Annotated in this window: 106 protein-coding genes, 3 tRNA genes and 1 pseudogene (2 of these 110 running past the window's edge); 66 read left to right on the top strand and 44 right to left on the bottom strand. The window is 63.2% G+C overall.

Features of this window, described 5'->3' with window-relative positions:
• The 3 genes from ACVMIM_RS28685 to ACVMIM_RS28695 all read right to left on the bottom strand — a co-directional run.
• Positions 1-495, bottom strand: partial view of a GlxA family transcriptional regulator gene (locus tag ACVMIM_RS28685; RefSeq protein ID WP_201413496.1) — the start only. The gene continues 504 nt to the left of window position 1, outside the view; 495 of the gene's 999 nt are visible here — the first part of the coding sequence; it begins with the start codon at positions 493-495; its stop codon lies beyond the left edge, outside the window.
• A gap of 18 nt (positions 496-513) precedes the next feature.
• Positions 514-1,413: a bifunctional methylenetetrahydrofolate dehydrogenase/methenyltetrahydrofolate cyclohydrolase FolD gene (folD, locus tag ACVMIM_RS28690; RefSeq protein ID WP_476116035.1), complete on the bottom strand. Its 900-nt coding sequence runs from the start codon at positions 1,411-1,413 to the stop codon at positions 514-516.
• Between the two features lie 212 nt (positions 1,414-1,625).
• On the bottom strand, positions 1,626-4,088 hold the full coding sequence (locus ACVMIM_RS28695) for a GumC family protein (RefSeq protein ID WP_476116037.1): 2,463 nt from the start codon (positions 4,086-4,088) through the stop codon (positions 1,626-1,628).
• 199 nt (positions 4,089-4,287) lie between these two features.
• Between ACVMIM_RS28695 and ACVMIM_RS28700 the strand changes: the two genes are divergently transcribed.
• Positions 4,288-5,583, top strand: a complete 1,296-nt coding sequence (locus ACVMIM_RS28700) for a lipopolysaccharide biosynthesis protein (protein WP_476116039.1) — start codon at positions 4,288-4,290, stop codon at positions 5,581-5,583.
• A gap of 3 nt (positions 5,584-5,586) precedes the next feature.
• On the opposite strand, the gene ACVMIM_RS28705 is transcribed toward ACVMIM_RS28700, so the two are convergent.
• From ACVMIM_RS28705 to ACVMIM_RS28715, 3 genes are read right to left on the bottom strand one after another with little or no spacing between them, the layout of a single operon-like run.
• Positions 5,587-6,513: a DUF6492 family protein gene (locus ACVMIM_RS28705; RefSeq protein ID WP_476116040.1), complete on the bottom strand. Its 927-nt coding sequence runs from the start codon at positions 6,511-6,513 to the stop codon at positions 5,587-5,589.
• The gene (locus ACVMIM_RS28710) at positions 6,510-7,304 is read right to left on the bottom strand and encodes a WecB/TagA/CpsF family glycosyltransferase (protein WP_476116042.1); all 795 of its coding nucleotides are present in this window, start codon (positions 7,302-7,304) and stop codon (positions 6,510-6,512) included. Before ACVMIM_RS28710 ends, ACVMIM_RS28705 begins: the two co-directional genes overlap by 4 nt.
• Positions 7,301-8,473 (bottom strand): glycosyltransferase, encoded by a 1,173-nt coding sequence (locus ACVMIM_RS28715; protein ID WP_476116044.1) that lies wholly within the window; start codon positions 8,471-8,473, stop codon positions 7,301-7,303. The genes ACVMIM_RS28710 and ACVMIM_RS28715 overlap by 4 nt, the downstream gene beginning before the upstream one ends.
• A 169-nt stretch (positions 8,474-8,642) precedes the next feature.
• On the opposite strand from ACVMIM_RS28715, the gene ACVMIM_RS28720 reads away from it, so the two are divergent.
• The 3 genes from ACVMIM_RS28720 to proC all read left to right on the top strand — a co-directional run bounded on the left by ACVMIM_RS28720 (position 8,643) and on the right by proC (position 11,825).
• Positions 8,643-9,641 carry a glycosyltransferase family 2 protein gene (locus ACVMIM_RS28720; protein WP_476116046.1) on the top strand — a complete coding sequence of 333 codons (999 nt, stop codon included), beginning with the start codon at positions 8,643-8,645 and terminating at the stop codon, positions 9,639-9,641.
• Positions 9,610-10,929: an O-antigen ligase family protein gene (locus tag ACVMIM_RS28725; protein WP_476116048.1), complete on the top strand. Its 1,320-nt coding sequence runs from the start codon at positions 9,610-9,612 to the stop codon at positions 10,927-10,929. The genes ACVMIM_RS28720 and ACVMIM_RS28725 overlap by 32 nt, the downstream gene beginning before the upstream one ends.
• Before the next feature lie 80 nt (positions 10,930-11,009).
• Entirely contained in the window at positions 11,010-11,825 is an 816-nt protein-coding gene (gene proC, locus ACVMIM_RS28730; protein WP_476116049.1) for a pyrroline-5-carboxylate reductase, read from the top strand.
• Here the strand turns inward: proC and ACVMIM_RS28735 are convergent.
• A complete protein-coding gene (locus tag ACVMIM_RS28735; RefSeq protein ID WP_476116050.1) occupies positions 11,773-13,140 on the bottom strand; it encodes an NAD(P)H-dependent oxidoreductase in 1,368 nt (455 codons plus the stop codon). The two genes, proC and ACVMIM_RS28735, sit on opposite strands and share 53 nt — an antisense overlap.
• Positions 13,141-13,555: 415 nt before the next feature.
• Here ACVMIM_RS28735 and ACVMIM_RS28740 point away from each other — a divergent pair, with 415 nt between their 5' ends.
• Genes ACVMIM_RS28740 through ACVMIM_RS28755 form a run of 4 tightly spaced genes read left to right on the top strand, consistent with a single transcriptional unit; the run spans position 13,556 to position 19,113 of the window.
• The gene (locus tag ACVMIM_RS28740) at positions 13,556-15,004 is read left to right on the top strand and encodes a TolC family outer membrane protein (protein WP_476116052.1); all 1,449 of its coding nucleotides are present in this window, start codon (positions 13,556-13,558) and stop codon (positions 15,002-15,004) included.
• 40 nt (positions 15,005-15,044) lie between these two features.
• Entirely contained in the window at positions 15,045-17,177 is a 2,133-nt protein-coding gene (locus ACVMIM_RS28745; RefSeq protein WP_476116054.1) for a type I secretion system permease/ATPase, read from the top strand.
• Between the two features lie 15 nt (positions 17,178-17,192).
• On the top strand, positions 17,193-18,482 hold the full coding sequence (locus ACVMIM_RS28750; RefSeq protein WP_278047717.1) for an HlyD family type I secretion periplasmic adaptor subunit: 1,290 nt from the start codon (positions 17,193-17,195) through the stop codon (positions 18,480-18,482).
• Positions 18,472-19,113 (top strand): ribbon-helix-helix domain-containing protein, encoded by a 642-nt coding sequence (locus tag ACVMIM_RS28755; protein WP_041003200.1) that lies wholly within the window; start codon positions 18,472-18,474, stop codon positions 19,111-19,113. The genes ACVMIM_RS28750 and ACVMIM_RS28755 overlap by 11 nt, the downstream gene beginning before the upstream one ends.
• A gap of 360 nt (positions 19,114-19,473) precedes the next feature.
• On the opposite strand, the gene ACVMIM_RS28760 is transcribed toward ACVMIM_RS28755, so the two are convergent.
• Entirely contained in the window at positions 19,474-20,403 is a 930-nt protein-coding gene (locus ACVMIM_RS28760; RefSeq protein WP_476116056.1) for a transglutaminase-like cysteine peptidase, read from the bottom strand.
• Between the two features lie 350 nt (positions 20,404-20,753).
• Here ACVMIM_RS28760 and ACVMIM_RS28765 point away from each other — a divergent pair, with 350 nt between their 5' ends.
• From ACVMIM_RS28765 to ACVMIM_RS28780, 4 genes are all read left to right on the top strand, one after another.
• Positions 20,754-22,214 carry a hypothetical protein gene (locus ACVMIM_RS28765; RefSeq protein ID WP_476116058.1) on the top strand — a complete coding sequence of 487 codons (1,461 nt, stop codon included), beginning with the start codon at positions 20,754-20,756 and terminating at the stop codon, positions 22,212-22,214.
• The gene (locus ACVMIM_RS28770) at positions 22,123-28,500 is read left to right on the top strand and encodes a DUF5801 repeats-in-toxin domain-containing protein (RefSeq protein WP_476117406.1); all 6,378 of its coding nucleotides are present in this window, start codon (positions 22,123-22,125) and stop codon (positions 28,498-28,500) included. The genes ACVMIM_RS28765 and ACVMIM_RS28770 overlap by 92 nt, the downstream gene beginning before the upstream one ends.
• A gap of 74 nt (positions 28,501-28,574) precedes the next feature.
• A complete protein-coding gene (locus ACVMIM_RS28775; protein ID WP_476116060.1) occupies positions 28,575-28,943 on the top strand; it encodes a hypothetical protein in 369 nt (122 codons plus the stop codon).
• 33 nt (positions 28,944-28,976) lie between these two features.
• The gene (locus ACVMIM_RS28780; RefSeq protein WP_476116062.1) at positions 28,977-30,320 is read left to right on the top strand and encodes an ABC transporter substrate-binding protein; all 1,344 of its coding nucleotides are present in this window, start codon (positions 28,977-28,979) and stop codon (positions 30,318-30,320) included.
• Between the two features lie 11 nt (positions 30,321-30,331).
• Here ACVMIM_RS28780 and ACVMIM_RS28785 read toward each other — a convergent pair whose 3' ends face one another.
• From ACVMIM_RS28785 to ACVMIM_RS28805, 5 genes are all read right to left on the bottom strand, one after another.
• Positions 30,332-30,877, bottom strand: coding sequence for a prepilin peptidase (locus ACVMIM_RS28785; RefSeq protein WP_476116063.1), 546 nt, complete (start codon positions 30,875-30,877; stop codon positions 30,332-30,334).
• Positions 30,874-31,419 carry a tetratricopeptide repeat protein gene (locus tag ACVMIM_RS28790; RefSeq protein ID WP_476116065.1) on the bottom strand — a complete coding sequence of 182 codons (546 nt, stop codon included), beginning with the start codon at positions 31,417-31,419 and terminating at the stop codon, positions 30,874-30,876. The genes ACVMIM_RS28785 and ACVMIM_RS28790 overlap by 4 nt, the downstream gene beginning before the upstream one ends.
• A 52-nt stretch (positions 31,420-31,471) precedes the next feature.
• Positions 31,472-32,287, bottom strand: a complete 816-nt coding sequence (locus ACVMIM_RS28795) for a type II secretion system F family protein (RefSeq protein WP_476116067.1) — start codon at positions 32,285-32,287, stop codon at positions 31,472-31,474.
• A 150-nt stretch (positions 32,288-32,437) separates the two neighbouring features.
• Positions 32,438-33,409: a type II secretion system F family protein gene (locus ACVMIM_RS28800; RefSeq protein ID WP_476116069.1), complete on the bottom strand. Its 972-nt coding sequence runs from the start codon at positions 33,407-33,409 to the stop codon at positions 32,438-32,440.
• The gene (locus ACVMIM_RS28805; RefSeq protein WP_476116071.1) at positions 33,409-34,794 is read right to left on the bottom strand and encodes a CpaF family protein; all 1,386 of its coding nucleotides are present in this window, start codon (positions 34,792-34,794) and stop codon (positions 33,409-33,411) included. Before ACVMIM_RS28805 ends, ACVMIM_RS28800 begins: the two co-directional genes overlap by 1 nt.
• A 482-nt stretch (positions 34,795-35,276) precedes the next feature.
• On the opposite strand from ACVMIM_RS28805, the gene ACVMIM_RS28810 reads away from it, so the two are divergent.
• From ACVMIM_RS28810 to ACVMIM_RS28855, 10 genes are all read left to right on the top strand, one after another.
• On the top strand, positions 35,277-35,495 hold the full coding sequence (locus ACVMIM_RS28810; protein WP_476116073.1) for a Flp family type IVb pilin: 219 nt from the start codon (positions 35,277-35,279) through the stop codon (positions 35,493-35,495).
• 96 nt (positions 35,496-35,591) lie between these two features.
• Entirely contained in the window at positions 35,592-36,614 is a 1,023-nt protein-coding gene (gene cpaB, locus ACVMIM_RS28815; RefSeq protein ID WP_476116075.1) for a Flp pilus assembly protein CpaB, read from the top strand.
• A gap of 51 nt (positions 36,615-36,665) precedes the next feature.
• Positions 36,666-38,111, top strand: coding sequence for a type II and III secretion system protein family protein (locus tag ACVMIM_RS28820; protein WP_476116077.1), 1,446 nt, complete (start codon positions 36,666-36,668; stop codon positions 38,109-38,111).
• Positions 38,098-38,394 carry a hypothetical protein gene (locus ACVMIM_RS28825; protein ID WP_476116078.1) on the top strand — a complete coding sequence of 99 codons (297 nt, stop codon included), beginning with the start codon at positions 38,098-38,100 and terminating at the stop codon, positions 38,392-38,394. Before ACVMIM_RS28820 ends, ACVMIM_RS28825 begins: the two co-directional genes overlap by 14 nt.
• A 63-nt stretch (positions 38,395-38,457) precedes the next feature.
• Positions 38,458-39,975 carry a TadE/TadG family type IV pilus assembly protein gene (locus ACVMIM_RS28830; protein ID WP_476116079.1) on the top strand — a complete coding sequence of 506 codons (1,518 nt, stop codon included), beginning with the start codon at positions 38,458-38,460 and terminating at the stop codon, positions 39,973-39,975.
• Between the two features lie 5 nt (positions 39,976-39,980).
• Positions 39,981-40,478 carry a TadE/TadG family type IV pilus assembly protein gene (locus tag ACVMIM_RS28835; protein WP_476116081.1) on the top strand — a complete coding sequence of 166 codons (498 nt, stop codon included), beginning with the start codon at positions 39,981-39,983 and terminating at the stop codon, positions 40,476-40,478.
• Positions 40,472-41,107: a TadE/TadG family type IV pilus assembly protein gene (locus ACVMIM_RS28840; RefSeq protein WP_476116083.1), complete on the top strand. Its 636-nt coding sequence runs from the start codon at positions 40,472-40,474 to the stop codon at positions 41,105-41,107. Before ACVMIM_RS28835 ends, ACVMIM_RS28840 begins: the two co-directional genes overlap by 7 nt.
• The gene (locus ACVMIM_RS28845; protein ID WP_476116085.1) at positions 41,104-42,267 is read left to right on the top strand and encodes a CpaE/TadZ family protein; all 1,164 of its coding nucleotides are present in this window, start codon (positions 41,104-41,106) and stop codon (positions 42,265-42,267) included. The genes ACVMIM_RS28840 and ACVMIM_RS28845 overlap by 4 nt, the downstream gene beginning before the upstream one ends.
• Positions 42,254-42,829 (top strand): L,D-transpeptidase, encoded by a 576-nt coding sequence (locus ACVMIM_RS28850; RefSeq protein WP_476116086.1) that lies wholly within the window; start codon positions 42,254-42,256, stop codon positions 42,827-42,829. The genes ACVMIM_RS28845 and ACVMIM_RS28850 overlap by 14 nt, the downstream gene beginning before the upstream one ends.
• Positions 42,826-43,383: a hypothetical protein gene (locus ACVMIM_RS28855; RefSeq protein WP_476116088.1), complete on the top strand. Its 558-nt coding sequence runs from the start codon at positions 42,826-42,828 to the stop codon at positions 43,381-43,383. Before ACVMIM_RS28850 ends, ACVMIM_RS28855 begins: the two co-directional genes overlap by 4 nt.
• Positions 43,384-43,407: 24 nt before the next feature.
• Here ACVMIM_RS28855 and ACVMIM_RS28860 read toward each other — a convergent pair whose 3' ends face one another.
• Positions 43,408-43,941 (bottom strand): hypothetical protein, encoded by a 534-nt coding sequence (locus tag ACVMIM_RS28860; RefSeq protein WP_476116090.1) that lies wholly within the window; start codon positions 43,939-43,941, stop codon positions 43,408-43,410.
• A gap of 197 nt (positions 43,942-44,138) precedes the next feature.
• Here ACVMIM_RS28860 and ACVMIM_RS28865 point away from each other — a divergent pair, with 197 nt between their 5' ends.
• Positions 44,139-44,849 carry a thermonuclease family protein gene (locus tag ACVMIM_RS28865; protein ID WP_476116092.1) on the top strand — a complete coding sequence of 237 codons (711 nt, stop codon included), beginning with the start codon at positions 44,139-44,141 and terminating at the stop codon, positions 44,847-44,849.
• A gap of 232 nt (positions 44,850-45,081) precedes the next feature.
• Positions 45,082-45,828 (top strand): GGDEF domain-containing protein, encoded by a 747-nt coding sequence (locus tag ACVMIM_RS28870; protein WP_476116093.1) that lies wholly within the window; start codon positions 45,082-45,084, stop codon positions 45,826-45,828.
• A gap of 45 nt (positions 45,829-45,873) precedes the next feature.
• Here the strand turns inward: ACVMIM_RS28870 and ACVMIM_RS28875 are convergent.
• A tRNA-Thr gene (locus tag ACVMIM_RS28875) sits at positions 45,874-45,948 on the bottom strand.
• A 325-nt stretch (positions 45,949-46,273) separates the two neighbouring features.
• Between ACVMIM_RS28875 and ACVMIM_RS28880 the strand changes: the two genes are divergently transcribed.
• From ACVMIM_RS28880 to ACVMIM_RS28955, 16 genes are all read left to right on the top strand, one after another.
• The gene (locus tag ACVMIM_RS28880) at positions 46,274-46,450 is read left to right on the top strand and encodes a hypothetical protein (RefSeq protein WP_476116094.1); all 177 of its coding nucleotides are present in this window, start codon (positions 46,274-46,276) and stop codon (positions 46,448-46,450) included.
• A 139-nt stretch (positions 46,451-46,589) separates the two neighbouring features.
• Positions 46,590-47,882, top strand: coding sequence for a UDP-N-acetylglucosamine 1-carboxyvinyltransferase (gene murA / locus ACVMIM_RS28885; RefSeq protein ID WP_278047584.1), 1,293 nt, complete (start codon positions 46,590-46,592; stop codon positions 47,880-47,882).
• A gap of 91 nt (positions 47,883-47,973) precedes the next feature.
• A complete protein-coding gene (locus ACVMIM_RS28890; RefSeq protein WP_278047583.1) occupies positions 47,974-48,408 on the top strand; it encodes a DUF2948 family protein in 435 nt (144 codons plus the stop codon).
• Positions 48,409-48,414: 6 nt separating this feature from the next.
• Positions 48,415-49,707, top strand: coding sequence for a histidinol dehydrogenase (gene hisD, locus ACVMIM_RS28895; RefSeq protein WP_476116096.1), 1,293 nt, complete (start codon positions 48,415-48,417; stop codon positions 49,705-49,707).
• Between the two features lie 2 nt (positions 49,708-49,709).
• Complete coding sequence (locus ACVMIM_RS28900; RefSeq protein ID WP_041003146.1) at positions 49,710-50,195, top strand: UPF0262 family protein; 486 nt, start codon at positions 49,710-49,712, stop codon at positions 50,193-50,195.
• Positions 50,196-50,206: 11 nt separating this feature from the next.
• Positions 50,207-50,647, top strand: a complete 441-nt coding sequence (locus ACVMIM_RS28905) for an arsenate-mycothiol transferase ArsC (RefSeq protein ID WP_476116098.1) — start codon at positions 50,207-50,209, stop codon at positions 50,645-50,647.
• A 142-nt stretch (positions 50,648-50,789) separates the two neighbouring features.
• Entirely contained in the window at positions 50,790-51,008 is a 219-nt protein-coding gene (gene infA, locus ACVMIM_RS28910; protein WP_006200926.1) for a translation initiation factor IF-1, read from the top strand.
• Positions 51,009-51,027: 19 nt separating this feature from the next.
• Positions 51,028-51,654: a Maf-like protein gene (locus ACVMIM_RS28915; RefSeq protein ID WP_476116100.1), complete on the top strand. Its 627-nt coding sequence runs from the start codon at positions 51,028-51,030 to the stop codon at positions 51,652-51,654.
• 13 nt (positions 51,655-51,667) lie between these two features.
• Positions 51,668-51,889, top strand: a complete 222-nt coding sequence (gene yacG / locus ACVMIM_RS28920) for a DNA gyrase inhibitor YacG (RefSeq protein WP_476116102.1) — start codon at positions 51,668-51,670, stop codon at positions 51,887-51,889.
• A 277-nt stretch (positions 51,890-52,166) separates the two neighbouring features.
• Positions 52,167-52,242, top strand: a tRNA-Phe gene (locus ACVMIM_RS28925).
• 212 nt (positions 52,243-52,454) lie between these two features.
• Positions 52,455-53,765, top strand: a complete 1,311-nt coding sequence (locus ACVMIM_RS28930; RefSeq protein ID WP_040989442.1) for a tyrosine-type recombinase/integrase — start codon at positions 52,455-52,457, stop codon at positions 53,763-53,765.
• Between the two features lie 547 nt (positions 53,766-54,312).
• On the top strand, positions 54,313-55,134 hold the full coding sequence (locus ACVMIM_RS28935) for a type IV toxin-antitoxin system AbiEi family antitoxin domain-containing protein (protein WP_040990351.1): 822 nt from the start codon (positions 54,313-54,315) through the stop codon (positions 55,132-55,134).
• Positions 55,124-56,044, top strand: coding sequence for a nucleotidyl transferase AbiEii/AbiGii toxin family protein (locus ACVMIM_RS28940; protein ID WP_040990352.1), 921 nt, complete (start codon positions 55,124-55,126; stop codon positions 56,042-56,044). The genes ACVMIM_RS28935 and ACVMIM_RS28940 overlap by 11 nt, the downstream gene beginning before the upstream one ends.
• A gap of 685 nt (positions 56,045-56,729) precedes the next feature.
• Complete coding sequence (locus tag ACVMIM_RS28945; protein WP_082037383.1) at positions 56,730-56,981, top strand: helix-turn-helix transcriptional regulator; 252 nt, start codon at positions 56,730-56,732, stop codon at positions 56,979-56,981.
• A 57-nt stretch (positions 56,982-57,038) separates the two neighbouring features.
• Positions 57,039-57,260, top strand: a complete 222-nt coding sequence (locus tag ACVMIM_RS28950; protein WP_040989444.1) for a helix-turn-helix domain-containing protein — start codon at positions 57,039-57,041, stop codon at positions 57,258-57,260.
• 30 nt (positions 57,261-57,290) lie between these two features.
• Positions 57,291-58,481: a tyrosine-type recombinase/integrase gene (locus ACVMIM_RS28955; RefSeq protein ID WP_040989446.1), complete on the top strand. Its 1,191-nt coding sequence runs from the start codon at positions 57,291-57,293 to the stop codon at positions 58,479-58,481.
• A 110-nt stretch (positions 58,482-58,591) separates the two neighbouring features.
• Here the strand turns inward: ACVMIM_RS28955 and ACVMIM_RS28960 are convergent.
• Positions 58,592-58,667: transfer RNA gene (locus tag ACVMIM_RS28960), tRNA-Ile, on the bottom strand.
• A 221-nt stretch (positions 58,668-58,888) separates the two neighbouring features.
• Here ACVMIM_RS28960 and ACVMIM_RS28965 point away from each other — a divergent pair.
• On the top strand, positions 58,889-59,599 hold the full coding sequence (locus ACVMIM_RS28965) for an SIMPL domain-containing protein (RefSeq protein WP_476116106.1): 711 nt from the start codon (positions 58,889-58,891) through the stop codon (positions 59,597-59,599).
• A 245-nt stretch (positions 59,600-59,844) separates the two neighbouring features.
• Here ACVMIM_RS28965 and ACVMIM_RS28970 read toward each other — a convergent pair whose 3' ends face one another.
• Both ACVMIM_RS28970 and ACVMIM_RS28975 read right to left on the bottom strand, forming a co-directional pair.
• Positions 59,845-60,198: a hypothetical protein gene (locus ACVMIM_RS28970; protein ID WP_278049450.1), complete on the bottom strand. Its 354-nt coding sequence runs from the start codon at positions 60,196-60,198 to the stop codon at positions 59,845-59,847.
• A 241-nt stretch (positions 60,199-60,439) separates the two neighbouring features.
• The gene (locus ACVMIM_RS28975; RefSeq protein WP_476116108.1) at positions 60,440-60,886 is read right to left on the bottom strand and encodes a YcgN family cysteine cluster protein; all 447 of its coding nucleotides are present in this window, start codon (positions 60,884-60,886) and stop codon (positions 60,440-60,442) included.
• A gap of 195 nt (positions 60,887-61,081) precedes the next feature.
• Between ACVMIM_RS28975 and ACVMIM_RS28980 the strand changes: the two genes are divergently transcribed.
• Positions 61,082-63,400 (top strand): OmpA family protein, encoded by a 2,319-nt coding sequence (locus tag ACVMIM_RS28980; protein ID WP_476116110.1) that lies wholly within the window; start codon positions 61,082-61,084, stop codon positions 63,398-63,400.
• Positions 63,401-63,702: 302 nt separating this feature from the next.
• A complete protein-coding gene (locus tag ACVMIM_RS28985) occupies positions 63,703-64,221 on the top strand; it encodes a TIGR00645 family protein (RefSeq protein ID WP_476116111.1) in 519 nt (172 codons plus the stop codon).
• Between the two features lie 14 nt (positions 64,222-64,235).
• Here the strand turns inward: ACVMIM_RS28985 and ACVMIM_RS28990 are convergent, their stop codons facing one another.
• From ACVMIM_RS28990 to ACVMIM_RS29000, 3 genes are all read right to left on the bottom strand, one after another.
• Positions 64,236-65,102 (bottom strand): SDR family oxidoreductase, encoded by an 867-nt coding sequence (locus ACVMIM_RS28990; protein ID WP_476116112.1) that lies wholly within the window; start codon positions 65,100-65,102, stop codon positions 64,236-64,238.
• A gap of 106 nt (positions 65,103-65,208) precedes the next feature.
• Positions 65,209-65,853, bottom strand: a complete 645-nt coding sequence (locus ACVMIM_RS28995) for a helix-turn-helix transcriptional regulator (RefSeq protein WP_476116114.1) — start codon at positions 65,851-65,853, stop codon at positions 65,209-65,211.
• Between the two features lie 8 nt (positions 65,854-65,861).
• The gene (locus tag ACVMIM_RS29000; protein WP_476116116.1) at positions 65,862-66,737 is read right to left on the bottom strand and encodes a S1C family serine protease; all 876 of its coding nucleotides are present in this window, start codon (positions 66,735-66,737) and stop codon (positions 65,862-65,864) included.
• A 170-nt stretch (positions 66,738-66,907) separates the two neighbouring features.
• Between ACVMIM_RS29000 and ACVMIM_RS29005 the strand changes: the two genes are divergently transcribed.
• Positions 66,908-67,855 (top strand): S1C family serine protease, encoded by a 948-nt coding sequence (locus tag ACVMIM_RS29005; RefSeq protein WP_476116118.1) that lies wholly within the window; start codon positions 66,908-66,910, stop codon positions 67,853-67,855.
• On the opposite strand, the gene ACVMIM_RS29010 is transcribed toward ACVMIM_RS29005, so the two are convergent.
• Entirely contained in the window at positions 67,852-68,280 is a 429-nt protein-coding gene (locus tag ACVMIM_RS29010; protein WP_476116120.1) for a VOC family protein, read from the bottom strand. The two genes, ACVMIM_RS29005 and ACVMIM_RS29010, sit on opposite strands and share 4 nt — an antisense overlap.
• Before the next feature lie 65 nt (positions 68,281-68,345).
• Between ACVMIM_RS29010 and ACVMIM_RS29015 the strand changes: the two genes are divergently transcribed.
• Entirely contained in the window at positions 68,346-68,981 is a 636-nt protein-coding gene (locus tag ACVMIM_RS29015) for a TetR/AcrR family transcriptional regulator (RefSeq protein WP_476116122.1), read from the top strand.
• On the opposite strand, the gene ACVMIM_RS29020 is transcribed toward ACVMIM_RS29015, so the two are convergent.
• Positions 68,914-69,870 carry a LysR family transcriptional regulator gene (locus ACVMIM_RS29020; RefSeq protein WP_476116124.1) on the bottom strand — a complete coding sequence of 319 codons (957 nt, stop codon included), beginning with the start codon at positions 69,868-69,870 and terminating at the stop codon, positions 68,914-68,916. The genes ACVMIM_RS29015 and ACVMIM_RS29020 overlap by 68 nt on opposite strands.
• A 116-nt stretch (positions 69,871-69,986) precedes the next feature.
• Here ACVMIM_RS29020 and ACVMIM_RS29025 point away from each other — a divergent pair, with 116 nt between their 5' ends.
• The 5 genes from ACVMIM_RS29025 to ACVMIM_RS29045 all read left to right on the top strand — a co-directional run bounded on the left by ACVMIM_RS29025 (position 69,987) and on the right by ACVMIM_RS29045 (position 75,964).
• Positions 69,987-70,625, top strand: coding sequence for an FMN-dependent NADH-azoreductase (locus ACVMIM_RS29025; protein ID WP_040996666.1), 639 nt, complete (start codon positions 69,987-69,989; stop codon positions 70,623-70,625).
• A 15-nt stretch (positions 70,626-70,640) separates the two neighbouring features.
• A complete protein-coding gene (locus tag ACVMIM_RS29030; protein WP_476116125.1) occupies positions 70,641-70,946 on the top strand; it encodes a hypothetical protein in 306 nt (101 codons plus the stop codon).
• Between the two features lie 33 nt (positions 70,947-70,979).
• Positions 70,980-71,912: a 3,5-dioxohexanoate:acetyl-CoA acetone transferase gene (gene kce / locus ACVMIM_RS29035; RefSeq protein WP_040996669.1), complete on the top strand. Its 933-nt coding sequence runs from the start codon at positions 70,980-70,982 to the stop codon at positions 71,910-71,912.
• Between the two features lie 99 nt (positions 71,913-72,011).
• Positions 72,012-73,394: a 3' terminal RNA ribose 2'-O-methyltransferase Hen1 gene (locus tag ACVMIM_RS29040; protein ID WP_476116127.1), complete on the top strand. Its 1,383-nt coding sequence runs from the start codon at positions 72,012-72,014 to the stop codon at positions 73,392-73,394.
• On the top strand, positions 73,391-75,964 hold the full coding sequence (locus ACVMIM_RS29045) for a polynucleotide kinase-phosphatase (protein WP_476116129.1): 2,574 nt from the start codon (positions 73,391-73,393) through the stop codon (positions 75,962-75,964). Before ACVMIM_RS29040 ends, ACVMIM_RS29045 begins: the two co-directional genes overlap by 4 nt.
• Positions 75,965-75,970: 6 nt before the next feature.
• Here the strand turns inward: ACVMIM_RS29045 and ACVMIM_RS29050 are convergent, their stop codons facing one another.
• The gene (locus ACVMIM_RS29050) at positions 75,971-76,264 is read right to left on the bottom strand and encodes an HlyU family transcriptional regulator (protein ID WP_040996671.1); all 294 of its coding nucleotides are present in this window, start codon (positions 76,262-76,264) and stop codon (positions 75,971-75,973) included.
• Between the two features lie 50 nt (positions 76,265-76,314).
• The gene (locus ACVMIM_RS29055; RefSeq protein WP_476116131.1) at positions 76,315-76,956 is read right to left on the bottom strand and encodes a TetR/AcrR family transcriptional regulator; all 642 of its coding nucleotides are present in this window, start codon (positions 76,954-76,956) and stop codon (positions 76,315-76,317) included.
• 173 nt (positions 76,957-77,129) lie between these two features.
• On the opposite strand from ACVMIM_RS29055, the gene ACVMIM_RS29060 reads away from it, so the two are divergent.
• Together ACVMIM_RS29060 and ACVMIM_RS29065 are read left to right on the top strand one after the other, a co-directional pair.
• Positions 77,130-77,807, top strand: coding sequence for a PspA/IM30 family protein (locus ACVMIM_RS29060; protein ID WP_476116132.1), 678 nt, complete (start codon positions 77,130-77,132; stop codon positions 77,805-77,807).
• A 59-nt stretch (positions 77,808-77,866) separates the two neighbouring features.
• Positions 77,867-78,127 carry a YiaA/YiaB family inner membrane protein gene (locus ACVMIM_RS29065; protein ID WP_040996673.1) on the top strand — a complete coding sequence of 87 codons (261 nt, stop codon included), beginning with the start codon at positions 77,867-77,869 and terminating at the stop codon, positions 78,125-78,127.
• A 79-nt stretch (positions 78,128-78,206) separates the two neighbouring features.
• On the opposite strand, the gene ACVMIM_RS29070 is transcribed toward ACVMIM_RS29065, so the two are convergent.
• From ACVMIM_RS29070 to ACVMIM_RS29095, 6 genes are all read right to left on the bottom strand, one after another.
• On the bottom strand, positions 78,207-78,881 hold the full coding sequence (locus ACVMIM_RS29070) for a PadR family transcriptional regulator (protein WP_476116135.1): 675 nt from the start codon (positions 78,879-78,881) through the stop codon (positions 78,207-78,209).
• Positions 78,882-79,016: 135 nt separating this feature from the next.
• The gene (locus tag ACVMIM_RS29075; protein WP_476116136.1) at positions 79,017-79,397 is read right to left on the bottom strand and encodes a thiol-disulfide oxidoreductase DCC family protein; all 381 of its coding nucleotides are present in this window, start codon (positions 79,395-79,397) and stop codon (positions 79,017-79,019) included.
• Between the two features lie 60 nt (positions 79,398-79,457).
• On the bottom strand, positions 79,458-79,751 hold the full coding sequence (locus ACVMIM_RS29080) for a GYD domain-containing protein (protein WP_040996679.1): 294 nt from the start codon (positions 79,749-79,751) through the stop codon (positions 79,458-79,460).
• A gap of 209 nt (positions 79,752-79,960) precedes the next feature.
• A complete protein-coding gene (gene rpoD, locus ACVMIM_RS29085; RefSeq protein ID WP_476116138.1) occupies positions 79,961-81,988 on the bottom strand; it encodes an RNA polymerase sigma factor RpoD in 2,028 nt (675 codons plus the stop codon).
• A gap of 424 nt (positions 81,989-82,412) precedes the next feature.
• The gene (gene dnaG / locus ACVMIM_RS29090; RefSeq protein WP_476116139.1) at positions 82,413-84,365 is read right to left on the bottom strand and encodes a DNA primase; all 1,953 of its coding nucleotides are present in this window, start codon (positions 84,363-84,365) and stop codon (positions 82,413-82,415) included.
• Between the two features lie 137 nt (positions 84,366-84,502).
• Positions 84,503-84,865: an RcnB family protein gene (locus ACVMIM_RS29095; RefSeq protein ID WP_476116141.1), complete on the bottom strand. Its 363-nt coding sequence runs from the start codon at positions 84,863-84,865 to the stop codon at positions 84,503-84,505.
• Positions 84,866-85,227: 362 nt separating this feature from the next.
• On the opposite strand from ACVMIM_RS29095, the gene ACVMIM_RS29100 reads away from it, so the two are divergent.
• From ACVMIM_RS29100 to ACVMIM_RS29110, 3 genes are all read left to right on the top strand, one after another.
• On the top strand, positions 85,228-86,892 hold the full coding sequence (locus ACVMIM_RS29100) for a Na/Pi cotransporter family protein (RefSeq protein ID WP_476116143.1): 1,665 nt from the start codon (positions 85,228-85,230) through the stop codon (positions 86,890-86,892).
• Between the two features lie 96 nt (positions 86,893-86,988).
• On the top strand, positions 86,989-87,198 hold the full coding sequence (locus ACVMIM_RS29105; RefSeq protein WP_040996690.1) for a DUF2061 domain-containing protein: 210 nt from the start codon (positions 86,989-86,991) through the stop codon (positions 87,196-87,198).
• A gap of 127 nt (positions 87,199-87,325) precedes the next feature.
• Positions 87,326-88,507 (top strand): MFS transporter, encoded by a 1,182-nt coding sequence (locus ACVMIM_RS29110; RefSeq protein WP_476116145.1) that lies wholly within the window; start codon positions 87,326-87,328, stop codon positions 88,505-88,507.
• Position 88,508: 1 nt separating this feature from the next.
• On the opposite strand, the gene ACVMIM_RS29115 is transcribed toward ACVMIM_RS29110, so the two are convergent.
• Complete coding sequence (locus tag ACVMIM_RS29115; protein ID WP_476116146.1) at positions 88,509-89,066, bottom strand: GNAT family N-acetyltransferase; 558 nt, start codon at positions 89,064-89,066, stop codon at positions 88,509-88,511.
• 46 nt (positions 89,067-89,112) lie between these two features.
• Positions 89,113-89,823 (bottom strand): DNA helicase, encoded by a 711-nt coding sequence (locus tag ACVMIM_RS29120; protein WP_476116148.1) that lies wholly within the window; start codon positions 89,821-89,823, stop codon positions 89,113-89,115.
• A 278-nt stretch (positions 89,824-90,101) separates the two neighbouring features.
• Between ACVMIM_RS29120 and ACVMIM_RS29125 the strand changes: the two genes are divergently transcribed.
• The gene (locus ACVMIM_RS29125) at positions 90,102-91,100 is read left to right on the top strand and encodes a hypothetical protein (RefSeq protein ID WP_476116150.1); all 999 of its coding nucleotides are present in this window, start codon (positions 90,102-90,104) and stop codon (positions 91,098-91,100) included.
• Between the two features lie 113 nt (positions 91,101-91,213).
• Here the strand turns inward: ACVMIM_RS29125 and ACVMIM_RS29130 are convergent, their stop codons facing one another.
• Positions 91,214-91,663, bottom strand: a complete 450-nt coding sequence (locus ACVMIM_RS29130) for a GatB/YqeY domain-containing protein (RefSeq protein WP_476116151.1) — start codon at positions 91,661-91,663, stop codon at positions 91,214-91,216.
• A 263-nt stretch (positions 91,664-91,926) separates the two neighbouring features.
• Between ACVMIM_RS29130 and carA the strand changes: the two genes are divergently transcribed.
• Positions 91,927-93,132, top strand: a complete 1,206-nt coding sequence (gene carA, locus ACVMIM_RS29135; RefSeq protein WP_476116152.1) for a glutamine-hydrolyzing carbamoyl-phosphate synthase small subunit — start codon at positions 91,927-91,929, stop codon at positions 93,130-93,132.
• Positions 93,133-93,146: 14 nt separating this feature from the next.
• Here the strand turns inward: carA and ACVMIM_RS29140 are convergent, their stop codons facing one another.
• The 4 genes from ACVMIM_RS29140 to mntR form a co-directional block, all read right to left on the bottom strand.
• Complete coding sequence (locus ACVMIM_RS29140; RefSeq protein ID WP_476116153.1) at positions 93,147-94,415, bottom strand: TCR/Tet family MFS transporter; 1,269 nt, start codon at positions 94,413-94,415, stop codon at positions 93,147-93,149.
• 159 nt (positions 94,416-94,574) lie between these two features.
• On the bottom strand, positions 94,575-95,474 hold the full coding sequence (gene ypfJ, locus ACVMIM_RS29145; RefSeq protein ID WP_476116154.1) for a KPN_02809 family neutral zinc metallopeptidase: 900 nt from the start codon (positions 95,472-95,474) through the stop codon (positions 94,575-94,577).
• A 171-nt stretch (positions 95,475-95,645) separates the two neighbouring features.
• Entirely contained in the window at positions 95,646-95,834 is a 189-nt protein-coding gene (locus ACVMIM_RS29150) for a hypothetical protein (RefSeq protein ID WP_476116156.1), read from the bottom strand.
• 93 nt (positions 95,835-95,927) lie between these two features.
• Positions 95,928-96,386, bottom strand: coding sequence for a manganese-binding transcriptional regulator MntR (mntR, locus tag ACVMIM_RS29155; RefSeq protein ID WP_476116158.1), 459 nt, complete (start codon positions 96,384-96,386; stop codon positions 95,928-95,930).
• Between the two features lie 296 nt (positions 96,387-96,682).
• Between mntR and ACVMIM_RS29160 the strand changes: the two genes are divergently transcribed.
• The 4 genes from ACVMIM_RS29160 (at position 96,683) to ACVMIM_RS29175 (ending at position 100,458) form a co-directional block, all read left to right on the top strand.
• Positions 96,683-98,041 (top strand): Nramp family divalent metal transporter, encoded by a 1,359-nt coding sequence (locus ACVMIM_RS29160; RefSeq protein WP_476116160.1) that lies wholly within the window; start codon positions 96,683-96,685, stop codon positions 98,039-98,041.
• A gap of 36 nt (positions 98,042-98,077) precedes the next feature.
• The gene (locus tag ACVMIM_RS29165) at positions 98,078-98,920 is read left to right on the top strand and encodes a protein-L-isoaspartate O-methyltransferase family protein (protein WP_476116161.1); all 843 of its coding nucleotides are present in this window, start codon (positions 98,078-98,080) and stop codon (positions 98,918-98,920) included.
• A 145-nt stretch (positions 98,921-99,065) separates the two neighbouring features.
• The gene (locus tag ACVMIM_RS29170) at positions 99,066-99,716 is read left to right on the top strand and encodes a dihydrofolate reductase family protein (protein WP_476116163.1); all 651 of its coding nucleotides are present in this window, start codon (positions 99,066-99,068) and stop codon (positions 99,714-99,716) included.
• Between the two features lie 91 nt (positions 99,717-99,807).
• Positions 99,808-100,458: a glutathione S-transferase family protein gene (locus ACVMIM_RS29175; protein ID WP_476116165.1), complete on the top strand. Its 651-nt coding sequence runs from the start codon at positions 99,808-99,810 to the stop codon at positions 100,456-100,458.
• 12 nt (positions 100,459-100,470) lie between these two features.
• Here ACVMIM_RS29175 and ACVMIM_RS29180 read toward each other — a convergent pair whose 3' ends face one another.
• Positions 100,471-101,346: a LysR family transcriptional regulator gene (locus ACVMIM_RS29180; protein WP_476116167.1), complete on the bottom strand. Its 876-nt coding sequence runs from the start codon at positions 101,344-101,346 to the stop codon at positions 100,471-100,473.
• A gap of 91 nt (positions 101,347-101,437) precedes the next feature.
• On the opposite strand from ACVMIM_RS29180, the gene ACVMIM_RS29185 reads away from it, so the two are divergent.
• Entirely contained in the window at positions 101,438-102,037 is a 600-nt protein-coding gene (locus ACVMIM_RS29185) for a LysE family translocator (protein ID WP_476116169.1), read from the top strand.
• A 298-nt stretch (positions 102,038-102,335) separates the two neighbouring features.
• On the opposite strand, the gene ACVMIM_RS29190 is transcribed toward ACVMIM_RS29185, so the two are convergent.
• Positions 102,336-103,130: an SDR family NAD(P)-dependent oxidoreductase gene (locus ACVMIM_RS29190; RefSeq protein ID WP_476116171.1), complete on the bottom strand. Its 795-nt coding sequence runs from the start codon at positions 103,128-103,130 to the stop codon at positions 102,336-102,338.
• Positions 103,131-103,317: 187 nt separating this feature from the next.
• Between ACVMIM_RS29190 and ACVMIM_RS29195 the strand changes: the two genes are divergently transcribed.
• A complete protein-coding gene (locus tag ACVMIM_RS29195) occupies positions 103,318-103,809 on the top strand; it encodes a MarR family winged helix-turn-helix transcriptional regulator (protein ID WP_476116173.1) in 492 nt (163 codons plus the stop codon).
• Positions 103,810-103,955: 146 nt separating this feature from the next.
• On the opposite strand, the gene ACVMIM_RS29200 is transcribed toward ACVMIM_RS29195, so the two are convergent.
• The gene (locus tag ACVMIM_RS29200; protein ID WP_476116175.1) at positions 103,956-105,134 is read right to left on the bottom strand and encodes an MFS transporter; all 1,179 of its coding nucleotides are present in this window, start codon (positions 105,132-105,134) and stop codon (positions 103,956-103,958) included.
• Positions 105,135-105,327: 193 nt separating this feature from the next.
• Between ACVMIM_RS29200 and ACVMIM_RS29205 the strand changes: the two genes are divergently transcribed.
• The 3 genes from ACVMIM_RS29205 (at position 105,328) to carB (ending at position 110,309) form a co-directional block, all read left to right on the top strand.
• Positions 105,328-105,684, top strand: a complete 357-nt coding sequence (locus tag ACVMIM_RS29205) for an ArsR/SmtB family transcription factor (RefSeq protein ID WP_040996723.1) — start codon at positions 105,328-105,330, stop codon at positions 105,682-105,684.
• A gap of 106 nt (positions 105,685-105,790) precedes the next feature.
• A complete protein-coding gene (locus tag ACVMIM_RS29210; protein WP_476116177.1) occupies positions 105,791-106,588 on the top strand; it encodes an SH3 domain-containing protein in 798 nt (265 codons plus the stop codon).
• Between the two features lie 217 nt (positions 106,589-106,805).
• A complete protein-coding gene (gene carB, locus ACVMIM_RS29215) occupies positions 106,806-110,309 on the top strand; it encodes a carbamoyl-phosphate synthase large subunit (protein ID WP_476116179.1) in 3,504 nt (1,167 codons plus the stop codon).
• 27 nt (positions 110,310-110,336) lie between these two features.
• On the opposite strand, the gene ACVMIM_RS29220 is transcribed toward carB, so the two are convergent.
• From ACVMIM_RS29220 to ACVMIM_RS29230, 3 genes and pseudogenes are all read right to left on the bottom strand, one after another.
• A complete protein-coding gene (locus tag ACVMIM_RS29220; protein WP_476116181.1) occupies positions 110,337-112,130 on the bottom strand; it encodes an ATP-dependent nuclease in 1,794 nt (597 codons plus the stop codon).
• A gap of 175 nt (positions 112,131-112,305) precedes the next feature.
• Positions 112,306-112,637 (bottom strand): annotated as a pseudogene (locus ACVMIM_RS29225) (RidA family protein).
• A 258-nt stretch (positions 112,638-112,895) separates the two neighbouring features.
• Positions 112,896-112,985 carry the 3' end of a DUF4142 domain-containing protein gene (locus ACVMIM_RS29230; protein WP_476116183.1) on the bottom strand. 471 nt of this gene lie beyond the right edge of the window, so 90 of the gene's 561 nt are visible here — the last part of the coding sequence; its start codon lies beyond the right edge, outside the window; it ends in the stop codon at positions 112,896-112,898.

Genomic DNA, 112,985 nt, shown 5'->3' on the forward strand with positions numbered 1-112,985 from the left:
GAAGACGTTGCCGGTGCAGTTGATGTCGGGAAAACGCTCCATGAAGCCGGCGCGGTTCTCCCAATGGATGGTGCAGCGGTAGCCGTCGAGCTGCCCGGCCTCGGCCAGAAGATAGGAGCCGACCGACAATGCGCCCAGCGCATTGCCGCGCCGGCCCCAGCTGCGCAGCGCCGCCAGCACCTTGCTCTTGCCGGGAAATTCCGTGGTAAGGCCGACCGAGACGAACAGGATGTCGACGGGCGGCATGTCGGCGACCGAATAGTCGATCTTCAATGGCAGGCCGTTGGAGGCCATGACCGCGTCGCCATCGGCCGAAATCGTCGTCCAGCCGTAGAAGTCGCGGCCGAGCAGGCGGTTGGCCGAGCGGAAGCAGTCGATGGCCGCCGCCAGCGAAAACATCGAGAATTTGTCGACGAGCAGGAAGCCGAACTGGCGGCCGCCCTGAACGGGATCGTTCGTGATCGGCCGCTCGACGGAGGCAGTCAGGTTCGGCAATGCCAGGGCTTTCTCAAATCAGAAGGACGGCCGCTTCAACCCGGCCGCGAGGTAGGCGGAAGCTACAGTGTTCGCCATCAGCATGGCAATGGTCATCGGCCCGACACCGCCTGGCACCGGCGTGATGGCACCCGCGACCTTGGCCGCCTCCGCATAGGCGACGTCGCCGACCAGCCGGCTCTTGCCCTCGCCCTTCTCAGGCGCCGGGATGCGGTTGATGCCGACATCGATCACGGTCGCGCCGGGCTTCACCCAATCGCCCTTGACCATTTCCGGTCGGCCGACGGCGGCGACCAGGATGTCGGCGGTGCGGGCAAGCGCCGGCAGGTCCCTGGTGCGGCTGTGGGCAATGGTCACCGTGCAGTTGGCGGCGAGCAAGAGATTGGCCATCGGCTTGCCGACGATGTTGGAGCGGCCCACGACGACGGCGTTGAGGCCGGACAGGTCCTTGCCGCGCACCCGTTCGATCAAAAGCATGGAGCCCGCCGGCGTGCAGGGCACGAAGGCCGTTTCGAGCTCGCCGGTGCCAAGCTTGCCGACATTGATGAAGTGGAAGCCGTCGACATCCTTCTCCGGTGCGATCGTCTGGATCACCTTGCCGGCGTCGATCTGGCCGGGAAGCGGCAGTTGCACGAGGATACCGTGGATCGATTTGTCGGCGTTGAGATCGCCGATGATCTTCAGCAATTGTTCCTCGGTGGTGTCGGCCGGCAGCGTATGCTGGAGCGAATGGAAGCCGCATTCCTTGGCGGTGCGCGATTTCGAGGCGACATAGACCTGGCTTGCCGGGTCTTCGCCGACGATCACCACGGCAAGGCCGGGCTCGGTGGCTCCCTTGGCCGACAGCTCCGCGGTCAGAGCCTTGACCTTCGATACCACATCCTCGGCGACACTCTTCCCATCAATCACTTCGGCCATCACCAACCCTTCAGCTTCGCTACGAGGCCGATGCAGGCCTCATTCCTCGATCGGCATGTCGATCCATCAGAGCGAGACGCTTGCGGCCGAAATGCAGCGCGGCATTTTCACGAAAATTCGACAAGGCAATCCCGTCAAAGCGTCGTCGGATGCCGTAAACCCGAAACCGGCCGCTTTTATCGAACCGCGAGCCGTTTAGAAATATGGGCGGTTTAGAAATAACGGCGGCGCGCACGGCTCTCGGTCAGCTCACGCACCGCCTCACGAAATTCGCGCAGGCTGGCGCGGATCTCGTCGATCTCGACCCGCTGGTCGGCAGTTGGCCGGCCGGCCTCGCCGCCGGCCGGCGACTGCAGATCGTGGGAGGCAGGCGATGCCGAATAATGATCCTCATAGGGATCGGTCAGGCCATGATCCGGCCGGTAAGAATAGGAATAGCCCTGCTCGTAAGGCGGCCGGACATTCTCCCGCGCCGATGGTTGAGCTCCAGGATAGCGCTCTCCCAAGGCAGGCGCGCGCCAGACGCTCTCGGGCGGGACAGAGTCCAGATCCACCGTGTCGGCCGGCTCGCGGCGCACGAAATAACGAACTGCCGAGGCCAGCGAGCCGAAGAGCCCCGGACGGCCTGCGTCATTGGCCGGCACCGGCGGCGTGACGGATTGCGCCGGGCCCGGCGCAGCCTCCGCGACCGGCGTACGAGCCGCAGGTGAGGCAGGCGGCGGCGCAAAAGACGCCGCTGTAGGCGGTGTGAATGACGGAGCCGGAGGCGGTGGCGCGAAGGACGAGGTCGGCGCCGGAGCGGCTGGCGCGACCGTCGGCGGCGTAACGACCGGCGGCGCCGGAGGCGGAGCGGCCCGATTGGAATTGCTTTCCACCCTGGAACGTCCATCGGCCCTGCGCCGCCAACGGCTATCGGCCGTCTCGCGCAAGCTTGCATAGGCGCCGCGAAGTCCGCCGAGGCCGATGCCGGCGAACAGGCCGGCAAACAGGCCCGCCAAGGCCATCACCGCACGCGACGGCCCCTTGGCCTGCAGCGGCGCATAGGCCTCCGAAATGACGCTGATATTGGCGGTGTTGATGTCCTTCTGCTCGCCGGTTTCCTTGGCGCGCAGCAGGAACTGCTCATAGACGGAACGCTTGGCGGCCGCCTCGCGCTCCAGCTCGCGCAGCGAGACCAGATCGTTGTTGACGTCGCCGCTCTGCACCTTGGCCTGCGCCAGGCGCGAGGACAGGTCTTGCTCGAGCTGGACGGAGCGCTTCAGGTCGACCTGCAGCGAGGACGCGATACGCTGCAGCTCGGCGCCGATCCGCTCGCGCGCGCCGGCGAGCTGGGCGTTGAGCGCCCCGATCTCCGGATGACGCGGCCCGAGCTTGACCTGGGCACGGTCGGCTTCTTGCTTCAACGCCGCGTATTGCGAGCGCAGCTCGCTCATCATGTTGGAGTTTATCTCTTCCGGCAACGTGCCGCTGAGCACCGAATTGACGTTCAGCGAACGGGCCGAGGCGGCGCGCGCGTTGAGCTCGAGCGTGCGGGCGCGAGCGACAGAAAGCTGCTCGTTGAGCTTCAGCATCTGGTCGTCGCTGATCAGGTGGCCCTGCGCGTCGACGAGGTCGTGCGTCGCCCTGAAATCCTCGACGGCGCGCTCGGCCGTCTCGACACCCTTGCGCAGTTCGTCGAGCCTGGCGGTGAGCTCGTCATTGGCGCGGCCCGCCGTGCTCGACTGGATCTCGCTGGAGATCTGCTTGAACGCCTTGACCATGGTGTTGGCGATCAGGGCTGATTTCTCGGCGTTCTGCGTGGTGGCGCTGACCGAGACCACGAAGGTCTTGCCGCCACGCTCGACATCCAGGCTTTCATACAGGTTGCTCACCGCCAGCGCGCGCTTGCGCGCTTCGTCAGCGGCGCCTGCATCCTGCCGTGACAGGATCGAGCGCAGCATCGACATCAAGCCAAAGCCGCCCTTGCCCTGGCCGTTGAACTCGGGATCGTTGGTGAGATTGAGATCGCTGACGACCTTGTTGAGAACGGTGCCCGAAGTCAGGATGCGAACCTGGTTCTCGACGATGGCCAGCGTCGCATCCGAGGCGACCACGTTCTGCGTCAGGTCGCGGTCGGTGAGCTTGAGGTCGCGCGGGTCGACGATGACGTCGGTGGTGGCCTCATACTTCTTCGGCGTCGACAAGGCGATGGCGACACCGAGCGCGGCGCCAAGGATGGTCGTCGACAGGATCAGTGCCTTGGATCGCGTGATGCCGTGTACGACCTGCATCGGATCGATCAGCGGCTTCCATTCCTCGGTATCGTCGCCGGCTGGCGACCGGCGCGTATGAGGTTCGGTAGCGGCTTGCGGCAGATGGCTCTCCAATGGAGCTTCAAAGAGCGGCCCGGATGAATCGGACCGATTTCTTCCGTGCCGGTCATATTCGGTGTCGACCGGCCCCGATTCCGCTTGCACCTCATCCCGGTCAAATTCGCCGGTTTCGGCAGGCCGTGGATTCAATTTCGCTTCGCGCTCGGAACGCGCGGCACGATGGCGCGCGGCGGCGTCCTCGCGCCAGGAGGAATTAGCCCGGTCGCCGATCGAAACCGTGTTGTCGTCGCCGCGCATGGCTTGGCCGAGCGCGAGCAGAGAACGCTCGCGCCTCCAGTCATCACGGTTATCCCTGTCGACCATTGTCCTGGAACTACTCTCTGGCGGCTTGGGCGCGGCGGATCGGCCAATCGTTAAGCCACGCTAAACAGGCATAGGAAACAAATGGTTAATTTTGCGCCTCGGCGGGTGGAGTTTTTCACCTAGTTCAGGGCATTTCATCGCCACCGCGCCGTCGCCAGAACGCCGCGTTAAACTTTCCAGCCTATCTATCGCCCCGAATATGACCCAGGCCAGCGACATGCCGCAAACGCGGAGCTTCGCGCGGATCGGCCACTTCGTGGCCACCCGCCGGAAACTGGTATTCGACTATCTCTTGGCCATCAGCGGCGCCGGCGGTCGGCTGGTCTTTTCGCTCGCCTATTTCGTCGCCTTGGCCAACACGCTTTCGATCGCCGAGTTTGGCATGTTCGCGACCGCCTCGGCCGCCGGCATCATGCTGTCGCGCATCCTGGCCTTCGGCTTCATCTCGGCGCTCTACCGCACCGCCACGATCCGTCCCAACCTGATCGGCACCTTCACTGCCGGTTTCCTGCTTCTCAGCGTGTTGTCGCTGCCGTTCCTCGCTAGCGCTTCCTACATCGTCTACCTGATCTTCTTTGCCGGCACCGTGCAGCTGTCGTCCTTCGCCGCGGTCGTCTTCGCCGAGGCGCTTCTGTGGCGGCCGGTCGAAGTGGCGCTGATCGTCAACAACGGGCTCGGCAAGTTCGGGCGGGCGGCCGTGCTCGCGATCCTGGCGACGGCGCTCAGGGCAGTCGGCGCGGTCCTTTTCATGCTTGCCGCACGGCACACGATCGGCGTCTGGTCGCTGTTCTATATCGGCTCCAATGCCGCCTCGCTGATCATCGCCTTCGTCTTCTTCTATCCGCGCCAGCGGTTGAGGTTGCGCAGAGAGCTCTATTTCCGGCGGCTCGCCGATTCCATCTACGTCGCCGGATCCGAGGTGCTGTTCTACCTGCAGATGGAGTTCGACAAGCTCCTGGTGCTGTCGATCGGCGGGCCGCATCTCGCCGGCATCTACGCCATCATCATGCGGCTGGTCGATCTCACCGCGATCCCGATCCGCACCTTCTCGATGATGCTGGTGCAGCGCATGATGCGGGCGCCGGAGCTTCTGTCGCGGCTGGCGGTGAAGAGCGGCATAGAAGGCGGCGTGTTCCTGGTCTCGACGCTGGCGCTGATGGCGCTCGGCATCGTGCTGCATTTCTTCCCGAACGCGCTCGGCAAGAATGTCGCAGAGGCGGCACCGCTGGTGGCGCTCGCGGTCTGCGTGCCAGGATTGCGCAACCTCGTCGAATATCAGGCCGAGCTTCTCTTCGCGCGCGGCCAGACGGCGGTCAGGGCAATCAATCTTGGCCTGCTTGCCGGATTGAAAGCGGTTCTGCTCACCTATGTGCTGACGACGATCCCTGACACGGCCAATCTGGTGCTGTCGCTCAACATCGTCTTCCTGCTGCTCTATCTCGCCTCGATGCTTTTGACCTATTCGGCCATGCGCCGGCCGGCAAAAGCCATCTGAGTCTTACGCAAAAAGCCCGATCAGACGGCGGATGCGGCCGATATCCGTGCCGATGAAGGACTGCATGCCGATCGCCACCTGTTCCGGCGCCATGGTGTCGACGAAGCGACGGAACTCGTCATCGGAGAGCGGCTCGCCGTTCCAGTGGACGCGGCAGAACTCCTCCGAACCGTGGAAATGGCCGGCGCCTTGAAGCACGTCGTCGACGTAGCGGCCATAGATCATGCATTCGGAGAACTGGCGCGCCGAGCCGACGACGCCGACCCAGTCGCGGCCGTGCACCTTCTCGATGCGCCCACACATCGCGTTGACCGTCTCCCGACGCCAGGCAATCAGCGTCGAGATGTAGTCGTGGCTCGATCGATTGGCGGGATCGACGCCGAGCGCGGCACCGGCATTGCGCGACCAGATGCGATGCTCGTCATGGCCATCGTTCGACAGCACGCCGTCGCGCCGGAACAGCCGCACCTTGCCGTCGCGCCAGAAGGCGTTCGCGTCGAATGGTTTCAGGAAGGTGACGTCGGAATCGCAGAAGACCAGCACGTCTTCCTTCGCATGGCCGGCAATGGCGACGCGGCGCAGCTGCTGCACATGCCAGCCGCGCAGCGGCTGCGTTCTGAGGCTCAGCCAGACGCGGCGGCGGAAGCCGCTCAGCGGATCGTCAATGACGCGCAGCCAGCGTGGCAGCAGGTCCCGCTCGTCGACGACGCTGCGGCGGCTGCCTTCGAGCTGGCGAAACAGCGCGACATCGCGATGTTCGGTAAGGATGTAGTGATGCGCCATGCCGGTGACGTGGCGGTCGACGGTTTCGCACAAGAGCCGGCAGCGCTCGAAGTCGGGTGCGTAGCTCGCAGTGACGATCGCGACCAGGGGAGCGCGCGGCAGCGGTTCTATCGCGGTGGCAGTATCCGGCACGAAGCGGCTGTTCACCGGCGCGCCTCCAGCGGTCGCGGGCCGAGCGACAGTTTCTGCCTGACGACGCGCCACAGGAAGAGTGGATTGCCGACGATGTAGCGGCGCCACAGGCGGCCGGGTTCGATCCACAGGCGAAACAGCCATTCGAGCCGTAGCCGGCGCAGCCAAAGGGGCGCGCGCGGCACCGAGCCGCTCATGAAATCGAGCAGCGCGCCGACGGCCACCGGCAGCGTGCAATGGCGGCTGTCGATGTGGCGCTCGATCCACAATTCCTGGCGCGGAACGCCCATGGCGACGAGCAATATATCCGGCCGCAGCCTGGCGATGCGCTCGAGGATCGCCGGCTCCTCGGCGGCGGAGAAGAAGCCGTCATGGATGACGACGAAATTGTGCTGCATGGCGAGCGTCGAAAGCTTCGCACACGCGGCTTCGGCATTGGCGCGCGTCGTGCCGAGCAGCGCCACCGTCAGCGGATGGGACGAAGCCTGCAGGAAGGCCGGAATGAAATCGGTGCCGTTGAGGTTGCTGGGAAAAGGCGCGCCGTAAAGCAGCTTCGCCGCGATGTCGACACCGACACCATCGGGAAGGATAAGGAAATTTTCCAGCGCCTCGGCAAAGACCGGATCGGTGCAGGCGAGGTTGGCGTTGTGGGCGTTGAGGAAGCTCACCTTGGTGAAGCGACGCTCGTCGATCAGCCTTGTGAGCAGAGCGATGGCCTCGTCCCAGCGTATGGCCAGCACCGGAATGCCCAAAATGGTCTTCAGCTGGTCGAAGCCGAAGGCGGCGCGCGCGGTGTGCATGTTCATGCCGCGACCTCCTGCCTGACGGCGCCGAGCTTCTCCAGGCCAAGCCCGATCGCGGCGTCGAGCGCGTTCAGCTGGCGGCGGTGGAAGGCGCTGCCATCGACATCGCGGACATTGGCGGCGGCCGCCTGGAGGGCGGCGGCGAAAGCGACCGGATCGTCCGTCACCACGCAGTTGTCGGGACGATAGCCGATGCCTCGCAGCGAGCGGCTGGTGGCGACGGAGGGCAGGCCGAGCTCGAAGGTCTCAATGGTCTTCAGCTGCACGCCGCTGCCGGCGGTGCTGATCAAGGGAATGACGGCGGCGCCGCGCACGAAGGCCTGCGCATCCGGAACCCTGCCGACGAAGGAGATGCCGGGATGCGGCGAGCTGATGCCTGCAGGCATGTTGCCGGCGATCCTGACGCGGAAATCCAGCTTCAGATGCGGCACGACCTTGGTCAGAAACCAGTCGAGCCCGATGCGGTTGGGCTGCCAGGTCCAGGTGCCGATCAGCGCGGCGTCGCAATCGATATGCCGCTTGGCCTTGCTTGTCGGCTCCTGCGCACGGGTCACCAGCGGCAGCACCGCCGAGCGTCTGTCGGAGGCGACGCCAAGTGCCGCGCGGTCTTCCTCGGCCAGCGTGAAGACAAAGCGCGCGGCGCCGCAGAGGCGTTCCTCAACGACCTTGAGGAGCCTGGCCTCGCGGCGGAACATCCAGCGCTGAAGCGCGCTGCCCGCGGCGGCGGCGTTTTCCTCGGCCGAGCGATGCTCGACATTGTGCGCGACGAAGACGAATGGATGGTCGGCGAGAACCTTTTCGAAGGCGCCGGCGAACTGCACCGAATTCAGGACATAGCCGTCGAAGGGACCGGCGCGTTCGATGGCGGTGCGGACTTGCGCGTCGGAGACGACGCGCAGCTTGACCGAGGAGAAGGTAAGGCCGGAGAGAACCGCCTTGCCCAGCCAGGCAAGCTTCTGCAGCGGCGACGCGCTTTCGGTGCGGACTTCGACGGCATCGAGCACGATGGTGTTTTGCGGGTCGGACGGGGCCTTGCCCGGCCAGATGAAGCCGATCACCGTCACGCGCACGCCGGCGCGCCGCAGCGCGTCGATGATGGCGGCATTGGCAATCTCGTAGCCCGAGGCGAGAGCACCATCGGGCACGATCGATGTGGCGAACAGCAGATGCATCTCACCTATCCTTGGCTGCAGCCGGTAGCAAAACGCGGTGAAGCCTTGATTAAATGGCACTGTCAAAGGCCGAAGACCCGACTTTTCCGACAGGCGGGCGAGAAGGTGATTAACGGAACGTTATCACCGCGATGCTATCGAGGGCTCAAACCCACGCTGCTGGAAACGGATGATCCCCTTGCCGACCGACGCTTCTGTATCGATCGCGGGACGGTCGCCGGGGCTTGTTGCCGAGACCGTCGAGGCGGTCGTCACGCTGCCGACCTTCAAGCGGCCGCAGCAGGTGCTGGAAACGCTGGCATCGCTCAAGGCGCAGCGGACCGGCAGGCGCTTCGCCGTCATCGTCATGGAAAACGAGGCCGAGGCGCGCGAGGGCGCCAAGGCGGCGCTGCCGCTGTTCGAAAGCGGCGAGATGCCCGGCCTGGTGATCATCGCGCATGAGCGCGGCAATTGCAGCGCCTATAATGCCGGCTGGCAGACGGCGATCCTGCAGTTTCCCAATTTCAGGCACCTTTTGGTCATCGATGACGACGAGATCGCCGAGCCCGACTGGCTGGAGCGCATGTGTGGCGCCGCCGAGACGCTTCAAGCCGACATTGTCGGCGGCCCGCAAGTGCCGGTCTTTGCCGATCCGGGCCACGCCCGATGGGCTGAGCACCCGGTCTTTGCGCCGCCGTATCGCGAGACGGGCCGCGTGCCGGCGCTCTATTCGTCCGGCAATCTGCTGGTCGGGCGCAACGTGCTTGCAGCCATGGGACCGCCCTTCCTCGACCTCAGGTTCAATTTCATGGGCGGCGGTGATTCGGACTTCCTCAGCCGCTCCGCGCAGAAAGGCTTCGTGCTTGGCTGGTGCGCCGAGGCAAAGGTCAACGAAACCGTGCCGGCCAGACGCGTCGCGGCCGACTGGATCCGCGCCCGCAGCCTCCGCAACGGCGTGATCTCGACGCTTGTCGAAAAGAAGAAGCGGGCCGGCACGCCGTTTGCCGGCCTTAAAGTCTTCCTCAAAAGCCTGGCGCTGCTTGCGGCCTCGCCGCTGCGCGGCGCCCTCCGGCTGGCGCGCACCGGCTCGCTGACCAGCGGCCTCTACCCGGTCTATGTCGCGCTCGGCCGGGTGCTCGCCGAATTCGGATATGCCAATGAGCAGTACCGACAGCCTGAGAAGAATTGAGCGCGCGCCGCTCGGCGCCGCCTTCACCAGGGAAGGTGTGGCGACGGCTATCGCCGCGCTCTTGTTCACCGTGATCATGGTCTCGTTCCGGCCCTTCCAGCCGGCGGGCGCGGAACTGACCGGCGACGGCGGCGACATCGTCAACCAGCTCGGCTTCGGCTCACTCGGCGCGATCTCCATCTTCTCGTTGCTCGCCTTCGCCGACCCACGCGTGCTGCGTTCGCTGGTGAGCCCCTCCTGGGCGCTGATGCTGGGCTTCTTCTTCCTCTCGGTGGTGCTTGCCACGGATCCGCCCGCGGCGATGCGCGCCGCCTCCTTCACCATGATCGGCATCATCACCATGGCGACGATCCTGGTGCTGCCGCGCGACGCCGATTCCTTCGCCAAGGTGATCATCTTCACCGCCGTCGTGGTGATCGGCCTCTCCTATATCGGCCTCTTCGTCTTCCCGCATGAGGCGCTGCACACCGCCGACTCGCAGGAGCCGGAGCATGCCGGCTTGTGGCGCGGCGTCTTCACCCACAAGAACATCGCCGGGCCGGCGATGGCCTGCTTCAGCTTCGCCGGGCTCTATCTGTTCCGGCGCGGGCAGCGCTGGTGGGGCGCAGGCATCTTCTGCGCGGCGATGGTGTTCATGCTCCACACCGGCTCCAAGACGACCGCCGGGCTCGTCCCGTTCTCGATCATGATCGTCGTGCTGCCCAGCCTCATCGGCATGCGACTGGGCACGCCTATCCTGTTCGCGCTGGCGATCATCGCGACCGCCGTCGGCACGCTCGGCATCGTCTTCATCGCGCCGGTGAAGCATCTGGCGGCAATCTATTTCCCCGACCTCACCTATACCGGACGCACGACGCTGTGGGAGTTCGCCGGCGAGATGCTGGCGAAGAAGCCCTGGACCGGCTACGGCTATGAAAGCTTCTGGGGGACGCCGCTGCTGCTCAACCAGGACCAGCCCTTCGACCGACCCTGGGATATCCGTACCATCGTGCATGGCCATGACGGCTATCTCGACATCGCCGTGCTGATGGGCATTCCGGCGCTCTGCGTCGCCGTCTACACCTTCCTGATCGCTCCCTTGCGCGAGTATATGCGCATTCCGGCACGCAAGGAGAACATCTTCCTCGGCGACTTCTTCATGATGGTGGTGCTGTTCACCGCGTTGAACGCTTTCCTGGAAAGCTTCTTCTTTCACCGCGGCGACCCCGTCTGGCTCTTCTTCGTGCTGGGCGTGCTTGGCTTGAGACAAGTCTCGCTGCGGCCGATCCCGGTTCGCGTCTCCCACTGATCCTGGCCGATCAGTCTCCACCGAACTGGACTTTCCCGCCGCCCCTCCAGCGTCTAAGGAGAGGCTTTGCGGAGGCTTCCATGACGATCAGGCTCGTTCTCGCCGGTTGCGGCAATATGGGTTACGCCATGCTCTCGGGCTGGCTGAAATCCGCCAAGCTCGAGCCGCAAGCGGTGTTCGTGGTCGAGCCCAATGCGGAACTGCGAAGCCGAGCCGAGCATCTCGGCTGCCGCGCCGCCGCCAACGCCGCCGACATTCCGGCCGACGCCGTGCCCGATCTCGTCGTCATCGCGGTCAAGCCGCAGGTGATCCGCGAAGTGACGGCGCAGTACAAGCGCTTCGGCGACGGCCGGACCAGCTTCCTCAGCATTGCTGCCGGCACGCCGGTCGCCACCTTCGAGGAAATCCTGGGCGAGCTCGCGCCAATCATCCGGTGCATGCCGAACACGCCGGCTGCGATCGGCAAGGGCATGATGGTGGTGTTTTCCAATCCGCTGGTCTCCGACGATGTCCGGCGCTTCGTCCTCGAGCTGCTTTCGGCCAGCGGTGTCGTGACGACGATCGACGACGAGGGCCTGATGGACGCCGTGACGGCCGTCTCCGGCTCCGGCCCGGCCTATGTCTTTCACTTCATCGAGGCGTTGACGGTTGCGGCCGAGAAGGCCGGCCTTCCTGCAGAGAGCGCCAAGCTGCTTGCCGTGCAGACCGTCTTCGGCGCCGCCTCGCTCGCCGCGGAAGCGGACGAGGAGCCGGGCGTCCTGCGCCAGCAGGTGACCAGCCCCAACGGCACCACCGCCGCCGCGCTTGCCGTGCTGATGGGCGGCGACCGCCTGACGAAGCTGGTCACCGAAGCCGTGGAAGCGGCGCGGCTGAGATCGATAGAGCTGGGGAAATAGCTGTCGCTCCGTAGAGCATGTCATCCTGCAGCCGGCGCAGGGCATAGAGCCTCGTCGTGCGGTCCGGCGCGGCATTGTCCTCAGTCAACAAACCGCCCTTCTTAACCGGCTTCAGCACCTTGCCGCCTTCGAGCAAGCCGACCGGGACGGCGCGACTGGCTCGGGCGTCGGTGACGGTCATGGTCCAGGAGCGGTAGCAGGTCTCGCCGATGCCATCGAAGGTCTCCCCGGCGGCAAGGTCGCGCTTGGCAAGCGCGCAGACTTCCGCCACCGGCCTCGGCAGAGGCACCATGTCGGGCCTGCCGTACAGCATGATGCGGGCGGCGGTGAGCGGCACTTCCAGCGACGTCAGGTGATAGGGTCTAAACAAGCCGTAATACGGGCCTTTGCCGACATGGAGATCGTCCAGGCGCTCGATGACGCGCGGGTGCGTCGCCTCGACGATGACGAAGACGCCCGGCGCCACGCCCTTGCCGATGGTGTAGTCGACGACGCCCTTCCTCGACAGGAGACCGCCATCCTCTTTCGGGATCAGCACCTTGGCCAGTTGATCGCGGTCGGCCTTGGGGCCGTGCATGCCGGGAACATCCGGAACTAGCCCGGTGGCATTGGCGATGGCGCACATCTCGACCATGGTCTTCGAGCCGTCGACGAACTCGACCAGCATGCGCGGGTTCATGTTGCGGCGCGCCGCCTCCTCGCGGTAGTCGTCCGGAACGGCGTCATGGTTGAGCGGATTGTTCTTGCCCTTGCCGGCCGCGACGATGGTCAGTCCAAGCGCCGAGGCGAATTCGATCAGTTCCATGCAGCTCGACGGCTCATCGCCGGCGCCGACCGAGTAGACGACGCCCAACCGGTCGGCCTGCTGCTTCAGGTAGCAGCCGATGGTCACGTCGGCCTCGACATTCATCATCACCAGATGCTTGCCATGCTCCATGGCTGTCAGGTCGAAGTCGGCTGCGACCCCCGGCTTGCCGGTGGCGTCGATGACGACGTCGATCAGCGGATTGGTGACCAGCATCTCGTTTGAGGTGATGGCGATCCTGCCGCCTTCGATCGCCCGGGTAACCTTGGACGCGGCTTCGGCCTCCACGGCAATCGCCTCGTCGCCGTAGGCAATGCGGATCGCTTCGCGGGCTGTATGCGGCCGCCGCGTGGAAATGGCCGCGATCGAAATGCCCGGCATCAGCATGCCCTGCGTCACCAGATCGGTCCCCATCTCGCCGGAGCCGATGACGCCGATGCGGACAGGCCTGCCTTCGGCGGCGCGCTGGGCAAGATCGCGGGCAAGCCCGGTCAAGGCGATATTGATCATGCAAGAAAACTCACGGCTTTTTGCTCCAGCCCGCAATACAGAGAACGATCCGCGTTTGCCAATCAAACCAGTCCGACATGGCAATTTCTTGCGCATGCTTTGCAGGGCCGCAGCAGATTTCGCGGGGAGCTTGTGCGTGGCGGGGTGCACGATTCCCCGTTTCTTTCAGGCCATTAACCATTGCAGCTCGCTTCAAATGGTAAAAGTCCCGACGGGCACCCCCCGTTTCTGTGCCATTTTTGCTACAGGCTTCGGCCCTAATGCCCGGAATCGCACTTTTAACGGGTATCTAATCCATTATATGCTCACAACCTCGAAAAATCTGATAGATACTGGTCGAAAGCTCCGGTGGCAGGCTTGGGCAAATAAGCGCCAATAAAAAAGACAATGGCGCGGGGATAGTCACGGGGTAGAAATGACCAGGACGGGTAAAGTGACCGTCGGCTGGAGCTTTGCGCTCGCCGTCACGGTGTCAATGCTGGCTTGCGGAAGCGCCAGCGCACTCACACTCAAAGAAGCCGTTGCCGTCGCAGTGGAATCCAATCCGGAGATTGGACAGGCGATCGAAAACCGCGAAGCAATCGAATTCGAGTTGCGCCAGGCGAAAGGCCTTTATCTTCCCAGCGTCGATCTGGAAGCGTCGACCGGCGTGCGCCGCCTGGACAATGATACGAGGCGCGCGCTCGACGAGGATCACAAAGCCCTCTATCCGAACGAGGCCGACCTCACCGTCTCGCAGACGCTTTATGACAGCGGCGCCCGGCGAGCGGAACTGAACCGCCAGGCCTCGCGGGTCGACGGAGCCTCCTTCCGGGTTCTGGAACGGTCCGAATTCATCGGGCTCGCGGTGGTCCAGGACTATCTTGAATACATGCTGCAGGCTTCGATCGTGGCCGAGGCCAAGAAGAACCTGGGCTTCCATCAGTCGATCCTCGGCGACATCAAGCAAGGCATTGCGGGCGGCGCGCTCAACGAGGCCGACCGGCAGCAGGCCGAGGAACGCCTCTTTGCCGCCAAGGCGCGGATGCAGGAAGCGACCGAAGAACTCGAGGCGGCCAAGATCCGCTTCTTCAAGAATGTAGGCAAGCCGCTGACCAACCCATCGCGGCCGGCAGACGTCTCGGCCGCCCTGCCGCGGTCGCTGGACGATGCGATCGGGCTCGCCAGGCAGAACAATCCGCGCGTCCATATGGCCAACAGCGATATCGACGCCGCCGCCTCGCTCGTCGATGCGGCGCGGGCCAAATACGGCCCGACGATCACCGCCGAAGGCGTTGCCCGGGGCGGTTACGACATCGATGGCGACAACGGCGATGCGAGCGACCTGCAGGCCCGGGTGGTGCTGCGCTGGAACCTCTATCGCGGCGGCATCGACAAGGCCAACGAACAGGAACAGATCCGCCGCACCAGCGAGCAGCGTCTTGCGATGCACCAGGTGCTACGCGAGATCGAGGAAGCCGTCCGCACGTCGTGGGACCGCCGCTTTCGCCAGGCGGATCTCGCAAAGACACTGCGGCAACAGGCAGCCACCAATGAAAAGCTCGTCGCTTCCTATCGCGAGCAGTTCAAGGTCGGACAGCGCTCGTTGCTCGATGTGCTCGATGCCCAGAACACGCGTTTCAACACCGCGACATTGGCCGACACATCGTCCTACGCGTCGCTGTTTGCGGAATACAGGCTGCTGGCCGCGACCGGGGAATTGCTGAAGACGCTCAACATCCAGCCGCCGAAGCAGGCCACGGCTTATGCACAGACCGAGTTCGGCGTGCCGCCGACGGCCGATACCGAAACCTACGCGCGCACGCCGTCGGAGCAGAAGAACGATCTGCCGTTCGACATCCTCGCGCCGGTCAGGAAAAAGTAGCCGATGTAAGCATCGATCATTCAGTCCTTCGGGGCGGATCGTGAACCAGCAACCGAACATCCTGTCGCCGAAGGAGGCTTTCAAAGCCTGCTTCTGCGCCGTTGCGGCCTATCTCGGCCGGCCGAGCGCGGAAACCGTGCTGTTCGCCGGCGTGCCGATTTCGGAGACGCGCATCGAGCCGGAGGAAATCCGCCATCTGGCCGAGCGCATCGGCCTGGAGGTCCAGGATTTCAACCATCGCGACTTCTTGCGCGGCCGCTTCGACCTTCCGGCGATCGTCTTCCGCGTCAGCCAATTGCCGATCGCTCTCCTGGCGGAAATGGAGGGCGGACAATATCTGACTGCGCCTCAGGAAAACGGCCGCACCACGATCGACAGGGCGGAACTCGCCGAAAGCTATATCAGCGGCGGCACGTCCTTTTCGATCACCTATGCCAATCAGGCCGAGGAGATGACGGTCGGCACGGCCGCGCGGATCGAAAGGCGCCACTGGCTGACCGGCACGATGGGGGCGTTCTGGCGCACCTACTCCAAGGTGGTGCTGTCGGCCGTCTTCATCAATCTGCTGGCGATCGCCTCGCCGATCTTCACCATGAACGTCTACGACCGCATCCTGCCGAACAAGGCGATCTCGACGCTTTGGGTGCTGGCGCTCGGCATCGGCGTGGCGATCCTGTTCGACCTGCTGCTCAAGACGGCCCGGGCATCGCTGATCGACTATGCCGGCCGCAAGGCTGACCTGCGGATTTCCTATCTGCTGTTCGAGAAAGTGCTGAATTCCTCGCTTTCGGCGCGGCCGGGGTCGACCGGCGAATATGCGAACCGCGTCACGCAATATGAGTTCGTGCGCGAGTTCTTCACCTCGAACACGATCAGCGTCTTCATCGACACGATCTTCGTCTTCGTCTTCCTGGCTGTGATCTACGCCATCGGCGGCTGGCTGGTGATCATACCGGCGCTGGCCTTCGTCATCTCCGTCTTTGTCGGACTGATCACGCAGCGGCGGATCGGCAAACGGGTCGCTGCCTCGATGAACGAGGCATCGCAACGCCAGGCCCTGCTGGTCGAATCCATTTCGACGCTGGAGACGATCAAGTCGCTGCGCGCGGAAGCTTATCTGCTGCGCAAATGGGGCGAGCATTCGAAGAACGCGGCCAACACCTCGGAGAAGATCAAGGAGCTCTCGGCGGCGGCCGGCAATATCACCGGGGCCATCCAGCAATTCGTCACCGTCGCCCTGGTTGTGGCCGGCGCCTATGCGTTCTCGGAAGGCCAGGTCTCGACCGGCGCCATCATCGGCACCGTTATGCTTGCCGGCCGCGCCGTGGCGCCGCTCGGCCAGATCGCCATCACGCTTGCCCGCTTCCGGCAGGCGATGCTGTCGCTCAGGATCATCAACACGATCATGTCGCAGCCGGAGGACCGGCCCGATACCGTGGGTTTCGTCAACCGGCCGATCCGCAGCGGCTCGTTCGTCTTCAAGAATGTCGGTTTCGCCTATCCGGGCACGGAAAACGAGGTCCTGAGCGGGCTCAACATCGCGGTCCGGCCCGGCGAGCGGGTCGGCATCATCGGCCGCATCGGCTCCGGCAAGACCACGATGGGCCGGCTGATCGGCCGGCTCTTCCTGCCGACGTCGGGAGAGCTGCTCATCGACGGCATCGACATCCGCCAATACCACCCCTCGGAGGTCCGCGCCGCCGTCGGCATCGTCGCGCAGGCCGGCGACCTGTTTTCGGGAACCATCAAGGAGAATCTCCTGATGGCGGCGCCCGAAGCGACCGACGAAGAGATCATCGATGCCGCCAAAGCCGCCGGCGTCGACGACTTCGTCTCGCGCCATCCGCGCGGCTACGACATGAATGTCGGCGAGCGGGGCACCAATCTGTCGGGCGGGCAAAGGCAAGCGGTGGCAATCGCGCGCCTGCTTCTGACCAAACCCAAGATCGTCTTCCTGGACGAGCCGTCGGGTTCGATGGACCTCGCTTCGGAACGGCAGTTGATCAAGCAGCTCAAGGTGGCGTTCGACCGCAACACGACGCTGATCGTGTCGACCCATCGCTACAGCATGCTGGAGCTTGCCGACCGCCTCATCGTCATCGATCAGGGCCGCGTCGTCGCCGACGGGCCGAAGGAACAAGTCATCCAGGCGCTGCAGAAGGCAAATGCCTGACCGGAACGCATAGACATGCTTGCAAGGGAAGATCGGCCACCCCTATTCGCCTCGGCCTCCGTCTACATCATCGGAGCGCTGTTCGTGTGCTTCACGGCCTGGGCATCCTTTGCCGAGGTCGACGAGATCGCGCGCGGCGAAGGCAAGGTCATACCGGCTTCGAAGACGCAGATCATCCAGGCCAGTGAAGCCGGCGTGGTGCAGGAGATCGCGGTCCAGATCGGCCAGATCGTCAAGAAGAACGACCTCATCATCCGTCTCGACAATTCGGGGAACACGTCGAGCCTCGGCGAGGAACAGGCCAAGGCGCGCGCGCTGCAGGCGCGCATCGCGCGGCTGCAGTTCGAGCAGAGCGGCAATGTCGAAGGGTCGTTCCCCTGCCCCGCGGAAATCCAGAAGGTCGCGCCGGAAATCTGCGACAACGAGCAAAAGCTGCTCGTCGCGCGCCGCGACAATTTCGAGGTCAAGCTGTCGGTTCTCAAATCGCGCCTCGACCAGCGCGAGAAGGAGCTGGACGAGGCCACCGCCAATGCCGACCGCCTGTCCAAGAGCCTGGCCGTCAGCGACCAGGAGACCGCGCTGGTCGAATCCATGGTCAAGAAGGGCCTGATGGCCAAGACCGAGCAGATCCGCGTCGAGCGGGAGCAGACGGACCTGCACGGCCAGCTCAACCTTGCCGGCGAGACCATCAAGAAGAGCAAGGCCGCGATCACCGAGGCGCAGCTTCAGGTGAACGAATTGGGCCTGCAATTGCAGCAGGAGGCATTGAGCGACCTGACGCAGGCGCTTGCCGATCTTTCCGTGGTCGACGAAACCATCCGCGGCGCCACCGACAAGGTGGCTCGCACCGACATCCGCTCGCCGGTCGACGGCATCGTAAATACGCTCGACGTCAACACGCTCGGCGCCTTCGTGCAACCGGGCGCGGTGGTGGCCGGCATCGTGCCGACCTCCGAGACGCTGCTGGTGGAGGCACGGGTTTCGCCGCGCGACGTTGCCTTCATCCAGCCGGACCAGGAGGCGCTCATCAAGGTCACGGCCTATGATTTCTCGATCTTCGGCGGCATCGAGGGCAAGGTCTCCAACATCACCGCCGATAGCCTCGTCGACCAGAAGACGGGCGAGCCTTACTACCAGGTGCGGGTCGCCACCGAGAAGTCGACGCTGACCAGGAACGGCAAGACCTATTCGATCATCCCCGGCATGATCTGCTCGGTCGACATCAAGACCGGCCGCAAGACGATCCTCAACTATCTTTTGAAGCCCATCAACAAGGCGCGTCAGGAGGCAATGAGTGAGCGATAGCGCCATCCGTCCGGACACTTCGCGCGAGCGGCTGCTGCCGGCGCTCGCGGCCGAGGATTTCGGCCCGGAATTCCGCGTCGTGGCGCGCGGCGGCGTGCGTCGCGGCATCCGGCTCGAGCGCGCCTTCTGGGTGTCGCTGAAGCAGATGGCCGAAAGCCGCAAATGCACGATCGGCATGCTGGTCGAGGAGATCGCCGAACATCATCCCGACCAGGGCAACCTCACCTCGGCGATACGGGTCGCCTGCATGCGCGGCCTTGCCGAAGAGAGCATGGAATTACGCAAGCTTGCTTCGATCCGCACGATCAACGCGATCCTGGTCGCCTGCCCGTCGCCCGCTTTTGCGCTGTCGTCCTCCAAGAAGATCCTGGCCTTCAACACGCCGTTCCAGCAACTGGTCAGGCGCCAACTGCCGAGCGCGCCGGGCGAGGATGGTCGGCAGGATCTGAAGCTGGCGCTCGACCTCAACGTTCCTGATATTTTCGCCCGGCTCGACGCCAATGGCGAAACACCCGTCACCAGCGGTTTCGTCATCGGCGCCGGCGAGCGCCGCTATCGCGGCCAGCTCAGCGCCGTGCGCGCGCCCGTCGCCGAACCGGAACTTTTGATGGCCTTCGTCTTCAACGGGTAGTTCCTCAATACAGAAGTATTGACTGGTGGGTTAGTGTGCGTTGGCAGATCCCCGGCCTTGGCGATTGGCCGAGACGCCTATCGCGATCGTCGTCCACGGGCGGAGCAAGGAGCGAAGCGACGCACGCAGACCCGAGGCCCATGCCGTGACTTGGGAGCGCCGCAGCGGTCCAGAATTCCGCATCGTTGCACACTTCGGTCCAGGTAACGGCATGGATTCCAGGGTCTGCGCGCGTCGCTTCGCTCCTTGCTCCGCCCTGGAATGACGAGGTTCGGGAGCCTTCAGCTCACCGCCAGCGTTTGCGCTTGCGCGACACCAGGCAGACGGCAGTTTCCGCCGGAAACGTTTAGCCGCTTCGGGCTACTGCCTGAGATCGGAAGCCGCTGACTGTTCCGGCGCGCCTTCGCCCGGGGCGACCGTCGCGAAACCGCCGGCGATGTCGGCGATCTGCGTGCCGGACTTCGATCCGTGGATCCAGGCGCGATCGGTGCTGAAGGAATAGAGCGGAACATAGTCGGGCAGATCGCTGTCGCGCATGACGGCGTTGCCGAGGCTGTCGAGGATGAAGGCGCCGCTTCCCGTGCTCACCGACAGCACGGCATGGAAGAACTTGCGTCGGCGGTCCTGGAGCACCACCAGCGACATGCTCTGCGCCGGGACGCCGGCCCTGAGCAGCGCCGCCATCTTGAGTATGGCGAAATCCTCGCAATCGCCGGCGCGATGCTCGAGGATTTCCGAGGGCTTCGCCCAGTAGTCGAGCTTGCCGTAGATGGTCATATCCGACTTGTAGGCGATCAGGCGGTTGATGCTGCTGTTGACGAAGGACAGCTTCTCGCGAAAACCCTTGTCGCCGGCAATCTTGATGATCTCGGCGAAAGTCGGGCTCTCGTGGTCGCAGGGGCTGCCGGCGGTGCAATCGACGATGGCCTTGTAGACGGGAGCCCAGCGCGCCGCGACAGGAAAGTTGCGCATCGACAAAGCGACGGAGCCGAAGACACCGGGAATGATCGCGGCGGTCTGGATCGGGTCGATGCCGGGATCGGCCGTGGCGGTCGAGTGCGCTTCAACCCGATAAGGTAGCGTCGGCGCATAGCCCACCGACACGCCGGCGATCCGGTAGGCGGCGGCCGGCTGCCAGGGCTGCGGCCGAGCCAGCGAAACGCCGCCGAGGCTCGCCGGCGCAGGCACCTGTTGCAGGGCCGGATCCGCGCCCGAATTCACGCCGGCTGATGATGGATTCGCCGGAACGGCAAGGCCGATCGCCAGCAAGAGAACCTTGATCCCCGTCATCCCCGGGGCTGCTTTTTGTATTTTCATAACGCCCACCTTTGACTGTGGACGCTACCGATCTTGTCTCAAATTATCGGAAAGGAAGGTGGGTAAATTTCTGCGAATCACTCTATTCTATTTTCTATCAAATTTTATTTAAATTTATACTTTCATTTACCGAACCGGCGCGGCGCGCCGAACCCGATCCAGCATTCCTTAAGATCATGCATATCCGGATATATCAACGCGATTTACCAAGTGTAAAAAATGCGATTCTCTACATATTCGAGTATATGAAATAGATTGAAGGTCTGTTGCAAAGTCCGGGCCTGCCATGTCTCTTTCCGGGAAATGCCGGAGGGGCTTTAGCTATGACGACCAATATCGAATTCGACGCCGTTTCAAATTCCTGGGACGAGCATACCAGCGCCGCTGAAAATCAAATCTCGACGGGTGTCCAGATCGCGCAGGCGACCACCGGCCAGGCGGCGAGCGAGCCCGTGCCGGTCGATGTCGGCAGCGGCGCGCCGGCGCAGGGCGCCGCCAATGCGCCGGCCGCCAATGCTCCGGCTTCCAATGCCGCCCAAGGAAACGCACCGGCAGGAAACGCGCCGGCGGCGAATGCCGCGGCTACGAACGTTCCGCATGAGTATCACGCCGAAGCCGGCAATGTCGTGAAGCTCCCGGCCAATGTCTCGATCGACAACATCAAGGTCGACGGACACAATCTGGTGCTGGTGCAGCCCGACGGATCTGAGATCGTCATCAAGGACGGCGCGCTGAACGTGCCGACCTTCATCCTGGGCGACGTCGAGGTGCCGCGCGTGGCCCTGATCGCCGCGCTCGAGGCCAGCCATGTCGATGTCGCCTTCGGCGCCGACGGCTCGATCTCGGCCGGCGGCAACGGCTCGCCGAGCAGCGCGGGCGGAAATTTCGAACAGCCTGCCGGCGGCATCGGCGACGGCTTCGGCCTCACCGCCCTGCTGCCGCCGACGGACCTGGCGTTCGGCCAACCCGAGCATCGCGACCTGTTCCCGGGTCTCGTGCGCGAGAATTCCACGCCGACGATCCTCGACCTGACGCCTTCGGTCGACGGCGGCGACACCACTGTCGATGAGAAGGGCCTGGAGACCGCCGGCGCAACGGGGTCCGGCGAAGCTGGCACCAGTGCCGCTGTCGACAACGACCCGTCAGAGCACAACACCGGCACCTTCACCATCAATTCGCCCGACGGCATCGGCTCGGTGGACATCAACGGCCAGGTGATCTCGGCAGCCGCGCTCACCAACAGCGGGACGACGCCGATCGAGATCACGACGCCGCTCGGCAACACGCTGACCATCAACGGCTACGATCCGGCAACCGGCCAGGTGAGCTACACTTATACGCTGCTGCATAGCGAGCCTCACCCCGGCGCAGGCACCGATTCCATCTTCGACAACATAACGGTGACCGTCACCGACTCGGACGGCGACGTCTCGCTTCCCGGCACGCTCTCGGTCCGGATCGTCGACGACGTGCCGACGGCGAACGCCGACACCGATGCCGTGGCCGCGGGCTCACATGCGCCGATCGACGGCAATGTCATTACCGCGCGCCGGCAGCGACGGCAACGCCGCGGGCGCCGACGTCAAGGGCGCCGACGGCGCCAGTGTGACGTCGGCCTACGGCAAGGACGGTGCCGGCTCGGCGCAGACGGTGACGGACGCAGGCGTCTCGATCGCCGGCCAGTACGGCACCCTGCTGCTGCACTCGGACGGCAGCTACACTTACACGCGCGCGGCAAACACGCCGGGCGGCGTGGAGGACGTGTTCCACTACACGCTGACTGATGCCGATGGCGATCAGTCGAGCACCACGCTGACGATCAATATCGGCAACGAGCCACCTAAGCTCGGCGACATCCCGGCCGCAGGCGCTGATGGCGCGGTCGTCAACGAGGCAGGCCTGGCGAGCGGTACGCTCCATGACGGTTCGAACGCGACGAGCGGCACGATCGGCTTTACCTCGCAGGATGGGGTGAACTCCGTTTCGCTGGGCGGCCACGCGCTGTCGAGCGATTCGGGCAATCCGACGACGTTCACGGACCCGACTACGGGCGGCACGGTGAGCGCGTGGTACGAGTACAACAGCGCCACCGGAGCGGGCACGATCCATTATAGCTACGAACTGACGACCGACTATCACAGCACCACGGGCGGCGACGGCACCAACACGGAAGCCACACCCAGCTTCGAAATCGTCGTGACCGATCAGGATGGCCAGCCCGCTTCCGGCAACCTGGTGATCAATGTCATCGACGACGTGCCGGCGGCGAAGGCCGACACTGACGCCGCCCAGTCCGGCGAGACGGTGACGGGCAATGTCGAGACCGGCACCAGCACCCATGGCACCGGCGCGGCCGACACGGCGGGCGCCGACGGCATCGCGTCGATCACCTGGACGGGTGCGGTAACGAACAACGGCGTGACGACTGTGACGGGCGCGCATGGCGTGCTGACGGTCTATACCAATGGCGATTACAGCTATCAGGCCACCCCGAATACGCCCACCGGCACCGACGTCTTCAACTACACGATCACCGACGGTGACGGCGACACCTCGCCGGCGACGCTGACGATCGAGGTGACCGGCAGCCAGCCGCGTGTGGTGGCGGAGGTTGCGGCGGTCAACGAAGCAGGCATCGACACGACGCCGCCGGCCGGCGACCTCGGCCCAGGGACGGTGGACGGCTCGCATGCGGGCGACGGCTCGGAGACCACGACGGGCACGCTGACCTTCTCGGACCCCGACGGAGCAACCGTGACCGGTGTTCAGGCCGGTGATATCGGCGGTGACGTGAGCGGCAATGTCGGCACGAACATCAATGGCACATACGGCATCCTGCACCTCAACGCGGACGGCACCTATACCTATACGCTGACCAAGCCGGAAGCGAATGTGCCGGCCGGCAATGACGGCCCCAATGTGCAGCCCGGGCAGGACGTGTTCACGTTCACGGTGACCGATAGCTTTGGCAATACATCCACGTCGACCATCAAGATCAACATCACGGACGATGTGCCGACGATCTCGGGCGCGGTGGTCGGCAGCTCGGTGACGCTCGACGAGACCAGCAACGGTCCGACGACGGACGGCGTGCTGAACCCGGCGATCATGACGGCCACGAGCGCTGCGGCGATCGTGACGCTGACCTCGAACTACGGCGCCGACGGCGCCGGCACGACGGCTTATGCGCTGTCGGTGACGAACGCGGCCTCGGGCCTGGCGACGGCGCAGGGCGATCATGCCATCACGCTGGTCCAGGTCGGCGCCACGGTGCAGGGCCAGTATACCGATGCCGGCGGCACGCACACCGCCTTCACGGTGTCGATCGCCTCCGACGGCAAGCTGACGGTGGTGCAGAACGTCGCGCTCGAACACCTGGTCGACGGCTCGACGGCCGCCGCCTACAACGACGCGCTCAACCTTGCCGGCAAGATCGCCGTGACGGCGACGGTGACGGACGCCGACGGCGACACCGCCAGCACCGGCGCCATCGACATCGGCGGCGCCGTCACCTTCCTCGATGACGGCCCCTCGATCACCAACGCGGTGGTCGGCAGCTCGGTGACGCTCGACGAGACCAGCAACGGTCCGACGGCGGACGGCGTGCTGAACCCGGCGATCATGACGGCCACGAGCGCTGCGGCGATCGTGACGCTGACCTCGAACTACGGCGCCGACGGCGCCGGCACGACGGCTTACGCGCTGTCGGTGACCAACGCGGCCTCCGGCCTTGCGACGGCACAGGGCGACCATGCCATCACGCTGGTCCAGGTCGGCGCCACGGTGCAGGGCCAGTATACCGATGCCGGCGGCACGCACACCGCCTTCACCGTGTCGATCGCCTCCGACGGCAAGCTGACGGTGGTGCAGAACGTCGCGCTCGAACACCTGGTCGACGGCTCGACGGCCGCCGCCTACAACGACGCGCTCAACCTTGCCGGCAAGATCGCCGTGACGGCGACGGTGACGGACGCCGACGGCGACACCGCCAGCACCGGCGCCATCGACATCGGCGGCGCCGTCACCTTCCTCGATGACGGCCCCTCGATCACCAACGCGGTGGTCGGCAGCTCGGTGACGCTCGACGAGACCAGCAACGGTCCGACGGCGGACGGCGTGCTGAACCCGGCGATCATGACGGCCACGAGCGCTGCGGCGATCGTGACGCTGACCTCGAACTACGGCGCCGACGGCGCCGGCACGACGGCTTACGCGCTGTCGGTGACCAACGCGGCCTCCGGCCTTGCGACGGCACAGGGCGACCATGCCATCACGCTGGTCCAGGTCGGCGCCACGGTGCAGGGCCAGTATACCGATGCCGGCGGCACGCACACCGCCTTCACCGTGTCGATCGCCTCCGACGGCAAGCTGACGGTGGTGCAGAACGTCGCGCTCGAACACCTGGTCGACGGCTCGACGGCCGCCGCCTACAACGACGCGCTCAACCTTGCCGGCAAGATCGCCGTGACGGCGACGGTGACGGACGCCGACGGCGACACCGCCAGCACCGGCGCCATCGACATCGGCGGCGCCGTCACCTTCCTCGATGACGGCCCCTCGATCACCAACGCGGTGGTCGGCAGCTCGGTGACGCTCGACGAGACCAGCAACGGTCCGACGGCGGACGGCGTGCTGAACCCGGCGATCATGACGGCCACGAGCGCTGCGGCGATCGTGACGCTGACCTCGAACTACGGCGCCGACGGCGCCGGCACGACGGCTTACGCGCTGTCGGTGACCAACGCGGCCTCCGGCCTTGCGACGGCACAGGGCGACCATGCCATCACGCTGGTCCAGGTCGGCGCCACGGTGCAGGGCCAGTATACCGATGCCGGCGGCACGCACACCGCCTTCACCGTGTCGATCGCCTCCGACGGCAAGCTGACGGTGGTGCAGAACGTCGCGCTCGAACACCTGGTCGACGGCTCGACGGCCGCCGCCTACAACGACGCGCTCAACCTTGCCGGCAAGATCGCCGTGACGGCGACGGTGACGGACGCCGACGGCGACACCGCCAGCACCGGCGCCATCGACATCGGCGGCGCCGTCACCTTCCTCGATGACGGCCCCTCGATCACCAACGCGGTGGTCGGCAGCTCGGTGACGCTCGACGAGACCAGCAACGGTCCGACGGCGGACGGCGTGCTGAACCCGGCGATCATGACGGCCACGAGCGCTGCGGCGATCGTGACGCTGACCTCGAACTACGGCGCCGACGGCGCCGGCACGACGGCTTACGCGCTGTCGGTGACCAACGCGGCCTCCGGCCTTGCGACGGCACAGGGCGACCATGCCATCACGCTGGTCCAGGTCGGCGCCACGGTGCAGGGCCAGTATACCGATGCCGGCGGCACGCACACCGCCTTCACCGTGTCGATCGCCTCCGACGGCAAGCTGACGGTGGTGCAGAACGTCGCGCTCGAACACCTGGTCGACGGCTCGACGGCCGCCGCCTACAACGACGCGCTCAACCTTGCCGGCAAGATCGCCGTGACGGCGACGGTGACGGACGCCGACGGCGACACCGCCAGCACCGGCGCCATCGACATCGGCGGCGCCGTCACCTTCCTCGATGACGGCCCCTCGATCACCAACGCGGTGGTCGGCAGCTCGGTGACGCTCGACGAGACCAGCAACGGTCCGACGGCGGACGGCGTGCTGAACCCGGCGATCATGACGGCCACGAGCGCTGCGGCGATCGTGACGCTGACCTCGAACTACGGCGCCGACGGCGCCGGCACGACGGCTTACGCGCTGTCGGTGACCAACGCGGCCTCCGGCCTTGCGACGGCACAGGGCGACCATGCCATCACGCTGGTCCAGGTCGGCGCCACGGTGCAGGGCCAGTATACCGATGCCGGCGGCACGCACACCGCCTTCACCGTGTCGATCGCCTCCGACGGCAAGCTGACGGTGGTGCAGAACGTCGCGCTCGAACACCTGGTCGACGGCTCGACGGCCGCCGCCTACAACGACGCGCTCAACCTTGCCGGCAAGATCGCCGTGACGGCGACGGTGACGGACGCCGACGGCGACACCGCCAGCACCGGCGCCATCGACATCGGCGGCGCCGTCACCTTCCTCGATGACGGCCCCTCAATGGCCCTGAGCGGGATAGCCGTCTCCCTGACCGTGGACGAAAGCAATCTGGCGGTCAACGATAGCAAGAGCTTCGCCGGCGCTTTCACGTCAAGCTTCGGCGCCGATGGTGCCGGAACAGTGACCTATACGGTGGGCTTCAATGCCGGAGCGACTGGACTGACCGACACGGCGACTGGCCAGGCGGTGGTGCTGAGTCTTGAGGGCGGCCAAGTGGTCGGCCGGGCCGGCCCGGGTGGCGCGATCGTGTTCACGGTCTCGACCGACGCCTCGGGCAATGTCACGCTCGACCAACAGCGCGCCGTGGTGCATCCAAACGCCAGCAATCCGGATGACAACGTGACGCTGTCGGCGGCCAGCCTAGTGACGCTGACGGCTACGGTGACCGACGCCGATGGCGACACGGCTTCACAGACGCTCAACATCGGCAACTCGCTCAACTTCCATGACGACGGCCCAACTCTCGGCTCCTTCACCCCCGGCACGATCCCGAACGAGGTCGGAGCCGTCAGCGGTCTGTTCTCAATTTCGGCAGGTGCCGACGGCCTCGATCACTTCAACATTACTGGGCCCGTGATTGCCGGTATCACCTACACGACGTCACACACGGCGGACGGTACAACCGTCCTCCACGCGATGTCGGGTGCAACCGAGGTCTTCGATCTTACGGTTAGGCCGGATGGCACGTATGAGTTCGACCTCATCACGCCGCAAGCGGCGACGAGCGTGACTCAAACCTTGACGGGCTTGAGCGCGGGTGGTCCGACTCCGTTCCTTGAGACACCTGACGGCCTGGTGGAATTCACCGGCAACGGAAACGGTGTCAATTCTTCCACACAAGGCTTCGGTGTGAGCGACCAGTTCGTCGAAAATGGTGAAAACTTCACCATGGAATTTCACACCTCCGGAACACCCGGAAATGACGCTCCTACGCTCAATCCTCGCTATATCAGCGCTCTCGATTTCACTGCCGGCAACAACAGCTCCGGTTCAGTGCATTGGACGGCGACGAATACCGGGACGGGACAGACGGAAAGTGGCACGGCAACTCTCACGAATGGCCACCTCATCATCGACCCATCAATCGACTTCAACGTGATCTCGATCACTGGCGATCCAGGCTCAAAGCTGCGTCTTGAAAGCGTTGGCATCTCCCAGACGATCCTGCCGAGCGATTCGAACTACCATTTCCAGGTGAGCGCGGTCGATAAGGATGGCGACGTGAGTGCCATCCAAGGGTTGGACATCCATCAGGTGGCTGCGGGTTCGGGCGGCAACTATACTCTGAACGGGTTCGCTGGAACGGTGAACGATGTGATCGCCGGGAGCACGCATACCGACACGATCGCGGGCGGAGCCGGGACCGATATTGCCGACTACACCGGAAGCGTGGCGGCGGTATCCATCCACCTCGCCGATGATGGCCACGCATCCGGCGCGCCGGGAACGTTCAACAACCCCGCGGCCGGCACTATTGGCGGCGGCGACGCGACCGGCGACAGCCTGACTGGCATAGAAGGGCTTATCGGGGGCGCGGGCAACGACTTCTTGTTCGGCAACGCCGGTAACAACTATCTCGCCGGTGGCGCCGGCAACGACACGATCAATGGCGGGGGCGGCAACGACACCCTCGTTGGCGGTCTTGGCCAGGATACGCTGACGGGCGGCAGCGGCGCCGACACGTTCAAGCTCGACCACATCGACATCAAGGATCTCATCACCGACTACAATGGTGGCGAAGGTGATGTGATCGACCTGACATCGTTGTTCAAGACAGGGTCGGAAAACATCGGCGACTATGTGAACTACAACCAGGCGACCGGAACCTTGAGCGTCGACGTCAACGGTGTGACCGGCGGCACCAACTTCGTCGACGTTGCGCAACTGACCAATCTGCCCGCCGCCAACACGATCACGCTGCTCTACGATGACGGTGCGCATACGCACACGACAACGGCGAACGTGGTTTAAGGGCGTGGCGCAAAGCCACGCTTCCATGCTATGCATAAGCAACACATGAATTCGCAATTCGAAGAGGGGCTTACATGAAACATTCCGCAAGATTGCTGGCTTCGGCCACGGCGCTGCTGCTCGCCGGGTCGACGTGCTTCGCCGCCGACATCATCGGCGAGCCGGCGGTGAACTATTGCCGCACCGTCGGCACGTCGGACCTGGTGCTGACCGACAACATGGTCGAGCTCAAGGACCACGTGGTGAAGCTGATGGACGAATCGGTCGCCGTCGCCAACAGCCCGGAATGGATCAACTCGTCGCGTCCCGCTTTCGTCTGGGCCTCGGAAGCCAAGGTCGCCTGCGGCATGGCCTATGGCTACCTCAAGACGAACTACAAGGACGAAGACACGCTCAACAAATGCGAATGCTTCCACGACCGCATGGTCGAGTACATGCACTGAGCTGACGGGCGTGCGCCGCGCCGACCGTTTGCAATGACGACGATGAAAGCCAGGGTGGAGGCGGACGCCTGCGCGACCACGCCGCCGGCTGCCGCGCATGCCGGCGGGATGCTGACAACTGATCTCCGACGCGAGCGGTGGCGAGCCTTGGCCCTGGCCTTTGCCATTGCGGCGGCAGCGTCCGGATGCCAGTCCAAGAGCGGCGCGTCGGACGTGCTCGATCCATCGGCGATCGCGGCACCCGCCGGCCAGGCGGGCGCCGCCTCGGCGCCCGCCCAGCAGGCAAGTGGCCAGACTTTTGGCAGCGCGACTTCGGGCGGCCCGACCTCGGTCGCCGCCGCCAAGGCCCAGCTGACGCTCGGCACGGGGCCGACCAGGGTCGCCATGCTGCTGCCGCTTTCGGCGCCCGGCAGCACGGGCGAGAACGGCCGAAAGATGTATGACGGCGCGCGCCTCGCGATGGCCGATCTCGGCGACAAGCTTCTGACGCTGACGATCGAGGATACGCGCGGCGACAGCGGCTACGCGAAAGACCTCGCGGTGAAGGCGATCACCTCAGGCACGGCGAAGGCGGTCATCGGGCCGTCCGAGCTTGCGGCCGCGCAGCACCTTGCCAAGCTCTCCGGCTCCAAGCGGCCGCCGGTGCTGGCGCTGGCCGACAATTTCGCCGGCGGCCCCGGCGTCTATTCCGTGCGGCTCAGCGAGGCCGATAGCGCGGCGGCGGGCGCGGCGGCAATCGCCGGCAAGGGCGCCAGGAAATTCGTGCTGATGGTGCCGGCGGGCGCCGACTCGAGCGCCATCGAATCCCGGGTGGCCAACGCGCTCAGCATCTATGGCGCCACGCTTGCGGTGACGCTGCCCTATTCGCCGGCCGACGGCGGCGCCAAGGTGGTGTCGGACATGAGCTCGCTGGTCGAGGCGCCCGACGCCGTGGTCGTCGCCTGCGGCGGCGGCAGCCCTGTCGCGGTGCTGGCGGCGCTGAAGGCGAAAGGCATTCCGGGCAAGACGGTGACGCTGATCGGCACCGACCGCTGGCTCGAGCGCCCGATGGATCCGCTCTACGAGGGTGCCTATATCGCGACGCTCGACGAGAGCGAGACCGGGCCGATCGCCGACCGCTTCAAGGCGACCTACAAGTATCAGCCCGACGTCAACGTCGCTTACGCCTACGACATGGTGGCGCTGAGCGCGGGCATAGCGAGCGCGGCCGGCCCCGACGGCTTCAACAAGCAGGTGCTGGAGAACACAACCGGCTTCCGCGGCTCGACCGGCCTGTTTCGCTTCCGCAGCGACGGCTCGAGCCAAAGGTCGATGCCGTTTTTCAGGGTGGAGAAGGGTCGGTTGAAGCTGGTGGAGAAGCAAACGTCGGGTTTTTGAGGGAGCAAAGCTCAGTTGAGCTGCTGCAAAATCCCGGAACTGTTCGCTATCATCACGCTGACATAGATCTGAAAAGCGATTGTGCAAATTGCAGCCGCCGAAATCGGCACCCCGAAGGGAACAACGCCCTTGCGGTCGAGATGCTGCACGTAGTGGCGAAATAGTCCTGCCGGCAACAGAAACGGATTCCTGACCAAAACCACTATCACGCCTGCAAAACCGAGCAGCAACAACGAAAAGGCCGCAAGATTACTACCCCCGATCAGGAACGGTGTGACGGCCATCAGCTTCACATCGCCGGCACCGACCTTTCGCATAGTCCAGAACGGAAAGAGCACGATGAACAGGGTCAAGCCAGCAATGGCGCTCAGCCCCATATCCCACCACGACCCCGCCTGAACCGATAGAAGTTGCAGGGAGCCGAGTCCTAGGCAAAGCAACAGCAGAACGTCACGGTTGGCGATTTTCTGAGTGGAGAAATCGATCCAGGCTACTCTGGCAAGCATTGGAATGGCCAATGCCTTGAGCAGCAGCGAAGCGCCAAGCAGAAGGCTCATGACCGCTCGATGTTGCGCACGCTGGACGACAGCAGCTTCAGATTGTTGGCCACGGTCGGATCGTTTGGCGCCAGTTCATAAGCCTTGAGGAAGTTGCTGCGCGCATCCTGCAGCTTGCCGCGCAGCAGATAGGAATAGCCGACATTGTTGTAATACTCAGGCGTTGCACCAAGCAGCCGGTATGCCTTTGCATACGCCATATCAGAAAGATCAAAGCGCCTTATGCGATCGCAGGAGGCGGCGAGACCGAGCCACGCCACGCCGTCATTCGGGGCAAGCCTGGTCGCTTTATAGAACAGAGCGCCGGCATTGCCGTAGTTTTCGGAGCGGAACTGGGTCTTGGCCTCGGTGATCGCCTGGTCGGAGGCGTAGTAGTCGACATCGCTGATCGTCTTCAGCCCATCGAAGGTATCGCCAAAAGCTGTGTAGTCGCCCTTGGCCGGCTCATTGGTGCGCACGACTCCGCCAGTGTAATCGTTCGTCTGGCAACCTGCCAGGAAGATCAGCAGCAGGCTGGCCGCGACTGCGAGGCGTTTCGTCATTGTGTGTCCCACGAGTCCCCGACTCTGCTTTAGAAGATAATCATATGACGACTTAGAAGAAAATGCCTCTCATGCGAATGACAACCGGCAGCATGATGACCATAAGCACCACCGGGAAAATACAAAGGCCCAAAGGGATCATCATTTTCACCGGCAAAGCGTTGGCACGCTCTTCAGCGTGCAATATCCTTTGGCTGCGCATTTCCGCGCTGTAGACCCGCAAAGCTTCTGTCAAGCTGGTGCCAAGTTCCTCCGATTGCCGGAAAAGCACCGCCAGGGCCTTCGCCTCCTCCAACCCTATGCGGTCTGCCAATTCGCGCAGCGCCTCGCGGAGCGGCTTGCCGGCTCGGAGCTGCAGGTTCATGATCGAGAGCTGGATGCCCAGCCATTTGTGACTGCCTGCCAACTCGTGAGTTACGCGCTCGACCGCTGCTTCCAGACTCATGCCAGCGTCGGCGCAGGTAATCATCATATCCATGAAATCGGGGAACGAACGCCGGTAGATCTGTTTTTGCGCGTTCTCGAAGCGATCGAGCATGATGCTGGGAATAACGATACAGGCAAGGCCGAAAAGGGCCGCGCCAGCGATTGGAATAAAGGTTGGGAGCCTCGGCGGGATCACCCATGAGAGCAACCCATAGACCGCGAGGAACCCTATGCAGACGGCCCCAAGCCGGCTCAATGTATAAATCAGAGGCGCGCTGGCTTGATAGAATCCAGCGCGAAACAGCTTGGCTTCGAGCGCATTTGGTTCATTGCGTTCCTTCTCGAGCGTAGTGAAATAGGCATCGACGGGTTTCTGCGCTGCGAGCCTCGCGCGCTGATCCTGGCCGAGAATCGATCGTGGGTCCACCGCGGGCTCGCCCATTAAGCTTTCTGCAACGAGCCGGCGGGTCTGTATTGCCGGCATGAAAACGAACGCGGCGAAGAGGAAGAGCGCCACTGCTGCCGAGAAAACAGCAAGGGAAACTAAAAAAGTCAGATCATCAGTGTTCGAGAAAAGGTTTATGTCTCCCTCCTAAAAATCAAAGGTAACCATCCGATACATGATGTAGTCGCCAAGCAAAGCCCATACGCCGAAGATGGTGAAAACTGGGAATATTACCGGATTTCCCCAAATCTTTCCGTAGTAAGACGGCGCAATTAGCTGCAAGATCAAAAACATCACAAGTGGAAATAGAGAGATTATCCAAGCTGAGACGCGACCCTCTGCGGAGAGTGCCCGAATTTTCATTCTTAGTTTCTGCCGTTCGCGCAAGACCGACGAGAGACCTGCGAGAACCTCTGTGAGATTGCCGCCCGTTTTTGACTGAATCGAGAGGGAAACCGTTAGTAGATGTAGCCCTTCGAACCCGACCCGCTCAGATAGCTTTCTGACGGCTTGCTCCATGCTCAGCCCGAAAGTGATTTCGTCGGCGACGATGCCGAATTCGGTACCAAGTGGATCCGACATTTCGCGAGCAACCAACCCGATCGCGACCGTGGCAGGGTGTCCCGCGCGCAATGAGCGAACTATCATGTCCAATGCATCAGGCAATTGCCTAGCGAACTTCTGAATTCTCTTGCCACGGGCACGCTTCAAAACAAGAAGCGGCAATACGACACCAACTAAGATGACAATGATGAAGGCTGCGGGCGCGGCAAGGCGCAGGAGAAACCACAGCAGGAGCGCCAGCGCGAAGCCCGCAAGAAGAAAAGAAGCGGCGAATGTGACCGGATTTCCTGTGACGCCCGATTGGGTGTATAGTCTGTTCAACCAAACAAAACCGGAGACGAAGTCTCCCGAGTCTGTTAGCCCTCTTTCACGCAGAAGGGTCTTCAAAGTCTGGTCGGCCGGCGCGTCATCAGCAAGGCGACGGAGCCTATGATTGACCGCCACGAAGCGCGAGCGCCGGCCGGCCAGAGATAAATAGAATGCCTCGCCACCGAGGATGACCGAGGCGGCCGCAAGCACGTAAATAAAATAGAGAAGTGCCTGGCTAGTCAGCATCACAACGCAACCTGCGGGTTGAACACATCCTTGCCAAAGTGGAGACCGAGCGTCGCGGCCTCGGAAGCGAAGCGGGGACGAACCCCCGTCGCTCGAAACTCGCCAATGATCGATCCGTCGGCGGCAACGTCGCGCCTAATGAAATGATATATCTCTTGGAGCTGGACGACGTTGCCTTCCATGCCGGTAATCTCGGAAATCGAAACCACCCGTCGTCCGCCATCGGATAGGCGCTGTGTCTGCACGATGATGTCAATGGCCGACGCGATCTGCGCGCGGATCGATTCATGCGACATGGGCATGCCCGCCATGCCAACCATCTGCTCCAGTCGGGAGATGGCGTCGCGAGGCGTGTTGGCGTGGATGGTTGTCATCGAGCCTTCATGGCCGGTGTTCATGGCCTGCAGCATGTCGAAGGCCTCCTCGCCGCGCACCTCACCGACGATGATACGGTCGGGCCGCATGCGCAGCGCATTCTTCACCAGCTCGCGCTGGCGGATCTCACCCTTGCCCTCGACATTGGGCGGGCGCGTTTCCAGACGTCCGACGTGCGGCTGCTGCAGCTGCAGTTCCGCTGCGTCCTCGATGGTGACCAGACGCTCCTTTGCAGGTATGTAGCTCGACAGCGCGTTGAGCAGCGTTGTCTTGCCGCTGCCGGTGCCGCCCGAGACTAGGATCGACTTACGTGCCTGCACCGCAATTCGCAGCATGTCGATCATCGGCTGGCGGATAGAATTGAACGCCATCAAGCGTTCCAGCGAATAAGGATTTTTCGAGAATTTGCGGATCGACACCAGCGGGCCATCGACTGATATCGGTCGCACGGCGATGTTGACGCGCGATCCGTCGTCGAGACGGGCGTCGACCATAGGCGAGGACTCATCAACGCGACGGCCGATATTAGACACAATCTTGTTGATAATCCGAAGCAGATGCCCCTCGTCGCGGAAGCGAATCGAAGTTTGTTCTATCACGCCGCGACGCTCTATAAAGACACGCTCGTGGGTGTTGATCATGATGTCGGTAATTGAATCGTCCTTGAGCAAAGGCTCGATCGGACCGAGACCCAGCATCTCATCAGCCGTGTCGCTGGTCAGCTGATCCAGCTCGCGAGCATTCAGGGGTACATTGCGGCTGCGCACGAACTCACGCACGATCGGTCGGATCTCGTCCAAGATTTCGTCTTTGGTCGCGCTTTCCAGCGCCGTCAGGTTGAAACGGTCGATGAGATAGCGATGCAGCTCGACCTTGAGGGTCAGAAAATCGTCGCCTTGTGGTTCGCCTTCGGCCGTGGGAGCAGTAGGCGCTCCGTTTGACACAGCAACGGCGACCGCGGCCAGCGGCGTCTTCTGTTCATTCGGCCCTTTGATGAAGCGACCTAGCATGCCGCTTACCCCCTTACATTTCCCAGGGTCGAAACTAAGCGTTAACCACGAGGGGCACAAGCGGCCTGAAGGACACACCAGAGGTATTACTTGCGACATAGTTAAGAAATCGCGATTTGATAAATCGTTTTATTTTTTGCTTGCTTCATAATGGCGGACCAAAGTCCTAAGACGTTTGCCCCCAGCTCCGCTAAGCCCCCTAATATAAAGGAATATGTCATATTCCTAATGTGGCAGCCTCTGGCCGAAGGCATGGCCGAATTGTGAATGAATGGTTAAGATCGCTTGAAAAATTAAGCGAATCAAGCCGTTGTGGAAGCTCAGGATCCTTCAAATCGAGTATTGAAAGGTTAAGGGACTGTTAATCCGTTTGACTCGGCTTTTTCGCGGGACAAGGATTGAACGTGACGGGGGATGCTTGGGTATGGAGTTCATCCTTAGGCTCGTCTCGTCGGGTTCAACCTCCAAAGGGAGAAATTGGCATGAACATGCTCATGGCGATGGCCCGGCAGTTCCGCGACGATGAAAACGGCGCTGCTATGGTCGAATATTCAATTCTGGTCGGCATCATCGCCGCGGCATCGATCCTGGCGATCATCGCGATCGGCCTCTGGGTCACTGGCCGCTTCACAGGCCTGTGCACGGCTATGGACAACTCGGGCATCGGCGCCTGCGACGCAGCCGCTGGCACGGGCAACTGATCGTTCGTTCCAAGCACAGGCCCGAGTCAAGCTCGGGCCTGTGCTTATAATTACTAGGGGATTTAACCGGGCAACCGGCCTTTTTGGGGTGGGCTGATGCGCGCCAATACACTCATTATGATTGTGCTTGCCGGCATATTCGGCGTGCTGGCGGTTGTGCTCGTCAACATTTGGCTGGCTGGTCAGCGCAATGCCTTGGCGCAAGCTAACGGCGTGTCGGCGAGCACCGTTGTGGTCGCGGCAGTGCCCCTGAAATTTGGCGACGCCTTGAGCGCAGATAAATTGCGCGAAATCGCATGGCCGGCAGGAGCTGTGCCGGCAGGGGCGTTCAAGACAGTCAAAGAGGCGATGGCCGGCAACGGTGCGCGCCAGGCGCTGCAATCGATCAGCGCCAATGAACCGGTTCTCGCCACCAAGATTACCGGGCCTGGCCAGCGCGCCACGCTTTCGGCCGTTCTTGACGAGGGCATGAAGGCCGTTTCCATCCGGGTCAATGACGTGCTCGGCGTCGCCGGCTTCGTCTTCCCCGGTGACCGCGTCGATGTCCTGCTGAGCCGTACGGTTCGCGACAACGAAGGCGCCGATAAGAGTTTCGTCGATGTCCTGCTACAAAGCGTCAAGGTGCTTGCCGTAGACCAGGTCGCGGACGCGACCAAAGACAATCCGCAAGTGGTGAAAGCGGTCACAGTAGAAGTAAGCACGAAGGACGCCCAGAAGCTGACACTAGCAGCGGGTGCCGGCCAATTGTCGCTGGCTTTGCGCCAGGCTGCCGGTAGCAAGGGCGAGATCAACGAGAGGGTCACGCTGGCCGACCTGACCGGCGATACACCGGAGGATGTCGCCAAGCGCCAGGCCGAGCTCGACAAGCAGGCCGCCGAGGAAGCAGCGCGCAAGCAGGCCAACGAAAAGATCGACGGATTGGCCAAGGCGGTGGAGCGGGTCGGCAGCCAGATCGACCAGATGAGCAAGGCAAAGCCGGCCACGGTCGTGACCGCCGCACCTCAGCAGCAAGTGAAGGAAGTGATCAAATACGTCCAGCCGGAGCCGCCGAAGCAGGCGACGGTCGGCGTGTTCCGGGGCGTCAAATTGGAAACCTACGAGGTGCCGCGACAAGACTGACGAGGGTCGGCGCGGCGGGCTGTCACAAGCAGCGAATTGGGGAGACGGGGAATGCAGGGGTTTTGGTTCAGGATAGTGGCGGCCGCGCTATCCTTGGTGGGTGTATCGGCGATACTGCATTATCCGGCTGCAGCGGCTGATCGATTTATCGATGTCTCGAGCCCGTCGCTGCACCGCGTGTTCGTACCCGTTTCCCAATCCGCCACGATCCAGGTGAACGCCACCTTGGGCGACATCGTCGTCGGCGACGAGAAGATCGCCGACGCGCAGCCCATGACCGACAAGACGCTCTACATCATCGGCAAGACCGTCGGCACCACCACCGTCAACCTGTTCTCCGAGGACAAGCGCTCGCTTGGGGCGATCCAGATCGAGGTCGGTCAGGATGTCAGCGACATGGCGGGGGCCATTCGCCAGGTGGCGCCGAAGGCGCGTATCGAGATCGGATCCATCAACGGCAAGGTCCGCCTGAGCGGCCACGTGAAGGATGCCGCGACGTTGGCATCCATTGTGGAAGTGACCCAGCAATACGGCCCCGATGCCATTATCAACGCTGTCACGATCGACGACAGTGAGCAGGTCAATCTCTCGGTTCGCATCCTGGAGGCCAAGCGCAATGCGGGCCGCGATCTTGGGGTATCGATCAGGAGCAGGAATAGCCGAGGCACGACTCGAACCGGCACCGGAATCGCTGCTGTCGACAAGGACAACGTGGTGCTTGGCCCCGGTGATCTTTTGACAGGTCTGCTGTCCAACAGCAACCCGTTCGGAGCGCTAATCACCCGTGTCATCGACAGCAACATCAAGGTCGATCTGATTATCGAGGCGCTGGAATCAAAAGGCGTCGTGCGCCTGCTGGCCGAACCTAATCTCACCACGGTTTCCGGCGAGACAGCCAGCTTCAACGCCGGCGGCGAAGTGCCGATCCGCAGCGTGAACAGCCAGGGCGAAATCGAAATCCAGTTCAAGCAGTTCGGCGTTAATCTCAACTTCACGCCGGTCGTGCTCGACGACGGCAAGATCCATATCAAGTTGGCGCCGGAAGTCAGCGACCTAACCGGTTTCACCCCGGCCGGTGATCCGATCTTTACCAATCGGAAGCTGGCAACCGTGGTCGATTTGCGCGACGGTCAGAGCTTTGCCGTTGGCGGCCTGCTCTCGAGCAAAAACACCAGGCTCCAGGACCAGGTGCCGTGGCTGGGCCAAGTGCCGATCATCGGCGCGTTGTTCCACAATTCGAGCACGCAGAAGGAAGAGACGGAACTCGTTGTCATCGTGACGCCGCATCTGGTGCGGCCGGTGAAGCCCGGAGAGCAACTGGCGACACCTTTCGACAAGACGAAGCCCGCCAATGATCCGGAGCTCATGCTGCTCGGCCAGCTCGAGGTCAACAAGGACATGATCCGCATGTACGAGCATGGCGAGGGCATTATCGGGCCCTATGGCCACATGCTGGACGTGAAATCGAAGGACAAGCTGGTCTATGTCAAGAAGTAAGCTCCTGCTCGCTCTTCTCGGCACCAGCCTGCTCGCAGGCTGCGCAGCCGACTATCTGAACAATTACGACACGATGACGTTGGCCTCGGGCGACTCGCAGAAGGCCAATCAGCTGCTGCAGACCGTCGATCCGTACAACCCGGCTTCGAACAACACGAAGATCGAAGGCAATGGCGCCAGGTCGGTTGCCGTGGTGCACAAATACAAATTTCTGCCAGGTGGGTCAGCACCGACTGCGAGCATGGCGGTCGGTCCATCGAGCGAGACGAGCGCAGCGAAGTAACAGAAGGATGCGGTGCGTCAGGCGAGCGAGGACGCCTGGCACGAATGGAACAGAGAGTAAATCATGTTGAGGACCATTCGTGAATTCTGGAGCGATCAACGCGGTATAGCGATGATCCTCGTCGCCATCATGCTGCCGGTGCTTGTCGGTTTTGCCTTACTGGCGATCGACATGAGCCGGGCCAACGGACTTCACAACGATCTGCAGAAAGGTGTCGATGCGCTGGCGCTAGCCGCGGCGGCGGAGCTCGACGGCAGATCGGATAGCATCGCTAGGGCCAATAGGGCCGTAACCAATCTTCTCGCCAATCGGACGCTCTTTTCGACAGCGGGCGATCACCAACTCGCTTTGTCCGACGTAACGGTAACCTATCTGACTGGAATACCGGCGAGCGACAACACACGACTAAGCGCCGCTGGTGTCGATTCGAACGGCGTGAACTGGGCCAGCACTGATCCAAAGGCTGTGTCGTTCGCGGAAGTGACGGTGAACCCTTCAGGCTTGGCTGACGGTGCGGGGGCCTTCGCGACGATTTTTCCAGCCAATTTCCTCGGTGCCAGCGACACCATGGATATCAATCCACAGGCGGTGGCAGGCTTCAATCAGTCCATTTGCGAGACCGTGCCGCTGTTCATGTGCAATCCGTTTGAGACTGCCACGCCCGCTACCAGCAAGACGATCCAGCAGGCCTTCGCAGACGGGGACACCTACAGCCGCGAGTTCCGTATCCTAAAGGTCGACAACAATCCTGGTCCTGGAAATTTCGGCCTTCTCGACAACAACCTGCAGTCACTGCGCGATGCGATCGCAATGGGAACCGCCGGCACCTGCTACAATCGGAACGGGATTACGACCAAGACCGGCGTGACTCTGGGTCAAGTCAATAGCGGGCTCAACGTCCGCTTTGATCTCTATAGCGGCTCTCTGAACAAATACAACAAAGATTGGGCTTACAGACCGGCGAGCAATGTGCGCAAGGGCCAAAAGAGCAACACCTGTAACAAATACGATCCAGTTACTGATGGATCGGCACTGCCGCTCCCTCCCGGAGCCAATTACAACTCTACGAAGGGGTATTCGGACAAGATCACCAATGCGTCGACTTTCTATGCCCAGTATTGGAGCGTTAACCACAAGGGCGCGGCCGTCCCAAATATTCCAAGCACGAGCTATCCGACCGGAGATACAACTCGGCCCGCCTCCCGGTATGACCTCTACAAATACGAAATAGCCAATGGCCTGGTTGGGGACAAATCGAAGGCGCCAACGAATGAAAGAGGGACGCCGTCTTGCTTCAAGGGCGACAGCCCCACTGTCGACCCTGATCGTAGGCTGCTTAATCTGGCCATCGTCGACTGCCTTGCCAATGCGGCCAAAATTAACGGCCACACACAACTGAAACCAGACGGCTACGCGAGCATTTTCGTGAACGCTCCAGTCTCCAAGGTTGACCCGAACGCCGACCCCGACGGCACCGGCGCCGAGATGCCGATCAGCCTCGAAATCGTCGATGTCGACGGTCCGCTTGGCAATGGCACGCTCGACAAGGCTCTCCGGAACGAAGCACAACTCTACCGGTGAGCCTCATGACCAAGCTCCGACACATCGTCCAACTGTTCAGGCGCGATCAGGACGGCACAGCCTTGGTCGAGATGGCGATCGTTGCACCTTTTGTGCTCCTGTTGTCAGCCGGCGTGTTCGAATTCTCCAATATCTTGAACACGCGTCTGCTGCTTGAGGCCGGCGTCGAGGATGCGGCTCGCTACATGGCGCGCTGCAGTGGCGATTGGGACACTTGCAAGGGGCTGGCACAAAAGCTTGCGGCCAATGGCGCCGTTGACGGCACCAGCGCCAGGGTGATCGGTTGGCTTCCAGCACAAGTTATCATTACAAAGATATCCACTGCGGCGGTCGATGCGACGACCACTCCCCCCACGGAGATCTATCTCAGTAGCAAGAGCACCGTCGACGTGGTGACGGTCAGTACTGCATATACCTATCCTGACGTCGGATTCTGGTCCTATCTTGGCTTTGGTGACCTCACGCTCAGCGTGGCGCATCAGGAGCGTGTCTTCGGATGGTGATCCTTCGCAACACATTTTGGAGCAGCCAGTCGGGGGCGGCGATGGTCGAAGCGGCTATCGCAATGCCACTACTCTTGACTCTCCTGCTTGGCTTCGTCGACTTTGGATACGCTTTCTATCAATGGAATGCGGCGAACAAAGCGGTGCAGGCCGGGGCTCGGTTGGCACAAATTTCCGCGCCCGTTGCCAGCGGACTCTCATCCGAGACGTTGACACAAAGCGACCTGACCAAAGTCGGCACAGCGGTTCCGCTAAACACCTATAATTACATCTGCACCGCCAACAGCGCAGGAGTTGCCTCTTGTATCTGTGGAACCGGCGCCACCTGCCAAAACCTCAACGTGAGCCAGTCCGCATTCGATCTGATCTTCAGTGGCAGCACTACCCGTGCCGGGATGCAGACATTCTTGCCGATGCTCAAGAAATCCGAAGTCCGTATCCAATACCAGGCTTCCGGCCTTGGCTACTGGACCCGACCCAACGGTCCCGTCCCGACCATCACGGTCAGCATCGTCGGCCATCAATTCCAGTTCTTCTTCCTGGGCGCATTGCTCGGGTTCAACACCATCACCATGCCTTCCATGCTGAGTACTGTAACGGGTGAAGATTTGAAGAGCACATGGCCATGAACGCCATCGACACCAGAGTTCTCCCGACCAAGCGAAAGCAGGTGGCGCTGTTTTCCGGCGATGCAAATTTCAAGCGCGATGTCACCACGCGGCTCGACGCGCTGGCGATCTATGACGTCAAGGTTTCGGACGCGGCGGAGTTCCTCAAGGGGCCGCCGGCCGACAGCCGGCCGGGCATCATCATCCTCGATCTCGGCAATGGCGAGCTGCTCGGCAATCCAGCGATCGTCGAGGCGCGCGCGGCCTGGGCCTCGGTGCCGCTGATCGCGATCTCGGACGAGCTCACCTCCGAGCAGACGCGCGTGCTGGTGCGCATGAACGCGTCCGACTGGCTGCACAAGCCGCTCGACGCCAAGGAGCTGCTCAACGCCGTCACCTTCCACGACACCGGCAACCAGGGCACCAAGAGCCGCATCATCACCTTCATTGCGGCCAGCGGCGGCGCCGGCGCCACCACGCTGGCGATCTCGGCGGCCGAGCACCTCGCCTCGAAATCGGCCGAGCGCGCGGCCGCGACCTGCCTCGTCGACCTCGATTTCCAGAGCGCCAATTGCGGCGCCTATCTCAACCAGTTCAACCAGTTCGACCTTTCCGGCATCATCGGCCAGCCGGACCGGCTCGACGTCGAGCTCATGGACGTCATCAAATTGGCGCGGCCGTCGGGCCTCACGCTCTATTCCTTCGAGCGGCCGCAACTGCCGTTCGAGCCGCAGGGTTCGGACTTCGTCTTCCGGCTGCTCGATCTCGTCGCCTACCGCTTCGACGACATCGTCATCGACCTGCCCAATATCGAGACGCCGTGGCACGATGCGGTGCTCAGGACGAGCGACGAGATCTTCATCGTCTTCGAGCTCAACGTCGCCTCGCTCAGGCAAGGCAAGCGGCTCTACAAGAAGATCCGCGAGCTGCGCGGCAATGGCGTCTCGATCACGCTGGTCGCCAACAAGCACAAGCGCAAATGGTTCGGCAACCACTTCTCGCGCAGCGAGCTGGAGAAGATCTTCAAGGCGCCGCACATCAAGTCGCTGGCGCTGGACAACGCGCTTCTGGCCGACGCGCTGAACCGCGCCATCCTGCCTTCCGAAGTGGACGGACGCGCGCGCTTCAACAAGGACCTGAAACGCATGTTCAAGGAGCGGCTGGACAATGCCCAGCGCTAGGCGCTTCGCCGTGATGCATCTAGCCGGCGCCTGCCTGGCCGGGCTGACGCTGGCGTCGGCCTGCGATGTGGCGATGGCCGGGTCGAGCCTGCCTCCCCTGCCCGCGATGGGCCCAAGCCTGCGCAAGGCGGTCACCTTCGAGACCCGCGAGCAACCCGGCACCATCATCATCCGCAAGAACGAGAAGGCGCTTTATCTGGTGACCGGCCAGGGCCAAGCACTGCGCTACCAGATCAGCGTCGGCCGCGACGGCTTCGGCTGGACCGGAACGGTCAAGATCGCCTCGAAGTCCGAATGGCCGGAATGGCGTCCGCCCAAGGAGATGCGCGCGCGCCAGCCGGAACTGCCGGCGATGGTGCCGGCCGGTCCCTACAATCCGCTCGGCGCGCGGGCGCTTTATCTGTCGCGCGACGGGCACGACACGCTCTATCGCATCCATGGCACCAACGATCCCAAGGGCGTCGGTTTCGACGGCACGTCCGGATGCTTCCGGCTGACGAACACCGATGTGATCGATCTCTTCAAACGCGTCGCGGTGGGCGCAAAGGTGGTGGTTGAATGACGATGATCAGCGAGCCGGACGTTCCGGCAATCGAACTCGTTCACCGGGAGGCCGCCCCGGGAACGCCCAGCCGGGCCAAGATGTTCGGCGTCATCGCGGTCGGCGCGTTGCTTGTCACCTTCGTCAACGTGACGGCCGCGGTCTATCTCTATCGCGGCGTCAACGACCTCAAGACGATGGAGGCGCGGCTTGATCAACTCGGCCAGTTCGAGCAGCGCATCGGCGCCCGCATCGATACCGTCAACAACGGCTTCCAGAGCCGGTTCGAGACGCTGGACCGCCAGCTGCAGGCGAATTTCGGCCAGATCAACGGCAATATCGCCAAGCTGGAGCAAGGCCAGCCGGTCGCCGCCAGCGAGCCGGCGCCCGGCCCGACGGAGCCGTCCATGGCTGGCAACACCACGGTGGCGGACGCTTCAGCGGTCGATGAAAGCGTCGGCGCCGGAAACGGGGAGCCCTCGTTCAAGCGCAAGGTCGCGCCTCCCGGCCCCAACCCGTCCTATCAGCGTATCCAGCAGCCCGACGGCAAGGTCTATTACAAGAAGATCAATTGAGCCCGGCGGGCCTTGGCTCGCCGGTTACAGATCGCGCTGCAGCGCAAGCATACGGACCGCGCGGCTTTCGGCGCGCTGTCTCGCCTCGCGCAGGAAAGCGACGTGGCAATAAGCGCAGGCCGCGAGACCGAGGCACAGCACCAGGCAGTTCTGCAAGCTTAGGTCGACCATCACCGAGAACTGAAGGCCATGGGGCGTGACGAAGGCTGCGATAGTGCTCGCCGTTTCCGCGTGGCTGCTCAGTGCCATCATGAGCCCGGCAAAAATCATGGCAGCGTGATTGGCGAGGAAGAAACCCCCGGACCATTTCGAGCGACTGGCCATCCAGCAGGCGCCCACCGCAAAGACAATGATGGCAACGTCAAGCGCCATCGATCCGCCCAGATAGACGTGCGCCTGCTGCCAGAACATGGTCGAGTAGGGACGCAGCTCGAGCCAGGCGTGCCACACAGCGGGGCTCGCCGGATAGAAGCCGAGAAGCAGCGCCGCCATCCGCTCCGCCGCCAGCAGAAGCAGCATCAGTGCCGGAAAGGCAAAAAGCAGTATCGGCTTGCGCATCGCGTCATCCCCTCGACATCCGACAGCCGATTCTAGGCGGCATTGGTTGCGCGACGCTTAACGCAACGCCTTGCTTTTCAAGGAATGTGGCTCATGTCTAATGTATGATCCGGGGGCGGCGCCGTGTCGGCAGGAGCTAATGGTTCGAGCTCGGGCAGCATCATCGACAGCCGGCCCGATCCCGCGGAGTGCCACGCGTGAGGCAGACGAACCTGCCCGGTCGCCTCATGCTTGCGTCCGCGCTGGGCGGCCTCGGGCTGCTCGCAGGCATGGTGCTGATCGCCGAGGGCGGGCGCTGGCTGCCGCCAAACCGGCCTTCGGTCGCGCCGGTCCAGGGCGCCGGCGACCCGAAGCCGGCCCGGCCTACCCCGACGCATGACAGGCGACCAGGCCAGCCGGCGCGCAAGATCGCCGAGAACCTCATCGCGCCGCCGCCACTCGACCCATCCGGGATCGAGCGCATCGAGCCGCGCCCTCCACTTGGCGAACTCGGGCTTGCAACAACGCCGAAGACGCCGATGGCGCAGGATTGGCATGAGACGCTGCTCTTCCGTCCGGTCGCGACTTCCGCGGCGGTCTTCGAAGCCATGGGACGCACGGTCGCCATCAGCGGCACGGTCGACATAGACCCCGACAGGACCTGCACGTTCGACGACACCGCCTGGCCCTGCGGCCAGCGGGCGCGGGCCGCTTTCAACGCTTGGCTGCGCGGCCGGGCGCTCAAATGCCTTCTGCCGCCGGATGCCGACCGTTTCGCCATCGCCGCACCTTGCGCCCTCGGCAAGCAGGATGTCGGAGCCTGGCTGGTTTCCAACGGCTGGGCGATGGCCGCGCCCACCGGTATTTACGGCAAGGCGGAAATGGTGGCGAGAAACGCCAGGATGGGCATCTTCGGCCCACCGCAATAGCGCTGCCCGCGGGAACGTCGGCGGCCGGTTCCGCCCCGGACCTTGCGTGAAAGCAGAATGGTCAGGGCGGTTCGGCACTTCTAAAACCTGGACCGGTCCAACGGCAGCCAGTGCGCCGGATCCGCCGCTTGCCATGGAGAAGATGCCGACTTGCATCAAATTGTAAGCTTCCATGAAACCGAAATCGTAACCGACCTCCTGTAAGCCGATGCGTCGAACAGGAGATTGGCCCTTGACCACGAAAACACCGACCGCGCCGGTTCAAACATGGAAGCAGCTCATCTTGCTGGCCGCGCTCGGCACCGCCGCCTGCGTCGGCCTTTCGCTCGCGGTGAACTACCTGCTGCTTTTCAGCGACAGCCTGACGCCGTTCGGCCGCGGGGCCGTTACGGCGATCATCGTGCCGATCGTCATCGGTCTGCCGCTGTTTGCCCTCATCGGCTGGCAACAGATCGAGATCCGCCGCTACCGGCAGGAACTCACCAGATCCGGCACCTATGACCAGTTGACCGGCTGCCTGAACGGCAAGGTGTTCACCTCTATGGTCGACAGGAGAGCGGCGAGACCGGCCGGTCCGAGGTCGGGCGCTTTTCTGGTCATCCATCCTGAACATCTGGCATCGATCAACTTGCGTTTCGGTCTCGAATGGGGCGACGAAGCCTTGCGGTTGATCGCATCGGCCATCCAATCCGCGGTGCGCAAGGACGATTTGATCGGCCGGATCGGAACCTCGATGTTCGGCGTCTTCCTCCCGGGCGCGAGCGAAGAGGACGCCAAGGAGGTCGGCGAGCGCATTCGCGGCACGGTCGGCGAGATCTATTTCGCGCCGAAAGGCGACAAGGACGTGCTTGCGATCAAAGTCGGCGGTGTCATTTTCGAGCGTGAGCTGGATTTCGAGGACATGTTCCGCTTCGCGGAGGAAGGCCTGGCCGAGGCCACGGACGAAGCCGGCCTGCGGCTGTCGCATGTCACCAACTGAGCCGGCGCGATCGCCGGAGGAGCTCATTTCGGTGTTTCGGAAAGCTGGTGCTGCGAGAGAGGATTGAACTCTCGACCTCTCCCTTACCAAGGGAGTGCTCTACCACTGAGCTACCGCAGCCTGCGATGGCGGCGCTTCTGCCATATCGAACCGGTAAGCGCAAGGCCAAGAAAAACCCAAAGCGTCGCATCCGATTCTTGCCAACAATTAAGCGGCTCGAAGCGGCATGCGCGGCTGATCCACAGGCCTAAAGCGCGTCGCGATCTTTCAGATTCGCTCCATACGCTTTAGGTTTTTGATTTTACGCATATCTTTATCCCGAAACCGGTTCCCACTTTCGGGAGACATGCTTTAAACCCGTCCGACCGCGCTTTCATGACATCGCCAGGCCAAAATGCTACCCATTGCGGAATCGCAGCCGGCTGACCACCGGTCAGGGTGGACGATGGGCAAGAGGACAAATCCACCGAAAAAGGGCGAAGCCGCGCGCAAGGAACGGTTGGCCGAGGCGCTGCGCGCCAATCTGCAGAAGCGCAAGGCGCAGACGCGCTCGCGGCGCGCGGGCGATGCCGATCAGCGGTCGGAAGGGTTGCCGGCTGCTGGAAAAATGCACAAGGACTGACCAAATCAGCCATACTGCCCGGCCATAGTCGGTCCGGTTCTAGGAAAATCCTATTTCTTGAACCAGGCCGGCCAATGGTCTAAGCCGGGCATACTCAACCGATTGAAGCGGCCTGTTCGGGCCGAGGGGACATTTTCTTATGGATCGCATCAGAATTGTCGGCGGCAACGAGCTGGCCGGTACCATTCCGATCTCGGGCGCCAAGAACGCGGCATTGCCGCTGATGATCGCGGCGCTGCTCACTGACGACACGCTGACGCTCGAAAACGTGCCGCATCTGGCCGATGTCGAGCAGCTGATCCGCATCCTCGGCAATCACGGCGTCGACTATTCCGTCAACGGCCGGCGCGAGAGCCAGCAGAAAGGCTATTCGCGCACCATCAATTTTTCGGCCCGCAACATCGTCGACACCACCGCGCCTTACGAGCTGGTGTCGAAGATGCGCGCCTCTTTCTGGGTTATCGGCCCGCTGCTTGCCCGCATGGGCGAGGCCAAGGTGTCGCTGCCCGGCGGCTGCGCCATCGGCACGCGCCCGGTCGACCTGTTCCTCGAAGGCCTGCAGGCGCTGGACGCCGAGCTCGACGTCGACAATGGCTATGTCGTGGCCAAGACCCGGAACGGCCGCCTCCACGGCAATCGCTACGTGTTTCCGAAAGTGTCGGTCGGCGCCACCCACGTCTTGATGATGGCGGCCTCGCTCGCCAAGGGCGAGACGGTGCTGGAAAATGCCGCGCGCGAGCCGGAAATCGTCAATCTCGCCGAGTGCCTGATCGCCATGGGCGCCAAGATCCACGGCGCCGGCACCTCGACCATCACCATCCAGGGCGTCGAGGCGCTGTCGGGTGCCCGAGTGCGCGTCATTCCGGACCGCATCGAGACCGGCACCTATGCCATGGCGGTGGCGATGACAGGCGGCGACGTGATGCTGGAAGGCGCACGGCCCGACCTGTTGCAGACGGCGCTCGACGTTCTCGTCGAGACCGGCGCCGAGATCACGCCGACCAATGAGGGCATCCGCGTCAAGCGCAACGGCGCCGGCATTGCACCGGTGGATGTGACGACGGCGCCCTTCCCCGCTTTCCCCACCGACCTGCAGGCGCAGTTCATGGGCCTGATGACGATGGCCAAGGGCAAGTCGCGCATCACCGAGACAATCTTCGAGAACCGCTTCATGCATGTGCAGGAGCTCGCGCGCCTTGGCGCCCACATCACGCTTTCCGGCCAGACGGCGATCGTCGACGGCGTCGCCAGGCTCAAGGGCGCTCCCGTGATGGCGACCGACCTGCGCGCCTCGGTGTCGCTCGTCATCGCCGGCCTTGCGGCCGAAGGCGAGACCACGGTCAACCGCGTCTACCACCTCGACCGCGGCTTCGAGCGGCTGGAAGAGAAGCTCTCCGGCTGCGGCGCGGTGATCGAGCGCATTTCGGGCTGACGCTTCACGGCAATTTTCGCGGGCGGTTGCGCCAGCAGCGAAGACCGCATAACAGAACGTTGAATTGTCAACGTTCAGGTGCGCATTCCGCATGGCAGCTCTCAAGCTCATCGCGCTCGACGATCAGGATCTGAGCATCGTCTCGGCGCATGTCCAGGACGCCGTGATGAAGGTCTCCGACCTCGAATATCTGCCGGCGGCCAAGCGGTTTGTGCTGACCATGAACCGCTTCGTCTGGGAAGCGAAATCCGGTCTGTTCCGCCAGCATAACGAACGGCGGCAGAGCGTTCTGCATTTCGACCGCGTGCTCGGCGCCAAGACCAGCGGCATCCCGCGCGACAAGCCGGCCGAGGTGCTGTCGCTGCTGGCGGTCAGCTTCATCGCCATCAGCAAGCCGGCCGGCATCATCGAATTGGTGTTTTCGGGCGGCGGCACCATCATGCTCGACGTCGAATGCGTCGAGGCGCGGCTTGCCGATGTCGGCGGCTCCTGGGAAGCCTCCTCGCGCCCCGTGCACAGAGGCTAAAACGCAATGGCCATCACGCTCCGCCAGCAGGACGCCGATTTCGAGCAGCGCTTTTCAGCTTTCCTCACCACCAAGCGTGAGGTCTCGGCCGATGTCGAGGCCGTGGTGCGCGACATCATCGCCAGCGTGCGCGCCGAGGGCGACAAGGCGCTGATCGACTACACGCGTAAGTTCGACAAAGCCGATCTCGGCGCGCTCGGCATCGCCGTGTCGAAGGACGACATCGCCACGGCCTATGCAGCGGCCGATCCGGCGACCGTCGAGGCGCTCACATTCGCCCGCGACCGTATCCGCTCGCATCATGAGCGGCAAAAGCCCAAGGACGACCGCTACACGGATGCCGCCGGCGTCGAACTCGGCTCGCGCTGGACGGCGATCGAAGCCGTCGGCCTCTATGTGCCGGGCGGCACGGCGAGCTACCCGAGTTCGGTGCTGATGAACGCCGTGCCGGCCAAAGTCGCCGGCGTCGAGCGCATCGTCATCGTCGTGCCGGCCTCGGGCGGCGTTATCAACCCGCTGGTGCTGGTGGCAGCCGATCTTGCCGGCGTTTCCGAGATCTACCGCGTCGGCGGCGCGCAGGCCGTTGCAGCGCTTGCCTACGGGACCGAGACGATCAAGCCGGTCGCCAAAATCGTCGGGCCGGGCAATGCGTATGTCGCAGCCGCCAAGCGCCAGGTGTTCGGCACCGTCGGCATCGATATGATCGCCGGGCCATCCGAAGTGCTGGTGGTGGCCGATGCCGACAACGATCCGGACTGGATCGCGGCCGATCTTTTGGCGCAGGCCGAGCATGACGTTTCGGCCCAGTCGATCCTGATCACCGACGACGCCGAATTCGGCAAGGCGGTCGGGCAGGCGGTCGAACGCCAGCTGAAAATTCTGCCGCGTGCCGAGACGGCGGCGGCAAGCTGGCGCGATTTCGGCGCGGTGATCCTGGTGCCGACACTCGAAGCCTCGCTGCCGCTGGTCGACAGGATCGCCGCAGAACATGTCGAGCTCGCCTTCGACGATGCCGAGGCATTCCTTGCCAGAATGCGCAACGCAGGCGCCGTCTTTATCGGCCGGCACACCCCGGAAGTGATCGGCGACTATGTCGGCGGCTCCAACCATGTTTTGCCGACGGCACGTTCGGCGCGCTTCTCGTCGGGACTGTCCGTGCTCGATTTCGTCAAGCGCAGTTCGATCCTGAAGCTCGGCCCGGAGCAGCTCAAGGCGCTGGCGCCCGCCGCGATCGCGCTCGCCAGGGCCGAAGGGCTCGACGCGCATGCCCGCTCGGTGGCGATCAGGCTGAACATGTAACGATGTCCGGCCACCACCAAACCTGCGACAGGCTGATCGACGTCGAGCTCGACGAGTCGATCGGACGTTCGACACCCGACGTCGAGCACGAGCGGGCCGTGGCGATCTTCGACCTCATCGAGGAGAACAGCTTTCGGCCGGTCAATGATGACGGCGCAGGCCCTTACAAGCTCAAGCTTTCGCTGGCGGAGTCGCGCCTGGTCTTTGCCGTCAGCCGCGAGAACGGCGCCGAGGTGGTCACCCACATCCTCTCGCTGACGCCGCTGAGGCGCATCGTCAAGGACTATTACCTGATCTGCGAAAGCTATTACGAGGCCATCCGCTCCTCGACGCCGAGCCATATCGAGGCGATCGACATGGGCCGGCGCGGCTTGCACAATGAGGGCTCGCAGACGCTGATGGACCGGCTCGCCGGCAAGATCGAGATCGATTTCGACACGGCGCGCCGGCTGTTCACGCTGGTCTGCGTGCTGCACTGGCGGGGCTAATCCTGGCCACGTTGCCGCATTCCCTCCTGTTCCTGTGCGGCATGAATGCCGTGCGCTCGCCGATCGCGGAACAATTGGCGCGCCGCATGCTGCCCTCCACCACCTTCGTCGCTTCGGCCGGCGTGCGCGCCGGCGAACGCGACCCGTTCGTCGATGCCGTGCTCGCCGAAGAAGGCCTCTCGCTTGGCGAGCGGCAGCCCAGGACGCTGGGGGATTTGGAGGACGATTATTTCGACCTGATCGTAACGCTGGCGCCGGAGGCGCACCATGCCGCGCTCGAGCTCACCCGCTCGCTCGCCGTCGAGGTCGAATACTGGCCGATGCCCGATCCAACCGACACAGGCGGGACGCGCGAGCACATCATGGCTGCCTATCGCGACGTGCGAGAGCGGCTGAAAGCGCGCATATGCCGGCGTTTTCTGCTTCCGGACGCAGAAAACGGTTCGGATTAAGCATGTTCACAAGCGGGCGATTATCATATAGGTTCCGCCGCAAATTCCGGCTCGATCAGAGCATGGTGTCGTCCGAAAACCGCTTCACACTTTTCGGCATCGTGCTCTAGGCGCCGGAACGCAATCCAAGCAAAGGTATCGAATGCCGAAGGAAGAAGTCCTCGAATTTCCGGGCGTGGTCACGGAACTGCTGCCCAATGCGATGTTCCGGGTGAAGCTCGAAAACGAGCACGAGATCATCGCCCACACGGCCGGCCGCATGCGAAAAAACCGCATCCGCGTGCTGACCGGCGACAAGGTCCTGGTCGAGATGACGCCATACGACCTGACCAAGGGTCGCATCACCTACCGTTTCAAGTAACAGTCCGGCGCGAAGCGCGATGAGCATCCTGCAGAAGCTCGTGCTTGCCTCGGGTTCGCCGCGCCGCATCGAACTCTTGCAGCAGGCCGGCATCGAACCGGACCGCGTGCTGCCCGCCGATGTCGACGAGACGCCGCTGCGCGCCGAGCATCCACGCTCGCTGGCCAAGCGTCTTTCCAAGGACAAGGCCGAGAAGGCACTTATCTCGCTGAAAAGCGAGGAAGACTATGGACCGGCCTTCATCCTGGCCGCCGACACGGTGGTGGCGGTGGGGCGGCGTATCCTGCCCAAGGCCGAGACGATCGACGACGCCATCAATTGCCTCGGCCTGCTTTCCGGCCGCTCGCACCGGGTCTATTCCGGCATCTGCCTGATCACGCCCGGCGGCAAGCTTCGGCAGCGGCTGGTCGAGACCCGCGTTCGCTTCAAGCGGCTGCCTCGCGAGGAGATCGACGCCTATGTCGCGTCCGGGGAATGGCGCGGCAAGGCCGGCGGCTACGCCGTGCAAGGGTTGGCCGGCTCCTTCGTCGTCAAGCTGGTCGGCTCCTATACCAACGTGGTCGGCCTGCCGCTTTACGAGAGCGTGGCGCTGCTTTCCGGCGAAGGCTTTAAGGCGCACCAGAACTGGCACGCCGCGCGCTCATGAGCATGGTCTACACATGAGTTCGGGCGACAAGGTAACGCCGCTGAGGCCGAAGCGACCCTGCCCCGAATGCGGCAAACCCTCCTCGCGCGAGCATTATCCGTTCTGCTCGGCGCGCTGCAAGGACATCGACCTCAATCGCTGGCTGAAGGGCGCCTATGTCATCCCCGGCCGTGACGGGGAAGAGGAACAGGACGACACGCCCAAGCCAAGCCCATCGTCCGAGGGCGAGGATTGAGCGGCGGCCGCTGTTTTCCAGCGATTTTTCTTTTCCGACAAAGCCGGCGCCTAAGCTAAGTGCCTGTTTTCACGCAATTCAGGAGCTGGAAAAAGCCGCGCAGTTTTCCGGGAATTGCGCTTGTTTTCTACGCAATTCGGGGGCGGAAAACCGCCGCACACTTTTCCTGGAATTGCTCTGGACAGCCAAGATACCCGTGCTATAACCCACGCGCTTTCAAGGGGCGCCGCCTGGTGCCTTCGCGAAACCCGGCGGGCGATCCCGTTAGCCGGCACAGGCCCAGATAGCTCAGTTGGTAGAGCAGCGGACTGAAAATCCGCGTGTCGGTGGTTCGAATCCGCCTCTGGGCACCATCCCCTCTTCTCCCGACATTCCCTTTCGCCGAAGCTTCTGCGCTTCAGTCTCCGCAAATGGCTGAATTTGCTTACCTTTTCGGCGCGTATGTCGTGGTTGGGCGAATTTCATCGCAGTTCGGCAAATTTCGTCCAACGGGGCGAGGTGTTGGTATTTTTGTTGGTATCTGAGACCCTGTTGGTATCGAAGCGCCAAAACAGGAGGTCCCACAATGGCTCTCTCCGACGTGAAATGCCGCAACACCCGGCCCGCGTCCAAGCTCCAGAAGCTATCCGACGGCGGCGGGCTGCAGCTATGGGTCCAGCCGTCGGGAACAAGGCTATGGCGCCTCGCCTATCGGTTCGACGGGAAGCAGAAGCTGCTGTCTCTGGGCAGCTATCCTGTCATTTCTCTCGCTGATGCCCGCCAAGCGCGCGATGAAGCCAAACGCCTCCTCAAGGCTGGTGCCGACCCGGCCCAGCAGCGCAAATTCCAGAAAGCTAGTTCGCCAAAAGACACCTTTCGCTCAATCGCAGACGAATATGTTGAGAAGCTGAAGAAGGAAGGACGTGCCGATCGAACGATCAGCAAAGTCAAATGGCTCCTCGACTTTGCCTATCCGACAATCGGCGACGAGTGCATTCGGGAGATCGATACCGCTACCATCCTTACCGCCCTTCGTCGCGTGGAGGTTCGCGGTCGATACGAGTCGGCCAGGCGCCTACGCTCAACAATCGGCACTGTGTTTCGATTCGCAATCGCGACAGCACGCGCCGAGGCAGATCCGACGATCGCCCTCAGGGGCGCGCTCATCAGCCCGACGGTCACGCCTCGTGCCGCGATTACCGATCCTAAGGCCTTGGGCGGCTTGCTGAGGGCGGTGGATGCATTTGACGGACAGCCAACAACCAGAGCCGCCCTGAGGCTGATGGCAATGCTGTTTCCCCGCCCGGGTGAGCTGCGCGCGGCAGAATGGGGAGAGTTCGATTTCGAAAGCTCGGTGTGGATCATTCCTGAAGCACGCATGAAAATGCGAAGGCCGCACCGCGTACCCCTTTCAAAGCAGGCAGTAAGCGTCCTGACCTCGCTTAAAGAACTCTCTGGTGGTGGATCGCTGCTGTTTCCTAGTGTTCGATCGGATTCGCGTCCGATTTCCGACAACACACTTAACGCCGCGCTGCGCCGTATGGGCTACGGCAAGGAGGAAGCTACCGCGCACGGTTTTCGAGCAACGGCATCAACCCTGCTAAACGAATGCGGAAAATGGCATCCGGACGCCATCGAACGGCAGCTGGCCCACATTGAGAACAACAACGTTCGTCGTGCCTACGCCCGGGCAGAGCATTGGGAAGAGCGCGTCAAGATGATGCAATGGTGGGCCGATTACCTGGATGAACTCGAGAGCAAAAACGCGCGGGTAATCTCAATCGTGGGGCGCGGCAAGCCTGTTGTCCATACACGACCGCGGGAGTCCACTCGGAACCCAACAGCCACAGTTCACCAAAAATCGAGGCGAATCTTCAACCTCCGAAAATCACATTAACAGCCGAAGATGCCGAAGATGCCGAAGCTGGCGTGAGATGGTGGGTCCGGTATATCCTTATCTCGTATGGTCTGGCGGGCCTAGTTGCAAGAATTCGGATTGAGGGTCCGCGCTGCGCGAGACCACGTCGACCTGAAAAGGATAAGATGCAAGTACGTTGGTTGCGGGGACAGGCTTCGAGCTTTGTCCAAACTTCTCCAATTCCATGGTTTTGCCGAGGATCGACAAAGTCAAGGATGCCGATCAGTTCGGCGTAGCTCTCCCTCGCAGCAATTTCGTGGTGGGGACCTATCACGCCGTGGTTTAGATTAATCCCATCGCTGGCACCCCAACGCACGTTCGATAACGGTCTGGAAGATCCGGATTTGGGCGGGGCGAAACGGACGTACTCCTCGGCAGCGTCTCCCCCAGTCCTCCAGGTGCGCTATGCCGCCTTCCCCCGCTATTTTCTTTGAAATTCTCAAAATATGTGTACTCTAAATACCCCAAACGAGGCAACATCAAAGAGCCACCCTCGTCTCTTTGATAACGATCTATCATGATTACCATGGGTACACTGAAAGAAGACAAGCTAAAGAGCGTTCTCGAAGCCGTCCCCGCCGGCTTTGTCGTGGACGCGCCCTGGCTGGAAGCCCACGGCGTCAGCCGCTTCCTGACCCGCAAGTATATAGACAGCGGCTGGCTGGAGCGGCTTGAGCGCGGCGTATTTCGCCGCCCGGCGCCGCAACCCATCCCGCTCGACTGGCAAACTTGCCTGCTGTCCCTCCAGCACATCATGAACTATCAAATCCACGCGGGCGGCGTCACCGCGCTAGCCTTGCAAGGGTTCAGCCACTACCTGCCGCTCGGGGGCCGCGCCCGAGCCTGGCTGTACGGCGACGGAATGCCGACATGGCTGCCGCGCCTGAAGCTCGATGCGCCGCTGATCACCCGTGGCCTGTCACTGTTCGGCGATCCCACTCTCGGGCTAACGGACAACAAATCAGGTGACCCGGGTACGACGCTGCCCTGGGGATGGGCCTTGCGTCTCTCGTCCCCGGAACGCGCCATCATTGAAGCGCTGGACGAGTTGCCGGACAACGAAAGCTTTCACAACCTCGACATGGTGTTTGAAGGGCTTGCGACGCTAAGCCCGCGCCGGCTCACGGCGCTGTTGCAGAGCTGCCGGAAGATCAAGGTCATACGCCTGTTCTTCGTCTTTGCCGACCGCCACAATCACGCGTGGCGGCAGCATCTGAATCCCGATGAGTTCCAGTTCGGCACCGGAGACCGCGCCCTGGTGAAGGGCGGCAAAATTCACCCCCGGTACCGCATCATGGTGCCGACGGAGTTTGTTCAAGCGAAAAAGGATGGTGCCGATGGCCCGTGAAGTCTACGCCGCCCAGGTCGGCCTTCTCGTCCGCCTGCTGCCCTTCATCGCACAGGAGGAAGTGTTCGCCCTTAAAGGCGGGACCGCCATCAACCTGTTCTACCGGGATATGCCGCGCCTTTCAGTGGATATCGACCTCACCTACCTGCCGGTACGCGAGCGGGCCGAGAGCCTTGCCGACATCGACGAAACGCTCAACCGGATCGTCGCCGCCGCCACACGCGGCATACCCAAGCTCGATGCCCGCCGCATCGAGGGGGGCGGCGGCGGCGCGACCCGCATCCGCGCGCACCTTGATGGTGCCGAGGTCAAGATAGAAACCTCACCCGTGACGCGCGGCGTCGTCCACGATCCCGAGAAGCGCACCGTATCGCCCGCCGTCGAGGACGAGTTCGGCTTCGCTTCGATTCAGGTTGTGTCATTCGAGGACTTGTTCGGAGGCAAGCTTCACGCGGCCGTTGATCGCCAGCATCCGCGCGACCTGTTCGACGTGAAGCTGCTGTACGAAAACGAAGGCTTTACCGATGCGCTGTTCCGCACGTTCCTGGTTTATGTGGCGAGTTCGCCCCGGCCGGTACAGGAACTGATTAAGCCGAATCTCAGCCCGCTCGACAAACCCTTCGTGCAGGAGTTCGCCGGTATGACCACGATCCCGGTCACCATCGAAGATCTCGCCGCGGCCCGGGACCGGCTGCTGGCGGACATTGACAGCCGGATGGACGACACCGCGCGCGAATTCCTGATCGCGCTGCACGACGGCGAACCGGACTTCGAGGCCATCGGCCTGCCCCTGGCTGCTAACCTCCCCGCGATCCGCTGGAAGCTCCTGAACCTGAAAAAGCTCATAGCGGAAAATCCGGACAAGCATGCTGAACAGAAGGCAGAGCTTCTAGAAAAGCTTTCCCGCTAAAGGGACCATCGCAGAGTGAAAATGGAGGGCTCCTGGCGCTTTGACATACCCGGTCCCCATATCGCTGGAAACCGTGCGCGCATTCGACACGAGTCCTGCGTATGCGGCGACAGATTGCGGACTTGCATGTCGTTGTCATGCGCAACGGAAGCGGGGTCATCAAACGGCTCCTTGGAATAGAGGTGGCGCTGCGCGTGGGCAGCAGCGTCACCTTGCCTGAAGCAAGTCCCTATGAGCCGGCCGATTACGTCCGACCAATCAGGCCAGGATGCCTCGCCTGCACTGGATTAATGACCTCCGAGCAAGACTTTCCCGCGAAGCGAGTTCGTCAATTTGATACTTAACCGTCAATCACGATAAACCGGAGATATCGACCTAGCGCATAGAACCTGCGCCCGCCCCTCGATAACAGTCCTCAAGATAACGCGCTCAAAGTCCGGGCTGCGATCCATCCGTTTCCCACCTCGCTACCAGTTTGCACCGAATCGGCTTGGCCAACGGCTTCCGCCTTACGTGACCTTCTTTTCTAAATGAGGACGATCTCGTCGCTGCGGAAACCGTACAGGGATAGACTTTGTGCTTCGACACCAACACGCCCGGGGTATAAGGACTCCTCGACATAACAAGCCGTCCAACCTTTGGAATGCTCACGTCGCCGCAGGCACCAGCCACAGGGGCGGCGTCCATGAAAAATGACGGAATTTCGTATCCGCCACGAGGCCTTTCTCGTGAAGAGTCGGCCCGGTATGTTGGTGTTGGATCGACTCTTTTTGATGAGATGGTCGCTGATGGACGTATGCCAAAACCTAAGCGCATCAACAGCCGTGCCGTCTGGGATCGTGTAGCTCTCGACATCGCCTTCACGTCGTTGCCCGACAAAGACAACGGTCTCCAAGAGTTGTTGGAGCGAAGCAGGCGAGACGAGCAAAAAAGATAAGAAATACGCTGATTGCGTATACGCTGAATGCGTAGTAAAGTATCGAGAAGGCGTTACGTGAGCGAGAACGAGAAGCTTGCCCAAGAAGTGAAAGCCTGGCGGGCCAAGGAAGGGCTTACTGCCGAAGCTGCGGCCAAGGCGTTTGGAATACCGAAGCGCACGTTTGAGGGGATCGAGCAAGGCAGAGGCTTCCCATATCCCCTCCTCCTGCGCGTTGCGATGAAAAGCAATGCTCTTTCACTCAAGGCAATGCAGGAGAAATCATCGCTTAGCGACTAACTTCAGCAGAATTGCCGGCGGGAGACTTCAATGGCCAGACCCTTCAAGGACGACAGCTATCCCGGCGTCTCTTCGCGGATCAAGAACGGCAAGATCGTTTATCGCTATCGGGCCAAAGGCATGCCGGAAATCCGGCTTCCCGGTAAGCCGGGTGATCCGGAATTCGAAGCCGAATTTCAAAGGGCGACGCAGGGTTTAGGGAAGAATGCTGCGATCATCGATCTGCCTGGCCGAGCGCTACCAAAAACCTTCGGCCATGCGGCGCGCCGGCTTGAGACGACTATGGAGTGGCTGGATTATGACGAAGCCACGCAGCGCAAGAACGTGCGCCTGATAGAGCGCTTTCTGAACCTGAAGGTTGATCCAAAATACCCACTGACCTGGCGCGATACGCCGGTCGAACACCTCGACGCGGATCGGCTTCGCGCGATCATCGAAGGCATCTTTGCGACAAATCGTACGGTTGCCAAGCACATGCTGGTAGCCATCAAGAAACTGCTGTGGGTCGCGATCAAGGTTGAGAAATGGATCAAGCCGCAAGACGATCCCTCGCTATCTATTCGTGTGCGTGTGCCCAAGTCCACCAGCAATCCTGCTTGGCCGGTCGCAATCCGCGGGAAATTCGAGGCTCGGCATCCGATCGGCACGGCCGCGCGCACATGTTACGCGCTGGGTTTCTGGCTCGGAAACCGGCGCGGCGATATCGCCGCTCTGGAGTGGGAGGACCTCGTCACCGAGGAGATTGAACTGTTCGACGGCTCGCTCGAGTTGATCGAAGCGTTTGCCTTCCGTCAAAGGAAGAACCGCAACCGCCACGGCGGAAGGGAGATGTTCATTCCAATCGTCGACAAGCTGGCGGCGGCTCTGGAGCCGCTCGACCGATCGCAGGGCGGCACCGTTTTGAAAACTTCCTACAAGCGGGCGTTCTCCGAAAAGAGCCTGACCGGCATGATGCAGCATTGGACCCGCCAGGCGGGAATTCCGGACGGCTACACGCTTCATGGCTTGCGTCGCACCTTCGGCACCTACCTGGCTGAATGCAACATCCAGGCGAGAGCCATCATGGAGGCGATGGGCCATTCCTCCATGACCGTGACTGACGACTATGTGCGTGAGGCAAACAAGAAGCGGATCGCGGTGGATATCGCTCGGGCCATCAATCAGCGCGAGGCCAAACGCGATGCCATGCAGCAGCGAACTGTCCTGCGAGTCGTCAAGTGATCAGATAATCGAGCCGGAACAAACCGTGGCCGACGTTGCATAGCTGGGCCCATAATGGGCCCAAAACGTTTTGGGCCGAGGCCAGTTTTCATCAATGAAATCAAAGGTCATGGTGGGCCCGGAGGGACTCGAACCCCCAACCAAGCGGTTATGAGCCGCCGGCTCTAACCATTGAGCTACAGGCCCCACGCGGGCTGGCTTAGTGTTTTTCTTGTCGTCGCACAAGGCTTTCGAAAGCGCTGGCGCAAAACGCCAAAATCAGCCCATATTCGCGCCGTAGAGCGGCCTGCGCCCATAGGGCGCGAAACATGATCCGGCCCTTGCGCCGCACTGCCGGGAATCGACGCCTTTGCGGGTCGAGGCAGATGCGGCGCGGAGCCTCGGATCGCAGACTTCGAGGAGTTTTCATGACCAGACATCTTTTGCCCATCGCGCTCGCTGCCGCGATCGCGTTTCCGGCGCTGGCGAGCGCCGCCGACACCCAGCCTGCGCCCCGCATCATCGTGTCCGGCGAAGGCGAAGCGACGGTGGCGCCGGACATGGCGATCCTTTCGCTCAGCGTCATGCGCGAAGCCAAGAGCGCGCGCGAAGCGCTCGATGCCAACAACGACGCCATGGCGGCGGTGATCGCGGCGATGAAATCCGCGGGCATTGCCGAACGCGACCTGCAGACCGCCGGCATACAGATCAACCCGCGCTACAACTACACCAACAAGGCCGACGGCAGCCAGGAGGCGCAGCTCGTCGCCTATCAGGTGACCAACACGCTGTCGGTGCGCGTGCGCGATGTCGACAAGACGGGCGAGATTCTCGACAAGGCGGTGTCGCTCGGCGTCAATCAGGGTGGCGGCATCACCTTCACCAATGACGATCCGAAGGCGACGATCACCGAGGCGCGCAAGAAGGCCGTCGCCGACGCCATGGCCAAAGCAAAGACGCTTGCGGAAGCGGCCGGCGTCAGCCTGGGCAAGGTGCTCGAGATCACCGACCAGAATATCGCGCCGGCGCCGATGCCGATGGCGGCCAAATCGTTCGACGCCGCCCGTTCGGCCGTGCCGGTGCAGGCCGGCGAGAATTCCTACAACGTCCAGGTCACGGTCACCTTCGAGCTGAAGTAACGATCGGCCCGCGCAGGCGCCACCGGCGCGCAAAAAAGCCCCGGAGGATCGGTCCTCCGGGGCTTTTTTTCGAGCCACGCCTCACATCGAGGGGCTCCGCTACTCACAGGCGATCCTCGCAGAGGATCGTCCTTTCCGCTCATCCCTGCTTCAAGATTTGATCTTCGCAGAAGATCATATCCAAGGCGATCCTCAAAGAGGATCGTCCGCATAGGCGATACTCCAAGAGAGTCGTCCTTTCGGCCTCAGCGATAGATGATCGGGCAGCCGCGCTCGTTGGCGAACACCACCACCACGCGGTCGCCATACTGGCGGCCGGCGACCTTCACCGTGCGACGGCTGATGTCGACGATGCGGACGCGGTGCAGACCCATGCGCTCGGCTTTGTCGAGGGCGCGGTCCGGCGAGCAGCCGCGCCAGCCACGGTCGCGACGCCAGTCGCGGCGATAGCCGTCGTCGTCGCCGGTGTAGATGCCGAAACGCGGGTCATGCCTGTCTCCGAAACCGAGATAGAGGCTGTCCGCATGCGCCGGAATGGCGGCCAAGGTGCCAAGTCCGACAAGAGCCGAAAGGGCTGCCGTCTTGATCGTGTTGAACATCGTCTTCTCTCCTTGTTGTGGGCTGTCGCCCCTAGAACCGATGATTGGAAAATGCCTTTTTGCGTCTGAATTTTCCGCGAACCGGCCGTTCATATCCGGTTCATGTAAGCGCGAACCCGCCAGGGTTCGTCGCTCGTGGTCAAAGGCGCTAACTCCGCCAAGGTTCCAAACGCGAATCCGTAGGGTTCGTCGTTCCTCGTCATAAAGCCCCCTCAGGGTTCGTCGTCAAAATGCGAACCGGTTACGGTTCGTCGTCCAGTATGTAGTCAAAGTAGTCGTCTGGCTCGGCCAGATCGGTTTCCTTGGCCTTCACGCGGCCCTGGATCGAAATGCCGGCTTGGTGCACGGTCTCGGCACTTCCCGAAACAAGCCTGTGCCACCAGTAGAGATCATGGCCCTCGGCGATAAGACGGTAGGCGCAGGTCTTTGGCAGCCAGGTGATGGTGCGCACATTCTGCGGCGTCAGGCCGACGCAGTCGGGCACCCGCGCCAGGCGGTTGGCATAGTCGGAGCAGCGGCAGTTCTCCGCGTCGAACAGCCGGCAACCGACGCTTGTCCAGAAGATCTCGCCCGTATCCTCGTCCTCGAGCTTCGACAGGCAGCATTTGCCGCAGCCGTCGCATAGCGATTCCCATTCGGCCGGGGTCATCGCTTCGAGCGTCTTCGTTTTCCAGAATGGCGCGGTCATTTCGGTGGATTTGGCCCTCCGCAGCCTTTCGGTCAAGCGTGCGGTGACGGGTGACCCAGTATCAACATTAGAAAAACACGAAATTGCCTTCAAAAGGCCGGCCAAGCATCCTTGGCTGGCGCCAATGCCCGACGGAACCAATTGCGGTTGACGAAAGTTTGGGCAGGGATGGGACCCCACTAGGAGAAAATCGATATGAAACGCCAACCACGGATTCTGGCGGGTACGGCAATCGGCCTGCTTATGGCATCCGCGCCGTTGGGCGCGTATCCGCTGCAGGGGGGTGTGGCTTCCGGAAGCCTGCACGGCGCGCCGCTCGTGCTGGCTCAGGCCGCTTGCGCAGAAGGCCAGTCGGCAGAGGAATGCGCGCAGGGGGGAGCCGAGCAGCCGCGCAAAAGGAAGCGCGAACAGCAGCAACAAAGCGAATCGGCGCCGGCAACCGAACAAGCAGCACCTGCTGAGAGCGAGCAGAAGCCGCGCCGGAAGCGGCAAGAGCAGCAGCAGATGGAGGGCGGCCAATCCGGGGAGGCTGCCCCGGCCGAGCAGCAATTCAAGCCGCGCAAGAAACGCGATCAGCAGCAGCAGACCGAGGCTGCACCCGCCGATCAAGGCGGCCAGCCCGCGACCGACGAACAGCAATTGAAGCCCCGCAAGAAGCGGGACCAGCAACAGACCGAAGCAGCGCCGGCCGATCAGGGCGGGCAGCCTGCAACCGACGAGCAACAGCCGCGCAAGAAGAAGCGCAACCAGGCCAAATCGGCGCCGGCTGAGCAACCGGCCGAGCAGGTCGCGCCCGACCAGCAGCAACAGCTACGCAAGAGGAAACTCAATCAGCAGCAGAGCGAGACGGGCCCGGCCGAGCAGGTCGCCCCGGACCAGCAGCAACCGCGTAAGAGGAAACTCAATCAGCAGCAGCAGAGCGAGACGGCCCCGGCCGAGCAGGCCGCCCCCGACCAGCAGCAACAGCTGCGCAAGAGGAAGCTCAATCAGCAGCAGGAAGCCGCGCCTGCCGAACAGCAGCCAGAACAGCCGGCAAATGACAACCAGCCCGAAAAGAAACGGAAGCAGGGCCAGCAACCTACCGAGCAAGGCCAAGCCCCGGCCGAACAGACCCCCGCAGGTCAGGAGTCTCGCAAGCTCAAGCCCTTGCCGGTTCCGGGAACGGAGCAGGCGCCGGCCGGAACCGAGCAGGCGCCGGCTCAAGGCGAACAGCCTTCGAACCAGAACAAGAGGCAGGCCAAGAAGCCGCTTACCGAGCAGCCCGCAACAGGGCAGCAGCAGCCTGCCACGGGCGAACAGCCTGCCATTAACAATCAGCCCGAGACTGGCGGCAATGCCGCGCAAGGCGAAACTCCCGCCAACCCGAACGAGGCGCCTCTCCTCGACAGCCAGAAGGATGTCTTGCGCAGACACCAGGGCCGCCGGCCGGCCGGCCAGAACGAGAATGGCCAGGTCGAGCAAGGCGGCAACCAGGCCGGACAGCAAGCCGAGAGGCAGGCCCCTGTCAATCAGGGCCCGCCGCCCACCGACGACAAGACAGCGCAGCAGGCGATCCAGCCTGAAAAGATCGCTCCTGTTATCGAGGAGAAGGGCAAACGGGTCGACCTCACGCCCCAAGAGATTGTCCGCGAGCGTCGCCGGCCGCAGGGCGCGGATGTCGTGAAGCAGTTCGGCGACCGCGTGATTCTCCAGTTCAACAACCAGACCTTCGTGGAAAGCAACGAGGCTCCCCGCATCACGCGTGGTGCCAGGGATGTCTACTATGAGGATCTTTCAGGCGGCCGCACCCGCGAAATCGTGGAGCGCGACAACGGCGTCAGAATCATCACCATCCGCAACCGCAATGGCGACGTCATCCGGCGATCGCGCATTACCCCGGATGGCCGCGAATATGTGCTGAGCTATGTCGACGAGCGCTACTACAACGATGTCGACGAGTGGCGCGATCCCGGCGACGACCTGCCGCCGATGCGGCTCGACATCCCGCGCCGGGACTACATCCTGGATTCGGAGGAAGTCGAGGATCCGGACGAGTATTATACCTTCCTCGAGCAGCCGCCGGTGGAAAGGGTGCAGCGTCTCTACTCGATCGACGAGGTCAAGCGGTCGGCCCGCGTGCGCGACATCGCCCGGCGCATCGATCTCGACACGCTGAACTTCGACTTCGGCTCGGCCACAATCTCCGACACCGAGGTGCAGAAGCTCGATGGCGTTGCCAGCGCGATGGAAAAACTGCTGAAGAAAAATCCGGCAGAGACCTTCCTGATCGAAGGCCACACCGACGCCGTCGGCACGCCGGACGCGAACCTTGCGCTGTCGGACCGCCGCGCGGAGGCGGTCGCCGAGGCGCTCACCAACGCCTTCGGCATCCCGGCCGAGAACCTCACCACGCAGGGTTATGGCGAGCAATATCTCAAGGTGAACACGCCCGGTCCGAACCGCGAGAACCGGCGTGTCGCCATCCGCCGGATCACCTCGCTGGTGGCGCCGGTGGCGAGCAACAGCGAGCAGTAATTGAACGTTTGATTTCAAGATCCTGCCCGGATCTTCGGAATCAGCGCGCAAGATGAGGCCCGTCCGGACCGGACGGGCCTTTTTCGTTGTCGGCTCAAGAAGAATTGTCCTCACTTGCCCGCCTGCTCATTGAATCGCCGCATTGCGGCACCCAGATTCTGTCCAGGGCGTTCCCTGCCCTGTCCCGACTCCAGCGGGACACACTAAGCCCCGTCGGGTCCCCTCCCCGGCGGGGTTTTTGTCTTGAAAACGGGGCCTACCTGGCCGAAATAGCCTCTATCGCAATTCGACCGGAACTCTTCATGAAGCGTCTCGAACTCGCCATCGAATCCGTCATCCTCGCCTCGCGCTGGCTACTGGTCGCCTTCTATCTCGGGCTCGGCGTGGCGCTCGCGACATATGCCTTGTCGTTCGGCAAGAAGCTTTACGAGTTTGTGATAAGCGCCTTCACGCTCGGCGACACCGATACGATCCTGAAGATGCTCGGCCTGATCGACGCCGCGCTGGTCGCCTCGCTGGTGGTGATGGTGATCATCTCGGGCTACGAGAATTTCGTCAGCCGCTTCGACGAGCAGGACGGCGAGGTGCATTGGCTGGGCACGATCGATGTCGGCTCGCTGAAGGTCAAGGTCGCCTCGACCATCGTCGCGATCTCGTCGATCCACCTGCTGCAGGTTTTCTTGAACTCCGTATCCTACACCACCGACCAGCTGATGTGGCTGACCATCATCCACCTCGCCTTCGTCGTCTCGGCGCTGATGCTGGCCTATATCGACCGGGTGATGGCGCTGGCGAAAGGCAAAAAGGCGGAGGCGGAGTAGACCGCCGAAGCCCGTCAGTAGATTCTTTTGACCTTGGTCTGCGAGTTCGCGAACACCTCGTCCGGGACAAAAAAATCACCCGCAAGCTGATCGGTCGCGCCCGGCGCATAGACCGAAAAGTCCGCGACGCCTTCTTCGCGCAGAACCTCTTCGTCGATGTAGAAATTACCGGTCGCCTCGCGCGACGGGCGCATGAAGATCGCATGCGCCGCATCGGCCATGATGTCGGGCGAGCGGCTCATCGCCGCCACCGTCGCGCCGCCCAGAAGATTGCGCACCGCGGCCGTGTCGATGGTCGAGATCGGCCACAGCGAGTTGACGGCGATGCCGGCTCCGGCGAACTCGGCGCTCATGCCGAGCGTGCACATCGACATGCCGAACTTCGCCATCGTGTAGGCAACATGGTTCTTGAACCATTTGGCCTTCATGTCGAGCGGCGGCGCAAGATTCAAGATGTGAGGGTTCTTGGCCAACTTCAGGTGTGGAATGCACATTTTGGAGACCAGGAAGGTGCCGCGCGTGTTGATCTGGTGCATCAGATCGTAACGCTTCATGTCGGTCTCCAGCGTGCCGGTGAGCTGGATGGCGCTGGCATTGTTGACGCAGATGTCGATGCCGCCGAACGTCTCGACGGTTCTCGCCACCGCATCGGCGACCTGCGCCTCGTCGCGGATGTCGCAGAGCACCGGCAGCGCCTTGCCGCCCGCCTGCTCGATTTCTTCAGCCGCCGTGTAGATCGTGCCCGGCAGTTTCGGGTGCGGCTCGGCGGTCTTGGCCGCGATCGTCACATTGGCGCCGTCGCGCGCCGCCCGCAGCGCGATGGCGAGACCAATGCCGCGCGATCCGCCCGAGATGAACAGCGTCTTTCCCTTGAGCGACATCCTTCGCCTCCCTCTTCGATGTGGAGGCAAATTGCGCGGCGCACGGCTATGGCGCAAGATCCAAGGAGCCAATCGGAGATTACGCTGCGTCGTGCCGGAAGCCGCCCTAGACGAGCACCAACCCCTGCCGCATGGCGATCGCGATCGCGTCCGTCCGGTTGGCGGCGCCGAGCTTGATCAGGATGGCGGCGACATGGAATTTCGCCGTGTGCACGGAAATGTTGAGCCGCCGGGCGATGACCTTATTGGGCGCGCCTTCGGCCAGCAGCGCCAGCACTTCCGCCTCGCGCGGCGACAAGGAAGGGCGCACCTGGTTGTCGTCCGCCACGTCATCTTCCGCGAGCTCGTCATGGAAATCGCCATGCGCGGTCGCCGACGCCCCTGCCCTGTCGATGCGATAGCCCGAAGCGGCGAGCCGCGCCGCGGCGGCTACCAACAGGCCATCGGCCGACGGCGGCAGCACGGCGACCACGTTGCCGGGAAGCCGCCCGTGCCCGCTATGGCGGGACAGCAGGACGACAGGCATCGTCGAACCGATGGCTCGGCTTTCCAAGGCGGTGTCGTCGGTCACGGCGACATGGGCTGCTTGATCTGTGCCGCTCGCGGCCAGCGACGGCAACAGATCGTCGCTGGCGCCAAGCGCATCGGCCAGTTGCTCGGCGCGCCCAGCGTCGCCAAGCGCGATCAGCACCGTCAGCCGGTGAGTTGCCGGCTCCGGTCTCGCAATCGTCTGTGCCGCGCTGCTGGCCATCGATCCTCTCAGCTCAGCGGCTTCTCGCCGATGGTGATCGACACGTCACGCTCGGCGCCGCCGCTCGAAACGCCGAGCGTCACGGTCGTGCCGGCGCTGTCCGGCCCGAGCTTGCGGATCAGCTCGCGCGGACCATGCACGGCCTCGCCGTTCCAGGCGACGACGATGTCGCCGACATGCAGGCCGGCGGCCTTGGCCGGGCCGTTGTCGTCGAGGCTCATCACCATGGCGCCTTTGGTGTCGCCATTGCGGATCGGGTGCAGCCCGGCGCCGAGATAGCCGCGCGCGACATGGCCTTTCTCGCGCAGCGTCGCCACCGCCCGCTCGATCGTCTCGTAGGGCATGACGAGCGCACGCCGGCGCGGCCCGAACAACAACATGCCGATCAAGCCACCCTTGGCGTCGAGCACGGGCCCGCCCTCGAAGCGCCCGCCGGTGTTGATGGCGAGGTTGATGCGCCGGTCGATCGTGCCGCCGCGCATCGAGCGCCAGGCCGGCCCGACCTCACCGACCGTGCCGAGCACGGCAAGCACGGCACCATCGCTGTTTCCCACCGCGATCGCCACATTGCCGGGCCGCACGGCGCCGGCCTGAGCGAGTTGCGGCAAACCGGCAGCGGCGGAAGCCGGCTTCAGCAGGGCAACGCCGGTCGACGGATCGCGTCCGATAAGCTCGGCCTTCACGGTTTCACCGGAAGCCAGCGTCAATTCGATCTCCTCGCCGGCTTCGACCGCTTCCTCGGCGCTGACGAAGTAGCCGTCGCGCCAATGGAAGGCGCTCGCGGTGCGGTGGTGGTGCGTGACGAAGCTCGCCAGCGCGGGGGCCGCGGCGGCCGCGACATCGGCGATCGCGTCGGAAAAGGCACTGAGGTTGAAGTCGCTCATAAGACTGTCTCCTGGGTTCGGTGACCCAGATATCGCTCGGTAACGCCGCCGCGGGTACTCGCCTGACGGCTAGTCGCCGGCCGGACTGGCCATCTGGTCAGGTCGCGGCAATTGCGGCTGCTCCGCACATATAGTCATCATTTTCGCTGGATGACACTGGAGCCCTGCCCATGGCCTTCGCCGCCGAAAAACTCCAATCGGATGACGCCTTGCTCGACACTTACTCGGCCACGGTTGCCGATGCCGTCGACCGCATCGGTCCGGCTGTCTGCCGCATCGAGCGCATCGGCGCCGGCGGCCACGGCTCCGGCTTCGTCATCGCGCAGGACGGGCTGGTCGTCACCAACTTCCATGTCGTCGGCGATGCGCGCGCCGTGCGCGTCACCATGCCGGACGGTGCTTCACGCGAAGGCCACGTGCTAGGCCGCGATCCGGATACCGACATCGCGCTGGTGCGCGCCGACGGCAGTTTCGCCGATGTCGCGCCGCTGGGCGATTCCAAGCGGCTGCGCCGCGGCCAGATCGCGATCGCGATCGGCAATCCGCTGGGTTTCGAATGGACCGTCACCGCCGGCGTCGTCTCCGCGCTCGGCCGGTCGATGCGCGCCTCGACCGGCCGGCTGATCGACGACGTAATCCAGACCGACGCCGCGCTCAATCCCGGCAATTCGGGCGGGCCGCTGGTGTCTTCGGCGGGCGAGGTGATCGGCGTCAACACCGCCATGATCCACGGCGCGCAGGGCATCGCCTTCGCGGTCGCCTCCAACACCGCCAATTTCGTCATATCGGAAATCATCCGCTTCGGCCGCGTGCGCCGCGCCTTCATCGGCGTTTCCGCCGACACGACCAACCTGCCGCGCCGGGCAGCACTTCTGTCCCAGGTGACCACGAACACGGCCGTGCGCCTGCGCAGCGTCGAGAAGAACGGTCCCGCCGCCAAGGCCGGGCTCAAGGAGGGCGACATCATCGCGGCAATAGACGGCCGGCCGGTGACCGGCGTCGACGACCTCGTGCGCATGCTCGATGCCGAGCGTATCGGCCGCGAGACGCTCTGCACCGTCGTACGCCGCACCGGCGTTAGCCAGGTGGCGGTGACGCCGGTAGCACGGACGAACTAAGCCTCTGCGACCGTACCTCCGGCATATTGCGCCAAAAATTCCTCGCTGGGCGCGATCGGCTTGATCACGTCGATCAGCACGCCATTGGGATCGCTGGTGATGAAATGGCGTTGGCCGAAGGGCTCGTCTCGCAAGCTGCGCAGGATCGGCAGACCGGCGGCAACCACGCGCTCGTAGACGGCGTCAGGATCGCGGACCTCGAAATTGATCAGCAAGCCGGACGTGTGTCCGCGTCCCTCCTTCGGGATTGTCTCATGGTCGCCTTGGACGATGCCGAGATTGACGCGCCGGTCCTCTGTCGACTGCAGATGCACATACCAGTCGCTCTCGAAGAGCGGCTTGAAGCGGAAATGCGCGACGTAAAAGGTTGCGGTGCCTGCGACATCGTCCGTCATCAGCACCGGATAGTAGCTGGTCGTCTTCATCTTTCCTTCTCCTCTCGTTCGACATACAGTCTGCATGTAAGTGCAATAACATACAGGCTGCATGTATGCAACAGGAGTCCGGACGCCGCTCCAACCGCGACCGCACCGAGGCGACGCGCGCCGATCTGATCCGCGCGGCGCGAAAGCTGTTCACGGAAAAATCCTATGCCGAGACCGGCACCCCGGAGATCGTCGCCGAGGCCGGCGTGACGCGCGGCGCGCTCTATCATCATTTCGCTGACAAGCAGGCGCTGTTCGCCGCGGTCGTCGAGCAGGAGGCGGCAGCGGTCGCGGCAGAGATCGATCATGCCTCTCCGCCGTCGCTGTCGGCGCGTGAGGCGCTGATCGCCGGCTCGGACGCCTATCTCAAGGCAATGCGCGCGCCCGGCCGCACGCGGCTTCTGCTGCTCGACGGGCCGGCCGTGCTCGGCCGCGCCGTCATGGACGAGATCGACAACCGCCATGGCAACCGCTCATTGCGCGAGGGCCTGGTCGCGGCGATGCGGGCGCAAGCGGTGACCAGACTGCCGGCCGAGGCGCTGACCGCCCTGCTGGCCGCGGCTTTCGACCGGGCAGCTTTGGCCATTGAGGCCGGCGCGTCTGCCGCGGATTACCGCGCGGTGCTGATCGCGCTCATGGACGGCTTGTCCCCGGCGTCCCCGGCTCCTCCTCCGTCCAAACGCCCGGCTCCATCTCGTTGAAGCAGCCAAGCTGGCGCTTGAACTCGTCGATCAGCCAGGTCGCCGCCGGCTTGGGGCTGCGGTCGGCGCGGTGCATGGCATAGAGCGGCGAGCGCACCTCGCGATAGGGTTCCAGATCGAGCTCTACCAACCGGCCGCTGGCGAGGTCGTCGGCGATCAGCCAGCGTGGCAGGCCGCCCCAGCCGAGACCCTCGCGCATCAGCGCGTGCTTGGTGCGTACATCCGTCAGCCGCCAGGTCCGATAGGCGAACACGCCATAGTCGCGCCCGCGCGTCCGCTCCGACTGGTCGGAGACGACGAGTTGGATATGCTCGCGCAGGTCCTCGACGGCCACCGGCTTCGGCAGTTTGGCCAATGGATGGTCGGGCGCCGCCGCGGGCACCATCGAGGTGAAGCCGATGCGCAGCAGAGTGACGTCGGCATCGCCTTGCAGGCCGCCAAAGCCCAGATCCGACTGGCCGCTGACGACCTGGTCGACGATCAGGCCGAGCGAGCCGATATAGAGCCGCAGCATCACCGCCGGGAACTGGGCTTCGAAGGCCTTGAGCACGCGCACCAGCGCCGGTGAAGGCAGCGCCACGTCGACCGATATCGCCACTTCCGCTTCAAGCCCTTGCCGGTAGCCGTCGGCACGCGAGCGGATGCGCTGCAGGACGCCGATCATGCGCCGCGCATCTTCCAGCATCGCCTTGCCGACATCGGTCAGCTGCGGCTCGCGCACGCCCTCGCGCTCGAACAGTTTCAGGCCAAGCTGCGCTTCGAGATTGGCGATGCCGTAGCTCACCACCGACTGCGCCCGGTTGAGCTTGCGACCCGCGGCCGAGAAGCTGCCCGTGTCGGCCACGGCGACGAGGATTTGGAGTTGATCCAAGGTAGGGTTTGGTTGCATGCTAAGCCATCCATTTTATTGATGGATTGTATGCATATTATGCCAGTTTTCCTGATATGGCGGCAATCCCATATTGGCGGGGAAAGTTCAATCCAACCCCAAGGAGAGACACCGCCATGTCTATTCTTCTCGTTACCTCCAGCCCGCGCGGCGCCGCTTCGCATTCGACCCGCGTCGCCACCGATCTCGCCCAAAAGCTCGTTGCCGCCGATCCGTCCAACACGCTGGTCGTACGTGATCTGGTCGCCAATCCGCTGCCGCACATCGACCCTGATTACGCCTCCGGCATCTACACGCCGGCCGAAGCCCGCACCGCGCGCCAGGCCGAGGTCGTCGGCGTTTCCGACGCCGTGCTCGACGAGCTTTTTGCCGCCGACACCGTGATCCTCGCCACCGGCTTCATCAACTTCAACATCTCCTCGACGTTGAAGTCCTGGGTCGACCACGTCGCCCGCTCCGGGAAGACCTTTGCCTATGGCGAAGGTGGCCCGAAGGGGCTCGTCAGCGGAAAGAAGGTCTATATCGTGCTCGCTTCCGGCGGCATCTATTCGGAAGGCGCCGCGGTGCAGATGGACCATGCGGTCCCGTATCTGCGCAGCGTGCTCGGCTTCCTCGGCATGACCGACGTCGAAGTCATCCGCGTCGAGGGCGTCGGCATGGGCGCCGACGCCGTCACGGCAGCACTTGCCAAGGCCACCGCCAAGGTCGATGCGATCGCTGCCGCCAATACCGATCAGGTCGTCGCCGCGGCCTGATCACCGATGCCGGGAATGAAGAGGCAGGCGCCCGCCAGCGCCTGCCTCTATTTTGCATTCGCGCTCGCGGCCGGCACTGGTGATCGTGGCGATCAGAACGCCGTGCCGATCTGGAACGACTTTTTCTTCCCGCTGGTGCTGATCACCTCCGACAATTTGAAGACACTGCCGCAAGGGCCGACCGTGTTCGTCGGCGAATTCACCACCGACTGGGGGGTGTTGTTCACCGGGCTGACACTGGCGGCGCTGCCGATTACCGTGCTTTGTATCGTGCTGTCGAAGCAGTTCATTTCCGGCATCACGCAAGGCGCGGTCAAATAGGCGCGGTCCAACAACGAAGTCAGGACATCGAAAGTGGCGAACCAGAACAAGATCATCATCACCTGCGCGGTCACAGGCTCGATCCACACGCCGTCAATGTCGCCGCATCTGCCGGTGACGGCGGAAGAGATCGCGACCGCCGCCATCGAGGCGGCCGAGGCAGGTGCCGCGATCGTCCATCTTCACGCCCGCAATCCGGTCGACGGACGCCCCGACCAGTCGACCGAGGCCTTCGCGCCGTTCTTGCAGGTCATCAAGCAGCGCTCCAATTGCGTCGTCAACATCACCACGGGGGGCGCGGCGACGATGAGCGTGGAGGAACGCGTCAAGCCGGCGAAGGTGTTCGCGCCTGAGGTCGCGTCGCTCAACATGGGGTCGATGAATTTCGCGCTGTTCCCGATGCTGGAGCGCTTCAAGACCTTCGAGCATGATTGGGAGCGGCCTTATCTGGAATCCTCGCGCGACCGCATCTTCCGCAACACTTTCGGCGACATCGAGCACATCTTGCGCACCTGCGCCGACAACGGCACACGCTTCGAGATCGAGTGCTACGACATCGGCCATCTCTATACGCTGGCGCATTTCGTCGAGCGCGGCCTGGTGAAGGCGCCCTTCTTCGTCCAGAGCGTGTTCGGCATCCTTGGCGGCATCGGCACGCATCCGGAGGATGTCGCGCACATGAAGCGCACGGCCGACCGCCTGTTCGGCAACGACTATCACTGGTCGGTTCTGGGCGCCGGCCGCCACCAGCTGCCGATCGCCACGCAAGCGATCGCGCTGGGCGGCAATGTGCGGGTCGGCCTGGAGGATTCGCTATGGATCGGCAAGGGCAAGCTTGCCCGCTCCAGCGCCGAGCAGGTAACCAAGGTGCGCCAGATCATCGAAGGCCTCGGCGCCTCGATCGCCACGCCCGACGAGGCACGGCAGATCCTGCAGCTCAAGGGCGGCGACAAGGTCGCGTTCTGAGCGGGTTGTAGGCAACCGGTTCTTGGGGCGTTGCAAAAGCAGCGGAAATAACGTCGCGCCGCCATTGGTTATTCCGATCGGCTGCGTTATCGCTTTGCCATGTTTCTTTCGGTTGCAACCACACATCGTCCTGCCACGGATCTTGGCTTCCTGTTGCACAAGCATCCCGAACGCCTGCACGAAGCAGACTTGTCCTTCGGCAAGGCCTGGCTGTTCTATCCCGAGGCCAGTGATGCGCGTTGCGAGGCCGCGCTGCTGCTCGATGTCGATCCGATCGGACTGGTTAGAGGCAAGGGTCAGGCGGACGGACTGCTCGACCAATATGTGAACGACCGGCCCTACGCGGCATCGTCCTTCCTGTCCGTTGCGCTCAATAAGATGCTGCGCACCGCAATGACCGGCATATCCAAGGAACGCCAGCAACTCGCCGACAGCGACCTGCCCCTGGAAGCTGTCGTGGCGCCCTTGCCGATGCGGGGCGGCGAGGCGCTGGTGCGAGAGCTATTCGAACCGCTGGGCTGGACCGTCGAGCTGACCCCGATCGAAGCCGTCAGTTCCAGTTCGGGAGGGCTCCGTTACGGCCATCTGAAATTGTCCGGCCTCGGCCGGCTGAGCAATCTGCTCAACCACCTCTATATCCTCATTCCGGTGATGGACGACGCCAAGCATTATTGGGTCGGCGACGACGAGGTCGACAAGCTGCTGTCCAAGGGCGCGGGATGGCTGGAGCATCACCCCGCCAAGGAGCTGATCGCGCGCCGCTATTTGCGCAACAAATCGGGTTTGGCACGCTCGGCCCTGGCGCGACTGGTCCCTGAAACCGCGGCAGCGGATACGCCAGCCGAAACCCGCAGCTCGCCCGAGGAAACGCTCGAGACGCCGATCCGGCTGCACGACCGGCGCCTGGATGCGGTCGTCGAAGCCATCCGCGCGAGTGGCGGCAAAGTTGTCGCGGACCTGGGATGCGGCGAAGGCAAGCTTCTCGACCGACTCTTGCGCGAGCGATGGATCCAAAAACTGTTCGGCTTGGACCCTGCCATCCGCGAGCTCGAATGGGCGGCAAGGCGGTTGAGACTGAATGAAGCGGGCGGCCCGCCGGAAGGGCGCGTCACGCTTCTGCACGGTTCGCTGACCTATCGCGACGGTCGCTGGGCCGAAGCCGACGTCGCTGTATTGGTCGAGGTCATCGAGCATCTCGACCAAGACAGGCTTCCTTTGGTCGAGCGGATTGTCTTTGGCGAAGCCGCCCCGAAAACAGTTGTCGTAACGACGCCCAATGCCGATCACAACGCTCTGTTCGACAATCTGGCGACTGGCGCTTTCCGTCATCCCGACCATCGCTTCGAGTGGAGCCGCGCCGAGTTCAAAACCTGGACGGCCAGAATAAGCGGGACTTACGGCTATACCGCTGAAATCAGCGGCATAGGCCCTGAGGATGCCACCTTGGGCGCGCCGACACAGATGGCGGTGTTCACGCGATGAGGGAAGCCGACAAGACAAACCTGGATATCCCGGATTTCGCTCTGGTCGTGCTGATCGGCTCGACCGGGTCCGGCAAGTCGACTTTTGCGGCGAGGCATTTCCTGCCGACCGAGATCGTCTCGTCCGACCGATGCCGCGGGCTCGTCTGCGATGACGAAACCAATCAGGATGTGTCGGCCGACGCCTTCGAACTGATGCGCGACATCATCGGCAAGCGACTCAAGCACCGCAAGCTGGCCGTTGTCGACGCTACCAATGTGCGCGCGGCCGACCGCAAGGCCTGGATCGAACTGGCGCGCAAATGGCACGCTCTGCCGGTCGCCATGGTGCTCGATCCCGGTGTTGACGTGTGCGTGGCGCGCAATGCGAGCCGGCCCGATCGCCCCTTTGGCGCTGGGGTGGCCCAGCGCATGACGATGGAGATTCGCAAGGGTCTCGGCGCTCTGCAGCGGGAAGGCTTTCGCCAGGTCTGGAAGCTCACCAGCGAAGCCAGCATCGAGGCTGCCAAAATCTCGCGCCAGCCGCTTTGGACCGATAAGCGTCAGGATGCCGGCCCCTTCGACATCATCGGCGACGTGCATGGCTGCGCCGAAGAGCTTCAAGCCTTGCTGGGCAAACTCGGATACAGCCTTGCCTGGTCTGAGCATCGCGGCGAGCGGAGCGTCCTCGTTTCTCCTCCAGAAGGCCGCAAGGCCGTCTTTGTCGGCGATCTTGTCGATCGCGGCCCCAATACGCCCGACGTTCTGCGCATTGCGATGAGCATGGTCGCCGCCGGCACCGCCTACTGCGTCCAAGGCAATCACGAACGCAAGCTCGGCCGCTGGCTGGAAGGTCGCAAGGTCACGATCGCTCACGGCCTCCAGCAAACGATCGACCAGCTGGAAACCCAGGATCGTGGACTGAAGGAGGCGCTGCCGGCCTTCCTCGACAATCTGCGCAGCCATGTCTGGCTGGACGGGGGACGGCTGGCCGTCGCCCATGCCGGCCTCAAGGAGGACATGATCGGACGCGGCTCGGGCGCTGTGCGCGAATTCGCGCTCTATGGCGAGACGACCGGCGAGATCGACGAATTCGGCCTGCCGGTCCGAGCCGACTGGGCAGCCGCCTATCGCGGCAAGACGGCGGTCGTGTATGGTCATACGCCGATGCTGGCGGCCGAATGGGTCAACAACACCTTATGCATCGACACCGGCTGCGTATTCGGCGGCAAGCTGACGGCGCTTCGTTGGCCGGAACGCGAGTTGGTCGAAGTACCAGCGATCCGTACCTGGTCGGAGCCTGTGCGCCCGCTTGCCGCGTCGAACCCGGAAAAATCCGCGCAGGCCGACGCCGACGATGTGCTCGACATAAAGGACGTTTCCGGCCGACGCTGGATAGAGACGGAGCTGAAAGGCCGTGTCGTCGTGGCCGAGGAAAACGCCTCGGCCGCGCTCGAGGTAATGAGCCGCTTCGCGGTGGCGCCGCAATGGCTGGTGTACCTGCCGCCGACAATGTCGCCGTCCGAGACAAGCAGTCACGCCGGCTGGCTTGAACGCCCGGAAGAAGCTTTTGCTTATTTTCGCGAGCGCGGCGTCGCCGAGGTCGTGTGCGAGGAAAAGCACATGGGTTCGCGGGCGATCGTCGCGCTGTGCCGGACCGCGCAGGCGGCGCGCAGCCGGTTCGGCGTTTCAGGCGAAGAGACCGGCGCGATATGGACCCGTACAGGGCGTTCTTTCTTCGGCGACAACGCCATGACGGCGGGTCTGCTTGCCCGGCTTCGCGCAAGCGTCGACGCCGTCGGCCTCTGGGAGGAACTGCAAACCGACTGGCTGCTGCTCGACGCCGAAATCATGCCTTGGTCGGCCAAGGCAAGCAGCCTCATCGAAAGTCAGTACGGACCGGTGGCGGCGGCGTCCGCGGCCGGCCTGCGGCTCGGTCGCGATGTCTTGGAGAGAGCGAAGGCGCGAGGCGTCGACGTGGCGGATCTGAATGCACGATTCACCGACCGGGCCGAGCGTGCAGGCAAATATGCCAGCGCCTGGTCGCCCTATGTCTGGCCGGTTTCGAGTGTCGATGATCTCAGGGTGGCGCCGTTCCATCTGCTGGCCAGCGAAGGCCGCGTCTGGTTCGACCATGACCACATCTGGCATATGTCGCTGGCCGATCGCCTCGCCACGGAAGGTGTCGTCGTGCACACCAGATGGCGCAGCGTCGACTTGGCCGATGCTGGGGCCTGCGAGGAGGCCGTCGCTTGGTGGGAGATGCTGATCGCTTCAGGCGGCGAAGGTATGGTGGTCAAGCCGCGCGACTTTGTCAGCCGCGGTAAGAAAGGTCTCATCCAGCCGGCGCTCAAGGTCCGCGGCCGCGAATATCTGCGCATGATCTACGGACCGGAGTATGATGCGCCCGACAATCTTGTCCGACTGCGCGAGCGGCATCTGGGCGGCAAGCGCAACCTGGCGCTCAGCGAGTTCGCCCTCGGCCACGAGGCGTTGAAACGATTTGTCGCGAGCCAGCCGCTGCGGCGGGTCCACGAATGCGTCTTCGCTGTGCTGGCGCTGGAGAGCGAACCGATCGATCCTCGACTATGATGACCTTCAGCCGAACATCTTCTCGCCCTGCTCATCGACGAGCTGGATGCCCTTCTTGATCGAGATGTCGATGGCGTCGTCCAGCCCAGCGAAACGGTCGGCGCGGATGAAGCGGTGTTCTTTCATCACGCCGTCCACCTCCTTCGAGACCACGCCGCAGGTCTGGTACTGGCCGTCGGCCTTGTAGGGCGTCGCGCTGATCAGGAAGCCCTTGTGTTCGACCTGCTTGGCCGGCTTGGCGGAGCCGGTGTCCGTGGCCTCACTGCTGCCGCCGCCGAAAAGCTTTTTCAGAAAAGACATTGTTCAAAACTCCATCTCACGCGGGCGCCGAAGGATTCACGGCGCCCTGTTCATTCTGACTTTGTCTCAGCATGCGCGAATGCGCCGCCGTGTTCCAGCCCCTTGACGAAGACGCCGACCAGCAGCTCGATCTGATGCCAGATCTCCTCGGCCTGCCGGCTGTCCGAATTCGCCACATAGCCGCTGGTCACGATGCCGTGCACGCTTGACCACAAGGTCCGGGCCGCAAGCGTGCGGCGCTTGTCGTCGAGCCCGAAGTCCCCAGCCTTGAGCACGCCGGCGACGATGTCGAAGAGTGCGTCGAGCAGCGCGTCATAGGCGTCGGGGCCCGGCCGCGTCGCGCGGCGCCGGTTGAAGGCAAGCACGGCCGGCCAGCTGCCGGGATGCGCCTCGACGAAGCGCACATAGGCCGCGGCCATGGCGAGGATGCGGTGCTGGACATCGGTCACTCCTTGCCTTTCGAGATCGGCCATCGCCGCCAGGCCTGTCGCGCCGAGCCGGTCGAGCAGCCGCATGTTGACGGCACGATGCACCTCCTCGAGATCGGCAAAGAGGTTGTAGACCGATCCGACCGAAATGCCGGCCTGCTCCGCTATCGTGCGCGCCTTCAGATTCTCGGCCCCGCCCTCATTGAGCAGTGCCTCGGCAATGGCGAGCACCTTCTCGCTCATCTCTTCCTTGTCCAGCGCCATGCTGTTTCCCGTCCTTGTTTCCCGGAGCCGGCGCCCGGCCCGGATGCGTTCCATTGCCTGCTTTTTACCATGTCCAGCACTGCATGAACAGCGTTCAAGATAGCACTTGGACAATGTTCATTTCCTGTTATGTTGACCGTGTGAACATTGTTCACATTAACAGGGAGAACACCATGCTTAGCCTGATCAAGACATTGCTGGACGGCGCCAGTGCCCGGGCCGAGGACAATCTGAAGGATCGTTTCGCCATCGACCTTCTGGCGCAGCGCATCCGCGACGCGGAGGCGGGCCTCGCCGCCGCCAAGCAGACGCTCGCCGCGCTGATCGTGCGCCAGCGTGCCGAGCAGACCAGCCTCGACCAGCTCGACCGCCGCATCGCCGATCTGGAAACCCGCACGCTGAGCGCGCTTTCGGCCAACAACCAGGCGCTTGCCGAAGGCGGCGCTTCCGCGATCGCCGAACTAGAGAACGAGCGCGAAGTCCGCCGCGCCACGGTCAAGAGCCTGGGCGAGAAGACCTTGCGGATGCGCGTGTCCGTCGAACAGGCGCACCGCCGCATCATCGGCCTCAACCAGGGCATGATCTCGGCTCGGGCGATCGATGCCGAACGCAAGGCGCAGTCGCGCCTCAACCGTTCGATCGGCCGCACGGCGAGCATCAATGAAGCGGAGGAATTGCTCGACCGCATCAGGGAAAGCAGCGACCCGTTCGAGGAGGCCGGCATCCTTGACGAGATCGACGGCGAGTTGCGCCACGAGGCGATCCGCGAACGCCTCGCCGAAGCGGGCCATGGACCGGCCACCAAAGTGCGCGCCGAGGACGTCCTGGCGCGCCTGAAATCGCTCAACTGAACCCGCAATTCCCAGACAGATCAAATCCTCCAAACGGATCAAATCGAAGGAACGTTACGATGAACGGCAATCAGACCTACATCCTGTTCAACACCGTGTCGGTGGGCGCCGCCTATTTCATGCTCGGCCTGTCGCTATGGCTGGCCCCGGTCGACCTCTCGACCAAGGGTTACTGGGCCATGGGCGTCCTCCTGCTTACCGGCAGCCTGGTGAACCTGGTCAAGTACCGCACCGACGAGCGGATCGCGGCCGAGACCACCGCCAAGATCGAGAAGGCGCGCAATGAGAAGCTCATCAGCGAATATGTCGGCAAGGAATAGTCCCTGCCCCGTCGATCACTGACTGAATGCAAGAAGCCCGGATCGCTCCGGGCTTTTTGGCTTCCATATGGAAAATGGCTTAGCGGCGCGACAGCGCCTCGATCGCCTCGGCGGCGTCTTCCAGGATGCTGATCGCCTCGGCCTGCTTGTCTTCCGGCGCGTCGGCGATGTCGCCGAGCGCGGCGCGGAGCCGCTGGCGCAGCGCGCGGAAGCGGTCGCGCGTCTCCGAGCGGCCACGGCGCCCCTCGTCCCTGTCGTCGCCCCAGCCGAACCATTCGCGCGCCGCGGCCATCTTGCGGCCAAAGCGCTCGAGATGGTCGAGGACGTTGTCGATCATCTCGCGGTTCTCCTCAAGATGCGCCTTGCCGGCCTCGGTGATCGAAAACACCTTCTTGTTGCCTTCGCTGGACGACACCGCATAGCCCGCCTCCTCCAGGAAGGTCAGCGTCGGATAGACCACGCCCGGGCTCGGGCTGTAGATGCCGCTGGTGCGCTCTTCCAGCGCCTTGATGATGTCGTAGCCGTGGCGCGGCGCGTCGGCCAGAAGCGACAGCGTGATCAGCTTGAGATCGCCGTCGGCCAGCATGCGCCCGGCGCGAAACATGTCGCCCGGGCCGCCGCGGCCGCCGCCGCCCCTGCCGCCATGGCCAAACGGGCCGAAGCCGCCGCCCCCTCTGCCCCCAAATTTGCCGGCCATATGCATGAACATGCGCTCGCCGAAATGGTTATGCCCGAAGTGACCGTGTCTGTGCATAGATTGCTCCTTTGCGTTGTATCTTACGATACATCGTACGTAAGGCCGGCCGCGTTCCGAGTCAAGATATATCTTAAGATGTATCGTAACCCAAGCCAAGAGCTGCCGTTCCGCACGCGGAGGGAGCCAAGCTGGCTACCAGCGTCCCCTGTGCCGGTTCCAGGCATAGAGAAGGTCCGCGAAGCGGTCGTAGCCAAAGCGCGTCAGCGGCAGCGCGATCACGTTGCCGAACAAGCGCGCCAGCCATCCCTCGCCCGGTGTGAAGCGCCAGACCGCGATCGCCACATCAGCGCCAACCAGCAGCCGTCCTTCGGCATCGATGGCATGCAGGCGCCGGCGGATATCCTCGAGCGAGGCGCCGTAGGCCGAAAGCGCTTCGGGCTCGAAGTTGATGTCGCGGAATTCAACACGGCCCGCCTTGACCGCATCGATCAGCCGCCGCTTCTGGCGGCTGACGCCGGCGTCGCACACCGGACAGCGTGTGTTGTACCAGACGATGAGCAGCGGCTTGGGCATGGCGCGACTATCAGGAATGCAGCGCGGCTTCGCAACAGCCGCGCCGATCCCCAAGCCGCCTCACCCCAGCGAGCTGATGATCTCGCGGTAGGCGAATTCCGGGAACGCCTTCATCGTCCGCGTTTTGACATTGCCGCCTGACGCCAACATCAGCGCGAAGCGGGCGAGCACCGCATCGTCCGGAGCTTCGACGATGGCGACCATGTCGCATTCGCCCATGGTCAGGTAGAATGATTTGAACGAGCCGCCCATCTCCCCCAGCAGCTTCTTGGCGGCATCGAGCCGTTTCGGCGACTCCCGCACATTCCTGGCGCCTAGCTCGGTCCAGTTGATAAGCACGATGTAGGTTGTCATGGCACACCTCCCTCCGGTGCCACGGAGCGAGCGTCCGGCCGTTTACGGCCGGCGCCGGGCGGGCATCCGGTCTATCGCCCACAAATGCATCCGACCCTGAAATTATCCTCCTGTCGGGTAAAGCCGGCAAGGCGCCATGAGGGATAGCCTGAAACGCAAAAAAGGGCGCCGGAGGCGCCCCTTGGATCTTCGTGTGTTTGCGTTTCCGCTCAGCTGTCGAGGAAGCTTCTGAGCTTCCGCGACCTGCTCGGATGCTTGAGCTTGCGCAACGCCTTGGCTTCGATCTGGCGGATGCGTTCGCGCGTCACCGAGAACTGCTGGCCGACTTCCTCCAGTGTGTGGTCGGTGTTCATGCCGATGCCGAAGCGCATTCTGAGAACGCGCTCCTCGCGTGGCGTCAGCGAGGCCAGCACGCGCGTCGTCGTCTCGCGCAGATTGGCCTGGATCGCCGCGTCGATCGGCAGGATCGCCATCTTGTCCTCGATGAAATCGCCGAGATGCGAATCCTCCTCGTCGCCGACAGGCGTTTCGAGCGAGATCGGCTCCTTGGCGATCTTCAAGACCTTGCGCACTTTTTCGAGCGGCATGGCAAGCTTCTCGGCCAGTTCCTCCGGCGTCGGCTCGCGACCGATCTCGTGCAGCATCTGGCGCGAAGTGCGCACGATCTTGTTGATCGTCTCGATCATGTGCACCGGAATGCGGATGGTGCGCGCCTGGTCGGCGATCGAGCGGGTGATGGCCTGCCGGATCCACCATGTCGCATAGGTCGAGAACTTGTAGCCGCGGCGGTATTCGAACTTATCGACCGCCTTCATCAGGCCGATATTGCCTTCCTGGATGAGATCCAGGAATTGCAGGCCGCGGTTGGTGTATTTCTTGGCGATGGAGATGACCAGGCGAAGGTTCGCCTCGACCATTTCCTTCTTGGCGATCGCGGCCTCGCGCTCGCCCTTCTGCACCTGGTTCACGATCTTGCGGAATTCCTGGATCGAGATCGCCGTTTCGGTGGCGAGGTTCTGGATCTCGGCGCGCAGTTCCTTGATCGTGTCCTTCTCGTTCTTGGTGAACTCCTTCCAGCCGCGCGAGGTCAGGTTGGAGATCGAGCGAGTCCAGTTCGGATCGAGCTCGGAGCCCTGATACTCCTTGAGGAATTCCTCGCGGCGCACGCCATAGCTTTCGGCCAGCCGCAAAAGCTTGCCCTCGTTCTGCACCAGGCGCTTGTTGATGTCGTAGAGCTGCTCGACCAGCGCTTCGATGCGCGCGGCGTTGAGCGACAGCGACTTCACCGCCTTGATCAGCTGGTCCTTCAGCTCCTTCAGGCGGCGGTCCTGGCTAGGCGAGAGCGTGCCTGCCGCGGCTAGGCGGTTCTCGACCTGCTGGTCCTGCAGCTTGCGGAGCTTCTTGTAGGTGTCGGCGATGACGTCGAGCGTCTCCATCACCTGCGGACGCAGTTCGGCTTCCATCGCGGCCAGCGAGAGGCTCGCCTCGTCCTCGTCGTCTTCCTCTTCCTCCAGCCCGCGCGTGTCGCCGCCGACATTGGTGATGTCGTCTTCTTCCTCGCGTGCCGCCGCGCGTCCGCGCGGCTTCTCTTCAGGCTTGGGCGCTTCGTCGACGCGTTCGACCACCGGCGCCTGCTTGGCCTCGGGGCCGGCATAGGTCGCCTCGAGGTCAATGATCTCGCGCAGCAGGATCTTCGATTCGTTGAGCTCGTCGCGCCAGATGATGATGGCCTGGAAGGTTAGCGGGCTTTCGCAAAGCCCGGCGATCATGGTCTCGCGGCCGGCCTCGATGCGCTTGGCGATGGCGATTTCGCCCTCGCGCGACAGAAGCTCGACCGAGCCCATCTCGCGCAGATACATGCGCACCGGGTCGTCGGTGCGATCGGTCGGCTCTTTCTTGGTGGTCGTGGCGGCGACGGCGGTGCCCGTCTGCTCGGCAAGCTCGTTGGCGTCTTCCTCGCTGTCGCCGGCCGCTTCGCCTTCGCTCTCTTCACCCTGCTCGTCGTCTTCGACGACATTGATGCCCATGTCGTTGAGCATCGCATTGATGTCTTCGATGCGATCCGGATCCGTCTCTTCCGAGGGCAGCACCGCATTGAGTTCGTCGAGCGTGACATAGCCGCGTTTCTTCGCGGCCTTGATCATCTTCTTGACAGCATCGTCGGAAAGGTCGAGCAGAGGGCCATCGGTGGCGCCTTCACGTTCGGTCTCGACCTCTTCCTTTTCCTTTGTCGCCATTCTTTGTCGTCTCCAAGCGGCCGATATCGAGGCCGCGTAAACTGTCGGACCGGTTGCCGGTTGTGCCCGCGCCGGAACGCTTTCTACCGGCCCGGCAACCCGCGTCATCTCTTTTGTTTGTGCATGTCGCCCAAAACCGGCTTTCCACCTTTGGGCGATATGCATTAAGTCCAGCTTAACCGTGATATCTGGAGCAGGCATTTTGCCTGTCCAGCCATCACCAGTATCTCACATCGCTCAAATTTCCCGCCGACGCCGGGGCACGGTTAACGTTTCGAATCGTCCTGATTCCGCCAATCTGCCAGAAGGTCAAGCGCCTCTGGCATGATTCGCATGAAAAAAGCGAATCAATTACCCGACTTAGAGGCGTCGATTCGACGCGCTGCGTAATTTCCACTTCACTTTCAACGGGTGGTGTTCGGCCCTAAACGCGGCCAACCCTGCCCGACGAAACGCCGAATCCTTCGATCAGCGCTTCCGTTGCCTGCACATCGTTGAATTGCGCTTGAATCTCGACGAGATGCCGGAAGTTTTCGTCCGAAGGGTCCGCATCGAGCGCCGCCTGCGCCTGTTTCAGCTCTCTATGTAATGTGCGGGCGCTGCGCTGCAAGTGCATCGCCTGGTTGAAGGCGTCGCGGGCGTCCTCGAGCGCCGCGGTTTCGAGCGCCGGCCACTGCCGCGCGCGCTTGATCAGTTCCACCGCCCGCTCCCAGATGCCGCCGTATCCGGCGCGCTCAATGGTGGCGATGACGGCGCCGCGCTCGTCGGCCGCGTCATGCGCCATCGCGTCGAGGATGGCCGCGTGGAGCTTGCGCAAATCCGAATTGGCGAGGTCGAGGAATTCGACATGCGCGAAATTCTCGTCGATCAGCGCCGGATGGTTGACCAGCGCCACGATGATCGTCGCCTCGCGCACCGACATGGCTTCGCCCGTGCGCTTGACCAGCGCCGAGCGGCCCAGGCTCTCGGTGATCGCGGCGCGCCCTCCCGCAGCGCTCCGGCCAAACGCCCCGCCTGGCGCCGACCCCCTGCCGCGCTCACCCGGGCGGCCGTCGGAGCGTGCCCCGTGCTGGCCTTGCCGCGCGCCGCGCTGCGAGCCGAAGAAGCTCTGTTCCCGCTCGCGCATCTCCTGTTGATAGTGGTAGCGCGTGCTCTCGTCGCGGATGCGGCTGGTGATCTCGCGCAACTTCTTTCCGAGTTCGGCGCGCCGCTCCGGCGTATCGAAGACACCGCCGGCCGTCTCGCGCATCCAGAGCAGGTCGGCGAGCGGCCGCGCTTCCGAAAGCACCGCCCGAAACGCGTCAGGCCCTTCCGCCTTGACCAGATCATCAGGATCCTTGCCCTCGGGCAACAGCGCAAAGCGCGCCGAGCGCCCGGGCTGGACGGCCGGAAGCGCCAGATCGGCCGCCCGCCATGCCGCTTTCAGCCCGGCCTTGTCGCCGTCGAAGCACAGCACCGGCTCCGGCGCCATGCGCCACAGAAGCTCGAGTTGGTTTTCGGTGAGTGCGGTGCCGAGCGGCGCCACGGCGTTCTCGAAGCCGGCCTGCGCCAGCGCGATCACGTCCATATAGCCTTCGACCGCGATCACCGTGCCGCCCTTGGCGAGAGCCTTTCGGGCTCGGGCGAAATTGTAAAGCACATTGCCCTTGTGGAAGAGCTCGGTCTCCGGCGAGTTCATGTATTTGGCCAAGGCATCGGGCGCTAGCGCCCGCCCGCCGAAAGCGATGATCTTGCCGCGCGAATCCGGGATCGGGAACATGATGCGGTCGCGGAACCAGTCATAGGAGACCGGGATGTCGTCGCCGTGCCGCACCAGCCCGCAGGCTTCGATATCGGCCTTCGCCACGCCCTTCGCGGCGAGATGCTCCTTGAGCGCGTTGCGGCTGTCGGGCGCGTAACCCAGACGGAAGGATTGCTGCGTCGCCGGGGTCAGCCCGCGGTCGCGCAGATAGGCACGGGCCTTGGCGCCTTCCGGTCCCTGCAGCCGCTCCTGGAAGAAGGCGGTGGCCATTTCCATGACGTCGGTCAGGCTGGCGCGTTCCTTCTCTCGCCGCTCCTGCGCCTCATCCCGCACCGGCATCGGCACGCCGGCCATCTCGGCGATCTTCTCGACCGCCTCGGGAAAACTCATGCCGTCGAGCTCGGTGAGGAACTTGAAGTGATCGCCCGACACCGAACAGCCGAAGCAGTGGTAGCGGCCCTTCTTGTCCTCGCAGTGGAAGGACGGGCTTTTCTCGCCGTGGAACGGACAGCAAGCCCAATAGTCACCGCGCGACGTGTTGGTCTTTTTCCTGTCCCATGCGACGCGCTGGCCGATGACCTGAGAAATCGGCACGCGGTCGCGTATCTCGTCGAGGAAGGCGGGCGGAAATCGCATCGGGTAAAAGCTCGTTTGCCTCCATATAATCAAGCCGCCCGGGCGCGGCGACTCCGGCTGACCCATCGTACCCGCTTTTCACAGACGAAAAGAAGGCGGCCGGGTGACCGCCTTCCGAATTTCCGGATTGCCGTGGATTAATGTGCGGCGATCGCGCCGAAGATGATGCCGGAAAGAATGCTGACCAGCACATAGTCGTTGCCGACGCGGATCCACTCCTGGCCGGGGCCGGGACGGCGCAGGCCGTAGCGGTTCCAGTCGCGGATCGGCTGGTGGCGCCTCCAGTTGGAGTATTTCTGGCCGTTGCGCCAATGGCTGCGCTTTACGACGACCTTCTTCTTCACGACACGCTTGTCGACATGCCTGCCGGGCTTCTGCCAGTCGACCTGGTTGTAATTCGACTGCGGCGCGCTTGGTTGGGCAAGCGGCGCGGCCTGGCCGGAGAAGGCCGAGGCGGCCAGCGTCGAGGCGGTGACGGCGGAAAGTATGAGACGCTTCACAGTCGGTACTCCTTGTTGTCGATGGGCGGAGAAGTAACCGCCAACGGATGAACCGAAACTGAACGTTAGAATTACAATTCTGTAATGATTTCCAAGGTTTGCGTAATCTGCTTCAACAAGGCTTCAGATCGTCTCCGGTCACCCGGCCGGGCATCGGCCACTACAAGGCGAAGCGCCGCCGCCGGGCACATGCAACCAATGCTTCCTCTATTCATTTCCGACATGCGCCGTCGAGCCGGGACGATCATCGCATCAGAAAAATCTATTATTCGGCTAATCTTAATTGGTATATTTCGACGCGTTGAAATGGCTAAGATTCGTACTCCTCTCCACGTCCCCAAAGCCAACTCGCGAGGTCGGCTGTGAGCGGCTCCGTCGTCCTCCTGCACCTTGCCGGCGCGGTGGCGCTGATGCTGTTCGCCACCCGCATGGTAAAGACCGGAGTCGAGCGCGCCTATGGCGACGTGCTGCGCCACAGGCTGCGCGCCACCATGCGCAATCCGGTCATGGCGGTGCTGGCCGGCTGTGGGCTGGCGGTCGCGCTGCAGAGCTCGACCGCAGTGACGCTGCTGGTCGGCTCCTTCGCCGGCGCCGGCATCGTTTCGGGCGCCGCCGGGCAACTGGCGGTGCGCGGCGCCGAGATCGGTTCGGCGCTGGTGGCCAAGCTGCTCACCTTCGACCTTACCCTTCTCGTGCCGCTCTGCCTGATCGCCGGCACGGTCATGTTCATGACCACTGAGCGGCGAGACTGGCGGCAGCTGGGCCGCATCCTGATCGGCGTCGGCCTGCTGATCCTGTCGCTCGAGATGATCGGCCAGGCGTCGGAGCCGCTGCGCAACAGCCAACTGATGCCGCTGATCATTAATTATTTCTCAGGCGACTCCATCACCACTTACCTGTTGGCCGCCTTAGTCACCTGGCTGTTCCAGTCGAGCATCGCCGCGGTGCTTTTGATGGCGACGCTGGCGGGCCGCGGGCTGATCACGCCGGAACTGGGCGTGGTCCTGGTGCTCGGCGTCAATCTTGGCTCGTCGCTTATTGCGCCGATGCTGACGCGGTCGGCGCCGCCCGAGGTGCGCATCGTGCCGGTCGGCAACCTTTTGATGCGCGGCCTCGGCTCGCTGATCATGCTGGTCCTGATCATGACCTTCAAGCCGGATGTCGCCTTCCTCGGCAGAAGCGCGCCCGATCAGATCGTCAACGCCCACATCCTGTTCAACGTGCTGATCCTGCTGGCCGGACTGCCGCTGGCCGGCCTCGTCTACCGCGCTTCCGAAAAGATCGTGGCGCTGGGCAGCAAGCCGCAACCTGCCGCCACGCTCGAGGTCGTGGAGCTTTCGGCACTGAACGAGAGCGCACTCGACACGCCGAGCCAGGCGTTGGCCAACGCCACGCGTGAGGTGGTGCGGGTCTGTGAGACGGTCGAGATCATGCTGAAGCGCATCATTGAGCTCTATGAGGATGCCGACCCCGCCAAGATCAAGGCGCTTGCCGCGCTCGACGACCGAGTCGACAGGAAGCACGCCGCGATCAAGCTCTACCTTGCCAAGATCACCAGGAATCCGCTCACCGAGGACGAGGCATTGCGGTGCCAGGAGCTGATCGGCGCCTGCGTCAAGCTGGAGCAGGTAGGCGACATCATCGTGCGCAACATGCTGGTGCATGTCAGGAAGAAGCTGGAGCGCGGCCTGGAATTCACGCCTGAGGGATGGCAGGAGCTCTGCGCCTTCCATTCCTCGGTGCTCGCCAATGCGCGCCTCGCCTTCAACGTCCTGGTCTCGCGCGACCCGGAAACCGCCAGGCAATTGGTGTTGGAAAAGGACCTGCTGCGCGAGCGCGAGAAGGAAACCAGCGCCAGCCATTTCCTGCGCCTGCGCGAAGGCACCGCCAAGAGCGTCGAGACGAGCTCGATCCACCTCGACACCATCCGCGACCTGAAGCAGATCAACTCGCTGCTTGCCTCGATCGCCTATCCGGTGCTCGAGGAGCGCGGCCTGCTCGGCGGCTCGCGGCTGAAGGCGAGTTGAGGCGATAGAGGGCAAGTCGAAAAAATTAGTCTTTGCCCATCCTCGCTTCCGTCGGCTAAGGATCGCCCGAGGACCTGTTGGGAGGATGATCGGTCGATGGACACGCATTCGCGCAGCTTCGCCAAGGCGCTTTCATGGCGTGCCACCGGCACGATCGACACGATGATCATATCGCTGGTGGTCACGGGAAGCGTCAAGCTGGCAGCCACCATCGGGCTGACCGAAGTCGTCACCAAGTCGCTGCTTTACTATCTGCATGAGCGGGCGTGGCTGAAGATACCTTACGGACGCAAGACGACCGCGTGATCGGGGCATGGGTTCGGCTTCGATCGGTCCAGTCAAGAAAAGCTAAAGCGCCATCGCCAATTTCTGCATTGCCGCGCCCGCCCGGGCGTGGTTTGAGGCCATGCATTCCTCGCCTGTGGTTTGAACCATGCTGCCGCTGATTGCCCTTTTCCTTGCCGCCTTTGCCTTCGGCACCACCGAGTTCGTCATCGCCGGCGTGCTGCCGGAGGTGGCGCAGGGCCTCGGGATTTCGGTGCCGACCGCCGGCTATCTCGTCTCCGGCTATGCCTGCGGCATCGCTATCGGCGGCCCTCTGTTGGCGCTCGCGACCGGCAAAGTCTCACGCAAGACGCTGCTGATCGGACTGACGATCGCCTTCACCCTCGGCCAGGTGGCCTGCGCGTTGGCGCCTGACTTCACCTCGATGCTTTTACTGCGCGTCGCCACGGCCGTGGCGCATGGCTGCTATTTCGGCGTTGCCATGGTGGTTGCGGTGAGCCTGGTGCGCGAGGATCAGCGCGGCCGGGCGGTCGCGGTCATTCTCTCGGGATTGACGGTTTCCAACGTCATCGGCGTGCCCGCCGGTACCGCGATCGGCAGCCTTTGGGGCTGGCGCGCGACCTTCTGGGTGATGGGCGCGCTGGGCGTCATCGCGATGCTCGCCATGCTGGCGCTATTGCCGCGAACGGCGGGCGCCGCCAACCGGCCCGCCGGGCTGGCGCGCGAAGTTCGTGTGCTCGGCCGCCAACAGGTCTGGACGTCGCTGATCCTGATGCTGATGCTGATGATCGGCCAGTTTGCACTGTTCACCTACATCACGCCGATGCTGCTCGAAGTGACCGGCCTCGACGAGAGCCTGATCCCTTGGGTGCTGCTGCTCAACGGCGTCGGCGCCACGATCGGCGTTCTGGTCGGCGGCAAGCTCGCCGACTGGAAGCTGATGCCCTCCCTTATCGTCATGCTTGCCCTGCAGGCGGCGGCGCTCGGCGTCATCCATCTTGTCAGTCCCTACCCGGTGCCGATGATCGTCGCCATCGTTATCTGGGGCGGTCTCAACTTCGCCATCGGCGCGCCGATCCAGACGCGCATCCTCGCCTGGACGGCCGATGCCTCCAACCTCGCTTCCTCGCTGATCCCGTCCGGCTTCAATGTCGGCATCGCGCTCGCGGCGTCGCTTGGCGCGGCGATGCTCAATGCCGGTTACGGCTATCGCAGCCTGCCGCTCGCCGGCGCCTTGGCCATGCTGGTGGCGGTGGTGGTGGCTGTCGGCTCGCAAGCCTGGGAATGGCGCAGCCGCGCGACGCCGCCGCTGCCGGCGGCGGCGGAATAATCTAAAGGTCGATCCGGAACCTCAGGCTTTCCGCGCCTCCATAGGCGGCGACCTTGGCGAAGCGCCCGACAAGGATGCCACCGTTGGCGAGGATCACCTTCTGGGATGCCGGATTGTCGAGGTCCGTGGTGATCTCGACATGGTCCAGTCCCACTGCCCTTGCCTCGTCGAGCATCAGCCGCAGCGCTTCGGTGGCGTAACCGCGTCCCTCCTTCCACGGCACCACCGCATAGCCGATATGACCAAGCACGTGCGGCGGCAGCGCCGACGTGCCTTCTTGCCAACGCAACCCTATTGAGCCGGCAGCCTCGCCATCCCAGATCCAGCGCCGGAAGCCGGGCAGGCGCGGCACGGTTGTGCCGTCGGGCAAGGCGATGGGCGGCCCCTTGGCCTGAGGATCGTCAAGGCTGGCAAGAAAGGCCACCGGATCCCGTTCGATCGCCTCAAGCTGTTCACGCGTCGCTTCCAGCAGCCGCACATTGTCGGGCGACCACCCGCGCTCCAGCGCCGCCTTGTAGGACGGCAAATGCTCGAGCGCGGGTTTGACGATCTCGATCATAGTTCGTTCCTTGCCGAGACCGACATAGCCGCCACACGGATCGCTCTCAAGTCGCCTGGAACTGGATTTCGCCCTTGTTCAGGAAACAGGCCTTGTCGAACAGCGAAAGGTCGAGCGGGTTCGGCAGCCGGATATCTCCTGTATCCGGGAACGGCTTCCCGGCGGGATCGTAAGACCTATGGATCTGCGAGATGAAGACCAGCACCAGCCCGCGTTCCCGGGCGAACGACCTCAGCGCGCGGATCTGGACCATGAGCTCGGGATTCTCGCGCTTCTGGTCGAGCAATTGCAGATAATCGATCACCGCCAGCGTGCCACGCGGCGCCGACCGCAACGTCCGGATGATGTAGGCAGCGCTGATGGCGTCGGAATTGTCGAACTCGAACAAGTGGCCGAAATCGGCAGGGTCGACGCCGATATCCCGGAACCGATCGAGGATGTCGGCGTGCATGTATTCCAGAGTGAAGAATACGGCGCGACTGCCCTGCTTCATGGCCGCCACGGCGAGTTCGAGGCTCATCAGGGTCTTGCCCTGGCCCGGCCGCGCCGCCACGAGAACTATGTCGCCGGGCATCAGCCGGGCGAGCAGCCTGTCGCCGGGCGCAGTCTCGGCGACCTTGGCCGCAAGCAGGCTCCAGCTGGCAAAGCCTTCTTCACCTGTAACGCGGTCGAGCGCTTGATGGAGCGGAATATTTTCCCGGCGGGAAAGGAGCCTCGCCTGGCGTTTCAGATGATAGACGGGTGCGGAAAGCCGCATCGAAAAACCTCCTGCCGCGAGCAGTCTTGGCAATCCCTCCTTACGCCTTGCGCTCGAACAGTTGCTCGGGTGATGGACTGCCCTGCATGAACGATGCTTTCCCGGTGGAGGGAGGAGGCGTGGGCGCGCCGGGAATCAGATCATAGCTCAATTGAAACGGGCCGAAAATCCGACCTCCAAAAGGCGTCGCTAAACTAGAAGTGTTTCGCCGATGGATGCGAGACCTCCTATGATCGGCCCTGGTGATTCTCGAGATATTGGCCAGGAGGGGCAAAAGGGTGCGGTTGAGATCTGTTCCGCTGGGTGCGGCCATCTTCTGCCTTGTCGCGATTCTGGCCGCCCTGACGGCATCGGTCAGCTCGTTCGCGGCGTTGCGGCCGTCGACCATTCCCGACTGGCTGCAGCGTCATGTCGGCGACGGCGAGGGTCAGATCTCTCAGGTCGTGCTGGAGCGGGCGCGCGCGCTCTACCAGAAGAAGGTCAGTGAAGGCTCGGTCAGCAACCCCTGCTATTTCGCCATGGATGCCACGCGTCCGGGCGACCTCGGCAACGGCGTGCTCGGTCAGCGTTATTACATCATCTGCGAAGCCAAGCAGCTCTTTCGCGCGGTTTCCTCGGGCCATGGCGGCGGCCGCAACCTGAGAGGCGTTGCGGATTTCTCCAACGGCAGGCGCTGCGCGAAGAATTTCGGCAATGCGATGGATTCCGAGCTCACCGCCGGCGGCGCCTACATGACCGCCGAGACCAAGACCTCCTTCAAGGGCTACTACCGTGTCGGCGCTCAGAACGCTGCGTTCATGCGCACCTTCATCCAATTCGATGGCGAAGGCGAAGCGGCGAACGCCAGGCAGCGCGTGATCGGCGGCCATCCGGCTGCTTTGCTGAGGGGCATGTGCCTGCGCAAGGACCCGAAAAGTTCCTATGCCGACCATGACGGTTTCGTGCCGTTCGGCAAGCTGGTGAATTATGCCGGCGGCCGCAGCAATGGCTGCACCAGCTGGTCGCCCGCCGATGCCGAGCAGATCATCCCTCTGGTGAAGAACAACCCGACAACGCTCTACATCTATCCGGAATCGCGCGATATCGCCGCTGTCGCGCGGGCCAAGGCCGCCGGCCAGGCGCTCTCAAGCGCGGGCACCTATTGGAACGCCTCCTGCCTGAAGGAGATCGGCACGCCTAAATTCTGGCCGAAGAAGGTGCTGGAGCCGATCATCGCTCAGTACAAGAAGGACCATCCGGCGCCGCCGCCGCAACCGGTGCCGATCTGCAAGGATTAGAGCAATTCCAGGAAAGGTGTGAGCGCTTTTCCCGCCCGGAATTGCGTAAAAACAAGGAGATAGAGCGGTTCGCCGTTTCCGTGAAACGGCGAACCGCTCTAGCGAAGCCACACCTACTGCAGCAGCCCCTTGACGATGGCGCTCGCCTTGGCGAAGTCCATCTGGCCGGCATATTTCTGCTTCAGCGCGCCGATCACCTTGCCCATATCCTTCTGGCTGGCGGCGCCCGTCGCCGCGATCGCCTCGCGCGCCGCGGCCTGGATCGCCGCCTCGTCGAGCTGCGTCGGGAGGAATTCGCGGATGATCTCCATCTCGCCACGTTCCTGCGCCGCCAGTTCCAGCCGCTTGCCGTCTTCGAAGGCCTTGGCCGATTCCTCGCGCTGCTTCACCATCTTGGCGAGGATCTGCAGGATCTCCTCCTCGCTCGCCGGCGGCTTGCCGGCGCCGCGATTGGCGATGTCGCGGTCGTGGATGGCGGCCTGGATCAGCCGCAGCGTCGGCAGGCGGTGCTTGTCCTGCGCCTTCATCGCGCTCTTCATGGATTCGGCGATTTTCTCGCGCATCGTGCTTTCTCCTTCGAATGCGGCGGACAATAGCTTTGCCGAACGGGTAAGGCAAATTCCGCCAAACCGCTGATATTGCTGAACGAAAGCACATCGGCCTTGGTTTGGGGGCGGCGCATTGACCACTCCCGCCGCTTCCCCTATGTACTCGGTCCTGCATGAGACAATGAGTTGACGCTAGGGAGCTGAAATATCCAGCCCGCGCGTCTTGCCGCGCCAACGGTCTTGCCGACCGTCTTGAAGCGCCCCACAGGAGTGCCGCCATGGCCATGACCACCGCCCCCTGGACCACCGAAAAGCCGACCGCCCTTCTGGTGCTTGCCGACGGCACGGTGATCGAGGGCCGCGGTCTCGGCGCGACCGGGTCGGCCGTTGCGGAAGTGTGCTTCAACACTGCGCTGACCGGTTACGAGGAAATCCTCACCGATCCGTCCTATGCCGGCCAGATCGTCACCTTCACCTTCCCGCATATCGGCAATGTCGGCACCAATGACGAGGATATCGAGGACTTGAATCCCGTGGCTCGCGCCGGCGCGGTCGGCGCGATCTTCAAGGCCAATGTCACCGACCCGTCCAACTATCGCGCCTCCGGCCATCTCGACCAGTGGCTGAAGCGGCGCGGCATCGTCGCGCTGTCCGGCATCGACACCCGCGCGCTGACCGTGCTGATCCGCGAAAAGGGGATGCCCAATGCCGTCATCGCGCACGCGCCGGACGGCGTCTTCGATGTCGAGGATTTGAAGCGGCAGGCCGCGGCCTGGTCGGGCTTGATCGGCCTCGATCTCGCCAAGGAGGTCACGTCGGGCCAGTCCTCGGTCTGGCGCGAGACGCCCTGGGTCTGGAACGAGGGCTATGGCGAGCAGGACGCGCCGTCGATGCATGTCGTGGCCATCGACTATGGGGTGAAGCGCAACATCCTGCGCCTGCTGGCGGGACTCGGCGCCAAGGTCACCGTGGTGCCGGCCAAGACGGGCGCGGAGGAAATCCTGGCCATGCAGCCGGACGGCATTTTCCTCTCGAACGGCCCCGGTGATCCGGAAGCGACCGGCGAATATGCCGTGCCGGTGATCCAGAACCTCCTGAAGACCGACATCCCGGTGTTCGGCATATGCCTCGGCCATCAGATGCTGGCGCTGGCGCTCGGCGGCAGGACCGAGAAGATGCACCAGGGCCACCACGGCGCCAACCATCCGGTCAAGGACCACACCACCGGCAAGGTCGAGATCGTGTCGATGAATCACGGTTTCGCCGTCGATGCCGACTCGCTGCCCGAAGGCGTCGAGGAAACCCATGTCTCGCTCTTCGACGGTTCGAATTGCGGCATCGCGCTGACCGGCCGGCCGGTCTTCTCGGTGCAGCACCATCCCGAAGCCTCGCCCGGCCCGCAGGATTCGCATTACCTCTTCCGCCGCTTCGTCAACCTGATCCGCGAGCGGCGCGGCGAAGAGGCGCTGGCGGAACGCGCCTAGCTCAAACCACCAGCCTAAGCAGCGTCGGTCACCGCTTCCTGCGAGTGCATGCGCTCGACTTCCTTCGCCGTCGGCTTGGCCACTTTCGTCACGAAGACGATCACCGCCAGCGTCAGGAAGATCGCGCCGAGCACATAGGGCGCGCCGCCAAACACGACCGGCGCGGTCGGGCTCGTGAACCAGGAGAAGATCGCCGTATAAAGCAGCGGCGTGACGATCGAAGTGATCGAGAAGATCGAGGTCATTGCGCCCTGCAATTCGCCCTGCGCCGAAGGCGGCACCTTCGCGGCTGCGAGGCTCCTCAAGGGTGGGTCTGCCAGCGCCTCGAGGCAGCCGGCCACGATCACCGCATAGATCATCCAGCCTTGCGTCGAAAACGCATAACCGAAAGCGCTGAGCGCGGTGAAGGTCAGGCCGATCGCCGCCGTCCTCCACTCGCCAAGCCTGGGAATGACCCGCGGCAGCACGGTCGCCATGATGATCGCGCCGCACAGGCCGAAGGCGCCGAGCGAGAAGCCGATCTGCTGCTGGTTCCAGCCATAGCGGTAATTGGAGACGAACGCCCAGACCGCCGGGTACACCATATGGCCGAGCGTCATCAGGAAGAACACAAGCCCGATCCAGCCGATGCCCGGATAATTGCGCATCTGGATCAGCGTGCCGACCGGATTGGCGCGCTTCCACTCGAAGGGCCGGCGGTGCTTTTCGTCCAGCGTTTCCGGCAGGAACAGCATCGCGATCAGGAAATTCACGAAGGCAAGCGCGGCGGCGAAATAGAACGGCACGCGCGGCCCGAACGTGCCGAGCAGCCCGCCCAGCACCGGGCCGATGACGAAGCCGACGCCGAAGGCGATGCCGAGCAGGCCGAAATTCTTCGCCCGGTTCTCGTCGTTCGAGATGTCGGCGATGAAGGCCGATGTCGTCGAGTAACTCGCGCCGGAAATGCCGGCGAGCACGCGGCCGATGAACAGCATCGGATAGGACCAGGCGACGGCGCAGATCAGGTTGTCGATCGAGAAGGTCAGCACCGAGGCAAGCAGGACCGGGCGGCGCCCGAAGCGGTCGCTCAAGCCGCCGATGATCGGCGCGAAGAAGAATTGCATCGCAGCATAGACGAAGAACAGCCAGCCGCCCTCGATCGCGGCCTCGCTGACGCTGACGCCGCTCAGTTCCTCAAGGTAGGCCGGCAGCACCGGCATGATGATGCCGAAGCCGATGATGTCGAGCAGCAGCGTCGTGAAAACGAGCGCAAGCCCCCGCTTGGCGGTTTTCGGGTCTATCATGGCGATAAGCTCCTCAGGCCGCCCGAGGCGGGAGGGCACTTATAAGCGACGTTGCCGGCGGGAACAATGCGCGAACGAAGGCAAACGCCTAATCCTGACACTCCTTGCCAGCGTCTTTGATCGCCGATCTCAGCGGAAAAGAAGCGGCCTGGCGCCGCCTCAGATAGGACCGTTCATGGTGTTGCAGTCGGACAGCTTGCCGCTCTTGTAGCCGCGCGCCAGCCATGTCTGCCGCTGCTGCGAGGTGCCATGGTTGAAGCTTTCCGGCACGACATAGCCCTGCATCCTCTTCTGCAGCGTGTCGTCGCCGATCTGCTTGGCGGCGTTCAGCGCGCTTTCGATGTCGCCCTGCTCCAATATGCCTTTTTGCGCGGTGTAATGTGCCCACACGCCGGCGAAGCAATCGGCCTGAAGCTCGATGCGCACCGAAAGCTGGTTGGCGTCGGCCTCGCTCATGCCTTGCCGCATCTGGTTGAACTTGCCCATGATGCCGGTGAGGTTCTGCACATGGTGACCGACCTCATGCGCCACCACATAGGCGCGCGCGAACTCGCCGGAAGCGCCGAACTGCTGGTCGAGCTGCTGGAAGAAGGTCATGTCGAGATACACCTTATGGTCGCCCGGGCAGTAGAACGGCCCGGCAGCCGCCGAGGCGAAACCGCAGGCCGAGCGGACCTGGCCGCTGAACAGCACCAGCTTGGGATCCTCGTAAGTCAACCCTTGAGATTTGAAAATGCCGGTCCAGGTGTCCTCGGTTTCCGCCAGCACGGTCGCAACGAACTGCTTCATCTCGTCATTGGCAGGCGGGCCGCCATTTTGCGAGCTGGTGTCTTCCGTGATCTGGCCGCCGCCGTCGCCGAGGATCTGCGACGGGTCGAAGCCGAAATACCATCCGGCGAGCACAACCAGGATGACCAGGAGGATGCTGCCGCCGCCACCGGTGCGGCCGCCGATCGGGATGCGGAACTGGCCGTCGCCGCCCAGTCCGCCGCCGAGCCCGCCGCCATCGCTGCGCTGGTCCTCGATATTGTCGCTCTGACGACGGCCTCTCCAAAGCATGGCAACTCCTCGCAATGCGAATGTCCTGGAAGACGGCCCGCAACCACCCCCTGCAGACAATTATCGCAACGGCTGGCCTAAGTCACAGAATTTTTCGCTCGAAAAATGTGCGGGCCGAAGGAACTCCGATCGGCTGATCAATTTCCACTCCCGATAACCCGGCTAAAAACCTCAGCTTTTCTGCTTGGCGCCGGCGCTCTTCCCGTCCGAACTCTGCGAACGTTCCTCGAAACGCGCCGCGCCCTTCTTCATCGGACGGCCGGTCTCTGTCTCGGTCTTGCGCTCGTCCCTGGCGGTCGCCTGTCCCAATCCCCTGGCCGCCTGCTTTCCCTTGGCCGTTGGTGCCTGCTCGACGCCCATTGCTTCCTCCCTAAGCGATAGCCGCATGATGTGGGAAATAATGCAGCGGACATGCGTCGGTTCCGCTTCAACGCGCTCGGATGGATCGAACTCCTACACCTGGCGATGCGTCATCGCGCGGCGGAAAGCCTCCAGCGTTTCGGCGCTGACATGGTGCTCGATGCCCTCGGCGTCGATGCGCGCCGTCTCGGCGCTGACGCCCAGCGAGCGCAGGAAGGCCTCCACCGTCTGGTGGCGGATGCGGCTCTCCTCGGCGACCTTGCGGCCGGCCTCGGTCAGGAACACGCCGCGATAGGGTTTTCGCGAGACCAGCCCGTCGGCGCACAGCCTGGTCAGCATCTTGGCCACCGTCGGTTGCGCGACCCCGAGCCTTGCGGCGATATCCACCTGCCGCGCCTCATTGCCGTCCTCGATCAGATCGGCGATCAGCTCGACATAATCCTCGACCAGCGCGCTGCGGCGCGCCTGGCGCTGCTGCCGGAATCCTTCCGAATGGATTTCAGCATCGGGAAGCGGCTCTTCGCGTCGAACCGGTTTGTTCCTAAGCGCCAATATGCGCTCCTCCTGGCCTGTCCTGGAGCATGATGCCGAAAAGTGTGAAGCGGTTTTCGGTCGACATCGTGCTCTATCCCGTTCGCTGAATCGGGACCCGCATCCATAACACGAACCCCCGATGGTCCGGCCGTTTATTTGCATTCCCGCCCGGGCGCAACCGGGGTTGCGGTCGCTCGTGTCCAGGCTTGCTCCGACGTATCACGAAAGCATGATCAATGAAATATAGCCCATTGCATAATGTTGAGCCCTGGCATAGATAAACGGTACGTTCGATAATTCCAGCGGTAAGTCCCATGTCCGATGCCGATGCAGCAACCGTAGCCCGACCCGCATGGCGATTCGACAGGCCCGATGACGAGCAGCTTAGCCTGCGCGAGGTGAATGCCTCGATCGCGGTGCCAAAGACCGGCGTCTGGTTCCGCCGCCTGTTCGCCTTCATGGGACCTGGCTATATGGTGTCGGTCGGCTATATGGACCCGGGCAACTGGGCGACCGATCTCGCCGGCGGCGCCCAATTCGGCTACACGCTGCTTTTCATCATTATGCTGTCGAACCTGATGGCGATCCTGCTGCAGGCGCTGGCGGCGCGGCTCGGCATCGCCACCGGCCGCGACCTCGCCCAGGCCTGCCGCGCCTACTATCCGCGTCCCGTCAATTTCGTGCTCTGGATCGCCTGCGAACTGGCGATCATCGCCTGCGATCTTGCCGAGGTGATCGGCACGGCGATCGCGCTGCAGCTTCTGTTCGGCATTCCGCTGATCGGCGGCGCCATGCTGACCGCGCTCGACGCCTTCCTGGTGCTTCTCTTGATGAACAAGGGCTTCCGCTACCTCGAAGCCTTCGTCATCGCGCTTCTGATCATCATCTTCGGCTGCTTCGCCATCCAGATTTTCGTCGCCGCGCCGCCGGCGGGCACCATCCTCCATTCGATGTTCGTGCCGTCGTCGCAGATCGTCACCAATCCGGCGATGCTCTACATCGCCATCGGCATCATCGGCGCCACCGTGATGCCGCATAATCTCTATCTGCATTCCTCGATCGTGCAGACCCGCGCCTATGAGCGCACCGACATCGGCAAGCGCGACGCGATCAAATGGGCGACGACGGATTCGACCATCGCGCTGATCCTCGCACTCTTCGTCAACGCTTCGATCCTGATCGTCGCGGCGGTCGCCTTTCACGATACCGGCCATCACGACGTGGCCGAGATCGGTCAGGCCTTCGAGCTGCTGTCGCCGTTGCTCGGCCTGAGCATCGCCTCGATCCTGTTCGCGGTCGCGCTGCTCGCTTCCGGCCTCAACTCGACCGTCACCGCAACGCTTGCCGGCCAGATCGTGATGGAAGGCTTTTTGCGGCTGCGCATCCCGCAATGGGCGCGCCGCCTCCTGACGCGCGGCATCGCCATCGTCCCGGTGGTGGTCGTCACCGCGCTCTACGGCGAGAAGGGCACGGCCGAGCTGCTTGTATTCAGCCAGGTGGTGCTGTCGATGCAGCTGCCCTTCGCCGTCATCCCGCTGGTGCAGTTTGTGTCGGACAGGAAGAAGATGGGCAGCTTCGCCATACCGCGTGCCGTCGCGGTCCTGGCCTGGGTGGTGGCGGCCGTCATCCTCGTTCTCAACTTCAAGCTGCTCTACGACACCTTCGCCGGCTGATCGCGACATTCGCGCCGGACGCGCTATCTTCGCGCCATGGCCGAACCGGACGAAGCCCGCAGATTTTACGCCAGGCTGATGGCCGCGCAGGCGCGGTCGGCCGACCCGCGCATCGAGGAGGTGTTCGCCTCGGTGCCGCGCGAGGCTTTCCTGGGTCCGGGACCATGGACGGTGTTTGCCGGCGAAGGCCGGTTCGAGACGCCGAGCGCCGATCCGACCTACATCTACCAGAACGTGCTCGTCGTGCTCGATGCCGACAAGGGCATCAACAATGGCGAGCCGATGCTGCACGCGATGTGGATCGGCAAGGTTGAGCCGAAACCGGGCGAAGCCGTCACCCATATCGGCGCCGGCACCGGCTACTACACGGCGCTGCTGGCGAGACTGGTCGAGCCGGGCGGCAGCGTCACCGCCTTCGAGATCGAGGCCGACCTTGCCGCGCGCGCCAAGGCAAACCTCGCCCGATACGCCAACGTCGAAATCATCCAGGGCGACGCCGTAGCCAATCCGTTGCCGCCCTCCGATATCATCTATGTCAATGCCGGCGTCGTCGCCCCGCCCGCCGCATGGCTGAAAGCGCTGAAACCCCACGGCCGTATGGTCTTTCCGTGGCGTCCCTCTGAAACGGTCGGCCTCGCGGTCCTCATAACCCGCCTGGAAAACGGCTTTGCCTGCCGGCCTTTCATGGGCTCCTGGTTCATCCCTTGCGTCGGCGCTTCCATTGCCGGGCCGGGCGCGAAAATACCGACGCGCGAGCGCGCCGCGCGCACCCGCTCGATCTGGCTGAGAAAAGACAAGGCGCCCGACCGCACCGCGACCGCCGTGTTCGGCGACGTCTGGTTCTCGTCACGCACCATTCGCGCCGACAGCGCCCGATAAATTCGCGGAGCCGTGTCGGAAAGCGGCCTTGCCGTTCGTCCTTGGAGCAATTCCAGGAAAAGTGCGAAGCGGCTTTTCGCCAGGAATTGCGCTTTGGACAGAAAATCCGGCCGTGACGGCGCGGACCAGCCAAAAGGAGAAGACTATGCGCAAGATCATCGCCGCCACATTTGTCAGCCTCGACGGCGTCATGCAGGCGCCCGGCGGGCCGGAAGAAGATCCGGTCGGCGGTTTCAAATTCGGCGGCTGGACCTTCCATTATTTCGACGAGGTGGCAGGGGCGGCCATGGAGGAACTGTTCTCCAGACCGTTCGACCTGCTGCTCGGCCGCAGAACCTACGATATCTTCGCCGCGCATTGGCCGTATCAGAACGATCCGATCGCGGATGTCTTCAACCCTGCGGTCAAATATGTGGCGACTCATCGGCCGGATTCGCTGACCTGGCAGAACACCCAGTCGCTCGGATCCGATATCATTGCCAGGCTTAAGGAACTCAAGCAGGAAGACGGGCCGGACCTGCTCATCCAGGGCTCGGCCAATCTGATCCAGATCCTGCTCGCCAATGGCCTCATCGACGAGATGCGGCTGATGATCTTCCCGCTGGTGCTCGGCAAGGGCAAGCGGCTGTTCGGCGACAACGCCAAGCCGGCGGCCTTCAAGCTCGTCAAATCGCAGGCTTCCACCACCGGCGTCATCATAGCGACCTATGAGCGCGGAGGCGAAATCCGCACGGGTTCTTTTGCCCAGCGGGAGCCTTCGGAAGCCGAGCTCGAGCGGCGCAGGAACTGGAAGTAGCACAAGGCTGTCGCGCGGCGGGCCGAGCCCGCCGCGCATCCGATTTGAAGCCTCTCTTCCGCAACGAAGACCAAATGGTCAGGAGCAGCCGATGATACCCACCATCACCGCCTTCGAACGATCGCCCGACGGCGGCAGAGGGCTGGCGCGCGACATGCAAGTGCGCTGGGCGCTCGAGGAAGTCGGCCAGCCCTACGACGTTCGTCTCGTCTCGTTCATTGCGATGAAGCAGCCCGAGCATCTCGCGCTCAATCCTTTCGGCAGTATCCCGACCTACGAGGAAGGCGATCTCGCCCTGTTCGAGTCAGGCGCGATCGTCCTTCACATCGCGGTTCGTCACGCGGGTCTGTTGCCCGACGATGCGAACGCCCGGGCGCGCGCGGTCGCCTGGATGTTTGCCGCGTACAGCACGGTGGAGCCGCCGATCCTCGAGCGCGCAACCGCCGTGATCCTGGAGCACGATGCGCCGTGGCGCGATGAGCGCCTGCCCCTCGTCGACGATCGAATCCGCAAGCGGTTGGCCGAACTCTCCCGCCATCTCGGCGGCGATTGCGACTGGCTCGATGGCGCTTTCAGCGCCGGCGACCTTGTCATGGTGGGCGTGCTGCGCCGGCTGCAAAGATCGGGACTGCTGAACGAATTCCCAAACGTTGCTGCCTATGTCGCCCGCGGCGAGGCTCGGCCGGCCTTCAAGCGCGCTTTCGAAGCGCAATTGGCGGTTGCGATTGCGGCGAATGGCTGACCGGCGACCGCGTCACGCCGCCTGGCGATAGCGGGAAAGTCCCTCGCGGATATGGCTGGCGAAAGCCTGCGCGGCCGGCTGGGTGGCATGTTTGGGCAGATGCAGGTTGACGGAGAAATTCGGCAGCGGCGGAAGGCCGGCATCGGACAGGATGTCGAGATCGGCCGGAACCGTCGAGGCAAGCCAGGTGGTCACGGCGAGGTCAGAGCGCACCGTCGCGGTCGTGGCATCGATGTTGCCGTTCTCGAACACGGTGCGCCAGTCGAGCCCGTGCTCGGCGAGTGCGGCGAGCACCGCCGGCCGGAAGGCGCAGGTGTCGGCGACGATCGAAACCGGCAGCGGCCGCTTCAGGCGCGCCGCCCCGCCTCTGGCGCCGACCCAGACCAGCCGGTCGACGAGCAGGCATTCGCCGGCGCTGGGACCGGCGCGCTCCTCGATGACGGCAAGATCGATGGTGCCGGCCGCCAAGGCCGACGCGAGTTCCGGCGAGGACGCGCAGACCAGCGAAATCTCCACCTGCGGATAGGCTTCGGCATAGGTCTTCAGCACCGGCGCGAGCAGCGTGCCGACAAGATCGTAAGGCACGCCGATCCGCACCCGCCCGGCAACCGCCCTGCCCCTGATTTCGGCAAGGATCTCGTCGTTGAGCTGCAGCAGGCGCCTGGCCTTGTCGAGCAGCCGCTCGCCAGATCGTGTCAGCTTGAGACCCCGGCGGTAGCGCTCGAACAGGCTTTGCCCCAGCACCTCTTCCAGCCGCTTGACCTGCTGGCTGACGGCGCCTTGCGTCAGGTGAAGCGCATTGGCCGCCGCCGTCATGCTTGCCTTGTCGGCGGTGGTGACGAAGGTGCGGATCAGGGTCGTGTCGAGATCGCGGATCATGGCCGGCATTATAATTGCTAATGCACATCATATCAAACATTGCATTTACTGATGGTACCGAGCGCCTAAGCATGGCGGCTTCTTCGACTGGGAAGCCCGCATGTCCGAAACCATCATCCCGCTGGTCCTGTTCGCGCTGATCTCGACCGCGACGCCCGGCATCGCCACGACATTATCGACCGCGTCCGGCGCGCAATTCGGCTTTCGCCGTTCCGTGCCGCTGATTGCCGGCAGCGCCGCCGGGCTGGCGACCGTGGCAGCCGCGGGCGCGGCCGGCCTGGCTGGCCTGCTCGCCGCCGTGCCTTCTCTGCAGCTCGCGATGAAAATTGCCGGCTCGCTCTATCTCATCTGGCTGGCGATCAAGATCGGCCGCAGCGGTCCGCCCAACCTCGACATCAGCATGGCCAAGCCGAACAGCTTTTTCGGCGGCGCCGGCATCCAGTGGATGAACCCGAAAGGTTGGGCGATGGGGCTCGGAGCCGCCGCGTCCTTCGCGGCCCTGGCGGATGGTCCGCTGCAACTGGCGCTGCTGCTGGGCGCCGTGTTCGGCCTGGCGGCTGCCTTCTCGCTGTCGCTGTGGTGCGTGGCGGGAACGCTGCTTGCCCGCCTGCTCAAGACGGAGCGCCAGTGGCGCGCGCTCAACATCGCGCTCGGCCTGCTGCTGGCCGCCTCGATCCTGCAGATGTGGCGGCCAGTGTAGCGCCGTTCCTCGCCCCATGAAGGCGATAGCGCGCAGGGCAGCTTGGCGCATGCATTGTCCAATGTAGCGCTGGTCGACCCCCACTCCGTCTCGGCTTCGCCGAGCCACCTCTCCCCCGATCGACGGGGTAGAGGAAAGGCGCCAAGCCTTTGCCGTCGATACTCGTCCAGCAACGCTCCCTTCCTTTCCCTCCGGAGGGGGGGGGGGAAAGGTGGCGCTGCGAAGCAGCGACGGATTGGGGGAACCACGTGGCAATCAGCCTCGGCTTGATCAGTCACGCCAGTCACAAAGATAGCCCTCAGACGGCGTAACGCGCGGCCGGCTTGCCGGAGAACAGGCTGCCGAAGAAATGATCCCGGGCGCCGAGATAGGTGTTCAGCTCGGAAGCGTCGGCGAGGCCGGGCGCGGTGACGGTCTCGCCCTGGGCGAAGCCGGCAAGTGCCGCGTCGACCAGATCTTCGGCACTCATGATCCAGTCCGGATTGATCCTGTCGAGGCTGATTCCGGAGACGTCCCATAACTCGGTGCGGATCGGTCCGGGCACGACGGATTGGACTTTCACATTGGTGCCGGCGACTTCCTTCTGCAGCGCTTCCGTGAAGTTGGCGACATAGGCCTTGGTGCCGCTGTAGATGCCGCCGACGGCGATGCCATAGGCAACGACCGAGGCAATGTTGATGATCGCGCCGCGATCGCGCTTGAGCAGGCCCGGCAGCACCGCGCGGGTCAGCCTGGTCAGTGCCACGACATTGACCTTGATCATGCGCTCGGCCGCGTCGGCGTCGGCGCCGGCGATCGTCTCCAGGCCACCCACGCCGGCATTGTTGATCAGCAGCGTCACATTGTCGTCCGTCGACACCGCCTGTTCGACCCGGCGCAGATCGGCATCGGCCGCAAGATCGGCGACGATCGTCTTGACCTTGCGGCCATAGGCGTAGGCGAGCCTGTCCGCCACCTCCTGCAGCCGGTCGGCGCGGCGCGCCACCAGCACCAGATCGTAGCCCTGCCCTGCCAGCCGGTCCGCATAGACCGCGCCGATGCCTGATGAAGCGCCGGTGATGACGGCCGTGCCCTTATTGTCCTTCGTGCTCATAATCCTGTTCCTTGTAGCTTAGCTTGGTCCGGCGCCGATGGTCAGTTCATCCGCCCAGCCTCTGATTTCAATTAGTGGCATATGCCACCTTACCCGAAGTAGGCATATGCCACTATCTTGTCAACGGCGGCGACGAAAACTATTTCTGCGGCAGGCCGGCGCGCCTTTGTGCCGGCGAGGAGTGATCATGACCGTAGCTCGGAAGCCGGGTTTCAGCGACTGCAACAACGCCACGCTGCGGCGCGCCGCGCGCAGCCTGGGCCGATTCTACGACGACGCGCTGGCGCCTTCGGGCCTGAAGAGCACGCAGTTCGGCCTGCTCTTTCAGATCCACATCGGCGATGAGCCGGCGATGGGCGCCATCGCCGAAGCGCTGATCATGGATCTCTCGGCGCTCGGCCATACGCTGAAGCCGCTGATCCGCGACGGTTACGTCGAGACCTTTCCCGACAAGGACGACCGCCGCGTCAAGCGCGTGCGGCTGACGGCCCAAGGCCAGGCCAAGCTCGACGAGGCGCTCAAGCTCTGGAGCGTCGCGCAGCGGCAGTTCGAGGACAAGGTCGGCGCGGAACAGGCGGCGAAGCTGCGCGCGGCGCTGGACGCCGTGGCCGATCTCGACCTGGAACTGCCGGCGGCCGCCTCTTCGAACCGAGAAAGCGGCCGCCGCTTAATTCTGTAGTCGTGAAGACATGCTGAGATTCAGGTCAGGCCGAGCCGAAAGTGGCGGGTTCCGAGAACCGGAGCGGAGCGTACTGAAGTACGTGAGCACCGGAAGCGCAGGAACTCGGCACTTGCAGGCCGGGCTCACCTGAATATCGGCACGTCTTACTCGGCGGGCATCGCCACCGGCCGGGCCAGCACCCTTCCCGCCAACACGATACCGAGCCCGATGATCGGGAACACCGCGGCGATCAGGCCGAGATCGGCCGGCGCGCCGAAGCGCAGCACCGCGGCGCCGACAACGGCACCCAGCGCAACTCCGAAATAGAGCGCCGAAGCATTGAGCGACAGCACGATCGGGGCGGCGTCGGGTGCGATCTTGAGGATGCGGCTCGCCTGTGCCGGCGGAAAGGCCCAGCCGACGATGCCCCACGGGACCATCATGCCCATCAGCGCCGGTCCGGCCAGATGATGCGGCAGGAAGGTCGGGATCAGCGAGAAGGTGACGAGCATCGCGGCCGACAGCGTCAGCGACCAGGCGACGGTGCGTGTCGCGCCGAAGCGGTCGGCGGCCTGCCCGCCGGCAATGTTGCCGATGACGGCGCCGACGCCGAAGGCGAGCAGCATGCCTGGCAGCGCCAGCGGGCTCAGGCCACCGCCCTGGATGGCCAGGGGCGCGATGAAGCTGAACACCGTGAAGGCGCCGACCAGCGCTAGCGCCGTCGTCAGAAGGATCGGCATCACGCCGGGGCGCACCGCCGCCGCCAGCCGGCGCTTCAGCGGCAGCCTGGTGCCGACGATGCCGCGCGGCAGGCGCCACCAGAGGATCGCGCCGGCCAGCGCGCCGAGCGCGGCGATGGCGAAGAAAGTGCCGCGCCAGCCGGCGATCGCCGCGACCAGCGCGCCGAGCGGCGCGCCGACCGCAACAGCCACCGTGGTGCCGCCGACGACGACGGCAATGGCGCGCGCCCGATGATGGTCATCCACCAGCGCCACGGCCGTGCCCTGCGCGGTCGCCGCGAACAGGCCGGACGAAAGCGCCATGACGATGCGGGCAATCAGCAACAATTCGAAGGACGAGCTTACCGCCGCCACCAGATTGCCGATCACGAAGAACACCAGCGTCCACAGGATCACGCGCCGCCGGTCCCATTCGCCCGTCAGCGTCGCCAGCACCGGCGCGCCGATCGCATAGGCGAGCGCGAAGGCGGTGATCAGCGAGCCGGCGAGCGGCACGGAGATGCCGGCATCGGTCGCGATATCGGGAAGAAGGCTGGAAATGACGAAGCCTTCGGTCGAGATCGCAAACGATCCGAGCGCCAGCCAGAAGATCCGCTTGTCCATGGGGTCGTCCTTAGTTCAAAAGTTATTGAACAATTGGACATAACAGGGCATGATGTCAACCGCGCCGGGAGAAAATAGCTGAACCCTGCTGACAGCCCTGTGTCAGGACCGGGCCGAAGGGAAGAGACTATTGCTCTCGGCAGAAAGGGGAAGCCGCGTTGAAGTTCGTGCCGTTTGTGCTTAATTCTGGGTCATGAGCCTGCCCCATCCAACCGCCGACCAGATCAGCCTGCCGATCGTGCTCGCCGTGCTCGGCGACCCGACCCGGCTTGCCATCGTGCGCTATCTGGCTCGCAAGGAAGGCGTACCGCTGAACTGCAGCAAGTTCCTCGACCTCGCCTCCAAGACCAATCTCAGCTATCACTTGGCCAAGCTGCGCGAGGCGGGCGTCACCCGAAGCGAAGCGGTCGGCACCAGCCGGCTGATCACGCTGCGCCGCGATGACCTCGACAAGCGCTTCCCCGGCCTGCTCGACAGCGTGATTGCCGCGGCCGATGGCGACTCCACTTTGCCCGCGGTCGGCACGTCCGAGGTCGAGGTTTCGGCCTGAGCGCATATGCGCGTGCTTCGGGCCTCACAATCGCCGCTAAATTCAGGATGACATCCGGCAGCCCTGCCGCCTATATCTGTCGCGCCTTGGAAATTGCAGCCAAAAGATGAAGCGCAAAGCTACGCTCCGACTGACGCTGAAGGCACTCCTGGCGGCCTCGTTGCTGCCCGCCTCCCTGCCGGCCTTGGCTCAGGAGGCACCCGGGACAATCATCTCGATCATCGGCGGCCTCGCCCCGGATGATCTCCTCAACATCCGCGCCACTGCTTCACCGGGCGGAAAGATCGAAGCGCGTCTGCCCAACGGCGCGGCGGTGAAGAATTACGGCTGCAAGACCATCAACAATTATCCATGGTGCAAGGTCGAGGACACGCAGGACGCCCACATAACCGGCTGGGCGCCGGCCCGCTATCTCAGCCCCAACAACCCGGCGTCGCCTCCTGAAGACACCGCCGCGCCGGCGGCCGCGGCTGCCACGCCTCAAGAAGCTCTCGAGGAGCCGCAACCTGACATCGCGGCGCGCCTGGGCGGCGCCGAGCCGGCCAAGCCGCCATCGGCGGCTGAAATTGGCAGGACCGCCATGCTGGATGCCTACGGCCTCGCCTTCGCGGCTGCGGCAAACGCCCAATCCGACGCGCCGGAAGCCGGCATCCCCTGCGCGCGTGATGTCGGCCAACCGATGACCCGCTGCGAAATCAGTGTCGCGCATGAGGGCGGCGACAGCGTCGTGACGGTGACCTGGCCGGACGGCGGCACGCGCGTCATCAATTTCCACGACGGCAAGCCGAGTGGCTCCGACTCCTCCGACGAATTCCGCTTCACGCGCGAAGGCACGCTCAACATGATCCGCATCGGCGTTTCCGAACGGTTTGAGATCACGGATCAGCTCGCGCTGGGGGATTGAGAAAAGGGAATAAGGCAGTAGGGCAGTAAGGCAATAGGGAAGAGCCGCCCTACTGCCTACTGCCTACTGCCTAAACCCTCATTTTCGGGGTTACATCCCGCAAAACTCTTCCCTATAAGGCCCTCCTAGCCTGATACCAGAATCGCAAGCACAACCGGCCGGGTCCTCCCCGCCCGGTTTTTTGTGCAAGCCGCTCGCCGAACGGAACCACTAGACCATGCCAAGACGCACCGACATCAAGTCGATCCTGATCATCGGGGCCGGCCCCATCGTCATCGGCCAGGCATGCGAGTTCGACTATTCCGGCACACAGGCCTGCAAGGCGCTGAAGGAAGAGGGTTTCCGCGTCATCCTGGTCAACTCCAACCCGGCCACGATCATGACCGATCCGGAGCTGGCCGATGCCACCTATGTCGAGCCGATCACGCCGGAGGTGGTGGCGAAGATCATCGCCAAGGAGCGGCCGGACGCGCTGCTGCCGACCATGGGCGGCCAGACCGCGCTCAATACCGCTTTGTCGCTGCGCCGCATGGGCGTGCTCGACCGCTATAATGTCGAGATGATCGGCGCCGACGCGGCCGCCATCGACAAGGCCGAAGACCGCGCGCTGTTCCGCCAGGCGATGAGCAAGATCGGGCTCGAGACGCCGCGCTCGATGCTGGCCAACGCCACCGAGGTCAAGGACGCCGACCGCAAGATCCACGAGGCCGAGCGCGCCGCGCTGAAGGCGGAGAACCCGGAAAATCTCGATGCCGCGCTCGATGCGCTGGAAACCCGCTGGAACCTCGGCGAAGGCGACCGCAAGCAGCGCTATATCAGCCATGCCATGGCGATCGCCGCCCAGGCGCTCGACCATGTCGGCCTGCCGGCCATCATCCGCCCGTCCTTCACCATGGGCGGCACCGGCGGCGGCATCGCTTACAACCGCGCCGAATTCTACGACATCGTCCAGTCGGGCCTCGATGCCTCGCCCACCACCGAGGTGCTGATCGAGGAAAGCGTGCTCGGCTGGAAGGAGTATGAGATGGAGGTCGTCCGCGACAAGGCGGACAACTGCATCATCGTCTGCTCGATCGAGAATCTCGATCCGATGGGCGTGCACACGGGCGACTCGATCACCGTTGCGCCGGCGCTGACCTTGACCGACAAGGAATACCAGATGATGCGCAACGCCTCGATCGCGGTGCTGCGCGAGATCGGCGTCGAGACGGGCGGCTCCAACGTGCAGTTCGCCGTCAACCCGGCCGACGGCCGCCTCGTCGTGATCGAGATGAACCCGCGCGTCTCGCGCTCCTCCGCCCTTGCCTCGAAGGCCACCGGCTTCCCGATCGCCAAGGTCGCGGCCAAGCTGGCGGTCGGCTACACGCTGGACGAGCTGGAGAACGACATCACCGGCGGCGCGACGCCGGCCTCGTTCGAGCCGACCATCGACTACGTGGTGACGAAGATCCCGCGCTTCGCCTTCGAGAAATTCCCCGGCGCCGAGCCGGTGCTGACCACCGCCATGAAGTCGGTTGGCGAAGTGATGGCCATCGGCCGCACCTTCCAGGAATCGCTGCAGAAGGCCCTGCGCGGACTGGAAACCGGCCTGACCGGCCTTGACGAGATCGAGATCCCCGGGCTTGGCCATGGCACCAACCCGGCCAGCCACGTGGACGACCGCAACGCGATCCGTGCCGCGCTCGGCACGCCGACTCCGGACCGGCTGCGCATGGTGGCGCAGGCGATCCGCATGGGGACCTCGCTGGAAGACGTGCACGCCATGTGCAAGATCGACCCGTGGTTCCTCGAGCAGATCGCCGGCATCATCGCCATGGAGGAACGCGTCCGCGAGCATGGCCTGCCGCAGGACGCCGTCAACCTGCGCATGCTGAAGGCGATGGGTTTTTCCGACGCCCGCCTCGCCTCGCTGACGAGGACGGACGCCGAAGTCGTTCAGAAGCTCCGCGAGAAGCTCGACGTTCATCCGGTCTACAAGCGCATCGACACCTGCGCCGCCGAGTTCGCCTCGCCGACCGCCTATATGTACTCGACCTATGAAGTGCCCTTCGCCGGAGCGCTCGACAACGAGGCGCGCGTTTCGTCGCGCAAGAAGGTCGTCATCCTCGGCGGCGGCCCGAACCGCATCGGCCAGGGTATCGAGTTCGACTATTGCTGCTGCCACGCTGCCTTTGCCCTGCGCGACGCCGGCTATGAAGCGATCATGGTCAACTGCAATCCGGAGACGGTCTCGACCGACTACGACACCTCCGACCGGCTCTATTTCGATCCGCTGACGGCGGAGGACGTGCTGGAGATCCTGCGCGCCGAGCAGTCGTCGGGCGAGCTCGTCGGCGTCATCGTCCAGTTCGGCGGCCAGACGCCGCTGAAGCTGGCCGACGCGCTGGAGAAGGCCGGCATTCCGATCCTCGGCACCTCGCCCGACATGATCGACCTGGCGGAGGACCGCGACCGCTTCCAGAAGCTGCTCCACAAGCTGAACCTCACCCAGCCGAAGAACGGCATCGCCTATTCGGTCGAGCAGGCGCGCCTCGTCGCCGGCGAGCTTGGCTTCCCGCTGGTCGTGCGCCCCTCCTATGTGCTCGGCGGCCGCGCCATGCAGATCATCCATGACGAAAGCATGCTGCAGACCTACCTGCTCGACACCGTGCCGGGCCTGGTGCCGGAGGACATCAAGCAGAAATACCCCAACGACAAGACCGGTCAGATCAACACGCTGCTGGGCAAGAACCCGCTTCTGTTCGATACCTATCTCACCGGCGCCATCGAGGTCGATGTCGACTGCCTCTGCGACGGCAAGGAGACCTTCGTCTCCGGGATTCTCGAGCATATCGAGGAGGCGGGCATCCATTCGGGCGACTCGGCCTGCTCGCTGCCGACGCATTCGCTGCAGCCCGACCTCGTCGACGAGCTGGAGCGGCAGACCGCGGCGCTCGCCCGCGCGCTCAATGTCGGCGGCCTGATGAATGTGCAATATGCTATTCAAGACGGCACGGTCTATGTCCTGGAGGTGAACCCGCGCGCCTCGCGCACCGTGCCTTTCGTCGCCAAGACCATCGGCCGTCCGATCGCCAAGATCGCGGCCCGCATCATGGCCGGCGAAACGCTGGAAAATGCCTTCGCCCATTACGGCGCCATGCCCGACGCGCGCAACCCCGGCCACATCGCGGTCAAGGAAGCCGTCTTCCCCTTCGCCCGCTTCCCCGGCGTCGACATCCTGCTCGGACCGGAAATGCGCTCGACCGGCGAGGTCATGGGCCTCGACCGCGATTTTGCGCTGGCCTTTGCCAAAAGCCAGCTCGGCGCCAACGTCGATCTGCCGCGCTCCGGCACGCTGTTCGTCTCCGTTCGCGACGAGGACAAGAAGGGCATCCTGCCGGCGGTGAAACGCCTCGCGGGCCAAGGCTTCAAGGTGCTGGCCACCTCCGGCACCGCCCGCTTCCTCGCCGAAAACGGCGTGACGGCCGAAAAGATCAACAAGGTGCTGGAAGGCCGCCCCCACATCGAGGACGCCATCCGCAACCGCCAGGTCCAGATCGTCTTCAACACCACGGATGGACAGAAGGCGGTGTCGGACTCGAAGTCGCTGCGCCGGGCAACGTTGATGCAGAAGGTGCCGTATTACACGACGTTGTCGGGGGCTGCGGCGGTGGCGGAAGCAATCGCGGCGCTCCGGGCGGGGAACCTGGAGGTTAGGCCGCTGCAGGAGTATTTTGCTTAGCCAAACCCGTGAAATCGCGCAGTCCCGTCAAACCAAGGATTTATTCAGTATCGATCGCAACTCGTTTAGCGTCGGCTTGAACGGCTCCGCTAATGAATGGTCACCAGAAAGGCGCTCCAAGAAGAGATCGGCGAACTCCTTCTTTTTTCCTATTTTTATCTCATAGATGAGAGGCAGCAGGTCGTCATCGCTATCGCTCAAGACGGACATCCCACTCTCCAAGAGCTTCTCTCGGGTATCTTTATCGCACATACCAAATAATTGAGAATTAGAGCGCTTATCGAGCCAGCCCGACTCCTTGGCCTTTCGCCAAACATCCAAAGGAAACAACGCCTCCAGTGCCAACTTAGGTGAAAATCCATTCTTCCTGTACAATTGGGCCAATTCTTTTGTCGGCCTTATCCGCTCAATCCTCGATTGGAAATTATCTTCCCCTTCCATTCGCAAATTAAATCTTTCGATCGCACTGTCGCCAGCACTATCCCCGTCTACAAGACCAACGCCTTTGACACGCTTCTCAGGTGGACGATTCTTTTGCAGAAAATGCCAAGCGATTGCATTATCAGAAACGACGTTTGCCGAAGAGCCTCCGTCAGCTATGCTAGAGACAAACCTCGTTTCCTTAAGTATGCCGGTCAAATCGTTGACCGCTGTAAATACCGAGACATCCGTATCGCCCTCGACGAAAACAATTCGCCTAGATGGGTCTACAACATCCCCTTCCAGTTTCCCAGTTAGCTTCGCCAGAGTCTTTTTTATTTGATCAACTTCGGCTCGACTCTTTTCAACGTATGGAGCGACAACTCTCAACACGCCCATCTCGTCCGATATGTCTCCGCCGCCATGCGCTATGACAGTCTGCGAACCTTCCTGAGAAAAGAAGTTTGTTCTAACGTCATCTGCTGACTCAAGAGAAAAAAATATAGGAGAGTGAGTTGCCATCAAAACTTGATATTGGTTGTTTTTAGATATCGCGAGTATTTGATCTCTCATCTCGAACGCAGCTATGAAGTCAACGCTATTTTCTGACTCTTCAAGTCCCCAAACGTGGAAGGATTTATATCTGCCGGCCCTCTGTGACTTCAGATCGCATAAAAATTTAACGAGTGACGGTACATGCCGCACTCTTATGCCATCGCCACGCCGATCGAGATCGATGCCATTGGCCTCAAACTGAATAAGCCTAAATACCGATCTAAGATTGGCAGGCAGTTTGGGTTCGCTACGCGACTTAAGTATCGACTGAATTTCATTAGCCACATCAGCGAGGATCGCCTCCACCCTGCTCTGCAACGGCTCAGACGCTGATTTTAGATCCTCGGCAGAAACGTCGGAGAGAACATCATATATGTCCGATAACAACTCAGAGAAAAATTCCTTTCCCTTAAGTGCCGGTATATAGTGATAATCTATATTCTCAAGATAAGAGTGTATCTTTGATCTTGCGCCTATTTTTTCTTTTTTGTTTCCAGACAGTACAAACATCGGCGGATCTCCAATCGTCTCATTTCTCCGCCAACGCTTTGACCATTCAATATAGCGAGCACCTTCGAATGTTTGATATCCGGAAGGAAGTTCTAAAGTAAGATCGATACGAATCTCCGGGGCCTTTCCCTGCCTCATTCTTGAGTTTTGCGAAAAGTCTTGCGAGAAATTGAAACTTCTCCGGAAATCTGTCTCACCGTTGAAGAAAAGATTGAGAGCTCTCAGTATATTGCTCTTGCCCGTATCGTTTCTGCCGACAAAAATGTTGAGATTCTCCAGGTCTATTTCTAAATCAGTAATGGACCTAAAATCGCGTATGCGAACACGTTTAAGCATAGCACCCCAACCCTCCCAAGTATCGGAATGTTATGCCAACTCAGTTGATTCTGAAACTCCCGTTGCGATTTCTCATCTCCCATCGGGAGCTGGGCGGACACACCGGCTGGAAACTGCTCTCCCGTACCAACTTGTGATCCTGACGGCTTCGTTTCGGTTGGGGAAGCAGCTATTTCTAAGCCACCGCCTCGCACTCAATTTCAATATCGAATTCCATTGGCCACGATGCCATCGGCACGAAGCTTCCGGCGGGTTGGTCGCAAAATACGTCGCATAGACACGGTTGATCGCGTTGTAGAAGCCGGAATTGACAGCGTAGATGCGCACCATCACCACCTTGTCCAGCGAGGTGCCGGCCGCTTCGAGACAATGTTTCAGCGCCTTCAGCGACGCTTCGGTCTGGGTCTCGATGTCGCCGCGCACCATCTCGCCGGTTACCATGTCTACCGGCGGCGTCGCCGAGATGAACACGAAGCTGTTGGCCCGCACCGCCGTCGAGTATGACAGGCTAGTGAGCGGACGTTGGAGGAGCGGCGAGGGAACGCCTTCCCTTCTCCCCTTGTGGGAGAAGGTGGATCGGCGCGCAGCGCCGAGACGGATGAGGGGTGTTCCAGCGGAGTGAGACGCCCAATCATACGTGCCTTCCCATCGACGCCGAGAGCCGCGCAATGGTCGCCGTCTCATTTCTTCCAGCACCCCTCATCCGTCTCGGCGCTAGCGCGCCGAGCCACCTTCTCCCACAAGGGGAGAAGGCAAGGTCGCCCTTCACTGATGCGCGCCCGCCAGTTCCTTTACATGTTTCTCATGCATCTTCAGCACCGGCAGCGTCTTCTTGGCGAATTCCTTCATCGCCGG

The organism is Mesorhizobium sp. USDA 4413 (assembly GCF_056280365.1).

Bases quoted from the DNA above. Each gene is read 5' to 3' on its own strand.
- ACVMIM_RS29130 (WP_476116151.1), bottom strand. From the start codon at position 91,663: ATGCGCGAGAAAATCGCCGAATCCATGAAGAGCGCGATGAAGGCGCAG.
- ACVMIM_RS28700 (WP_476116039.1), top strand. From the start codon at position 4,288: ATGACCCAGGCCAGCGACATGCCGCAAACGCGGAGCTTCGCGCGGATC.
- carB (WP_476116179.1), top strand. From the start codon at position 106,806: ATGCCAAGACGCACCGACATCAAGTCGATCCTGATCATCGGGGCCGGC.
- ypfJ (WP_476116154.1), bottom strand. From the start codon at position 95,474: ATGCTTTGGAGAGGCCGTCGTCAGAGCGACAATATCGAGGACCAGCGC.
- ACVMIM_RS29045 (WP_476116129.1), top strand. From the start codon at position 73,391: ATGAGGGAAGCCGACAAGACAAACCTGGATATCCCGGATTTCGCTCTG.
- carA (WP_476116152.1), top strand. From the start codon at position 91,927: ATGGCCATGACCACCGCCCCCTGGACCACCGAAAAGCCGACCGCCCTT.
- ACVMIM_RS28715 (WP_476116044.1), bottom strand. From the start codon at position 8,473: ATGCATCTGCTGTTCGCCACATCGATCGTGCCCGATGGTGCTCTCGCC.
- ACVMIM_RS29025 (WP_040996666.1), top strand. From the start codon at position 69,987: ATGTCTATTCTTCTCGTTACCTCCAGCCCGCGCGGCGCCGCTTCGCAT.
- dnaG (WP_476116139.1), bottom strand. From the start codon at position 84,365: ATGCGATTTCCGCCCGCCTTCCTCGACGAGATACGCGACCGCGTGCCG.
- ACVMIM_RS28915 (WP_476116100.1), top strand. From the start codon at position 51,028: ATGAGCATCCTGCAGAAGCTCGTGCTTGCCTCGGGTTCGCCGCGCCGC.
- ACVMIM_RS28935 (WP_040990351.1), top strand. From the start codon at position 54,313: ATGGGTACACTGAAAGAAGACAAGCTAAAGAGCGTTCTCGAAGCCGTC.
- ACVMIM_RS29185 (WP_476116169.1), top strand. From the start codon at position 101,438: ATGTCCGAAACCATCATCCCGCTGGTCCTGTTCGCGCTGATCTCGACC.
- ACVMIM_RS29150 (WP_476116156.1), bottom strand. From the start codon at position 95,834: ATGGGCGTCGAGCAGGCACCAACGGCCAAGGGAAAGCAGGCGGCCAGG.
- ACVMIM_RS29005 (WP_476116118.1), top strand. From the start codon at position 66,908: ATGGCCTTCGCCGCCGAAAAACTCCAATCGGATGACGCCTTGCTCGAC.
- ACVMIM_RS29165 (WP_476116161.1), top strand. From the start codon at position 98,078: ATGGCCGAACCGGACGAAGCCCGCAGATTTTACGCCAGGCTGATGGCC.
- ACVMIM_RS29170 (WP_476116163.1), top strand. From the start codon at position 99,066: ATGCGCAAGATCATCGCCGCCACATTTGTCAGCCTCGACGGCGTCATG.
- ACVMIM_RS28990 (WP_476116112.1), bottom strand. From the start codon at position 65,102: ATGTCGCTCAAGGGAAAGACGCTGTTCATCTCGGGCGGATCGCGCGGC.
- ACVMIM_RS29205 (WP_040996723.1), top strand. From the start codon at position 105,328: ATGAGCCTGCCCCATCCAACCGCCGACCAGATCAGCCTGCCGATCGTG.
- ACVMIM_RS28720 (WP_476116046.1), top strand. From the start codon at position 8,643: ATGATCCCCTTGCCGACCGACGCTTCTGTATCGATCGCGGGACGGTCG.
- ACVMIM_RS28735 (WP_476116050.1), bottom strand. From the start codon at position 13,140: ATGATCAATATCGCCTTGACCGGGCTTGCCCGCGATCTTGCCCAGCGC.
- ACVMIM_RS28970 (WP_278049450.1), bottom strand. From the start codon at position 60,198: ATGTTCAACACGATCAAGACGGCAGCCCTTTCGGCTCTTGTCGGACTT.
- cpaB (WP_476116075.1), top strand. From the start codon at position 35,592: ATGCGCGCCAATACACTCATTATGATTGTGCTTGCCGGCATATTCGGC.
- ACVMIM_RS28965 (WP_476116106.1), top strand. From the start codon at position 58,889: ATGACCAGACATCTTTTGCCCATCGCGCTCGCTGCCGCGATCGCGTTT.
- ACVMIM_RS28780 (WP_476116062.1), top strand. From the start codon at position 28,977: ATGACGACGATGAAAGCCAGGGTGGAGGCGGACGCCTGCGCGACCACG.
- ACVMIM_RS28740 (WP_476116052.1), top strand. From the start codon at position 13,556: ATGACCAGGACGGGTAAAGTGACCGTCGGCTGGAGCTTTGCGCTCGCC.
- ACVMIM_RS29020 (WP_476116124.1), bottom strand. From the start codon at position 69,870: ATGCAACCAAACCCTACCTTGGATCAACTCCAAATCCTCGTCGCCGTG.
- ACVMIM_RS29195 (WP_476116173.1), top strand. From the start codon at position 103,318: ATGACCGTAGCTCGGAAGCCGGGTTTCAGCGACTGCAACAACGCCACG.
- ACVMIM_RS28830 (WP_476116079.1), top strand. From the start codon at position 38,458: ATGTTGAGGACCATTCGTGAATTCTGGAGCGATCAACGCGGTATAGCG.
- ACVMIM_RS29040 (WP_476116127.1), top strand. From the start codon at position 72,012: ATGTTTCTTTCGGTTGCAACCACACATCGTCCTGCCACGGATCTTGGC.
- ACVMIM_RS29065 (WP_040996673.1), top strand. From the start codon at position 77,867: ATGAACGGCAATCAGACCTACATCCTGTTCAACACCGTGTCGGTGGGC.
- ACVMIM_RS28890 (WP_278047583.1), top strand. From the start codon at position 47,974: ATGGCAGCTCTCAAGCTCATCGCGCTCGACGATCAGGATCTGAGCATC.
- ACVMIM_RS28725 (WP_476116048.1), top strand. From the start codon at position 9,610: ATGAGCAGTACCGACAGCCTGAGAAGAATTGAGCGCGCGCCGCTCGGC.
- ACVMIM_RS28765 (WP_476116058.1), top strand. From the start codon at position 20,754: ATGACGACCAATATCGAATTCGACGCCGTTTCAAATTCCTGGGACGAG.
- ACVMIM_RS29160 (WP_476116160.1), top strand. From the start codon at position 96,683: ATGTCCGATGCCGATGCAGCAACCGTAGCCCGACCCGCATGGCGATTC.
- ACVMIM_RS28850 (WP_476116086.1), top strand. From the start codon at position 42,254: ATGCCCAGCGCTAGGCGCTTCGCCGTGATGCATCTAGCCGGCGCCTGC.
- ACVMIM_RS28825 (WP_476116078.1), top strand. From the start codon at position 38,098: ATGTCAAGAAGTAAGCTCCTGCTCGCTCTTCTCGGCACCAGCCTGCTC.
- ACVMIM_RS29030 (WP_476116125.1), top strand. From the start codon at position 70,641: ATGAAGAGGCAGGCGCCCGCCAGCGCCTGCCTCTATTTTGCATTCGCG.
- ACVMIM_RS28845 (WP_476116085.1), top strand. From the start codon at position 41,104: ATGAACGCCATCGACACCAGAGTTCTCCCGACCAAGCGAAAGCAGGTG.
- ACVMIM_RS29015 (WP_476116122.1), top strand. From the start codon at position 68,346: ATGCAACAGGAGTCCGGACGCCGCTCCAACCGCGACCGCACCGAGGCG.
- ACVMIM_RS29050 (WP_040996671.1), bottom strand. From the start codon at position 76,264: ATGTCTTTTCTGAAAAAGCTTTTCGGCGGCGGCAGCAGTGAGGCCACG.
- yacG (WP_476116102.1), top strand. From the start codon at position 51,668: ATGAGTTCGGGCGACAAGGTAACGCCGCTGAGGCCGAAGCGACCCTGC.
- ACVMIM_RS28795 (WP_476116067.1), bottom strand. From the start codon at position 32,287: ATGGGCGAGCCCGCGGTGGACCCACGATCGATTCTCGGCCAGGATCAG.
- ACVMIM_RS28695 (WP_476116037.1), bottom strand. From the start codon at position 4,088: ATGGTCGACAGGGATAACCGTGATGACTGGAGGCGCGAGCGTTCTCTG.
- ACVMIM_RS28835 (WP_476116081.1), top strand. From the start codon at position 39,981: ATGACCAAGCTCCGACACATCGTCCAACTGTTCAGGCGCGATCAGGAC.
- ACVMIM_RS28955 (WP_040989446.1), top strand. From the start codon at position 57,291: ATGGCCAGACCCTTCAAGGACGACAGCTATCCCGGCGTCTCTTCGCGG.
- ACVMIM_RS29075 (WP_476116136.1), bottom strand. From the start codon at position 79,397: ATGCCCAAGCCGCTGCTCATCGTCTGGTACAACACACGCTGTCCGGTG.
- ACVMIM_RS29000 (WP_476116116.1), bottom strand. From the start codon at position 66,737: ATGAGCGACTTCAACCTCAGTGCCTTTTCCGACGCGATCGCCGATGTC.
- ACVMIM_RS28880 (WP_476116094.1), top strand. From the start codon at position 46,274: ATGGGCAAGAGGACAAATCCACCGAAAAAGGGCGAAGCCGCGCGCAAG.
- ACVMIM_RS29210 (WP_476116177.1), top strand. From the start codon at position 105,791: ATGAAGCGCAAAGCTACGCTCCGACTGACGCTGAAGGCACTCCTGGCG.
- ACVMIM_RS28800 (WP_476116069.1), bottom strand. From the start codon at position 33,409: ATGCTGACTAGCCAGGCACTTCTCTATTTTATTTACGTGCTTGCGGCC.
- folD (WP_476116035.1), bottom strand. From the start codon at position 1,413: ATGGCCGAAGTGATTGATGGGAAGAGTGTCGCCGAGGATGTGGTATCG.
- ACVMIM_RS29060 (WP_476116132.1), top strand. From the start codon at position 77,130: ATGCTTAGCCTGATCAAGACATTGCTGGACGGCGCCAGTGCCCGGGCC.
- ACVMIM_RS29220 (WP_476116181.1), bottom strand. From the start codon at position 112,130: ATGCTTAAACGTGTTCGCATACGCGATTTTAGGTCCATTACTGATTTA.
- ACVMIM_RS29180 (WP_476116167.1), bottom strand. From the start codon at position 101,346: ATGCCGGCCATGATCCGCGATCTCGACACGACCCTGATCCGCACCTTC.
- murA (WP_278047584.1), top strand. From the start codon at position 46,590: ATGGATCGCATCAGAATTGTCGGCGGCAACGAGCTGGCCGGTACCATT.
- ACVMIM_RS28775 (WP_476116060.1), top strand. From the start codon at position 28,575: ATGAAACATTCCGCAAGATTGCTGGCTTCGGCCACGGCGCTGCTGCTC.
- ACVMIM_RS29175 (WP_476116165.1), top strand. From the start codon at position 99,808: ATGATACCCACCATCACCGCCTTCGAACGATCGCCCGACGGCGGCAGA.
- ACVMIM_RS29140 (WP_476116153.1), bottom strand. From the start codon at position 94,415: ATGATAGACCCGAAAACCGCCAAGCGGGGGCTTGCGCTCGTTTTCACG.
- ACVMIM_RS28985 (WP_476116111.1), top strand. From the start codon at position 63,703: ATGAAGCGTCTCGAACTCGCCATCGAATCCGTCATCCTCGCCTCGCGC.
- ACVMIM_RS28855 (WP_476116088.1), top strand. From the start codon at position 42,826: ATGACGATGATCAGCGAGCCGGACGTTCCGGCAATCGAACTCGTTCAC.
- ACVMIM_RS28760 (WP_476116056.1), bottom strand. From the start codon at position 20,403: ATGACGGGGATCAAGGTTCTCTTGCTGGCGATCGGCCTTGCCGTTCCG.
- ACVMIM_RS29110 (WP_476116145.1), top strand. From the start codon at position 87,326: ATGCTGCCGCTGATTGCCCTTTTCCTTGCCGCCTTTGCCTTCGGCACC.
- ACVMIM_RS28940 (WP_040990352.1), top strand. From the start codon at position 55,124: ATGGCCCGTGAAGTCTACGCCGCCCAGGTCGGCCTTCTCGTCCGCCTG.
- ACVMIM_RS28860 (WP_476116090.1), bottom strand. From the start codon at position 43,941: ATGCGCAAGCCGATACTGCTTTTTGCCTTTCCGGCACTGATGCTGCTT.
- ACVMIM_RS28790 (WP_476116065.1), bottom strand. From the start codon at position 31,419: ATGACGAAACGCCTCGCAGTCGCGGCCAGCCTGCTGCTGATCTTCCTG.
- ACVMIM_RS29070 (WP_476116135.1), bottom strand. From the start codon at position 78,881: ATGCACAGACACGGTCACTTCGGGCATAACCATTTCGGCGAGCGCATG.
- ACVMIM_RS29120 (WP_476116148.1), bottom strand. From the start codon at position 89,823: ATGCGGCTTTCCGCACCCGTCTATCATCTGAAACGCCAGGCGAGGCTC.
- ACVMIM_RS28995 (WP_476116114.1), bottom strand. From the start codon at position 65,853: ATGGCCAGCAGCGCGGCACAGACGATTGCGAGACCGGAGCCGGCAACT.
- ACVMIM_RS28805 (WP_476116071.1), bottom strand. From the start codon at position 34,794: ATGCTAGGTCGCTTCATCAAAGGGCCGAATGAACAGAAGACGCCGCTG.
- ACVMIM_RS28945 (WP_082037383.1), top strand. From the start codon at position 56,730: ATGAAAAATGACGGAATTTCGTATCCGCCACGAGGCCTTTCTCGTGAA.
- proC (WP_476116049.1), top strand. From the start codon at position 11,010: ATGACGATCAGGCTCGTTCTCGCCGGTTGCGGCAATATGGGTTACGCC.
- ACVMIM_RS28930 (WP_040989442.1), top strand. From the start codon at position 52,455: ATGGCTCTCTCCGACGTGAAATGCCGCAACACCCGGCCCGCGTCCAAG.
- ACVMIM_RS28810 (WP_476116073.1), top strand. From the start codon at position 35,277: ATGAACATGCTCATGGCGATGGCCCGGCAGTTCCGCGACGATGAAAAC.
- ACVMIM_RS28785 (WP_476116063.1), bottom strand. From the start codon at position 30,877: ATGAGCCTTCTGCTTGGCGCTTCGCTGCTGCTCAAGGCATTGGCCATT.
- ACVMIM_RS29200 (WP_476116175.1), bottom strand. From the start codon at position 105,134: ATGGACAAGCGGATCTTCTGGCTGGCGCTCGGATCGTTTGCGATCTCG.
- ACVMIM_RS29080 (WP_040996679.1), bottom strand. From the start codon at position 79,751: ATGACAACCTACATCGTGCTTATCAACTGGACCGAGCTAGGCGCCAGG.
- ACVMIM_RS28900 (WP_041003146.1), top strand. From the start codon at position 49,710: ATGTCCGGCCACCACCAAACCTGCGACAGGCTGATCGACGTCGAGCTC.
- ACVMIM_RS28820 (WP_476116077.1), top strand. From the start codon at position 36,666: ATGCAGGGGTTTTGGTTCAGGATAGTGGCGGCCGCGCTATCCTTGGTG.
- ACVMIM_RS29010 (WP_476116120.1), bottom strand. From the start codon at position 68,280: ATGAAGACGACCAGCTACTATCCGGTGCTGATGACGGACGATGTCGCA.
- ACVMIM_RS28980 (WP_476116110.1), top strand. From the start codon at position 61,082: ATGAAACGCCAACCACGGATTCTGGCGGGTACGGCAATCGGCCTGCTT.
- ACVMIM_RS29055 (WP_476116131.1), bottom strand. From the start codon at position 76,956: ATGGCGCTGGACAAGGAAGAGATGAGCGAGAAGGTGCTCGCCATTGCC.
- ACVMIM_RS28750 (WP_278047717.1), top strand. From the start codon at position 17,193: ATGCTTGCAAGGGAAGATCGGCCACCCCTATTCGCCTCGGCCTCCGTC.
- hisD (WP_476116096.1), top strand. From the start codon at position 48,415: ATGGCCATCACGCTCCGCCAGCAGGACGCCGATTTCGAGCAGCGCTTT.
- infA (WP_006200926.1), top strand. From the start codon at position 50,790: ATGCCGAAGGAAGAAGTCCTCGAATTTCCGGGCGTGGTCACGGAACTG.
- rpoD (WP_476116138.1), bottom strand. From the start codon at position 81,988: ATGGCGACAAAGGAAAAGGAAGAGGTCGAGACCGAACGTGAAGGCGCC.
- ACVMIM_RS29105 (WP_040996690.1), top strand. From the start codon at position 86,989: ATGGACACGCATTCGCGCAGCTTCGCCAAGGCGCTTTCATGGCGTGCC.
- ACVMIM_RS28975 (WP_476116108.1), bottom strand. From the start codon at position 60,886: ATGACCGCGCCATTCTGGAAAACGAAGACGCTCGAAGCGATGACCCCG.
- ACVMIM_RS29115 (WP_476116146.1), bottom strand. From the start codon at position 89,066: ATGATCGAGATCGTCAAACCCGCGCTCGAGCATTTGCCGTCCTACAAG.
- ACVMIM_RS28710 (WP_476116042.1), bottom strand. From the start codon at position 7,304: ATGAACATGCACACCGCGCGCGCCGCCTTCGGCTTCGACCAGCTGAAG.
- ACVMIM_RS28840 (WP_476116083.1), top strand. From the start codon at position 40,472: ATGGTGATCCTTCGCAACACATTTTGGAGCAGCCAGTCGGGGGCGGCG.
- ACVMIM_RS29190 (WP_476116171.1), bottom strand. From the start codon at position 103,130: ATGAGCACGAAGGACAATAAGGGCACGGCCGTCATCACCGGCGCTTCA.